The sequence below is a fragment of the Flavobacterium sp. CSZ genome (genome assembly GCF_015350725.1).
In the GTDB taxonomy this organism is placed as follows: Bacteria; Bacteroidota; Bacteroidia; order Flavobacteriales; family Flavobacteriaceae; genus Flavobacterium.
Genome location: NZ_JADKPQ010000002.1, coordinates 1 through 115,343, shown reverse-complemented (window position 1 = coordinate 115,343; position 115,343 = coordinate 1). Strand labels below are relative to the sequence as shown.

Annotated in this window: 104 protein-coding genes, 1 tRNA gene and 1 pseudogene (1 of these 106 running past the window's edge); 55 read left to right on the top strand and 51 right to left on the bottom strand. The window is 32.8% G+C overall.

Features of this window, described 5'->3' with window-relative positions; all coding sequences use genetic code 11:
- From IRZ78_RS02695 to dusB, 15 genes are all read left to right on the top strand, one after another.
- On the top strand, window positions 1-464 hold the 3' end of the coding sequence (locus tag IRZ78_RS02695; protein ID WP_194615064.1) for a beta-ketoacyl-[acyl-carrier-protein] synthase family protein. 733 nt of this gene lie to the left of the window's left edge; 464 of the gene's 1,197 nt are visible here — the last part of the coding sequence; its start codon lies beyond the left edge, outside the window; it ends in the stop codon at window positions 462-464.
- Window positions 465-547: 83 nt separating this feature from the next.
- On the top strand, window positions 548-1,609 hold the full coding sequence (locus IRZ78_RS02690; protein WP_194615063.1) for a beta-ketoacyl synthase N-terminal-like domain-containing protein: 1,062 nt from the start codon (window positions 548-550) through the stop codon (window positions 1,607-1,609).
- Window positions 1,606-2,382 (top strand): polysaccharide deacetylase family protein, encoded by a 777-nt coding sequence (locus IRZ78_RS02685; RefSeq protein ID WP_194615062.1) that lies wholly within the window; start codon window positions 1,606-1,608, stop codon window positions 2,380-2,382. Before IRZ78_RS02690 ends, IRZ78_RS02685 begins: the two co-directional genes overlap by 4 nt.
- Before the next feature lie 288 nt (window positions 2,383-2,670).
- Entirely contained in the window at window positions 2,671-3,297 is a 627-nt protein-coding gene (locus tag IRZ78_RS02680) for an outer membrane lipoprotein carrier protein LolA (protein ID WP_194615061.1), read from the top strand.
- Complete coding sequence (locus IRZ78_RS02675; RefSeq protein ID WP_194615060.1) at window positions 3,263-3,898, top strand: hypothetical protein; 636 nt, start codon at window positions 3,263-3,265, stop codon at window positions 3,896-3,898. The genes IRZ78_RS02680 and IRZ78_RS02675 overlap by 35 nt, the downstream gene beginning before the upstream one ends.
- 37 nt (window positions 3,899-3,935) lie before the next feature.
- Window positions 3,936-4,541, top strand: a complete 606-nt coding sequence (locus tag IRZ78_RS02670; RefSeq protein ID WP_194615059.1) for a porin family protein — start codon at window positions 3,936-3,938, stop codon at window positions 4,539-4,541.
- A complete protein-coding gene (locus IRZ78_RS02665; protein WP_194615058.1) occupies window positions 4,541-5,155 on the top strand; it encodes an outer membrane beta-barrel protein in 615 nt (204 codons plus the stop codon). Before IRZ78_RS02670 ends, IRZ78_RS02665 begins: the two co-directional genes overlap by 1 nt.
- Before the next feature lie 12 nt (window positions 5,156-5,167).
- The gene (locus IRZ78_RS02660) at window positions 5,168-5,539 is read left to right on the top strand and encodes a 3-hydroxyacyl-ACP dehydratase (RefSeq protein WP_194615057.1); all 372 of its coding nucleotides are present in this window, start codon (window positions 5,168-5,170) and stop codon (window positions 5,537-5,539) included.
- Window positions 5,540-5,541: 2 nt separating this feature from the next.
- A complete protein-coding gene (locus tag IRZ78_RS02655) occupies window positions 5,542-6,027 on the top strand; it encodes a hypothetical protein (RefSeq protein WP_194615056.1) in 486 nt (161 codons plus the stop codon).
- Between the two features lie 18 nt (window positions 6,028-6,045).
- Window positions 6,046-7,233 carry a DUF2062 domain-containing protein gene (locus tag IRZ78_RS02650; protein WP_194615055.1) on the top strand — a complete coding sequence of 396 codons (1,188 nt, stop codon included), beginning with the start codon at window positions 6,046-6,048 and terminating at the stop codon, window positions 7,231-7,233.
- Window positions 7,234-7,412: 179 nt separating this feature from the next.
- Window positions 7,413-11,093 (top strand): 1-acyl-sn-glycerol-3-phosphate acyltransferase, encoded by a 3,681-nt coding sequence (locus tag IRZ78_RS02645; RefSeq protein WP_194615054.1) that lies wholly within the window; start codon window positions 7,413-7,415, stop codon window positions 11,091-11,093.
- Window position 11,094: 1 nt separating this feature from the next.
- Window positions 11,095-12,612: an NAD(P)/FAD-dependent oxidoreductase gene (locus IRZ78_RS02640; RefSeq protein ID WP_194615053.1), complete on the top strand. Its 1,518-nt coding sequence runs from the start codon at window positions 11,095-11,097 to the stop codon at window positions 12,610-12,612.
- 11 nt (window positions 12,613-12,623) lie between these two features.
- Window positions 12,624-14,291 carry a C45 family peptidase gene (locus IRZ78_RS02635; RefSeq protein ID WP_194615052.1) on the top strand — a complete coding sequence of 556 codons (1,668 nt, stop codon included), beginning with the start codon at window positions 12,624-12,626 and terminating at the stop codon, window positions 14,289-14,291.
- Complete coding sequence (locus IRZ78_RS02630) at window positions 14,288-15,577, top strand: AMP-binding protein (RefSeq protein ID WP_194615051.1); 1,290 nt, start codon at window positions 14,288-14,290, stop codon at window positions 15,575-15,577. The genes IRZ78_RS02635 and IRZ78_RS02630 overlap by 4 nt, the downstream gene beginning before the upstream one ends.
- 152 nt (window positions 15,578-15,729) lie before the next feature.
- Window positions 15,730-16,722, top strand: coding sequence for a tRNA dihydrouridine synthase DusB (gene dusB, locus IRZ78_RS02625; RefSeq protein WP_194615050.1), 993 nt, complete (start codon window positions 15,730-15,732; stop codon window positions 16,720-16,722).
- Between the two features lie 93 nt (window positions 16,723-16,815).
- Here the strand turns inward: dusB and IRZ78_RS02620 are convergent, their stop codons facing one another.
- The 3 genes from IRZ78_RS02620 to rbfA form a co-directional block, all read right to left on the bottom strand.
- Window positions 16,816-18,243 (bottom strand): MATE family efflux transporter, encoded by a 1,428-nt coding sequence (locus IRZ78_RS02620; RefSeq protein WP_194615049.1) that lies wholly within the window; start codon window positions 18,241-18,243, stop codon window positions 16,816-16,818.
- A 172-nt stretch (window positions 18,244-18,415) separates the two neighbouring features.
- Window positions 18,416-19,615, bottom strand: a complete 1,200-nt coding sequence (locus tag IRZ78_RS02615; RefSeq protein WP_194615048.1) for an FtsX-like permease family protein — start codon at window positions 19,613-19,615, stop codon at window positions 18,416-18,418.
- A gap of 1 nt (window position 19,616) precedes the next feature.
- Window positions 19,617-20,009, bottom strand: a complete 393-nt coding sequence (gene rbfA, locus IRZ78_RS02610) for a 30S ribosome-binding factor RbfA (RefSeq protein WP_041519807.1) — start codon at window positions 20,007-20,009, stop codon at window positions 19,617-19,619.
- Between the two features lie 239 nt (window positions 20,010-20,248).
- Between rbfA and IRZ78_RS02605 the strand changes: the two genes are divergently transcribed.
- Window positions 20,249-20,668: a CBS domain-containing protein gene (locus tag IRZ78_RS02605; protein ID WP_194615047.1), complete on the top strand. Its 420-nt coding sequence runs from the start codon at window positions 20,249-20,251 to the stop codon at window positions 20,666-20,668.
- A gap of 49 nt (window positions 20,669-20,717) precedes the next feature.
- Here IRZ78_RS02605 and IRZ78_RS02600 read toward each other — a convergent pair whose 3' ends face one another.
- The 19 genes from IRZ78_RS02600 to IRZ78_RS02510 all read right to left on the bottom strand — a co-directional run bounded on the left by IRZ78_RS02600 (window position 20,718) and on the right by IRZ78_RS02510 (window position 40,046).
- Window positions 20,718-22,001, bottom strand: a complete 1,284-nt coding sequence (locus IRZ78_RS02600; RefSeq protein ID WP_194615046.1) for a peptidoglycan DD-metalloendopeptidase family protein — start codon at window positions 21,999-22,001, stop codon at window positions 20,718-20,720.
- Between the two features lie 23 nt (window positions 22,002-22,024).
- Window positions 22,025-22,807, bottom strand: coding sequence for a DUF4292 domain-containing protein (locus IRZ78_RS02595; RefSeq protein WP_194615045.1), 783 nt, complete (start codon window positions 22,805-22,807; stop codon window positions 22,025-22,027).
- Window positions 22,808-22,821: 14 nt separating this feature from the next.
- The gene (locus tag IRZ78_RS02590) at window positions 22,822-24,174 is read right to left on the bottom strand and encodes a tetratricopeptide repeat protein (protein ID WP_194615044.1); all 1,353 of its coding nucleotides are present in this window, start codon (window positions 24,172-24,174) and stop codon (window positions 22,822-22,824) included.
- A 168-nt stretch (window positions 24,175-24,342) separates the two neighbouring features.
- Window positions 24,343-25,359: a sugar phosphate nucleotidyltransferase gene (locus IRZ78_RS02585; protein ID WP_194615043.1), complete on the bottom strand. Its 1,017-nt coding sequence runs from the start codon at window positions 25,357-25,359 to the stop codon at window positions 24,343-24,345.
- 275 nt (window positions 25,360-25,634) lie between these two features.
- Window positions 25,635-26,069 carry a dUTP diphosphatase gene (gene dut / locus IRZ78_RS02580; protein ID WP_194615042.1) on the bottom strand — a complete coding sequence of 145 codons (435 nt, stop codon included), beginning with the start codon at window positions 26,067-26,069 and terminating at the stop codon, window positions 25,635-25,637.
- Window positions 26,070-26,118: 49 nt separating this feature from the next.
- Window positions 26,119-27,579 carry an oligosaccharide flippase family protein gene (locus IRZ78_RS02575; RefSeq protein ID WP_194615041.1) on the bottom strand — a complete coding sequence of 487 codons (1,461 nt, stop codon included), beginning with the start codon at window positions 27,577-27,579 and terminating at the stop codon, window positions 26,119-26,121.
- Window positions 27,580-27,672: 93 nt separating this feature from the next.
- A complete protein-coding gene (locus tag IRZ78_RS02570; RefSeq protein ID WP_194615040.1) occupies window positions 27,673-28,119 on the bottom strand; it encodes a GNAT family N-acetyltransferase in 447 nt (148 codons plus the stop codon).
- Window positions 28,120-28,786: 667 nt separating this feature from the next.
- Window positions 28,787-29,647, bottom strand: a complete 861-nt coding sequence (gene atpG / locus IRZ78_RS02565) for an ATP synthase F1 subunit gamma (RefSeq protein WP_078006589.1) — start codon at window positions 29,645-29,647, stop codon at window positions 28,787-28,789.
- Between the two features lie 89 nt (window positions 29,648-29,736).
- The gene (atpA, locus tag IRZ78_RS02560) at window positions 29,737-31,314 is read right to left on the bottom strand and encodes a F0F1 ATP synthase subunit alpha (RefSeq protein ID WP_053472983.1); all 1,578 of its coding nucleotides are present in this window, start codon (window positions 31,312-31,314) and stop codon (window positions 29,737-29,739) included.
- 38 nt (window positions 31,315-31,352) lie between these two features.
- Window positions 31,353-31,886, bottom strand: coding sequence for an ATP synthase F1 subunit delta (gene atpH / locus IRZ78_RS02555; RefSeq protein WP_194615039.1), 534 nt, complete (start codon window positions 31,884-31,886; stop codon window positions 31,353-31,355).
- Window positions 31,887-31,890: 4 nt separating this feature from the next.
- Window positions 31,891-32,391, bottom strand: coding sequence for a F0F1 ATP synthase subunit B (locus IRZ78_RS02550; protein ID WP_078006590.1), 501 nt, complete (start codon window positions 32,389-32,391; stop codon window positions 31,891-31,893).
- Window positions 32,392-32,480: 89 nt separating this feature from the next.
- Window positions 32,481-32,678 carry an ATP synthase F0 subunit C gene (gene atpE / locus IRZ78_RS02545; protein WP_008465835.1) on the bottom strand — a complete coding sequence of 66 codons (198 nt, stop codon included), beginning with the start codon at window positions 32,676-32,678 and terminating at the stop codon, window positions 32,481-32,483.
- A 33-nt stretch (window positions 32,679-32,711) separates the two neighbouring features.
- Window positions 32,712-33,887, bottom strand: coding sequence for a F0F1 ATP synthase subunit A (atpB, locus tag IRZ78_RS02540; protein ID WP_194615038.1), 1,176 nt, complete (start codon window positions 33,885-33,887; stop codon window positions 32,712-32,714).
- A 118-nt stretch (window positions 33,888-34,005) separates the two neighbouring features.
- On the bottom strand, window positions 34,006-34,398 hold the full coding sequence (locus IRZ78_RS02535; RefSeq protein WP_194615037.1) for a hypothetical protein: 393 nt from the start codon (window positions 34,396-34,398) through the stop codon (window positions 34,006-34,008).
- Window positions 34,399-34,456: 58 nt separating this feature from the next.
- Window positions 34,457-34,684 (bottom strand): AtpZ/AtpI family protein, encoded by a 228-nt coding sequence (locus tag IRZ78_RS02530; protein ID WP_194615036.1) that lies wholly within the window; start codon window positions 34,682-34,684, stop codon window positions 34,457-34,459.
- The gene (locus IRZ78_RS02525; RefSeq protein ID WP_194615035.1) at window positions 34,650-35,063 is read right to left on the bottom strand and encodes a polymer-forming cytoskeletal protein; all 414 of its coding nucleotides are present in this window, start codon (window positions 35,061-35,063) and stop codon (window positions 34,650-34,652) included. Before IRZ78_RS02525 ends, IRZ78_RS02530 begins: the two co-directional genes overlap by 35 nt.
- A gap of 11 nt (window positions 35,064-35,074) precedes the next feature.
- Window positions 35,075-37,687 carry a tetratricopeptide repeat protein gene (locus tag IRZ78_RS02520; protein ID WP_194615034.1) on the bottom strand — a complete coding sequence of 871 codons (2,613 nt, stop codon included), beginning with the start codon at window positions 37,685-37,687 and terminating at the stop codon, window positions 35,075-35,077.
- Window positions 37,688-37,776: 89 nt separating this feature from the next.
- On the bottom strand, window positions 37,777-38,472 hold the full coding sequence (locus tag IRZ78_RS02515; RefSeq protein WP_194615033.1) for an ABC transporter ATP-binding protein: 696 nt from the start codon (window positions 38,470-38,472) through the stop codon (window positions 37,777-37,779).
- Between the two features lie 113 nt (window positions 38,473-38,585).
- Window positions 38,586-40,046 (bottom strand): DUF5687 family protein, encoded by a 1,461-nt coding sequence (locus IRZ78_RS02510; protein WP_194615032.1) that lies wholly within the window; start codon window positions 40,044-40,046, stop codon window positions 38,586-38,588.
- Between the two features lie 128 nt (window positions 40,047-40,174).
- Here IRZ78_RS02510 and IRZ78_RS02505 point away from each other — a divergent pair, with 128 nt between their 5' ends.
- The 3 genes from IRZ78_RS02505 to IRZ78_RS26055 all read left to right on the top strand — a co-directional run bounded on the left by IRZ78_RS02505 (window position 40,175) and on the right by IRZ78_RS26055 (window position 42,201).
- Entirely contained in the window at window positions 40,175-41,227 is a 1,053-nt protein-coding gene (locus IRZ78_RS02505; RefSeq protein ID WP_194615031.1) for a ferredoxin--NADP reductase, read from the top strand.
- A gap of 113 nt (window positions 41,228-41,340) precedes the next feature.
- Window positions 41,341-41,658: a hypothetical protein gene (locus IRZ78_RS02500; protein ID WP_194615030.1), complete on the top strand. Its 318-nt coding sequence runs from the start codon at window positions 41,341-41,343 to the stop codon at window positions 41,656-41,658.
- A gap of 300 nt (window positions 41,659-41,958) precedes the next feature.
- Entirely contained in the window at window positions 41,959-42,201 is a 243-nt protein-coding gene (locus IRZ78_RS26055) for a hypothetical protein (protein WP_228520342.1), read from the top strand.
- A gap of 90 nt (window positions 42,202-42,291) precedes the next feature.
- On the opposite strand, the gene IRZ78_RS02490 is transcribed toward IRZ78_RS26055, so the two are convergent.
- Together IRZ78_RS02490 and IRZ78_RS02485 are read right to left on the bottom strand one after the other, a co-directional pair.
- Window positions 42,292-43,299, bottom strand: a complete 1,008-nt coding sequence (locus IRZ78_RS02490) for a glycosyltransferase family 9 protein (RefSeq protein WP_194615028.1) — start codon at window positions 43,297-43,299, stop codon at window positions 42,292-42,294.
- A gap of 235 nt (window positions 43,300-43,534) precedes the next feature.
- Window positions 43,535-44,140: a DUF4254 domain-containing protein gene (locus IRZ78_RS02485; RefSeq protein WP_194615027.1), complete on the bottom strand. Its 606-nt coding sequence runs from the start codon at window positions 44,138-44,140 to the stop codon at window positions 43,535-43,537.
- 111 nt (window positions 44,141-44,251) lie between these two features.
- On the opposite strand from IRZ78_RS02485, the gene upp reads away from it, so the two are divergent.
- Entirely contained in the window at window positions 44,252-44,905 is a 654-nt protein-coding gene (upp, locus tag IRZ78_RS02480; protein WP_194615026.1) for a uracil phosphoribosyltransferase, read from the top strand.
- Here the strand turns inward: upp and IRZ78_RS02475 are convergent.
- On the bottom strand, window positions 44,900-45,829 hold the full coding sequence (locus tag IRZ78_RS02475; RefSeq protein ID WP_194615025.1) for a DUF6427 family protein: 930 nt from the start codon (window positions 45,827-45,829) through the stop codon (window positions 44,900-44,902). The two genes, upp and IRZ78_RS02475, sit on opposite strands and share 6 nt — an antisense overlap.
- 141 nt (window positions 45,830-45,970) lie before the next feature.
- Between IRZ78_RS02475 and IRZ78_RS02470 the strand changes: the two genes are divergently transcribed.
- On the top strand, window positions 45,971-46,201 hold the full coding sequence (locus tag IRZ78_RS02470; RefSeq protein WP_194615024.1) for a uracil phosphoribosyltransferase: 231 nt from the start codon (window positions 45,971-45,973) through the stop codon (window positions 46,199-46,201).
- On the opposite strand, the gene purD is transcribed toward IRZ78_RS02470, so the two are convergent.
- Window positions 46,193-47,467, bottom strand: a complete 1,275-nt coding sequence (gene purD / locus IRZ78_RS02465) for a phosphoribosylamine--glycine ligase (protein ID WP_194615023.1) — start codon at window positions 47,465-47,467, stop codon at window positions 46,193-46,195. The genes IRZ78_RS02470 and purD overlap by 9 nt on opposite strands.
- Before the next feature lie 133 nt (window positions 47,468-47,600).
- Between purD and IRZ78_RS02460 the strand changes: the two genes are divergently transcribed.
- From IRZ78_RS02460 to IRZ78_RS02445, 4 genes are all read left to right on the top strand, one after another.
- A complete protein-coding gene (locus IRZ78_RS02460) occupies window positions 47,601-48,911 on the top strand; it encodes a phenylacetate--CoA ligase family protein (RefSeq protein ID WP_194615022.1) in 1,311 nt (436 codons plus the stop codon).
- Between the two features lie 39 nt (window positions 48,912-48,950).
- A complete protein-coding gene (locus IRZ78_RS02455; RefSeq protein ID WP_194615021.1) occupies window positions 48,951-49,481 on the top strand; it encodes an ORF6N domain-containing protein in 531 nt (176 codons plus the stop codon).
- Between the two features lie 365 nt (window positions 49,482-49,846).
- Window positions 49,847-50,935: a UDP-N-acetylglucosamine 2-epimerase (non-hydrolyzing) gene (gene wecB, locus IRZ78_RS02450; protein ID WP_194615020.1), complete on the top strand. Its 1,089-nt coding sequence runs from the start codon at window positions 49,847-49,849 to the stop codon at window positions 50,933-50,935.
- Entirely contained in the window at window positions 50,935-52,122 is a 1,188-nt protein-coding gene (locus tag IRZ78_RS02445) for a glycosyltransferase family 4 protein (protein WP_194615019.1), read from the top strand. The genes wecB and IRZ78_RS02445 overlap by 1 nt, the downstream gene beginning before the upstream one ends.
- Window positions 52,123-52,177: 55 nt before the next feature.
- Here IRZ78_RS02445 and IRZ78_RS02440 read toward each other — a convergent pair whose 3' ends face one another.
- Entirely contained in the window at window positions 52,178-53,161 is a 984-nt protein-coding gene (locus tag IRZ78_RS02440) for a UDP-glucuronic acid decarboxylase family protein (protein ID WP_194615018.1), read from the bottom strand.
- 187 nt (window positions 53,162-53,348) lie between these two features.
- Between IRZ78_RS02440 and IRZ78_RS02435 the strand changes: the two genes are divergently transcribed.
- Window positions 53,349-54,425: a glycosyltransferase gene (locus IRZ78_RS02435; protein WP_194615017.1), complete on the top strand. Its 1,077-nt coding sequence runs from the start codon at window positions 53,349-53,351 to the stop codon at window positions 54,423-54,425.
- On the opposite strand, the gene IRZ78_RS02430 is transcribed toward IRZ78_RS02435, so the two are convergent.
- From IRZ78_RS02430 to IRZ78_RS02395, 8 genes are all read right to left on the bottom strand, one after another.
- A complete protein-coding gene (locus IRZ78_RS02430) occupies window positions 54,402-55,526 on the bottom strand; it encodes an O-antigen ligase family protein (RefSeq protein ID WP_228520341.1) in 1,125 nt (374 codons plus the stop codon). The two genes, IRZ78_RS02435 and IRZ78_RS02430, sit on opposite strands and share 24 nt — an antisense overlap.
- 139 nt (window positions 55,527-55,665) lie before the next feature.
- Window positions 55,666-56,730, bottom strand: a complete 1,065-nt coding sequence (locus tag IRZ78_RS02425) for a hypothetical protein (protein WP_194615015.1) — start codon at window positions 56,728-56,730, stop codon at window positions 55,666-55,668.
- Between the two features lie 17 nt (window positions 56,731-56,747).
- The gene (locus tag IRZ78_RS02420) at window positions 56,748-58,034 is read right to left on the bottom strand and encodes an MATE family efflux transporter (RefSeq protein ID WP_194615014.1); all 1,287 of its coding nucleotides are present in this window, start codon (window positions 58,032-58,034) and stop codon (window positions 56,748-56,750) included.
- Between the two features lie 22 nt (window positions 58,035-58,056).
- Complete coding sequence (locus IRZ78_RS02415) at window positions 58,057-59,043, bottom strand: hypothetical protein (protein ID WP_194615013.1); 987 nt, start codon at window positions 59,041-59,043, stop codon at window positions 58,057-58,059.
- Window positions 59,044-59,052: 9 nt separating this feature from the next.
- The gene (locus IRZ78_RS02410; protein ID WP_194615012.1) at window positions 59,053-60,732 is read right to left on the bottom strand and encodes a hypothetical protein; all 1,680 of its coding nucleotides are present in this window, start codon (window positions 60,730-60,732) and stop codon (window positions 59,053-59,055) included.
- 115 nt (window positions 60,733-60,847) lie between these two features.
- Complete coding sequence (locus IRZ78_RS02405; protein WP_194615011.1) at window positions 60,848-61,198, bottom strand: hypothetical protein; 351 nt, start codon at window positions 61,196-61,198, stop codon at window positions 60,848-60,850.
- Between the two features lie 9 nt (window positions 61,199-61,207).
- Window positions 61,208-62,692 (bottom strand): GH3 auxin-responsive promoter family protein, encoded by a 1,485-nt coding sequence (locus IRZ78_RS02400; protein ID WP_194615010.1) that lies wholly within the window; start codon window positions 62,690-62,692, stop codon window positions 61,208-61,210.
- Window positions 62,693-62,703: 11 nt separating this feature from the next.
- Window positions 62,704-63,204, bottom strand: a complete 501-nt coding sequence (locus tag IRZ78_RS02395) for a peptidase (RefSeq protein ID WP_194615009.1) — start codon at window positions 63,202-63,204, stop codon at window positions 62,704-62,706.
- Between the two features lie 211 nt (window positions 63,205-63,415).
- On the opposite strand from IRZ78_RS02395, the gene IRZ78_RS02390 reads away from it, so the two are divergent.
- A complete protein-coding gene (locus IRZ78_RS02390) occupies window positions 63,416-63,604 on the top strand; it encodes a twin-arginine translocase TatA/TatE family subunit (protein WP_055096778.1) in 189 nt (62 codons plus the stop codon).
- Between the two features lie 106 nt (window positions 63,605-63,710).
- Window positions 63,711-65,108, top strand: a complete 1,398-nt coding sequence (locus IRZ78_RS02385; RefSeq protein WP_194615008.1) for a glycosyl hydrolase family 8 — start codon at window positions 63,711-63,713, stop codon at window positions 65,106-65,108.
- Between the two features lie 111 nt (window positions 65,109-65,219).
- Here the strand turns inward: IRZ78_RS02385 and IRZ78_RS02380 are convergent, their stop codons facing one another.
- From IRZ78_RS02380 to IRZ78_RS02370, 3 genes are read right to left on the bottom strand one after another with little or no spacing between them, the layout of a single operon-like run.
- Window positions 65,220-67,343 (bottom strand): Tex family protein, encoded by a 2,124-nt coding sequence (locus tag IRZ78_RS02380; protein WP_194615007.1) that lies wholly within the window; start codon window positions 67,341-67,343, stop codon window positions 65,220-65,222.
- A 1-nt stretch (window position 67,344) separates the two neighbouring features.
- Window positions 67,345-69,264, bottom strand: coding sequence for a hypothetical protein (locus IRZ78_RS02375; protein ID WP_194615006.1), 1,920 nt, complete (start codon window positions 69,262-69,264; stop codon window positions 67,345-67,347).
- Entirely contained in the window at window positions 69,264-71,132 is a 1,869-nt protein-coding gene (locus tag IRZ78_RS02370) for a DUF3857 domain-containing protein (RefSeq protein ID WP_194615005.1), read from the bottom strand. The genes IRZ78_RS02375 and IRZ78_RS02370 overlap by 1 nt, the downstream gene beginning before the upstream one ends.
- Before the next feature lie 122 nt (window positions 71,133-71,254).
- On the opposite strand from IRZ78_RS02370, the gene IRZ78_RS02365 reads away from it, so the two are divergent.
- A complete protein-coding gene (locus IRZ78_RS02365) occupies window positions 71,255-71,554 on the top strand; it encodes a DUF1294 domain-containing protein (protein WP_194615004.1) in 300 nt (99 codons plus the stop codon).
- Between the two features lie 146 nt (window positions 71,555-71,700).
- Here the strand turns inward: IRZ78_RS02365 and rpiB are convergent, their stop codons facing one another.
- Window positions 71,701-72,132, bottom strand: coding sequence for a ribose 5-phosphate isomerase B (rpiB, locus tag IRZ78_RS02360; RefSeq protein ID WP_056243646.1), 432 nt, complete (start codon window positions 72,130-72,132; stop codon window positions 71,701-71,703).
- A 223-nt stretch (window positions 72,133-72,355) separates the two neighbouring features.
- Here rpiB and IRZ78_RS02355 point away from each other — a divergent pair, with 223 nt between their 5' ends.
- Window positions 72,356-72,577, top strand: a complete 222-nt coding sequence (locus IRZ78_RS02355; protein ID WP_194615003.1) for a hypothetical protein — start codon at window positions 72,356-72,358, stop codon at window positions 72,575-72,577.
- 153 nt (window positions 72,578-72,730) lie between these two features.
- A complete protein-coding gene (locus IRZ78_RS02350) occupies window positions 72,731-72,976 on the top strand; it encodes a hypothetical protein (protein ID WP_194615002.1) in 246 nt (81 codons plus the stop codon).
- A 611-nt stretch (window positions 72,977-73,587) separates the two neighbouring features.
- On the opposite strand, the gene IRZ78_RS02345 is transcribed toward IRZ78_RS02350, so the two are convergent.
- The gene (locus IRZ78_RS02345; RefSeq protein ID WP_194615001.1) at window positions 73,588-73,821 is read right to left on the bottom strand and encodes a DUF2007 domain-containing protein; all 234 of its coding nucleotides are present in this window, start codon (window positions 73,819-73,821) and stop codon (window positions 73,588-73,590) included.
- A 107-nt stretch (window positions 73,822-73,928) separates the two neighbouring features.
- Here IRZ78_RS02345 and rnr point away from each other — a divergent pair, with 107 nt between their 5' ends.
- The 3 genes from rnr to IRZ78_RS02330 are packed head-to-tail and all read left to right on the top strand — an operon-like array spanning window position 73,929 to window position 77,494.
- Window positions 73,929-76,109: a ribonuclease R gene (rnr, locus tag IRZ78_RS02340; protein WP_194615000.1), complete on the top strand. Its 2,181-nt coding sequence runs from the start codon at window positions 73,929-73,931 to the stop codon at window positions 76,107-76,109.
- A 24-nt stretch (window positions 76,110-76,133) separates the two neighbouring features.
- Window positions 76,134-76,802 (top strand): head GIN domain-containing protein, encoded by a 669-nt coding sequence (locus tag IRZ78_RS02335; protein WP_194614999.1) that lies wholly within the window; start codon window positions 76,134-76,136, stop codon window positions 76,800-76,802.
- Between the two features lie 14 nt (window positions 76,803-76,816).
- Window positions 76,817-77,494, top strand: a complete 678-nt coding sequence (locus IRZ78_RS02330; protein WP_194614998.1) for a LysE family transporter — start codon at window positions 76,817-76,819, stop codon at window positions 77,492-77,494.
- 361 nt (window positions 77,495-77,855) lie between these two features.
- Here IRZ78_RS02330 and IRZ78_RS02325 read toward each other — a convergent pair.
- A tRNA-Cys gene (locus IRZ78_RS02325) sits at window positions 77,856-77,926 on the bottom strand.
- Between the two features lie 93 nt (window positions 77,927-78,019).
- A complete protein-coding gene (gene folB / locus IRZ78_RS02320; protein WP_194614997.1) occupies window positions 78,020-78,379 on the bottom strand; it encodes a dihydroneopterin aldolase in 360 nt (119 codons plus the stop codon).
- A gap of 107 nt (window positions 78,380-78,486) precedes the next feature.
- Here folB and IRZ78_RS02315 point away from each other — a divergent pair, with 107 nt between their 5' ends.
- From IRZ78_RS02315 to IRZ78_RS02295, 5 genes are all read left to right on the top strand, one after another.
- Complete coding sequence (locus tag IRZ78_RS02315; RefSeq protein WP_194614996.1) at window positions 78,487-80,604, top strand: glutamine--tRNA ligase/YqeY domain fusion protein; 2,118 nt, start codon at window positions 78,487-78,489, stop codon at window positions 80,602-80,604.
- A 1,218-nt stretch (window positions 80,605-81,822) separates the two neighbouring features.
- Window positions 81,823-82,302 (top strand): hypothetical protein, encoded by a 480-nt coding sequence (locus tag IRZ78_RS02310; RefSeq protein WP_194614995.1) that lies wholly within the window; start codon window positions 81,823-81,825, stop codon window positions 82,300-82,302.
- Window positions 82,303-82,393: 91 nt separating this feature from the next.
- On the top strand, window positions 82,394-82,720 hold the full coding sequence (locus IRZ78_RS02305) for a YtxH domain-containing protein (protein ID WP_173973362.1): 327 nt from the start codon (window positions 82,394-82,396) through the stop codon (window positions 82,718-82,720).
- Between the two features lie 127 nt (window positions 82,721-82,847).
- On the top strand, window positions 82,848-83,198 hold the full coding sequence (locus IRZ78_RS02300) for a competence protein (RefSeq protein ID WP_194614994.1): 351 nt from the start codon (window positions 82,848-82,850) through the stop codon (window positions 83,196-83,198).
- A gap of 2 nt (window positions 83,199-83,200) precedes the next feature.
- The gene (locus IRZ78_RS02295) at window positions 83,201-83,455 is read left to right on the top strand and encodes a DUF6327 family protein (RefSeq protein WP_194614993.1); all 255 of its coding nucleotides are present in this window, start codon (window positions 83,201-83,203) and stop codon (window positions 83,453-83,455) included.
- 22 nt (window positions 83,456-83,477) lie between these two features.
- Here the strand turns inward: IRZ78_RS02295 and IRZ78_RS02290 are convergent, their stop codons facing one another.
- A complete protein-coding gene (locus IRZ78_RS02290; protein ID WP_194614992.1) occupies window positions 83,478-84,461 on the bottom strand; it encodes an SPFH domain-containing protein in 984 nt (327 codons plus the stop codon).
- 198 nt (window positions 84,462-84,659) lie between these two features.
- Window positions 84,660-86,165, bottom strand: coding sequence for a glutamate--tRNA ligase (gltX, locus tag IRZ78_RS02285; protein WP_194614991.1), 1,506 nt, complete (start codon window positions 86,163-86,165; stop codon window positions 84,660-84,662).
- A gap of 162 nt (window positions 86,166-86,327) precedes the next feature.
- On the opposite strand from gltX, the gene IRZ78_RS02280 reads away from it, so the two are divergent.
- The 9 genes from IRZ78_RS02280 to IRZ78_RS02240 all read left to right on the top strand — a co-directional run bounded on the left by IRZ78_RS02280 (window position 86,328) and on the right by IRZ78_RS02240 (window position 99,714).
- Window positions 86,328-89,723 carry a DUF4175 family protein gene (locus tag IRZ78_RS02280; RefSeq protein WP_194614990.1) on the top strand — a complete coding sequence of 1,132 codons (3,396 nt, stop codon included), beginning with the start codon at window positions 86,328-86,330 and terminating at the stop codon, window positions 89,721-89,723.
- A complete protein-coding gene (ybeY, locus tag IRZ78_RS02275; RefSeq protein ID WP_194614989.1) occupies window positions 89,720-90,142 on the top strand; it encodes an rRNA maturation RNase YbeY in 423 nt (140 codons plus the stop codon). The genes IRZ78_RS02280 and ybeY overlap by 4 nt, the downstream gene beginning before the upstream one ends.
- A gap of 568 nt (window positions 90,143-90,710) precedes the next feature.
- Window positions 90,711-92,582, top strand: a complete 1,872-nt coding sequence (gene mnmG, locus IRZ78_RS02270) for a tRNA uridine-5-carboxymethylaminomethyl(34) synthesis enzyme MnmG (protein ID WP_194614988.1) — start codon at window positions 90,711-90,713, stop codon at window positions 92,580-92,582.
- 337 nt (window positions 92,583-92,919) lie between these two features.
- Window positions 92,920-93,393, top strand: a complete 474-nt coding sequence (locus IRZ78_RS02265) for a GNAT family N-acetyltransferase (RefSeq protein ID WP_194614987.1) — start codon at window positions 92,920-92,922, stop codon at window positions 93,391-93,393.
- A gap of 81 nt (window positions 93,394-93,474) precedes the next feature.
- Window positions 93,475-94,323: a class I SAM-dependent methyltransferase gene (locus tag IRZ78_RS02260; RefSeq protein ID WP_194614986.1), complete on the top strand. Its 849-nt coding sequence runs from the start codon at window positions 93,475-93,477 to the stop codon at window positions 94,321-94,323.
- 681 nt (window positions 94,324-95,004) lie between these two features.
- A complete protein-coding gene (locus IRZ78_RS02255; RefSeq protein WP_065452018.1) occupies window positions 95,005-95,586 on the top strand; it encodes an OmpH family outer membrane protein in 582 nt (193 codons plus the stop codon).
- A gap of 100 nt (window positions 95,587-95,686) precedes the next feature.
- The gene (locus tag IRZ78_RS02250) at window positions 95,687-97,966 is read left to right on the top strand and encodes a helix-turn-helix domain-containing protein (protein ID WP_194614985.1); all 2,280 of its coding nucleotides are present in this window, start codon (window positions 95,687-95,689) and stop codon (window positions 97,964-97,966) included.
- 96 nt (window positions 97,967-98,062) lie between these two features.
- Complete coding sequence (locus IRZ78_RS02245) at window positions 98,063-98,821, top strand: hypothetical protein (protein ID WP_228520339.1); 759 nt, start codon at window positions 98,063-98,065, stop codon at window positions 98,819-98,821.
- A gap of 131 nt (window positions 98,822-98,952) precedes the next feature.
- The gene (locus IRZ78_RS02240; RefSeq protein WP_194614984.1) at window positions 98,953-99,714 is read left to right on the top strand and encodes a hypothetical protein; all 762 of its coding nucleotides are present in this window, start codon (window positions 98,953-98,955) and stop codon (window positions 99,712-99,714) included.
- A gap of 208 nt (window positions 99,715-99,922) precedes the next feature.
- Here IRZ78_RS02240 and IRZ78_RS02235 read toward each other — a convergent pair whose 3' ends face one another.
- Entirely contained in the window at window positions 99,923-100,198 is a 276-nt protein-coding gene (locus tag IRZ78_RS02235) for a hypothetical protein (RefSeq protein ID WP_194614983.1), read from the bottom strand.
- Window positions 100,199-100,328: 130 nt separating this feature from the next.
- Window positions 100,329-101,294 (bottom strand): SPOR domain-containing protein, encoded by a 966-nt coding sequence (locus IRZ78_RS02230; RefSeq protein ID WP_194614982.1) that lies wholly within the window; start codon window positions 101,292-101,294, stop codon window positions 100,329-100,331.
- A 256-nt stretch (window positions 101,295-101,550) separates the two neighbouring features.
- Here IRZ78_RS02230 and dprA point away from each other — a divergent pair.
- Window positions 101,551-102,647, top strand: a pseudogene (gene dprA, locus IRZ78_RS02225) (DNA-processing protein DprA).
- Window positions 102,648-102,726: 79 nt separating this feature from the next.
- On the opposite strand, the gene trpS reads toward dprA, so the two are convergent.
- Window positions 102,727-103,701: a tryptophan--tRNA ligase gene (gene trpS, locus IRZ78_RS02220; protein ID WP_194614981.1), complete on the bottom strand. Its 975-nt coding sequence runs from the start codon at window positions 103,699-103,701 to the stop codon at window positions 102,727-102,729.
- Window positions 103,702-103,965: 264 nt separating this feature from the next.
- On the opposite strand from trpS, the gene IRZ78_RS02215 reads away from it, so the two are divergent.
- Window positions 103,966-104,730: a lysophospholipid acyltransferase family protein gene (locus tag IRZ78_RS02215; protein WP_194614980.1), complete on the top strand. Its 765-nt coding sequence runs from the start codon at window positions 103,966-103,968 to the stop codon at window positions 104,728-104,730.
- A 582-nt stretch (window positions 104,731-105,312) separates the two neighbouring features.
- Here IRZ78_RS02215 and recA read toward each other — a convergent pair.
- The 4 genes from recA to IRZ78_RS02195 form a co-directional block, all read right to left on the bottom strand.
- Window positions 105,313-106,320, bottom strand: a complete 1,008-nt coding sequence (gene recA, locus IRZ78_RS02210) for a recombinase RecA (RefSeq protein WP_194615282.1) — start codon at window positions 106,318-106,320, stop codon at window positions 105,313-105,315.
- A 169-nt stretch (window positions 106,321-106,489) separates the two neighbouring features.
- Window positions 106,490-106,999: an acyl-CoA thioesterase gene (locus IRZ78_RS02205; RefSeq protein ID WP_194614979.1), complete on the bottom strand. Its 510-nt coding sequence runs from the start codon at window positions 106,997-106,999 to the stop codon at window positions 106,490-106,492.
- A 95-nt stretch (window positions 107,000-107,094) separates the two neighbouring features.
- Window positions 107,095-107,478 (bottom strand): DoxX family membrane protein, encoded by a 384-nt coding sequence (locus tag IRZ78_RS02200; protein ID WP_194614978.1) that lies wholly within the window; start codon window positions 107,476-107,478, stop codon window positions 107,095-107,097.
- A gap of 7 nt (window positions 107,479-107,485) precedes the next feature.
- Window positions 107,486-108,634, bottom strand: coding sequence for a DNA polymerase III subunit delta' (locus IRZ78_RS02195; RefSeq protein WP_194614977.1), 1,149 nt, complete (start codon window positions 108,632-108,634; stop codon window positions 107,486-107,488).
- Between the two features lie 433 nt (window positions 108,635-109,067).
- On the opposite strand from IRZ78_RS02195, the gene IRZ78_RS02190 reads away from it, so the two are divergent.
- The 5 genes from IRZ78_RS02190 to IRZ78_RS02170 all read left to right on the top strand — a co-directional run.
- Complete coding sequence (locus IRZ78_RS02190; RefSeq protein WP_173968972.1) at window positions 109,068-109,520, top strand: hypothetical protein; 453 nt, start codon at window positions 109,068-109,070, stop codon at window positions 109,518-109,520.
- Window positions 109,521-109,725: 205 nt separating this feature from the next.
- Entirely contained in the window at window positions 109,726-111,018 is a 1,293-nt protein-coding gene (locus tag IRZ78_RS02185) for a hypothetical protein (protein WP_194614976.1), read from the top strand.
- Between the two features lie 102 nt (window positions 111,019-111,120).
- Entirely contained in the window at window positions 111,121-111,537 is a 417-nt protein-coding gene (locus tag IRZ78_RS02180; protein WP_194614975.1) for a hypothetical protein, read from the top strand.
- Window positions 111,534-112,988: a gliding motility protein SprC gene (sprC, locus tag IRZ78_RS02175; RefSeq protein ID WP_194614974.1), complete on the top strand. Its 1,455-nt coding sequence runs from the start codon at window positions 111,534-111,536 to the stop codon at window positions 112,986-112,988. The genes IRZ78_RS02180 and sprC overlap by 4 nt, the downstream gene beginning before the upstream one ends.
- A gap of 1 nt (window position 112,989) precedes the next feature.
- The coding region (locus IRZ78_RS02170) for a type IX secretion system membrane protein PorP/SprF (RefSeq protein ID WP_194614973.1) at window positions 112,990-115,343 on the top strand (2,354 nt) is incomplete at its 3' end.

The following is a 115,343-nucleotide window of genomic DNA, read 5'->3' as shown; positions in this document are numbered from 1 at the left end:
GAGTTTCTGGTTACGGAAATGCAAATGATGCTTTTCACCAAACTGCTTCTTCGGAAAATGGTGATGGCGCTTATTTGGCCATGAAAAAAGCTTTTGAAGTTTCGGGTTTAAAACCTTCTCAAATCGACTATATCAACGTACATGGAACGGCAACTCCAAATAACGATTTATCTGAAGGAAGAGCGTTGTTGAGAATCTATCAGGATGAAAAAGTTCCCGATTTTAGTTCGACAAAGCCTTTTACCGGACATACTTTGGCAGCAGCTGCAGCAATTGAAGCTGTTTACAGTGTTTTGGCGATTCAGAATAATGTGGTGTATCCAAACTTGAATTTCGAAAATCCAATGGAAGAATTTGATTTGCAACCGCAGACTTCGTTAAAAAATAAAAACATCGAACACGTTTTATCCAACTCTTTTGGTTTTGGAGGAAATTGTTCCACTCTTATATTTTCAAAAAGCTAAAATGAAATCGTCATGATTCCAATAAAAAATAAATTAACAATGACGATTCCATGTTCCTTTAAAAAAACAAATTTAATCTTCGCATGAAAAAAACATATATAAATGGAGTAGGCTGTATTTCGACTCAAAAAACATTTGATACTGTTTTTTTAGAAGAAGCTATTGTCAATCATGATCAAAATGTACTGGCGATTCTTCCGCCGGTTTACAAAGAATACATTTCTCCTGCCGCAAGCCGTAGAATGGCAAAAGGAGTGAAAAACGGAATCGTTGCTTCGGCCCTGGCCATGAAAGATGCCAATGTCGAAAAAGTAGATGCTATCATTACCGGAACCGGTTTAGGATGCATCGAAGATTCTGAAAAATTCCTGAAAAGTATTCTGGATAATAACGAAGAATTTTTAACACCAACTTCGTTTATTCAATCTACCCATAATACCGTTGGTGCGCAAATCGCTTTATTACAGCAATGTAAAGGGTATAATTTTACGTATGTAAATGGCGCTGTTTCTTTTGAATCGGCACTTTTAGATGCTAAAATGCAAATCGAAGAAGACGAAGCTCAGTCGGTTTTAATAGGCGGAGTTGATGAAAATGGTGATTATACTGCTGCTCTTTTCAAATTAAACGGACGCATCAAAGCTGATAATTCAGCGCCTTATGATCTTTTAAATTCTTCGACTAGCGGAGCAGTTTATGGTGAAGGTGCCAGTTTTTTTGTTTTAGAAAATGAAAGAAAAGAAACTACCTATGCTGAAGTTCTGGATATTGCCATTGTAAATACGCTCGAAGAAAACGAAATCGAAGCTGAAATTAAATCGTTTTTGAAATCTAATAATTTAGAAATTTTTGATATTGACGCTTTAGTTTTAGGATTTGACGGAAATATAGATTTCGAAAACTATTACAAGAATCTTGCTGAAAATGCTTTCGCAAAAACACCTGTTTTGTATTACAAACATTTAAGCGGAGAGTACGATACAGCATCTGCTTTTGCTTTTTGGATGGCAGCTAAAATTATTAAAACTCAGGAAATTCCTGAAATCATAAAAGTAAATTCGGTTGAAAAACCAGTTTATAAAACCATTTTATTGTACAATCAATTGAATGGAAAAAATCATAGTTTTACTTTGATCTCAAAATGATAACGCATAAAAACATTTCGTTATTCTTTCTCTTTTTATTGCTTTTACTCGTTCTCCTGAACTTTTATACAGCAATTAGTTGGGTATGGTTTATCGCAATTGTTTTGATTTGGTTAGGAATTAACGCTATTGGTTCTTCCCGAATTCCGTCTAATTATCATGTAAAAGCTTTCTGCAATAATCCATTAGAAAAAGAAAAAAAAATTGCCATTACGTTTGATGACGGACCAGGCATTTTTACTTTGGAAGTTTTAGAACTATTGAAAAAATACAATGTAAAAGCGACTTTCTTTTGTATTGGGAAAAATATTGAAACCCATCCTGAAATCCTAAAACAAATTGTTGCCGAAGGTCATTTAGTTGGCAATCATTCGTACAGTCATTCTGCTTTTTTTGATTTTTATAATGCTCGAAAGATTCGGGAAGAGATTGAGAAGACAGATGAACTTCTGGAAAAATACACTTCCAAAAAAATAAACTTCTTTCGTCCTCCCTACGGAGTTACAACACCTTCAATCAGAAGAGCTTTAGAAAAAACCGGACATAAAGTAATTGGCTGGAATATTCGATCGCTCGATGGTGGAACAAAAAATCAGGAATTAATTTTCAATCGCATTATAAAACGGGTTTCTCCCGGCGGAATCGTACTTTTGCACGACACGGCATCACACTCAGTTTTAGTATTGGAACAGTTTTTGCAATTTTTACAGCAAAACAATTATAAAGTGATTTCGACAGAAGAACTTTTGAATCTTAAAGCTTATGAAGTTTAACGCGGATAAAACGGATTCGCTAAAGCGAAAACGGGAATAAAAGCAGATTTTAATTTAACCAAAAGTGTAATACTAAAAAATTTAATTAAACACATAGAAACATAGATTTTATGTGTTTAAAAAAGTAAACAAAAAGAAACTCGTTTCTAAAACATAGCTATGTTTGTTAATGCAAGTGAAACGCCTTTTTTTGAGTTCAATAATTCTATGTTTCTATGTGTTAAAATAATAATCTGTGGTAATCATTTTAATCTTTGGCAAATAATTTAAAGTACAATTTTAAAAAATATGAAAACTAAAATAGCATTACTAATTCTATTTATATCAGGCAGTTTGTTCGCTCAGGAACAAAAAATGACAGATGCTGAAATTTCAGCTTTCAAGCAAGATGTAAATGTAGTTTCGAAAAAAATTAAAACCTTAAGTACCGATTTTGTGCAATACAAACACTTGGATTTTTTATCGAAAGACATTGAAACTTCGGGTAAAATGATTTTTAAAGAACCGAGTCTCTTACAGTGGCAATATAAAAAACCATACAATTATAGTATCGTTTTTAAAAACGGAAAAATCCTGATTAACGACGAAGGAAAGAAAAGCGCGGTTGATATTGGCAACAGCAAAATCTTTGGCCGAATCAATAAATTAATCGTGGGCAGCGTGAGCGGAAATATGTTTGACGATAAAGAATTTACGATTTCGTATTTTAAATCGAAAGGACAAAATATCGCGAAATTTATCCCAAAAGATGCTACGCTCAAAAAATACATCAAACAAATCGAACTGACTTTTGATAAAGAAGAAGCAACCGTAGTTCAGGTAAAATTGCTGGAATCATCTGAAGATTATACCCGAATTGTACTTAAAAATAAAGTGATCAATGCAAAAATCGACGATTCAGTTTTTAATAATTAATTGCTTTCTGGTGCTAGTTTTAGTTTCTTGTGGCTCGGTCACAAAAAATTATACTCCAAAAAAATTAGACAAAACGTCTTATGAGGTTCCCTATTTTTCAGATTCAAAAACAGATTATGTTTATAAAACAAACATCACAGTTTACGGAAATGAAATCAGCGGAATTTTCATTGCTAAAAAAATAAACGATACCACACACCGAATTGTTTTCACTACTGAATTTGGCAACAAATTATTGGATTTTGAAATTTCTGATAACAGTTTCAAAGTCAATTCGATCGTATCAGAATTAGATCGAAAGATCCTGATCAATACATTGAAAGAAGATTTTCGTTTACTACTCAAAAAAAAATATCTGATTCAGGAACAATTTGAAAATGATACAGATGATATTTATAAATCGAAAGATGGAAAACGCGACAATTATCTTTTCATCTCGAAAAAGAATCACAAATTAGAAAAAGTCGTTCATTCGTCTCAAACAAAAGAAAAATTTACGCTGACATTTACTTCAGAAAACAATATTTTTGCCGAAAAGATTCAGATTATTCATCAGAATATTAAATTGAAAATTGAGCTGAATTATTTTAAATCAGAATGAAAATTTAAACTAGTCATAAACTTTAAATCAAATCAAAATGAAAAAATTAGCCGTAATTGCTTTTGTTTTATTTATCGGAATTCAATCTCCTCAAGCACAAGTAAAAATTAGTCCCGGGCTTAGAGGCGGTTTAAATTTATCAACATTAACTAATATTGATGATAATAGATCTAAAACAGATTTTTATGTTGGTGGATTAGTAAACATTAAGTTTAATAAATATTTTTCCTTACAGCCTGAGATAACCTATTCAAGACAAGGCGATGAAGGAAGAGAGTATTTTGGAAACGGCTATAATTATCGTTATGTAAATTATGAATTAAACTACTTAACACTTGGCGCGGTTGCAAAATTTAACATTGGCGGTAAAGGTTTCCACATTTTAGGAGGTCCGTCTGTAGATTTAAAAATTTCTGATAATTATATCAACAGCAATCCTGAAGGTTTTGACTTTGCCATTCTTGGAGGCGTTGGATATACATTGCCAAACGGATTAACATTCGAAGCAAGATTAAAACAAGGTTTAGTTGATATTTATGGCTACGATGGAGTTGAGTATGACGATAATGGTTATCGCTATAATGATCTTATCCTGAATCAGGTTTTCCAGATTGGTATTAGTTACACTTTTAAAGTAAAATAATGTATAAAAGTAAATTAGCAATTGCTCTATTCGTTTTTTTTGCCTTAGCAAAATTACAGGCTCAGGTAACTTTTCAACCAGGTGTAAGGGGTGGTTTGTCTCTTTCTACCATTTCAGAAATGCATGCCAACTACAGACCTGATTTTTATGTTGGTGGTTTTGGAGAAATAAATTTCACGAAACGTTATGCTTTACAGCCCGAAATAAATTACATCAGACAAGGATCTAATAATGTCGCCCGTAATTTTATTGATCAAGATACGCAAACAGAAAGAACAGTTTATCAGGATTTACAAATGAGTTATTTGTCGGTTGGCCTGCTTAACAAATTAAAATTTGCTCAGTTTCAGGTACAATTTGGGCCGGCTTTAGATGTTCTTTTAAGCGACAATTTAGCTTTTAGAAAAACATATAATGATCTTTCGTTTGTTACCGGTGTTGCTTATAAGATGCCATCTGGTCTTGCTTTTGAATTTCGATTTAAAAAAGGTCTCTTAGATGTTTTAGACAGCGATTACTATCATAATAATTCTAATAGCCATTATTTATTTGGTGATTATAATACTAATGTCAATTTTCAAATAGGTATTTCTTACTCTTTTGAAACGAAATAAAAAAATACAAATATGGTTTTAAAAGACTTTTATAAAGTGCTTTCAGAAGAAAAAACAGGAGATGCTAAATTTAATATTCGTATATTAGTTAATGCCAATCATGAGGTTTTTAAAGGTCATTTTCCAGGAAACCCAATTATGCCGGGCGTTTGCATGATTCAGATAATTAAAGAACTTACAGAATCGATTACCAAAAGTACTTTGATGATTCAGACTCTTACAAATGTAAAATTTATGGCATTGATCAATCCGGAAACGAATCCGGAATTGCGTTTAGAACTTGATATAACTACCACAGAGGATGATTTGGTAAAGGTGAAAAACACCACATATTTTAATGATACCGTTGCTTTAAAATTAAGCAATGCGTATAAAAAACTATAATTATGAAATTACTATTGTCAATACTCTTATGGATAAATTTTGCCGGAAATCCAGATTTAGCATCCATTCGAAAGGTATATCCTGACGTTGCAAAATCAGAAGCAAATGCTAAAGAATTTACAGAAAAACTTTCCGGAATCTCAAACAGCGATGAGAAAATTTTAGTGGCGTACAAAGCAGCTTCAATACTTGTCGATTCTAAATTTGAAAACTTAATAGGAAGCAAAATTTCCCGTTTTAAAGAAGGGGCAAAACTTCTTGAAGCTACTTTAAAAACTGACCCCAACAATATCGAAATCAGAATGATTCGATTGAGTATTCAGGAAGATGTTCCTGGAATTACGGGTTATAAAAAGAATATTAAAGAAGATAAAAAGTTCATTACAGAACATTATGCAGAGCAAACAGGCGCTTTGAAAGAATACCTAAAAAACTTTGTTTTGCAATCGAAAAGTTTCTCTGAAAAAGAGAAGCAATTTGTGAAGTAGGTAAAGAAAAAAATCCCAATGCAACCAACTTTATCACAGCAGGAATTACTTAATTCGACCAATTTTTGTGTTATTGTACCCACGTACAATAATCACAAAACGTTGAAAAAAGTGCTGGATTCTATTTTAGATTTTACTTCGAATATTATTATCGTCAATGACGGTTCTACAGATACAACAAAAGAAATTTTAAAGCAATATTCGAAGCTTACCCAAATTCACCATCCCCGAAATATAGGAAAAGGAAGGGCGCTTCGAAATGGTTTTAGAAAAGCGATCGAAATGCATTTTGAATATGCCATCACGATCGATTCTGATGGTCAGCACTTTGCATCTGATATCCCAAATTTTATTGCCGAAATTCAAAAGGAACCAAATTCTCTTTTGATAGGAAGCCGCAATATGGCACAGGAAAACGTGCCAAAGAAAAGTAGTTTTGGGAATAAATTTTCGAATTTCTGGTTTAAGTTCGAAACCGGAATTGTATTGGAAGATACTCAATCCGGATTTCGATTATATCCCTTAAACTTAATTCCAAAACAATTTTATACCAATAAATTTGAGTTCGAAATTGAAGTAATTGTGCGTTCTGCCTGGAAAGGTATTGTGGTAAAAAACATCCCGATTCAGATTTTGTATGATCCTGCAGAACGTGTTTCGCATTTTCGTCCGTTCAAGGATTTTACCCGAATCAGTATTCTAAATACCGTTTTGGTTCTAAACGCATTGTTGTACATCAAACCAAGAGATTTTTTTAGAAGAGCAAAAAAAAAAGGTTTTAAAAAATTCTTTCTCGAAGATATCTTAGAAAGTTCTGATTCTAATTTCAAAAAATCAGCCGCAATTGCTTTGGGTATTTTCATAGGTATTTCGCCTTTTTGGGGATTTCAAACCGTTTTGCTTTTTACTTTCGCGGCTTTGTTCAGGCTCAATAAAGTGATTGCTTATCTGGCTTCGAATGTGAGTTTTCCTCCTTTTATTCCTTTTGTTATTTACGGTTCGCTAAAAATGGGAAGTTACTTTGTATCGAATGATGCGCCGCTAATTTTAGACAGTTCGGTTACACTCGATGATATTCAAAAAAATGCAACCCAATATATCGTCGGAAGTCTTATTTTAGCATCCGTTTTGGCGCTGACTTTTGGCCTTATAAGTTATTTACTTTTAACGGCTTTTAGTTCTAAGAATAAAACAAATATTACGTAAAAATGGCAAAGATTAAAAGGATTTACGCTGATTTTTTTCGCCACAAATTTCACAAATTAGCACAAATTAATTCGCGAAAATTCGTGAAATTCGTGGCGAACTGACACAGAACTTAAAATCAATTTAATCCCTTTATTCCGATAGCTATCGGGAGTGGCAAAAAAAAATAATAAATAATTATGCATCAATACTTCTACGTCATTCACTTATTTATAAACCGACAAAAAACTTTATCGGTTGCTTTGGCTATTTTGATGCTTTTTGGTTTTGGATTCTTTGCCTCTCAAATAAAGTTTGAAGAAGATATTACAAAGCTTATCCCAACAAATGATAAGGCTGATGTTACGGCAAAAGTGTTGAAACAACTCAACTTTGCTGATAAAATCACGGTTATTTTCAAACTTGATAAAAACGGAACTGAAGACGATTTAAAAGAAATGGCAACTGCTTTTTCTGATAGTATTGCCAAATCGTGCAAACCATATGTAACCGGAATTCAGGGAAAAATTGACGAAGAAAACATTCAGGAAACGATAGATTTTGTTTACAATAATTTACCGCTTTTCCTGGAGAATAAAGATTATGCTGCCATTCAGAACAAACTTCAAAAAGATAGTATTGCCGCAACGGTTCAGGGAAATTACAAATCGATCATTTCTCCATCCGGATTTGTAACTAAGGATTTTATACTGCAAGATCCCCTTGGGATTTCGTTTATTGCTCTGAAAAAATTACAGCAACTGAATATTGGTGACGATTTCACCCTCAACAATGGTTTTGTAATGACCAAAGACAAAAAGAAATTGTTGCTTTTTATAACGTCAAATCTTCCTTCGAGCGAAACGGAAAAGAATACCATTTTTGCCGAAAAACTAAAATCGATTCAGGAGAATCTAAACCAGAAATTCAAAAGCAAAACTTCGATAACTTATTTTGGTTCGGCTTTGATTGCGGTTGCCAATGCCAATCAAATCAAAAGCGATATTATCCTAACCACAACAATCGCAATGATCACGCTGATGCTGATCTTGATTTTGTTTTATCGAAAAGTATTGATTCCGTTAATTATTTTTCTTCCAACGGTTTTTGGCGCTTTGTTCGCCGTGGCTTTTTTATATTTTGTAAAAGAACAAATTTCAGCCATTTCTCTTGGGATTGGCTCAATCTTACTAGGAATCACAATCGATTATTCGATACATATTCTCACACATTACAAACATAACAGCGACGTAAAAACGCTGTACAAAGACATTACAATGCCCGTAATTATGAGCAGCTCAACTACGGCTGTCGCTTTTTTATGTTTGCTTTTTGTAAAATCTGATGCTTTAAATGACTTAGGCATTTTTGCTGCCGTGATTGTTATGGTAACGGGTATTTTCTCTCTTTTGATTGTGCCGCATTTGTATAAACCGAAAAAAAATAATTTTGAACATAAGAAAAATGTCATCGATAAACTGGCACATTTCTCTTTTCATAACAATAAATATTTGATTGGTTTTTGCGTTTTAATCACCATTATTTGCTGCTTTACTTATAATAACGTTGGCTTCAATAATGATTTATCGCAATTGAATTTTGTTCCAAAAGAAATCAAAGCCGCCGAAAAAGATCTGGAAGAAAGCACGAGCTTAACCTCCAAAACCATTTATGTGGCTTCGTACGGAAAAAGCATGGAAGAAGTTTTGCAAAACAACTCTCAACTTTTTGCCGATTTATCGAAGGAAAAACAAACCAACAAAATATTGAATTTCAGTTCGGTTGGCGGAATTATGCTTTCGCAAAAAGAGCAACAACAAAAAATCGATAAATGGAATTCGTTTTGGGATGCTAATAAAAAACAACTTTTAGCATCTGAATTGATTGCTGAAGGTGCAAAACTAGGTTTCAAACCCACAACATATTCTGCCTTTTTTGATCATTTAAATTTTACTTTCAAACCCATTTCAGCTTCAGAATATCTGAAAATTCAGGCTTTGCAACTCAAAGAATTTATAACCGAAAAAAATGGATTCTTCACGATTTCTACTTTAGTAAAAGTAACGCCTGAGCAGCGAGATGCTTTTGTAAAATCGGCTTCCACCAAAAATAATCTGATTGCGATTGATCGTCAGCAAATGAATGAAACATTCTTCAGTACTTTAAAAACCGATTTTAATTCGCTGGTTAATTATTCGTTTGTTGCTGTAATCCTGATTTTGTTTTTCTTTTTCCGCAGAGTCGAATTGGTCATCGTAAGCTGTATTCCAATTGCTTTAACCGGAATTGTAACGGCAGGAATTATGGGAATCTTTGGCATCCAGATGAACATTTTCAGCATGATTGTTTGTACGCTGATTTTTGGTCATGGTGTCGATTTTAGTATTTTCATGACAAGCGCACTTCAAAAAGAATATACCAACGGAAAAAACGAAATCGCGATTTACAGAACTTCCATAATTCTGGCGGTTATCACAACTATTTTAGGAATTGGTGCCATGATTTTTGCACGTCACCCAGCGTTGAGATCCATTTCTTCTGTTTCTTTAATTGGGGTTTTTGCGGCACTAATCATAACGTTTATCTTCTACCCGATTCTCTTTAAATTATTCATATCCAATCGTGCAAAAAAAGGAAATCCACCTTTTGTATTGCGCACTTTTATACATGGTATTATTTCGTTTACCTATTACGGATTAGGCGGTATTTTGATGTCAATTTTCAGTATCACCATCATGCCGATTCTTCCAATAAAGGAAAAAACAAAAATGAAAGGTTTCCGATATGTGATTTCAAAATTCATGAATTCCGTATTGTATTCCAATCCGTTTTTGCATAAAAAAGTCATTAATAAGTTTAATGAAAATTTCGAAAAACCAGCCATCATTATTGCTAATCATTCTTCGTTTATTGATATTCTGGCAATGGGAATGCTGAGTCCTAAAATTATATTTCTGGTAAACGACTGGGTTTACAACTCTCCTATTTTTGGCGGAACGGTTAGAAAAGCAGGTTTTTATCGGGTTTCAGAAGGTATCGAAGGCGGCGTTGAACATTTGCGCCAAAAAGTAAACGAAGGATATTCGTTAATGATTTTCCCTGAAGGAACGCGTTCAGAAAGCAATCAGATCAACCGTTTTCATAAAGGTGCTTTTTATCTTGCCGAAGAATTTAATCTGGACATTGTTCCTGTTTTAATTCACGGGGCTTCAGAAGCAATCCCAAAAGGCGATTTTGTCATTCATCATAGTTATCTGACCCTTTCAATTTTAGAAAGAATTGCGCCTGATAATCTTTCTTTCGGGAAAAATTACGCCGAAAGAACGAAACTATTAAGCGCTTATTTTAAAATTGAATTCCAGAAAATTCGTCAGGAATTAGAAGGTCCGGATTATTTCAAAAAAATGGTAATTCATAGTTATGATTACAAAGAAATTGAAGTAACAAACAGTGTCAAAAACGATTTTAAACATAATTTAGAAACCTATTATCGTCTTAACAAGCATGTTTCGGCGAAAGCCAAAATACTGCACTTAGCCAATGATTACGGACAATTAGACGTTTTATTGACTTTGCAGGAACCACAACGAAAAGTAATTTCTTTTATTTCTGACGAAGAAAAACTAGCAGTTGCTAAAACGAATTATTTCCTTAAAAAAAGAAAAATCTCTTATGTGGATGATCTCGAATTGACTTTAGAAAATCAATACGATGCTCTTTTAATTTCTGATGAAAATTATAAAGAGGATCTCGGGAAAATCATTTCTACAACTTCTTGTGTTATTTTAATCAATAGTTCAGGTTTAAAAAACACTTTAATTAACTTTGGTTTTCAATCTGTCTCAGAAGAAAATTCTATAATCGTATTAAAGAAAAATTAGCATGAAAGAGCAATACGATGTAGTAATTGTAGGCAGCGGTTTAGGCGGATTGGTCTCGGCCATTATTCTGGCAAAAGAAGGCTACAGCGTTTGTGTGCTCGAAAAAAACAATCAATACGGCGGAAACCTGCAAACTTTTGTGCGCGATAAAACCATTTTTGATACCGGAATTCACTACATAGGAGGTCTTGAAGAAGGGCAAAATTTATATAAATATTTTAAATATCTGGGTATCATGGATCATCTCAATTTGAAAAAATTAGATGAAAATGGTTTTGACATTATCTCTTTTGAAGATGATGAAAACGAATATCCGCATGCGCAGGGTTACGACAATTTTGCCAATCAATTAGTCACTTTTTTTCCTGATGAAAAAGCAAACATTGAGGAATATTGTAAAAAAATAAAAGCAATTTGTGAATGTTTTCCTCTTTATAATTTAGAATGGGAAGGCAAATACGACAACGAAATTTTAGGGCTTAACGCCAAAGAAACAATCGAGGGATGTACACAAAATGAAAAGCTAAAAGCCGTTTTATCCGGTTCTAATTTTTTGTATGCGGGTATTGCTGACAAATCGCCTTTTTATGTCCATGCGCTTTCTGTAAACTCTTATATTCAAAGTTCGTGGCGCTGTATCAATGGCGGAAGTCAGATTACAAAACAGCTTTTGAAACAGCTTAAAAAACACGGTGGTGAGTTTTATAAATACAAAGAAGTTATTCGATTTAATGTCGAAAACAAAAAAGTAACTTCGGTAGATATGAAAGACGGAACTCAGGTTTCAGGTTCTTATTTCATCTCGAACATAGAACCCAAAACAACATTAAAACTGGCGGGCGAAGAAAACTTTAGAAAATCATTTTACAGCAGGGTTCAAAGTCTCGAAGGCGTTATTTCGGCATTCAGTTTATATATCGTTTTTAAACCGGAAACTTTTAAATACATCAATCACAATCATTATCATTTCAAGAAAAGTTCCGAAGTGTGGACCGCTCATGATTATGACGAAAATTCCTGGCCAAAAGCTTTTATGGCTTCTATGAATGCCTCAAAAAAACAGGAAGAATGGGCCGAAGGAATGACCTTTATCACTTACATGAAATATGACGATGTTGCACCCTGGAGGAATACTTTCAATACTACAGTTGATGAAAATGATCGCGGAGAAAGCTATGAAGAATTTAAATTCAGAAAAGCAGCTAAATTTTTAGATGAAATCGAGATAAAATTCCCCGGAATTAGAGATTGCATTCAATCTGTTCATACTTCTACCCCGCTTTCTTATCGGGATTATATAGGTGGAGACAACGGAAATATGTACGGTTATGTTAAAGATTCGAATAATCCGATGAAAACCCTGATTCCGTCAAAAACTAGGCTGGATAATTTATATCTTACGGGCCAAAGTATTAATATGCATGGTGTTCTTGGTGTAACAATTGGCGCCGTTGTAACCTGTTCAGAAATTCTTGGCAAAGAATATTTAGTAACTAAAATCAATAAAGCATCTGAATAAAATGTAGGGATATGAAAAGCCGGATTAATTTATTTTTTTTCGTTGGTTTTTTATTGGTGTTAGCCTCCTGCGGAACATCAAAATCCATGCATCATCTTCCTGAAACTTCTCAATATAATGCTGCAAAACCAATTGTAACAAAACAATCTGACAGCATTTTTGTTTCAGGAAAAAATTCACTTTTAAAAAATAAACAAGGCCTTTGGGAACTTTATGTTGAAGGCGATCCTCTTGAAATTGGCCTTAACACCGGAGCTTTATCAGATTCTCTTTTAAAAAATCAGGAACATATATTCTTCTCCAAAATAAAGGATATTGTTCCGTCAAAATTTCAACAACGACTTCTTCGAAATTTTCTAAAATGGTACAACAGGAAATTATACCTGAATGTTCCTGAAGAATATCAAACCGAAATTTTTGGTGTTTCGCAATACACATCGCATGATTTTGACAACATTGCACCACAATTTCAGCGGAGTTTGTATTTGCATGCCGCGCACGATATTGGGCATGCTTTGCAGGATTTGGCTTTGGTGGGTTGTTCCTCTTTTGCTGCCTGGGGCGAAAAATCTGAGGATGGAAATTTAATCCTTGGACGTAATTTTGATTTTTATGTGAATGACGCTTTCGCGGAAAATAAAATCGTCGCGTTTATAAACCCGAAAGAAGGTCAACAGTTTATGATGGTTACCTGGCCCGGAATGGTTGGTGCGGTTTCCGGAATGAATGCGCAAGGTTTGACGGTTACTATCAATGCCTCGAAATCTAAAATACCATTGATTGCTAAAACACCAATTTCTATTCTAACGCGTGAAATTTTACAACATGCCAAGAATATTGAAGAAGCCATTGCGATTGCCAAAAAAAGAGAAGTTTTTGTTTCAGAATCTATTATGGTTGGAAGTGCGCAAGATAACAAAGCGATTTTGATCGAAGTTTCGCCTAAAAAGATGGACGTTTACGAAGTCCCAAATAGTGATCAGTTGTTTTGTTCGAACCATTTTCAGGGAGAAGATTTAAAAAACGAAAAACGAAATCAGTTGCAAATTGCCAACAGCCATTCTGAATATCGTTTTGAAAGAATGCAGGAACTTTTTGCAGAAAATCCTAAAATTAATCCCAAAATTGCCTCTGAAATTCTTAGAAATAAAGACGGTTTAAAAAATATCCCTTTGGGTTATGGCAACGAAAAAGCATTGAATCAGTTGATGGCACATCACGGAATAATCTTTAAACCAAAAGAAAAACTGGTTTGGGTTTCGGCAAATCCGTATCAGTTAGGTGAATTTGTTTGTTATAATTTAGATTCTATTTTTAAAGAAAGAAAAAGAAGCCCGATTGTTTCATTTCAACAGAAAAATTTAGACATTCCAAAAGATCCTTTTCTGGAAACTATTCAATATAAAAAGTATCAAAAATTTAGAACTGAAGATGATAAAATAGATTTATATCTGAAAAATAAAGAAGTTATTAGCGCTGAATTTATTCAGCAATATCAATCCTTAAACCCTGATTATTGGGTTGTGTATTACAAAGCAGGGTTGTACTTTTATCAAAAAAAAGAATACAAGCTTTCTCAGGCCAATTTTGAAAAAGCGTTAACCAAAGAAATTACAACAGTTCCTGACAAAACAGTAATTGAAAAGTATTTAAAAAAAATCAAAAGAAAATTACAATGATTCCATTAATAGAAAAAGATTCTTTAGAAGAAATTAAAAATTTTCAAGAGCAAAAATTAGTCGAACTTTTAGAATATATCAGTCAAAATTCTCCTTTTTACAAACGCCTTTTTGCGGGTCAAAACATTGATATTTCGAAAATTAAAACACTCGAAGATTTACAATATTTGCCTGTTACCACAAAAGAAAATTTACAGGAATACAACGATGATTTTTTATGTGTTCCTCAAAATAAAATCATCGATTATGCTTCGACTTCAGGAACTTTAGGCGATCCTGTAACTTTTGGTTTAACCGATTCTGACTTAGACAGATTGGCTTATAACGAAGCAATTTCATTCGCCTGCGCCGGAATTGCAGAAGGTGATGTGGTACAATTGATGACGACAATCGACAGAAAATTTATGGCCGGTCTGGCTTATTTTCTGGGATTACGAAAACTAAAAGTGGGTGTTATTCGCGTTGGAGCCGGAATCCCGGAATTGCAATGGGATTCTATTTTAAAATACAAACCTTCTTATCTAATTACGGTTCCTTCGTTTTTATTAAAGTTAATTGAATACGCAGAAGCTCACGGAATTGATTATAATAATTCGAGCATAAAAGGTGCTATTTGCATTGGAGAATCACTAAGAAATCAGGATTTTTCGATGAATATTTTATCCAATAAAATCACTGAAAAATGGAATATTAAGTTGTTCTCTACTTATGCGTCTACAGAAATGAGCACTGCTTTTACAGAATGTGAGCATGGTGTTGGAGGTCATCACCATCCGGAATTGATTATTGTTGAAGTGCTGGATGAAAATAATATTCCTGTAAAAGACGGAGAAATTGGCGAACTTACTTTTACCACCTTAGGGATTGAAGCCATGCCTTTATTGCGTTTTAAAACCGGAGATATTGTTCAGTTACACAACAGTCCTTGTGCCTGCGGAAGAAACACATTGCGTGTTGGTCCGGTTGTGGGCCGTAAAAAACAAATGATAAAATACAAAGGAACAACGCTTTATCCGCCAGCGATGAATGATGTTTTGAGTGGTTTCGACAATATCGAAAATCATATTATTGAGATCTCTACCAACGATTTAGGAACAGATGAAATCCTGATAAAAATTGCTGTAAAAAATCAATCTGCTGAATTTTTACAGGAAATAAAAGATCACTTTAGAGCAAAATTAAGGGTTACACCAAAGATTGAATTCGCCTCAAAAGAAACTTTGAACCCTTTAGTTTTTAACCCAATGAGTCGAAAACCAATTCGATTTTTTGATTACAGAGTTTAGAAAAAAAGGTGCAAAGTTGCAAAGGTTCAGAGGTACAAAGGCTCTTAATCAACGTTATAAAAAAACCTTTGTCCCTTTGTTACTTTGAGCCTTTGTACCTCGAATTGTGCCAATTCGACTAAAAAGTTGTAATTTTGCACAAAATATTGAAGATGGTCAAGATTGGCAACATAGAATTACCCGAATTTCCTTTATTACTCGCACCAATGGAAGATGTTAGTGATCCGCCGTTTCGCAGATTATGCAAAACGCACGGCGCTGACATGATGTATTCTGAATTTATTTCGTCTGAAGGATTGATTCGTGATGCTATCAAAAGCAGAATGAAGCTGGATATTTTTGATTACGAACGTCCGGTTGGAATTCAAATTTTTGGTGGTGATGAGGAAGCAATGGCGCTTTCGTCTAAAATTGTTTCTACGGTAAAACCTGATTTAGTTGACATTAATTTTGGATGTCCGGTAAAAAAAGTAGTTTGTAAAGGTGCCGGAGCAGGAGTTTTGAAAGATGTCGATTTGATGGTTCGTTTGACCAAAGCGGTTATCAGAAGTACCGATTTGCCTGTAACGGTAAAAACTCGTTTGGGCTGGGATGATAACTCGATCAATATTGATGAAGTTGCTGAAAGACTCCAGGATATTGGTGTTCAGGCTTTAACGATTCATGCCAGAACACGTGCACAAATGTACAAAGGTCATTCTGACTGGTCGCACATTGCCCGCGTAAAAAACAACCCCAGAATTACAATGCCTATTTTTGGAAACGGCGATATCGACAATCCGGAAAAAGCATTAAAATATAAAAACGAATACGGCATTGACGGAATCATGATTGGTCGTGCTGCGATTGGTTATCCGTGGATTTTTAACGAAATCAAGCACTATTTTAAAACCGGAGAACACTTAGCTGCCCCAACGGTTATTGATCGTGTAGAAGCGGCAAGAAACCACTTAATGTGGTCAATGGAATGGAAAGGCGAACGCCTTGGAATTGTTGAAATGCGTCGTCATTATACCAACTATTTTAAAGGAATTCATTCTTTTAAAGAATACAAACAAAAACTGGTTACTACTGATGAACCTGAAGCTTTGTTCGCTATTATGAAAGAAATCGAGCAGGTTTATGCTGGATATGAGTTTGTTTAGACAATAATATAATCTTTGTCAAAGTTTAAAACTTTGACAAAGACCTGATATAAAAAAAGACCTTCACAATTTGAAGGTCTTTTTTTGTATAAACTATACTTGAATACGTTTCCATTTCCCTCTCTTATAAAAGAAAATACTCGCCAATGTTATTGCAGTTTCTGCAACCGGAATTGCGATAAAAACTCCTGTTGGTCCCATATTAAAATGTTTGGCCAATACATAGGCTAACGGAATTTGGAACAACCAAAAACCAAAGAAATTAATTCCGGTTGGTGTCCAGGTATCTCCTGCCCCATTGAATGTGTTGATCAAAACCATTCCGATTCCGTAAAAGATAAATCCGATACTCATAATCTGTAAGGCTTCGACGGCTATTGTTTTTACCAATTCATCATTGGTAAAAAACGAAATAATGTATTTACCAAAACACAATACAATTACCATAATGGTCGCCATAAAAATGACATTGTATCTCGCGGTTGTATAAACTGATTTTTCGGCACGATCGATTTGTTTTGCTCCTAAGTTTTGTCCCACCAAAGTAGCTGCGGCATTACTTAATCCCCAAGCCGGAAGAATAAAAAACATCATAATTCTAAGCGCAGTCTGATATCCAGCCGATCCGTGATCTCCACCTGTTGTTGCAACCAATTGCGCCAGAAAAATCCAGCTGCAAGAAGCAATAACGAATTGTAAAACTCCCGGAGCAGCAATTTTTACTAATGCTTTTATCTGATGAAAATCCGGAATGAAATAAGAAAGTTTAATTTTTAAAGCTCCATTGCCAAAAAACAAATGAAATACCTGATACAATACTCCAATACTTCTTCCTAAAGTGGTGGCGATTGCTGCACCGGTTAAGCCAAAAGCAGGAATTGGACCGAAACCGTTAATTAGTATCGGACATAAAACAATATTTAAAATATTGGCTAACCAAAGACTTTTCATGGCAATTGCTGCGTTACCTGCTCCGCGAAATATTCCGTTAATTAAGAATAAAAGCATTATACATAAACTTCCGCCAATCATAATTTGCGTAAAAATGTAACCATGTTCTGCTGCTTCCTGAGAGGCACCCATTAACATCAGAATTTTTTTGGCATAAATAACTCCAAAAAGACTAATGATGCAATTGATCACAAAAGCAATAATAATAGCCTGCATCCCTGCTTTTGCCGCGGCAACAGGATCTTTTTCACCAATACGTCGTGCTACAACTGCTGTGGCAGCCATACTCATACCTATTGCAACTGAATATATAATAGCAAGTACAGATTCTGTTAAACCAACCGTTTGAATGGCAAAACTACTGTGCTCTAAATGTCCAACGAAATATAAATCGACCAAGGCAAAAACAGATTCCATCATCATTTCTAAAACCATCGGGATGGCTAATAGAATAACGGCTTTTTTGATGCTTCCTACGGTATAATCAAAAGATTCGTCTCCTTTGATTGCTTGTTTTAAAGTGGTGAAAATCTTAGAAAATAAACTTTTCTGTATTGTTGTTTCTGTCATGATAAGTTAGGATAAATGATAATATTAGTCCAGAATCAATGATCTGAACTGAAGAAAAATAAACGTAAGTATCCTAATTATTCAAGAAAATAAAATAGGATTAGGCAGAAACAATCATAAATTGTAGTTTTTTAAGAGGATAAATATAAGTAATATTTTTTAGTGAGAAATACTAATCCAATAACTTTTTGCTTACACGGCTGCTAGCAATTAAAGAAGCCACAAAACCAAGTGATACAATTGTTCCCATCACTATAAGTACGTTTTCAAGATTGAAAACTACCGGATATGCCAGGGTTGGCGTGATCATAATAAGTTCGTATCGTTGTTGTAACAATACTAGAATGATACCGAGAACAAGGCCAATTATACCTCCAAAAACGCTTAACAAAGTTCCCTGAAGCAGGAATATTTTCCGTAAACTATTGATTTCTGTTCCAAGATTAAAAAGGGTTTTAAGATTTCCTTTCTTTTCTAAAATCATCATGATCAATGCTCCCACTAAATTGAAAAGTGCCACAATAATCACCAAAGTAAAAATCAGGTAAACCACTATGTTTTCTGTATTCAGCATTTTATACAAGGACTCATTAAGTTGTGCCCTGTTTTTTATTGTAATTTTATTATTGAAAATAGCATTCAGTTTAGTACTAATAGCGATTTCATTTGCTCCATCTTTCAGATTAAATTCGATTCCTGAAATTTGATTCGGCTTGTACATTAATAATTCCTGCGCTAAGCCCAAATCTGCAAAAACATATTTTGAATCTAAATCTTCACTGATCGAATAAATCCCAACTGGTAAAACATCTGTTTTATTAAATGCTTCTTCGGGATTTTCGATTGCTCCTTTTCCCGGTTTTGGCGCAAATATTTGCAAAGGGTTTTCGAAATCAAGAATTCCCATCGAGAAATCCTGAGCTATTCCGTAGCCAATAACAACCTGATAAGTGTCCGGTTTGAGCCAATCTCCGTTAAAGAGTTTTTTTTTGATATCGTTAACTACGGGATAGTTTCGATCGACACCTTTTAGATAAGTAACCTGCTGTTTGTCTTTAAACAAAAACAAAACACGTTCTTCGATAATTTTAGTATACAAAACAACGCCGTCAATCTTTTTAATTTGATTTTCCTGATCGGGTGTAATCAAAAACGATTTTCCGTAAGTACTGGTAATTTTTAGATCGGGATCTATTTCGTTTGTAAACGAAAGACTAAAAACCTTTAATCCGCTAAAAACAGATAAAACCACAAACAAAGCCATTGTGCCAACAATAATTCCCATGCTGGCAATGCGATTAATAATATTGATAGCATTGTTTTTGCTTCTGCTAAAAATATAACGTTTGGCTATGTAAAGGGGGAAATTCAATTTATGATTTTCTTCTTTTTTCTAAAAGATCACGATTTTCGATTGGGTTTTCTCTGTTTGATAATGCGTTATCAATTTTTTCGATATAATCAAGAGAGTCATCGATAAAGAATACCAGATTTGGTACACGACGCAATTGTAAACGAACACGTTGTGATAAATCGTGCTTAATTAGAGTTGAGTTTGATTTTATACCTTCTAAAGTTTCTTTGGCTTTGTCCTGAGGAAAAATGCTTAAATACACTGTTGCTACAGATAAATCTGAAGTAACACTAACTTTGGATACCGAAATTACCAAATTAGTAATTCCGTTTTTTCTCACTTCACCTTGCAAAATATCAACCAGATCTTTCTGGATGACACCGCCGATTTTTTTCTGTCTATTTGTTTCCATAGTGCAAAAATACTATTTTAAATTTCAATCGATACAATTTCAAATGAACAATAGAATGATTTTTATCTTCTAATGTGGTTTATCCTTTATAAAGTTACAATTTCGATCGTCAATTTCAAGAAAAACATAAAAACTGAGGTCTTTAAAATTAAACTAAACGATATCTCATAGCTGATAAAAATCATATTATTTATGAGAAAAATGAGACATATTTGATATAACCTTAAAACATATCAATTATGAAAAAAAGAGAACCAATTAGTCATATCATGACTAAAAGCGTCGTAACGGTAAACGAAAATGACGGACTTAGAAAAGTAGTTGAAAAGCTAAAAAAACATAACATTCGCCACATCCCAATTGTGAGGGGCAAAGATGTCGTTGGAATTATTAGCCGAACTGATATTAACAGATTAACTTTTGGCGCTTTGTTCGAAGCGCAGGAAGGTGCTGATGAGGCCATTCTGGATATGTTGACCATTGCTCAGGTCATGACATCAAAACCAAAAACAATATCATCTGATACTATTATAAAAGATTCGGCACAAATTTTTGTGAACGAAGAATTTCACGCTCTTCCGGTAGTGAATAACGGAGAACTAAAAGGTATCGTTACTACAACCGATATTTTAAAGTACTTTTTAGAACAATATGATTAACCAAAAAACCAACCCACAAAAAAGGGAGCTAATTTAGCTCCCTTTTTTATTATCTATTTTGCAACCATCCCTCAGGATTGTTATTTGATGTATTTTGAATAATTAAAAACTTAATAATTGTTTTTCCAGTGTCTCCACTTGTTCTTACTTTTCCAAGTACTTGTTTCACTTTTACTTTGTCACCTTGCTCAACAGATACCGAACTTAGGTTTTGATATACTGTAAAGTAATCTCCATGCTGAATAAAAACAGCTCTGTTTACAGGAGACAAGGCTATAACTTTTGATACTACTCCTTCAAATACAGCACGTGCACTTGCTCCTTGTTCTGTAGTAATCTCTACTCCGGAATTATGAACCGTAAGTGTTGGATATAGTGGATGCGGCTGATCTCCGTAACCAAGAGATATAAATCCTTTCTCTACAGGCCAAGGCAGTTTCCCTCTGTTGGCTTTAAAATCGGCAGCTAAAATTTTCCCTTCCGGTGTTAATGTAATTCTATCTGATGAATAACTTTTAGGGGATGACGCTTCTGCTTTCTCTGCTTCGCTGGCTTTACCTTCTGCGATTCTTTTACGTCTTTCTTCTTCGGCTCTTTTATTTGCTAATCTAATTTGTTCACGGATAAGCTCCTTAATTTTAGCGTCGATTTTTCTCGATTCCTGTTGTTTCGCTTTTGTATCGGCAATAATTTTACTCTTATCTTTTTTAATTGAGTTAACTAATTTTTGCTGTTCCTGCTTTTCAACTTCTAAGCTCTGTTTCTCTTTTTGATTTTCTGCAATAATTTTTTTCTTAACCTGTCTTTGTCCATCCAATTTAGCATTGTAATCAACTAATTGAGCGGTTTTTGATTGAATTTCTAAACCTTGATTCTTTCTGAAATTCGTATATTGTTTTAAATATTGTGCTCTTTTATAAGCTTGTAAAAAGCTTTCTGATGATAAAATAAACATGGCCCGGCTTTGCTCAGATCTGCTTTTATATGATTTCAGAATCATTTTTGCATAATCTGCTTTTAATACCTCAAGTTCTTTTTTTAATTTATTAACCTTAACCTGGTTAATATACATATCGTTACTTAAAAGTTTTTCTTGTTTTGCTGTAGTATTTATCAGTTTCTCTTTCAGCTTAATTTTATTCGCCTGAATCAAAAAAACATTTACTGCTGATTTTTCTTTTTTCTTTACAGACTGCAACATTTTTTCATTGTCTCTAATTTCCTGTTGAATCTGAGCTTTACGCTGTTCAAGTTTTTCTTGTTGCGAATCATCTTGCGCCCACATAAATGTAGTGGCACATATAAAAATTAGGCTTAGGAGAAATTTTGGCATGTTTATATTTTCTTTTTGCAAATTTACTTAATTATAACTTTTTTATAACCACTTGGTACGCTATATGGAAAAGAAAGTTCTTCATTAAATGAAATATTATTGTAATTCAAATTAATATTAGTTTTCCCTTTTGGCTGAATTGCATTAATTTCAATACTCGTTGGAAGTGTTCCCTGATTAAAAACTTTGCTGTCACCATAAGAAATTTGTAACATTCTGTTTTCCGTAGGCTGCGAAATCTCTTCTTTTTGCAATAAATATTTATCTGCATCCAGGTAGAAAGATTTTTTTATGTTAGCCTCTTTTAGATCTTCTAACTTAAAAAGGTTGTCTACAATGGTCTGGGTATATTTTCCTTTTCTTAAATCGTCAAGTGCTTCTCCAACTAATAAATTCTGCACTTTGCTGTAATCTAATTCAGTTCCTAACCATTTACTTAAACTGGTAAAATCACCCTCGTAATAGGTGCTGTTTATTTTTTCGTAATAACTTACTGTAGTTGGCGTTATTAAAGCTTTTGCCATTGTAATTCCCAGAAAACGAACACTTACTAAGATCTGTTTGTCTTTTTCGATTCTAATATCGGCTGTAACATTTTGACTTTGTTTTTCGTCAGCATATCTCGCGCTGGCTTTTATGTATAAAGTAGAAAAATCTAACTTATTGTCATAATGTTTCTCAACTGCTTTCTTATCTTCTTTTGTAATAACTTCAGTGTTGCCGTTATTATTTTGTACCGCAACTGCCTTTGATTTACAAGAAACCATAAAAGCGGTCACTAATACTAGTGCTATATATTTTTTCATCTGAATTTAGTCTTTTACTTTTTTTTCTTTAATAATTCATTTGCCTTCAAAAAGTATTCCTCTTTTTTCTTAGCATCTCCTAAACCATTGTATGCCTCTCCTAACTGAATATTAAAATTTGCTTCGAGCGTTTTATCATCAACTACATAATCGAGTCCCATTTCTAAAACGGTTTTTGCGTTTTTAAATTGTTGTAACTGATTGTTTCCTAAGCCGGCATAATAATAAAATTGTGGCTGACTAGGATATACGTCGATCATATTCATCGCTCTTTTTGTCATTGGTTCAAATTGTTTTGCTTGTGTGTAAGCTTCAAGCAACAGCAAATTAGTTTCACGATCTGTATCTGAATTTGATTTTAAATCTTTCTCATAATACTTAATCGCATTCTCAAACTGACCTTTGCTATGATAAAATTTCCCTACTTCTTTTGCAACATCAATTTCTTTATCATTATCGAAATAAGCAATGGCTTTCTCTAAATCAGGAGCATATAGTGGATTTTTATTCACATAGATCAAAAATTCATTTAAAGTACGATGCTTAATTTTTGAATCAATTTTTGGACTTGATAAAATTACATTCATCGCCTTAATGGCTTTATCTGCCTGGTTTCCGTCTATATAAACTTTAAACAAGCTCACTTGTGCCCACTCTGATGTTGGAACTTCTTTTGCTAATTGTTTCGCAACTTCTAAAGCTTTGTCTGTTTCTTCTGCTTTTGAATATAAAAAAATCAGGTTGATATAATTCGCTTCTTCTTTTGGATTCTTTTTTATCTGATCAATCAGATTTGTGATTTCGGCATTTTGATATTTTCCCTGAGATAAAATCTGCATTTTATAACGGTCGCGATCTTCTGATTTTCCGAATTTATCGTTCATTTCATTGATCGTTACAAGTGCTTTGTCAAACTGATTTGTAATCATATAAAGTGAAATCAAATCATCTTTATATTCTTCATCAAAAGCAATTATTTTCTGAATCGTTTCAATTGCCAAAGGATAGTTCTTAGTTTCATAACTTACATCGTAAATTCCTAACCAGTACCATTTGTTTTTTGGATCTAATTGTGTTGCTTTTTCAAACGAATCCTGCGCGTTTCTATAATCTTTTAAAGACAGGTAATTTTTTCCTAATTCAAAATATGCTACTGCATCATTAGGTTTTAGCTTAACGCATTTATCCAGCGATGCTATTGCTTTATCATAATTTTCAATTCCTTTTTGTTTTAATGATTCATAAAAAGCATCCTGATATTCATCTGTTGCCATAGCAATATCTTCCGGTTCTGTTTGTGCCATAACCGAAATTGGATTGCCAAGCAAAACGAAAAATAAAATAACTATAACTCCTTTTTGTATCATCTTTACAATTTAATTTTTAAACAAAAATGAATCTTTTTGAGCCTACCGAATACAAATACTATAAATTAATCTTCAACACGAATTTCACTAATTTGCACAAACTTTAATAGCTTAATTTAGTTTGTGAAATTCTTGTTGGTTTTGTACTTGTGTTCTTTAAACTTATATTTATTCTAAAACCGAATAATCACCAATGCTAATACTTGTAAACTTACCATCATAAACAACGTGATTTCCTATCATAGCATTGTCTAAGTTAGCGTTTTTTATTTGAGAATAAGTTTGAACCAAACTATTTTTGATCGAACTATCGATAACGTGACATCCTTTTCCTATTGAAACATTTGGTCCTACTGTTGCATTTTTCAACACTACATTTTCACCAATATAACAAGGAGGGATAATGGTTGCATTTTCTAACTTAACATCATAATCTACAAGATGTTCTCCGTCATTGTGCAAGAATCCTAACATTCTGGAATTAGTTTCAACCGTAACATCTTTATTTCCACAATCCATCCATTCGTCAACGCTTCCGGTTTTAAAAACTTTACCGTTAGCCATCATGGCTTTAATCCCGTCGTTGATTTGGTATTCTCCACCATTCTGGATATTGTTATCCAAAACTCCCTGAAGTTCTTTTTTCAAATCGCCAACTTCTTTAAAATAATAGATTCCGATAACGGCTAAGTCGCTTACGAATTCCTTTGGTTTTTCAACTAATTCTATAATTTCGTTATTCTGATTCAGTTTTACAACACCAAAAGCTTCCGGCTGATCTACTTGTTTTACCCAAATTACAGCATCAGCAGCAGGATCTAATTCAAAATCTGCTCTAATCAAAGTATCCGCGTAAGCGATAACTGCAGGACCGGACAAAGATTCTTTTGCACACATAATGGCATGACCTGTTCCTAATGGTAAATCCTGACGATAGATCGAAGCTTTTGCTCCTAAACTTCCAGCCAATTCTTCTAAACTTGCTACAAGATCATCTCCAAAAAAAGCAGGATCTCCTAAAATAAAAGCAACTTCTTCGATAGGTTCTTTTAATATTTTAGCAATGTCTTCGACTAAACGATGAACGATAGATTTTCCTGCAACAGGAATTAATGGTTTTGGAACAGTTAAAGTATGTGGTCTAAGTCTAGATCCTCGACCTGCCATTGGAACGATTATTTTCATTTTGTCTTTTTATTTTATTCGAAGATTTAAAAAATCCTCTTAGTTTGGTTATTTATTTTGTTTTGTTGCAAAGTATAGAAACTGATAACCTTGACTGCAACAGAAAACTATTTAACCGCAAAGTTCGCAATCCCGATAGCTATCGGGATACGCAAAGTTCGCTAGGTTTATTCATTTCATTTTTAAGGTCGCAAAGAACTGAAACTGATAACTGCGACTGAAAACTATTTTAACCGCAAAGTACAGAAACTGATTACTGTGACTGCGACTGAAAACTATTTAACTCCAGTACTTCCAAAACCGCCTTCGCCTCTTGATGTTTCAGAAAGTTCTGCAACTTCAATCCATTCTGCTCTTTCGTGTTTGGCAATAATTAATTGTGCAATTCGTTCTCCGTTTTCGATTACGAATTCTTCATTTGATAAATTTACTAAAATTACACCTATTTCTCCTCTATAATCGGCATCGACTGTTCCCGGAGAATTTAAAACTGTAACTCCTTTTTTGGCTGCTAATCCGCTTCTTGGTCGAACCTGTGCTTCGTAACCTATTGGTAATTCAATAAAAAGTCCTGTTTTTACAATGGTTCTTTCTAAAGGTTTTAATGTTATAGAGTCTGTTAAATTCGCACGTAAATCCATTCCTGCCGAAGCAATTGTTTCGTAGTTTGGTAAAGCGTGTTGTGATTTATTGATAATTTGTATTTTCATTTTTTATTTTAAAACATTAAAATCAAATTGAGTTTATTAAAACTCAATTCTATTTTTTACTCATAATTCCTTTGATGGTTTCTTTTTCATTGTGATACACAAAATACATGAATCCTAATAATAACGGAATTCCAACGAAATAATTTTCTCTAAATCCGTAAAAAGAAATAGCCGAAAATACAATTGAAATTCCCAGGTAAGCTCCAATTTTGTTCATATCATAAGGTATAGGATAATATTTGTTTCCTAATACATAAGAAATCAACATCATACTTCCGTAAGCCGAAATCGTTGCAATTGCTGAACCGTAGTAACTGTATTTTGGAATTAAAAAATAATTTAAAACCAATGTTACAATCGCCCCAACAATCGAGATATATGCTCCTATTTTTGTTTTATCGGTCAGTTTATACCAGACTGATAAGTTGTTGTAAATTCCTAAAAAGAAGTTTGCCAGAATAATTAGCGGTACCACTTTCATTGCTTCCCAATATGATTTATTGTCCAGTAAAAGATACTTTAAAACATCGGCAAAAACAATCACTCCTAATAAAATTAACGAACCCAGAATAACAAAATATTTTGTAATTACGGCGTAAGTTTGAGGTGCATTGGCATTTTTTGAATGACTAAAAAAGAAAGGTTCAATACCTAATCTAAAAGCCGTTGCAAACAAAACCATAAACAAACCTAATTTGTAACAAGCTGAATAGGCTCCAACTTCTGATTTTGCTAAATTTTCAGGTAGTAGATATCCTAATAGAATTTTATCGAAATGTTCGTTAACAGCAAATGCCAGTCCGGCAACCAAAATTGGTAAACCGTATTTCATCATTTTTTTCCAAAGGATTGGATCGAATTTTCTTCCCAATGAAAGATAATTTGGCGAAAGCACAATAAATGTAGCTAAACTTGCCAGTAGATTTGCAATGAAAATATAGGCAATCTGGAAATTCTCTACATATAAATTATCCCAAACTGAGTTAGGATTTGCTGCAGCAAGCTTAGGCAAGTACATTAAAAAGAATATATTCAGTAATAAATTGATTACTACGTTTCCTATTTTAATTGCTGCATAAACCATTGGTCTCTGATTGGCTCTAAGTTTAGAAAATGGTATTAAAACCAAAGCATCTAAAACTAAAATCCAAACGGTATATGTAATATATTGTACATCAACTTCGGCAAGACTTGCCAAGGTATTTCTAAAAATTAAAGCGGCAAATAAGAAAATAATCGAGGACCAAAATATTGATATTGTCGATGTTGCGATTACATTTTTCTTATCATCCTCGGCACTATAGAATCTAAAAAATGCGGTTTCCATTCCGTACGAAAGAACCACATTAAAGAACACCATCCATGACAAAACGATCGAAACCTCGCCATATTCTGCAGTTGGTAAAATACCAGTGTACAATCTTACCAATAAAAAACTTAGCATTCTTGGTAAGACCGTTGCTAGTCCGTAAATAGCAGTTTGTTTGAACAGATTTTTATATAATCCCAAAATAATTTATAATAAAGTTTGTAAAACAAAAATAACCAATTCTTTTGTTTATTACTGATTTTGTAGGTTCAATAAAAAAATTGGTGTGTAATTTTATTGTGTTAGTTTTTTTTCGTCTAATATTTTAACGAAATGAAAACCTTTTGGTCCATAACCTTGGTTGTAGTAAAAGCGGTGAGCGGCGAAATTTCCGGTAAAAGCGTCTAAAACTATAGAACTACAATCCAGCTCTAAAGCCTTTTTTTCGATATAATCTGTTAATAATTTTCCTATTCCTTTAGAACGATGATCAGGATTTACAACAAAATTATCTATCTCGAGATATTTACCCGTCCACAATTTAGTAGCCGACCAACAACCTGTAATTCCAAGACAGTTATCTCCCTCAAAAACCGCGATCTGAATATAATTATGAGGCACCATTTCAGAAAGGTAAGCCTGATATTTTTCAATCGATAAATTAGGATAAAGAAATCGAATAGTTGCTATTTGGTCAACCATTGCTTCTCTGGTAGTAAGCTCTTTTACTTGTAATTTCATTGTAATAAAAATAGACATCAAAAATACTCAATTTTTTCAATTACAATTCTATTTTAACCTCGTGTGTGAAATTTATAATAAAGCCCAAAAATTATATAAATTTTTACAAGTACTTCTATACTAACTTTGTATCAAAGGGAATGAGCAAAGCTAAAATACAACCCTTTAAAAAAAAGCAAAGCATTGGGACTAATAAAGCTAGTTTGTTCCCACAAAAGACAAAGCAAAAGGGAGTGATTCTGCTGAAATGTAACCCTCAAAAAAACAGAGCATTGGGACTAATAAAGCTAGTTTGTTCCCATAAAAGACAAAGCAAGGGATTGATTCTGCTGAAATGTAACCCTCAAAAAAAACAGAGCATTGGGACTAATAAAGCTAGTTTGTTCCCATAAAAGACAAAGCAAAGGGAGTGATTCTGCTGATATGTAACCCTCAAAAAAACAGAGCATTGGGACTGATAAAGCTAGTTTGTTCCCATGAAAGACAAAGCACTACAGAGGTCATAAATCTGTCAATAATTTTATAAAATGGTAATTGATTCTCGGTTTTTGATTGAATTGAGAATCACCATTTTATAAGTTTAAAAATTAGAAAAACTAAAACTACTATATAAAGAAAAAGACCCGACAATTACTTGTCGGGTCTTTTTTTGTATGTCCTGAACAAATTATCCGTTCAAAGCTTCTGCTCCACCAACGATCTCAAGGATCTCATTGGTAATAGATGCCTGACGTGCTTTATTGTAAGTCAATTTCAATTGGTTTCTTAATTCAGTTGCGTTGTCAGTTGCTTTGTGCATTGCTGTCATACGCGCTCCGTGTTCTGAAGCAAATGAATCACGAATACCTTTGTATAATTGTGTTTTTAATGATTTAGGAATCAATGTCAACACAATTTCTTCTTTTGAAGGTTCAAAAATATAATCTCCTGTAGAAACCGGTACATCAGATTTAATTGGCGCTAACGGTAAAAATTGTTCTGTTTGAACGATTTGTGTAGCAGCATTTTTAAACTGATTGTAAATCAATTCGATTCTGTCGTATTCTCCAGATAAAAATTTCTGAGTTAAGTTATCAGCAATTCCGGCAACATTTTCAAAAGTTAAATGATCGAAAATTGCATTATGGTGACCGTGAACTTTATGAGATTTACTTAATACATCATTTCCTTTTTTACCAATAGGAAAAACATCAACTTGTTTTCCGGCATAAAAAGCAGAACGATTTTTAACCTCTTTTATAATATTTGAATTGAATGCACCACATAAACCTCTGTTTGAAGTTATAGCTACAAGCAATACTTTTTTTACTTCACGTTGTGTTGTATAATCTCCTCCAACTTCACCGTCCAGTGTAGCAGAAAGGTTTTGCAACAACTCCGTTAATTTCTCGGCATAAGGGCGCATTGCAGTGATTGCATCTTGTGCTTTCTTAAGCTTTGCAGCAGAAACCATTTTCATTGCCGATGTAATTTGCATCGTCGATGAAACGGAAGTAATTCTATTACGGATTTCCTTTAAATTTGCCATCTATTAATTAGAAAATGTGACAATTTGAAAATTAGATAATTAGAAGAGCGTTAAACCCTTTCTAATTATCTAATCAACCAATTATCTTATTAGTTATATTTTGCTGAAATTTCTTTTGCTGCTTTTTCGATAACATCAGTAATGTTGTCATCTAATTTACCAGCTTTCAAAGCGTTAAGCGTATCTTTATGTTTACTGTTTAAGTAAGCTAAGAAATCAGCTTCAAACTCTTTTACTTTATTTACAGGAACGTTTCTTAATAAGTTTTTAGAACCAGCGTAAATAATAGCTACTTGATTTTCTACAGTATAAGGATCATTTAAACCTTGTTTCAAGATCTCAACGTTTCTTTTACCTTTTTCAATTACGTTTAAAGTAACTGAATCCAAGTCAGAACCAAATTTAGCGAAAGCTTCTAATTCACGGAATTGAGCCTGGTCTAATTTTAAAGTTCCTGAAACTTTTTTCATTGATTTAATCTGAGCATTACCTCCAACACGAGATACAGAGATACCTACGTTAATCGCAGGACGAACTCCAGAGTTGAACAAATCTCCATCAAGGAAAATCTGACCATCTGTAATCGAAATTACGTTTGTTGGGATATATGCAGAAACGTCACCAGCCTGAGTTTCGATAATTGGCAATGCAGTTAATGAACCACCACCTTTTACGATAGACTTGATAGAATCTGGTAAATCGTTCATGTTTTTAGCAATTCCGTCATCAGCAATTACTTTACAAGCACGCTCTAATAAACGAGAGTGTAAGTAGAAAACGTCTCCAGGATATGCCTCACGTCCCGGTGGTCTTCTTAATAAAAGAGAAACCTCACGATAAGCAACAGCTTGTTTAGATAAATCATCATACACAATAAGTGCAGGACGACCTGAATCTCTAAAGTACTCTCCAATTGCAGCACCTGCGAAAGGAGCATAAACTTGCATTGGAGCCGGATCAGAAGCATTAGCTGCAACAATAACTGTATAAGCCATTGCACCTTTTTCTTCTAACATTTTAGCGATTCCTGCTACAGTTGAAGCTTTTTGCCCAATTGCAACATATATACAGAATACAGGTTTTCCTGCATCGTAAAATTCTTTTTGATTTAAGATCGTATCGATACAAACAGTTGATTTACCTGTTTGACGGTCACCAATTACAAGCTCACGTTGTCCACGACCAACCGGGATCATAGCATCTACTGCTTTTACTCCTGTTTGTAATGGCTCAGTTACTGGCTGACGGAAGATAACACCAGGTGCTTTTCTTTCTAAAGGCATTTCGTATAAGTCTCCACCAATTGGTCCTTTTCCATCAATTGGAAAACCAAGAGTGTTTACTACACGTCCTACCATTTGCTCACCTACTTTAAGAGATGCAATACGTTGTGTTCTTTTTGCTGTTGATCCTTCTTTGATTCCAGTTGATGGTCCTAAAAGTACCACACCAACATTGTCTTCTTCAAGGTTCAATACAATAGCTTCAAGTCCGTTGTCAAATTCAACTAACTCACCATATTGTACATTCGATAGCCCGTAAATACGAGCAATACCGTCTCCAACTTGAAGTACTGTTCCTACTTCTTCTAGCGTAGCACCAGATTCAAAACCTTCTACTTGCTTTCTTAATATTGCTGAAATTTCAGCAGGTTTGATTTCCGCCATCTTAATTTATAATTTAGACACTTTTATGTGTAATAAAACTAATTACTTAACTCTCTTTTTAATACCTGCAATCTGTTTGCAACAGATGCATTGTATTGTTGATCACCTATTCTTAAAATAAATCCTCCAATGATGGATGGATCTACGATATTTTCTATTGTTACCTTTTTATCTGATAATGTAGCTACTTTTGCCAAAACTTTAGCTTCTAAAGCTGCATCCATAGGAACTGCTGTGGTAACTTTTGCTACTTCAACTCCATTTCCTTCATCAAATAATTTTTTATATTCTAAAGCAATTGCTTCAAGAATTTCAAATCTTTTGTTTTCAAATAATAAATGAAACAAACCTTTGGTTACTCCATTTACATCTGCAAAAACTTCGATAAGAGCACTTTCCTTAACTTCAACTTTTGTAGTTGGGTTTTGAATAAATGTACTCAATTCTACATTTGTATCAATTGCTGTTGCAATCGACTTCATATCGTTATTGACAGCTTCGGCAACACCTTTAGAGTTTGCTAAGTCTAGAATTGCTTTTGCATAACGAATTGCTGCTCTTGTACTTGCCATAATCTTAGTTTAACTTTACGTCACCTAACATTTTCTCTACTAATTTAGTTTGAGATTCTTTGTTAGATAGTTCTTCTTTCAACAATTTTTCAGCAATGCTTAATGATAAAGTCGAAACTTGTAATTTCAATTCAGCCATAGCAGCATTTTTTTCACTTTCGATAGCCGCTTTCGCCTGAGCGATCATTTTTTGACCAGCTTCTTGTGCTTCGTTTTTAGAATCAGCAATCATTTTCTCTTTCATCTCACGAGCTTCTTTTAGCATCGCGTCACGTTCTGCACGAGCTTCATTCAAAATTCTTTGATTGTCAGCTTGCAAGTTTTCCATTTCTCTTTTTGCATTTTCAGCAGAAAGTAATGCATTTTTAATACCTTCTTCTCTTGCGGTAATAGATTCCATAATTGGTTTCCAGGCAAATTTTACTAAAAGCAAAATTAAAACCAACAAGATTAAAGCTTGCCAAAAGAATAAACCGAATGAAAAATCGTTAATTAACTTATCCATTTTATAACTATATTAAATATTTAATTTCTTTTTTTAAAAGTAACAACACCTTTAACCAACCGTTAAAGATGTTGTTATTTCTTTCTTTATTATTTTCCTAAGATTAAAGCAGCAAATGCTAAACCTTCTAATAAAGCCGCGATAATAATCATCGCAGTTTGAATTTTACCAGCAGCTTCTGGCTGACGAGCAATAGCGTCCATAGCAGATCCACCGATTTTACCTAAACCTAAACCTGCTCCGATTACTACTAATCCAGCACCTACTAAAGTTGGAATTGTTCCCATAACTATTTATATATATAAAATTAAACTTCTAAATTAAATGATTACATTTTCTTCTTCGTGACCATGATCGTGATCGTGATCCTGAACAGCCATACCAATAAACAATGAAGATAACATTGTGAAAATGAACGCCTGTAAAAATGCAACTAAAACTTCGATAACCGAAATAAATAATGTTAATCCTAAAGAGATTGGCAAATCTGCAGCTAAATTTTTACCTACAAAGATCATTGCGATCAAACTCATAATTACTACGTGACCTGCAGTAATGTTTGCATACAAACGAATTAATAATGCAAATGGTTTTGTTAATGTTCCTAAGATTTCGATTGGAGCTAAAATAATTTTCATTGGAACTGGAACTCCAGGCATCCAGAAAATGTGTCCCCAATAATCTTTGTTTGCACTAAACTGAGTAATCAAGAAAGTAAACGCAGCCAAACAAACTGTGATGGCAATATTTCCTGTAACGTTTATTCCTAGTGGAGTCATACCTAATAAGTTTAACAACCACACAAAGAAAAATACGGTTAATAGGTAACCCATATATTTTCTGTATTTTTTCTCACCAATATTTGGAACAGCGATTTCATCTCTGATGAAAATGATAAGCGGTTCTAATACTCTACCAAATCCAGTTGGGATTGGTCCTTTTTTATATGATTTTGCTAAACCAGTAAACATTATGAATAATAGTACTGCAACAAAAAGCATTGACACTACATTTTTTGTAATAGAAAAATCTAATGGCTTTTCGTTTTCAGGATGTCCGTGCTCATTAAAAGTAATGGTACCGGCAGCATCTGTTTTGTAAATTTTACCGTGAACTAATTTATAGAAGTTACCATCAACTTCTGCAACTTCTGCACCATGGTGTAATTTTGAAGATGAGAAAATTTTCAAACCTCCATCAATAAGGATAACTGGTAATGGGAAACCATAATGTTTATTTTCTTTTTCATCTGAAAAGAAAACAAAATCATGAGAATCCTGTAAGTGATGATCAATAAAAGCGTCTACTTTTGCTTTTGGATCCAGAGCTTCATGCTCGCCTTCTACAGGAGCGTTATGTGAAATTACTTTCTCTTCATGAGCAGTTTCAGTCTGTACATGCGTTGAGTCATTCTCTGAATTTGCAAAACTCATTACAGGAGAACAAGCTACTAAAGCTGCAAGAATAAATTTGAGCGGTTTGTTTGAAATCACCATATCTGTTAAAAATCTTATTTTTTACGTTTCTAAAATTTGGTGCAAAGGTACATTTTTTATTAATATTCAAAAGGATATGAAAAATTATTTTTGAACCCTTTTTTACAGAATCCCTATTTTAACGCTTTTCATTTAATAATCGGGCAGTTAAAAGCGTCTCAAATAACAAAAACAAAATAAATGTTATAAAAAAATTGATCTTTTCAACCATAACCTCTGCACTATGGTTTTCCAAAATCGGTCTTAAAATTAAATATCCTATTAACATTTGAGTAAAAGTTCCGAACAGAAAAGCCATTCCAACAATCTCAAAATTTTTCTTTTTTACTATTAATAATATAAGGTATAATAATGCTGATAATCCGAAAAAAATCAAATACAAAAATTCTATACTATAATAAAAGGTTTGACTGTTTAAATCTAAAACTAAAAAAGCTGCTTTATGCAAAACATAAGCTGCCAAAGCAAAAAAGAATAAATGTAAAATGGATTTGTAATTTTTTGAAAGCATTGGAAAAATAATTTTATGCAAAGATGCACTTTTTATCAAATGCTTTCAATGACAAAAATCACTTTGTTTTGTTAATGTCATTTACCTGACGAATAACATTATACAAGGCAAGTCCAACACCCAGCATTACAAAGATTGTATTATAATACACCTTTGGGCTTGGATGATTTTCATCTAACCATGTACCGAAATAAGAGAACACGAAAATAATAATTCCCATTTGAACAGGAATATTAATAAGCGGCATCCATTTATTCCTTCTGTTTTTGTTCGGTTCCTTTTCCATCTTTTAGCGTTACTTCTTTTGGATTATTTGTTAACATCGTACAAGTCGCTGTAAAATCGGCTCCTGGTTCGATAGACAGTTTTCCTACAGCAACTTCGCCATGAATTTGTGCAGATGCCTTTATATTAAGTACTTCTAAAACTTTGATTTTTCCCTGAAATTCTCCTTCGATATCAGCATTATTACAAACAATTTCTCCTCTTACAACGCCTGAGGCGCCTATCACTAATTTTCCTTGCGAAGTAAAGTTTCCTATCAATTCGCCGTCTAATCTAAAATCGGCTTTAGAAACAATATCACCTATTATAGAGGTGCCTTCTACAATTCTGTTTGTTTTACCTAAGAGTTCTGTTCCGTTTTTTTTAACTTTATCAAACATGATTATGGGGATTATGGGGTTTTGGGGGCTAAGTAGGCTTCGAGATTTTTCTTAATCTGGATCAATTTATAATTATCACTTGAGATGATAATTGGCTGATTTGATATTTGATACTTTTTATCATCTCTAAAAACTCCGGAAATATCCTTGGCATAAGCCTCTGATTTTAAACCATGAACAACTATAAAACTTTCTGTTCTGTTGTATTTGTCGAAAGATGTGGTTAATCTTTCATAATTTTCAACTAACAAAAATACTTTAATCGCTTCTTCGATTTTTTTACGGGTTTTAGAATCGTTATTAGGAACTAAATATAAAATTTTCCAGTTTTTGCTATCAACTGATGTAAAATCTAGTTTTTCTAAACCTGGAATTTGCTTTTCCAGAATTTCTCTTGCATTTTTACCTTCGTCACTATTTGGATAATTATCCGCAACATTCTCTAAACCATTTTTATACGCTGCAAGACCATTTACCTTTCCTAAAGTGTTTGCTTTAAGTAATTCATATTTAGAAACAATTTCGTCACCAGAATATTGATTGATCAGATTATCAATATTATCTAAAACGGTGTCAAACTGTTCTTCCTGAAATAGTTTGTACCATTTTTGATACTCTTTATCTGCAGATGCCAAATCTTCTGAGTTGGTATTATTTAAAATTTGTGCGTATCTCGAATTTGGATATTTAGAACTGATATCCATTTTTATAGCTTCAGCTTTTGCCGGATTTGTAATCTGGTATATTTTGTACAAATTATACATCGATGGCAAAATCAATTTTTCCTCCGGATTATTTTTTAATAGCTGTTCTAATTTAGCACTTGCCAAATTATATTCCTTGAATTTCTCTTTATAAATAAGTCCTAATTGATAATATGCGAAATTACGTTCTACTCCAATACTATCTATGGCAGATTTTGTTTTTGGAAGCTGTTTTTCATAAAAAGCAGTTGTATATTTTTCGACAACAATAGAATCTTTTAGTTTATCTGCCGCTTCCTGAGCAATACTTAATGAATCGTTCATCGCAGCATTATTTGCAGATTTTACTGCAGCCAATCTCCAATTTCCGCCCAAAGTTCTATTACCCCATAATTTCTTGAATTGCAGTTTTCCGTAAGCAACTGTTGTTGGGTTATAAAAATAAAAAGTACTGGCAGAATTGTTTCCAGACGGTGGCAGAATACCTTCAGGATCAGAAGGTGGTTTTCCTAAAGAATTTGGATTTACAGCAGTTGGCTCATTACCCAAATTTGTATTACGATCTATATTGGCTAATCGTTCCTTTTCTCTTTCTTCTAAAATACGTTTTGCTTCGTCTTTCTTTTTAAGCTCTGCAATGTAATTTTCAAAGTATAATTTTCTGTCGGGTGCCGGTAAACCATATACCTTAATTATACTGTCGTTTCGTTTTGCAATTCCTTCATACTTAATTACGTTATCCAGATTTTTTCTGTTTTTTTGGATAAACGCATATTCCCTTGTTTTAGGGTCCAGTTTTACCAATGTACTGTCATAGTATTTGGCAGCCATTGTATAATCTGTATTTTTAAAATACATGTTCCCAATATTGCGATAAGTCGAAGCTACCAAATACGGATCTTTAGATTTCCTGAACAAAGATTTATTATAGAATATCAGCGCACTATCCTGTACCTTATAGTTATCATAAAAAACACCCATTTGATAAAAAAGGATATCATAATAAGGTCGGTTTTCACGGTCTGTAACCAGATCATTAAATGCCTTTAGAAACAATTGCTTATTATCCTTATCGTAATCAAACATTTCGGCTTTTTTAGCATAAGCATGCATCATATATTTACGATCGGCTTTTCGATTCATATCGATTACCCCATCATAAAAATAATTTGCGCTGTCTTTTTTTCCGGCTTCCTGATACATCTGGCCCAAAATAAAACGGTAACGCGCTCTCTCTTCGTTTACTTTTGTAAATTCTTCGGCAATTCTCAATTTCGCAACAGCACTGTCTTTTTGTTCTAAATTTAAAAAAGCTTCCGCTAATAAAGCATTTGCGTCTGAAAAAGTCTGTTTATCTAAATCTGTATTTTTTAATAAGAGTTTAATGTTCTTTAAAACAATAGCGTCATTTCCTAAACGCATATTTGTTTTTTCGCGCCAGATTTTTGCTGTATAAATATTACTGCTATTAGGATATTTATATAAAATATAATTGAATGCTTCAAGAGCCGGAATAAAGCGCTGATCATAATATCGCGCTTTTCCAAGCATTAAATAAGCTTCATCGATTTGTGAATTTCGCTCTCTTCCTCCAATATTCATGGAGTGTTTCTGGATGGCTTTTGTTGCTTTGGTTTCTGCCTTTTCAAAATCAGGATTTTTAGCTTTTTCTTCTTCAGAAAAATTTTCATCAACCTGCATTTTTTCGATAGGCAAAGTCTTCCAGAAATTATCCTGATTATTGGCCTGTATGGACTTTAATCCTTTATCCAGGCCAATACCGCCGTTGTACAAAATATTATATTTTGTACTTAAGGCATGTGAATTTCTAGACAAAAAAGTGTTTTTCTTGGTAGAACAGGCTATCAAAAGAAACAAAAAGACCAGAAAAAAACTATATTTAAGAGTATTCTTTTTCAATAGAAAAGAGTTTAAATCAATTAACTTCTAAAATGTACTTTTAGTATATTGACTTGTAAAAATACGCTTCTTTTTGAAATATAGAATATTTAAACCGCAAAAAACGATTCCAGTTCTTGTAAGGTTTCTTTTGAAGTTTGAATATCTTTCACCACTTCACCTTTGTTAAGTGCCACAATTCTGTCGCAAACCTCTACTGTATGCAGCAAATCATGACTGGAAACCAGTACTGTAACATTTGGATTATCGGCTAAATCTTTTATTATTTTTTTTAATCGGCTTACAGTTGTTGGATCTAAATTTGCAAAAGGTTCGTCCAGGATTACCACTTCAGGATTTCCTATAAGTGTGGCAATTATCCCCACTTTTTTCTGATTTCCTTTTGATAAATCTCTTAAATATTTTTTGTTATTCAGGATTTCTCCATTAAAAAATTCTTCATGCTGCTTCAATAAAGCATCTATATCGGCTTTATTTTGATGGCGTAAATCTCCAATAAAATAGAAGTATTCTTCTGGTGTTAAATATCCAATCAGGAAACTTTCATCAAGAAAAGATCCGGTAAAAGATTTCCAGTTTTCGCTGGCATTTACCTGAATAGAATTACTTGTAATATTACCTGTCGAAGGCTGAATAAGGTCTAATAATAAACTAAAGAAAGTCGTTTTTCCCGCTCCGTTATTACCCACTAAACCAAAGCTCTGTCCTTTTGGAATCTCAAGGTTGTTAATGTTTAAAACTGTTGTTCCGTTATATTTTTTTGAAAGTTGATTTACTTGTATCATGATGATGTTAGATTTTATATTGCTGATTTAGATTTAAAAATCTCCAGCATGTTTTTTAATATTCCGATTTTATTTGATAAATTATTTCATTATCAAATTGACCTATTTTCTAATTAGTTCTTTTGTTTATAAGCACTTATCGTACTGTATTTTTCGATTTTATATCTTTTTTCGATTAATGAAAATACCTTGTCTTTTAAGATAAAACCTAAAACTCCGGCACCGGCAACTAATGCTAATCCGATGGTTTTGTTTCCTAAATAAAGACCAATTGCATAGAGTCCTAATGGCAATAATAATTTTGGCAAAGTCAATAACATGGCACTAACATTAAAGGCTTTTTTGTCTCCAAAAGCACCGCCGGCCGAACTTAAATCGATAGGCGTTTTTGTAAATGCTCCGCCCAGAAGTACTAAGTGAGAGTTTACCCCAATGTTATAAATGGCTCCAATAACGATAGTTAGATAAATTTCCCATCCGAAGAAAAGATAAAAGGAGGCAATTATGGTTGAAATAATGGTACCAATAACAATCAGCCACCATTTTGAAGTAATATAACCACGATACGGAATGTTTTGTGTCATCATTAATTGATAATACGAACTATCCCAACTTGGCACAAACTGACCAAAGACGAATAAAAATCCTCCCGAAACAAAGATTCCGGCAAAAATATGCATGACCTCTGGCTGATGCGTGTTTCCGAAAAATATAAAACCGTAGAACAAAAAGAAGATACTCATAAATATGGTAGTTTTTGACCTTTTGTTTCTCTTAATCAGTTTGATATCATTTTTTAGAAAGGTTCCTAAAGTTCCAAACTGATTCAGCCATGAAAGGTTTTCGGTTCTAGCGATATCTTCTTTTTTAGAAAGTCCGGCATCCAAAAACAGATTGTTTTTGAAATACTTAAAGGTAAATGCATACAATCCGGCTAATAGCAAAAGTGGAATTATAAAGAGTCCTTTTGTGGCATAAAATCCCTGAAAAACAGGTGTTGTAAATGTCGTAATATCAAATATTTTATAATATTGCGCAACTGCCAAAGCCATAATTATTGCTATAAAAACAACAAATAATTTATCGATATTACTTAAAATAATATTCAGAAAATTGTTGATATATACTAAGGAAAATGCCGCTAAAAGCCAAAAAATAATTCCTGTAATATCATAACCTTCCATGGCTAGCACAATCGAAAAGGGAATGAAGAAAAGGGCATGAACCCAGTTAAAAAAAGACAAAGCTGTTTTGCCTAATGAGAAATGAACAATGGTTGTTTTTTTGAAAGGTAAAACCAATAATGGTTTGATATTCAATACCGGAATCGCCTGCATTAACAAGCGTACTACAAGATCAAACAAAAAATAATAAATTAGAAATTGATTGATAGTCGATAAGGGTTCGAGATTCATTTTTCGTAATACATAAAATGCTCCAACGCCCATCCCGATAAAAAGTACCGAGAAATAGACCATCAAAAAACCCATTAAAATTTTCATTGCCACATTAGTACCAAAGGATGCAGATCTGGTAAAGGCCTTCCATTCGAGATAAATAAACTTTTTAATCATGGTTATTTGGTTTTCAGTTTTGTAGTAAGAGATCAAATGTAGCTAAACGTTACAAAAAAAGTTAAAAATAATTATTTCGTGCCTGACATTTAATCTCCGTTTGCTACTTTTGCATAAAATATACAATCATGCCTTCATTCTTAAAACTTATAATTAAAGAGGTAAAACGCGAAACAAGCGACGCGGTTTCTGTACTTTTTAATGTTCCCGAAGAACTAAAACCAGACTATAAATTTATAGCCGGGCAATACATAAATTTAAAATTAACTCTTGATAATCAAGAAATTCGTCGTGCATATTCTATTTGTTCTGCACCAGAAAGCGGCGAATTGCGAATTGCAGTAAAAGCAGTAAAAAATGGTTTGTTTTCTCAATTTGCAAATACAAGACTTAAAGCCGGTGATGTTCTTGAAGTAGGTCATCCTGAAGGGGTATTTACTTTTGAACCAGATGCTGAAAGACAAAAAAATTACGCAGCTTTTGTTGCCGGAAGCGGAATAACTCCTGTTCTTTCGATCATAAAATCGGTTTTGAAAAGTGAGCCAAAAAGTTCATTTGTATTAGTTTATGGAAATAAAACGCCTGAAGAAACTATTTTTTACCAGGAATTACATGATTTGCAATTACAATATGTAGGTCGTTTTTTCGTGCATTATGTTTTTAGTCAGGCTAAAGCCGAAAATGCTTTGTTTGGAAGAATCGAAAAATCGGCAGTGAATTTTGTTCTGAACAACAAACACAAAGAATTACAATTTGATAAATTTTTCTTGTGCGGACCTGAAGAAATGATCAATACGGTTTCTGCAATTTTGAAAGAGAAAAACGTAAAAGAATCAGCGATTAAGTTTGAGCTTTTTACTTCTTCATCTCAGGAAAATGAAATAAAAGCTTCATTAGAAGGACATACAAAAATCACTGTTTTAGTAGATGATGACGAAGTTTCGTTCGAAATGTCTCAAAAACAAACGATACTAGATGCAGCTTTAAAACAAGGAATCGACGCTCCATATTCTTGTCAGGGTGGAATTTGCAGCAGCTGTCTTGCTCGTGTAACTTCAGGAAGTGCCGAAATGACTAAAAACTCCATTTTGACAGATAAAGAAATTGCTGCAGGTTTGATTTTAACGTGTCAAGCGCATCCAACATCAGAGTCTATTTATGTAGATTATGATGATGTGTAGAGGTTAAAATTCCAAAGATATTTAAATTCCAAATTCCAAACTTACAATTGGGATTTGGATTTTTTTTTGTTTGATAATTAGCAGCAATCTTTGCAAAATTGGAATTTATTTTTATGAGATCTGTACGAGAAATTTTTAAAAGCAAGCAATATCTTTTAGATGAACCTGAAGTTGAGAAACTTGTAGAATATTGCGAAGAACTTCAGGATGAAATTGTCGAGTTTAAATATCAAAAAACGAACAATAAAGAACTGGCGATGCTAGACATGCTCAAAGAAGTTATAAAAGGCTGTAATGCCATCGAAAAAGAGCAAATGGAGCACGAACGATTTGGTTTTGAAGCTCCTAATTATGAAGCTCATAATTATGAAGCTACGATTTCGAATCTTAAAAGTTATATTTACAGCAGATGTAGAGACGAGAAAATTTAGCTCTAGTTTAGATTGTAATAAAACCAAAATATTGCTAAAATATTGCCAAATTTTTATTATATTAGAGGTGAAATTACGGTATTCGCAACCTCTTCTTTTGTGAGATTGTAGAGCTATCTCTGATTGTCAACCTAAAATTTAAATATTATGGCAATGCATCATTATCTCCGCCTCTCTTTTATTCTACTTTTTGTAATAACATCCTGCTTTTGTATTTACTTCATTATTAAAAAAAGAAGAAATCGAAAAGCACCTAAATTACTTTCGGCAGAAAAATATCGTTCATCAATGATTGATAGAATGACAGAAATATCATCTAATGACAGTTTTTTTAATATTTGGCCTTATGTGAGTGAATTAAAAGCCGCTAAAATTTTATCGAAAAAAATTAAAGAATCTGAATTGGTTCATAAAGTTTACAGAAACTCAACCGAAGATTTTGAGCACATTTTGCTCGCTACAGAAAAAGAAAATCATTTTGTAGAAGTTGTAGTCGATAGAAACAAAAAGAAAGCAATGGGATATCTTTTTCTTGATTTATAAAAAATTTAAAATCCAATAAAAAAAATTCCAAATTCCAATTGTAAAAGTTGGAATTTGGAATTTTTTTATTGAGATTTAGTCTGCTATAATTTACAAAAGACTCTGAATTTTATTTACAATCTCATCCAGAAGTATGGTTCTCATTGCATCCTGATAGCCTTCGACAATTTTGTTTCCGTAGACCGATGTTGGCAATTGCGGATATTGATTTCGATCTGAAGTTAAAGCATTTTCCATCGTTTGATTGAAAGGCAAAAATCCTGCGTACGGATGTGTTGCGCCCCAAAGCGTGATTACTTTTAAACCCAACATTGCTGCAATATGAGCATTTCCGGAATCCATAGAAAGCATTACATCGAGATTGCTAATCAATTGTAATTCTTGCTGAAATTTAATTTTTCCAGCCATATTAATTACATTTTCAAATGGTTTTGCAAATGAATCCAGAATTTCGATTTCTTTCTTTCCTCCTCCAAAAAGTAATATTTTATACTCTTTATTATCAGCCAGTTTTGCGATAACTTCCTGCATTAAATCCTGCGGATAAACCTTAGAATCATATTGTGCAAAAGGCGCAATACCAATTAATTTTGAGTTTTTATCGCCGATAATCTCGAGAATATCTGAGCTTAAAATTGCCTTTTCAGGAAATTCAGGATTAGATAAATCTAAAGGAAAACCAAGTTTTTCGAAGACTTTTGCATGTCTTTCGAACATTGTTGGCAATTGCCTGAATACTTTATTTTCGGCGCGTGTTAGCTCTTTTTTACCTTCACGACCTTTATCAACTGTGGCTCTTTTTTTTCCGCTTAAAGCGAAAAGTAAACTCACGATTTTGGATCTTAAAACATTATGAAGATCTGCAAAAGTATCAATTTTGAGCTTTTTCACATCTCGGAACAATCTCAAAAGTCCTGAAAAACCTTTGTGTCTTTCTTTTTCATCAAAAGCAAAAAAGTTTAGATTTTGGATTCCGTCAAAAAATGGCTTGAAAAACGGACGTGAAATTACGGTAATTTTTACCTCTGGATACTGTTTTACAAAGGCGCGTAAAACAGGAACCGTCATGGCGACATCTCCCATTGCGGAAAGTCTCATGACGGCTATATGTTTAATTTTATTGGACAATTTTTGACTTTTAAAAATTAAATTCTGCTCTTTCTGGTCTGTTTTTTTAGCCCAGATTGAAATGAAAATCCCGCAGAAAAAAAATAAAGTTTCTTGTTTAAAAAAAGCGACCAACGGAAGCTCTTTTTTGAACAATAGAAACTCTATTTTTTTGTGTCCCGATAGCTATCGGGATGAAATGGAAAGCTGGAAATAGCTCCAGTAATTATTTCTTATTTTGGTATAAAACAGGATTCAATTCGTCGTCATTGTACATTTTCATTTGTTTGTACACTTTCATGAATTTATCTCCGTTTTCAATATCAGCAAGCAAATCATCAATCGCTGTTGATAAGTCGCTTCTTTGTTCTAAAAGGATGTTTAGTTTTTCCTGACATTTATCTCTGTGTTCTTGGGAAGCCTCTGCACGAGTAGCTTCTTCATGCATATGATAAATTTTTAAAGCGAGAATAGACAATCTGTCAAAAGCCCAGGCTGGACTTTCAGAGTTGATTTTTGCACCGTCTTTTACTTTTACATCGCTGTATTTTTGTAAAAAATAACTATCGATATATTCTACCATATCTGTACGTTCCTGATTTGAGGCATCGATTCTTCTTTTTAAAGTAAGCGCTGCTACGGGATCGATTTGCGGATCACGAATAATATCTTCAAAATGCCATTGAACTGTATCAATCCAGTTTTTTAGATATAATAAATGTTCGAATTTATCCTTAGGATAAGGGTTGTTTATAGGTTGATCTACATTATCAAATTGATGATAATCTTTGATGCTTTGTTCGAAAACAGAATATGCTAATTTTGAAAACATGTGTTTATTTGTTAGAGTTACAAAGATACTTTTTATACTTTTATCGTGCGAATAAAACGATGAAATTTTCGTTATCGTACTGTAACCCATTGATAATTCTAAATTTTTATTATGAAAATCCATTATATTTCTGAAAATAATAGCGTATTAAATCATTTTTTAGGTCAAATCAGAAACATAAACGTTCAGAACGACAGTATGCGTTTTCGAAGAAATATAGAGCGAATTGGCGAAATTATGGCCTATGAGCTGAGCAAAGATTTATCGTATAAAGAGGTTGAAATTCAGACTCCGCTTGGTATTAAAAAAACAACCGAAATCGAAAGTGATTTGGTTTTATGTTCTATTCTTAGAGCCGGATTGCCGCTTCATAATGGTTTTTTGAATTACTTTGATCATGCCGAAAATAGTTTTGTTTCTGCTTGCAGATATCATCCTAATAATGATCATGAATTCGAAATTCGGGTAGAATATCAGGCCGTTTCTAACATCAATGATAAAACAGTTTTGTTGCTTGACCCAATGTTGGCAACTGGGCAGTCTATTGTGGCTGTGCATGAAAAGTTGATTCAAAACGCAACTCCAAAAGAGATTCATATTGTGGTGGTTATTGCTGCACCGGAAGGAATTGCTTTTCTTGAAAAAAGTCTTCCTGAAAACTGCCATTTATGGGTGGCTTCTCTTGACGAGAAACTAAATGAGAAAAACTACATTATTCCTGGTCTTGGTGATGCAGGTGATCTTGCTTACGGAAGTAAATTATAATTGAGAGAAATAGGTAAATAAACTACACAAAATCAGTACATAAAATACAATTTCGTTGTTTAGTTTTTGCTGCATATACTCTACGTGGCTTGCTGCCATAATGGTCAAAGGAGCAATGCTAAACAACAATAAATCGTTGCTTTTATCTGGCGAAACAATATAAACAATAGCGGCTATAAAAAAACAGGCTACAATTTTTTTGTACGAAGAATGTACAATTTGAGGTCTGTTTGACAACGTTGTTAACATTGATGTTACAAAAAACAAAGCAACTGCAACATATATAGAAAGTGCTCCGTTTTCGTAATTATTTTTGAAATAGATAATATCAAAATCGATTACGGCTCGTTTCTGAAAAAATTCTATTATATCGATATGGAATATCAGGGAGATCAATAAAAAGATTATTGAAACCGCCATAAGCGCAATAAATGGTAAAATCCAGTTTCTATAATCTCTCGAAGCATGAAAAACAATAGATATAAATACCACTACCAGGAAAAGAATACACCAAAATTGAAATAAAGCGGCTATTAAAATCCAAAAAGAGGCATCAAATATTTTTTCTTTTGATGCTTTTAAGGATTGTAGCGAAATTAATCTTCGAAGCGCTAACAGGATAAAAAAGTTAGCATAGATGACATTCGCATTATTAAAAATCGTGGGGAAAAATAATATAAACAATAAATAGAAAAGTATCGCGTAACCGTTGTCTTTACTGAGTCCGTTCTTTTTTACGATAAAATTAACCAGGAAAAAAGAGGCTAAAATAAACAGTAGTAAACTTACTTTTTGGAACGCCAAAAAATAAGAACTCACCCATGATGGATCTTTGATTTGAAAAATAAAAAAGAAAACCAGTATTAAAATTACGACCAATGAATAATTTAATGGCGTAGATTTTTTAAAAACACTTGTTATCATAAGGATATTTTATACTTTTGTGATTGTAAATATAATACTTGTTTAAAAAGGAAAACCCAACAAGTTGAAAAAAGATTCTATTATCTGAATTTTAACTTCAATGCGTTACACAACAATAAATAACATATAATTTTATAAATTATGAAAGCTTTTTTCGAAGGAATACAATACTTATTCGTTAACATTTTATTTGCTCCACTTGATGGTTTACGTCATTTAGAACTTATTACATGGTTTGGTGCTAATACTATTAACTGGATTTTTATGATTATCTGTTCTGCAGCAATCGTATATTGGATTAAACAATTACGTATTTTTGATGCTGCAGGAACTGAAAACCAAGATACAACGGCTCACTCTTTCTTAAAGTAAGTCGAAACCAATATCTTTTCTAAAATACATCTTATCAAAATTTAGTTTATCTATATTTTGGTAAGATTTTTTTATGGCCTGTTGAAAATCATCTCCGTACGATGTTACAGTCAATACACGTCCTCCATTACTAACGACATTATCGCCATCTAATTTTGTTCCTGCGTGAAAAACTATAGAATCGGTAATATTTTCTAAACCTGTAATTACTTTTCCTTTTTCGAAATCTTCAGGATATCCTCCGGAAACTACCATAATTGTAGTGGCACTTCTTGGATCTACTTCTAACTCGAAAGTATCTAATTTTTGATCTGCCACTGACTGGAACAGCTCAACCAAATCAGATTTTAATCTTGGCACAACAACTTCAGTTTCTGGATCTCCCATTCTCACGTTGTATTCAATAACGATTGGCTCGTTTTTTACATTGATTAAACCAATAAATACAAATCCTTTATATTCGATTCCGTCTTTCTGGAAACCTTCTATTGTTGGTTTTACAATACGGGTTTCGATTTTTTCCATCAAAACAGCGTCAACGTAAGGTACCGGAGAAACTGCTCCCATTCCGCCTGTATTTAATCCTGTATCTCCTTCTCCAATTCGTTTGTAGTCTTTTGCTGTTGGAAGAATTTTATAGCTTTTTCCGTCAGTTAAAACAAAACAGCTTAATTCAATTCCGTCCAGGAATTCTTCGATTACTACTTTTGAACTTGCTGCTCCAAATTTTTCGTGAACCAACATGTTTCGCAATTCAGTTTTAGCTTCTTCAAGATCCTGAATAATCAAAACTCCTTTTCCTGCTGCTAATCCGTCTGCTTTTAAAACGTACGGAGGTTGTAATGTTTCTAAGAATTCACATCCTTTTTCAACCGTTTCGGCAGTAAAACTGTCGTAAGCAGCAGTCGGGATGTTATGTTTTATCAGGAATTCTTTAGCAAACTCTTTACTTCCTTCAAGTTGAGCTCCTAATTTTGATGGTCCGATAACCGGGATATGCTGTAAACTTTCGTCGTTTTTAAAATAATCGTAAATCCCTTTTACCAAAGGATCTTCTGGCCCTACGACCACCATTTTTACATTTTCCTGAATTACAAATGCTTTTATGGCATCAAAATCTGTTGGAGACATTGCAACGTTTGTAGCAATTGCTGCTGTTCCCGCATTTCCTGGTGCAACAAAAAGTTTTTCGCAAAGCGGACTCTGAATCATTTTCCATGCAAAAGCATGTTCTCTTCCGCCTGATCCCAATAGTAAAATTGTCATGTGTTGTTGTATTTAGTTGTGGTGCAAAAATAATTGCTTTTGTACGTAAAAAATAATTAAATCTTAAAAAGTTGTTGATTCTTCTCTGTTAGTAATTTGATAATATTATTTTTGGTGAAAAATATATCTTCAAATGATTTCTATTTTTGATATTTCGCTTCAATTAAACGGTTTTCCTATAAAGGAAGCCAAAGCTCAAATGGATAAAATCGTGAATTTATCTGAAGAAGAATATGATTTTTTTCTTGCGAATAAAAAAGAAGAAATTGTCGATTTTCATTTAAAAAACAATTCATTTTATCAAGAATTAGTAGGGAATAAAACGGATTTGAAATGGGAAAACTTACCCATTTTGAACAAACAGAATTTACAGAAACCTCTTGAAGAAAGACTTTCAAAAGGATACTCAAAAAAAAATGTATACCTCAACAAAACATCAGGATCCAGCGGAACTCCTTTTGTTTTTGCAAAGGATAAATATTCTCATGCCTTGACCTGGGCATCAAATATTATGCGTTTTGGCTGGTTTGGTATTGATTTTAATCATTCGTATCAGGCTCGTTTTTATGGTATTCCGATGGATTTTATTGGTTATCAAAAAGAACGCTTTAAAGATTTTCTGACGCATCGTTTCAGGTTTCCGGTTTTCGATTTATCTGATGCAATTCTGGAGAAATTTTTACAGAAATTCAAAACCAAAAAATTCGATTATATCAATGGTTATACCAGTTCTATCGTTTTATTTGCCAAACATTTAGAACAGAAAAACATCATTTTAAATGAAATTTGTCCCACCTTAAAAGCGTGTTTCGTTACTTCGGAAATGCTTTTTGAATCGGATAAAAAACTCTTAGAAAAACAATTCGAAATTCCGATTATTAACGAATATGGAGCATCCGAGTTAGATTTGATTGCTTTTGAAAACCCTCAACGAGAATGGCAAGTGAATGCTGAAACCCTTTTTGTTGAAATTTTAGACGAAAATAATAAAGTTCTCCCTTACGGGGAAGAAGGCCGAATTGTGATTACTTCTCTGTTTAATAAAGCGCATCCGTTTATACGATATGAAATTGGCGATATTGGAATTCTTGACGAAAAAAGTACACTACAGAAACCAATTCTTAAAAAACTAATTGGACGAACCAATGACATTGCAATTCTCCCAAGCGGAAAAAAATCTCCAGGATTAACCTTTTACTACGTAACCAAAAGCATCATTGAAGATGACGGAAATGTCAAAGAATTTATTATCAAACAAACGCAATTGGATACTTTTGAAATTGAATATGTCAGTGAAAAAGAATTAGATATCATACAAATTCAAAAAATAGAAAAAGCAATTGCTTTGTATCTTGAACCCAATTTAAATTTTATTTTTACCCAAAAAACAGTTTTAGAAAGAAGCAAAAGCGGAAAACTAAAACAATTCAAATCGTATTTATAAATACAAATAAAATCTTACATTTTTTTTTAATTAAAACTTATGGAGGATCAATCTTTACTTTCTGAAGAAACAATTTCTAACAAAATATATTTTATTCGCGGTCAAAAAGTAATGCTTGATAGTGATTTGGCTTTACTTTATGAAGTTGAAACTAAAACATTAAATGAACAGGTAAAAAGAAATTTATCTCGATTTCCAGAAGATTTTATGTTTCAACTTACTGAAATTGAGCATAATTCTCTAAGGTCGCAAATTGCGACCTTAGAGAAAGTAAGGGGTAAATATCAAAAATACCTTCCTTTTACCTTTACAGAACACGGTGTCTTAATGCTATCAAGCGTTTTAAAAAGCGATAAAGCAATTCAAACTAATATTCAGATTATACGGATTTTCACAAAAGTGAGACAAATGCTTCTCGATACAACAGAAATTAAAGTTGATATACTTCAGATTCAAAAGAAGTTAGAGAATCACGATAAGAATATTGAGTTGGTTTTTTCTTATTTAGATGAATTTACTGAAAAGAAAGAAGATGAAAATGAAAGAGTGAAAATTGGCTATAAAAAATAATCCCATACTTTTTCAAGGTCGCAAATTGCGACCTTGAAACTTGAAGTCGCAAATTGCGACTTCAAGTTTTACTGAATTCTCTAAGGTCACATTTTGTGACCTTAGAGAATGATAAATGATCAAACTAAAAATATCAACTTGACTTTCCTTACTTTTTTAAGATCAAAAATTGCTAATTCAAATTCCTTATTTGAAAATTAGCAGAGAATTGGAGGTCGCAAATTGCTACCTCCAATTCTGACAAGATCAGTTTTGATATACTCAAAAATCATTTAAACATCAAGAAAGTATCTCAATTTATCCAAATTCCGATTTAAACTTTACTTTTGCCAAAAGAAAGTTTTTAGAAAGAATCCAATCCAACTATGAAAATCACTATAATCGCTGGTGCAAGACCTAATTTTATAAAAATTGCACCAATCATTAATGCCATAAAAAGCAAGCAAAATGAAGGTGTTGCTATTTCATTTCGATTGGTTCATACTGGTCAGCACTACGATAAAAACTTAAGCGATACTTTTTTTGAAGAATTAAATATTCCGAAACCAAATGTAAATCTGGAAGTAAAAAGTGGCTCTCAGGCAGAACAAACCGCTGCGATTATGATTGCTTTTGAAAAAGAATTACTTCAAAATCCTTGCGATTTGGTTTTAGTTGTTGGAGATGTCAATTCGACTATGGCGTGTTCGATTGTGGCCAAAAAATGCAACAAAAAAGTAGCGCATATCGAAGCCGGAATACGTTCAGGCGATTTAACAATGCCAGAAGAAATCAACAGAATGTTGACCGATAGTATTACCGATTACTTTTTTACTACCTCAGCTTCTGCCTCAGAAAATTTGCTAAAATTGGGTTCAGATCCTGAAAATGTACATTTTGTGGGTAACGTCATGATTGATACTTTATACCAAAATATCGATAGAATATTTGCGCCGGATTTTTGGGAAGAAAATCAATTAAACGAAAAAAATTATATCATTCTAACCTTACATCGCCCCGGAAATGTTGATGAAGTTTCATCACTTCTTGAGCTTCTTCACGGAATTGATGATTTAGTTACTGACAAAAAAATACTGTTCCCGATTCATCCACGAACGCAGGCGATTTTGAGTGAAAGCGAGACCAAATTCAAAAACATCATTTTTGTTTCACCGCAAAGTTATTTGAATTTTATGTATTTGATTAAAAATAGTTTTGCTGTTATTACCGATAGCGGAGGAATTTCGGAAGAAACAACCGTTATGGGAATTCCATGTTTTACGATGCGAAATAATACGGAAAGACCTGAAACAGAATCTATTGGTTCTAATACTATTGTGGGAACTTCATTAGAAAATTTACAAAAAATTTTTGGTCTGTTCTTGAAAAATGGGCCACGAAAAAGTGGCATTCCTGAATTATGGGACGGAAAAGCATCAGAAAGAATTATTTCAATTTTATTGGATAAAAAATAATGAAGGACATTTTAATCATATCCAATTATTATCCGCCGGAAAAAGGTGCTGCAGCTAATAGAATTGAACAACTGGCTTTAAAACTGAATCAAAACGGATATGAAGTTTCGGTGATTTCTCCGTTGCCAAATTATCCAAAAGGGGAATTGTTCCCAGAATATAAAGGCCGATTTTCGGTTACTGAGAAAATTCAGAATATCACGCTAAAACGTCTTTGGATTTATCCTAGTAATAGTTCAAATATCTTTAAACGAATTGTTTCGACATTATCATTCTCAACGACTTTATTTTTTTATTTGCTGTTTGCCACAACGCCTAAAAAAGTTATTGTACAATCACCTCCATTGTTGCTTTCTTTTATTTCTGTTTTTACACTTTGGCTTAAACGCAAAACCATAATTCTTAATGTTTCTGATCTTTGGCCAACTGCTGCTATTGAACTTCAGGTACTAAAGAAAAATAGTATTTCACATAAAATCCTGCTTTTTATTGAACGTTTTATTTATAAAAAAGCAACACATATCTTTGGGCAATCGAATGAAATAATTGAACATATCAATTCTATTTTTCCAGAAAAAAAATGCTTTTTATACCGGAATTATCCGGATCATTTTACTGAGGATTTCCTTGAAGAAAAAGACAATTCACGCGAACCAATTAAGTTGTTTTATGCTGGTTTGCTTGGTGTTGCACAAGGTGTTTTTGACCTTATTCAGCAATTAAATTTAGAGAATTTAAATATCGAATTGCATATTTTTGGTGATGGCGCAGAGAAAAATCAAATTGTCAATTATCTCAGCCAAAATCCAACTAAAAAAATAATTTTCCATGGAATGTTGGAACGAAATGTTCTGCATGAAACTTTAAAGGATCAAGACATTGCCCTTGTTCCGCTTAAAACGAGAATTTACGGTTCTGTTCCTTCAAAAATATTTGAATACAGTGCTTTGGGATTTCCTGTTTTTTATTTTGGTGGTGGTGAAGGAGAAAATATTGTGGAAGAAAATAATCTGGGTTGGGTTGTTCCTGTTGAAGATTTTAAGCAATTAAATTCTACTTTACTACAAATTTCTGAATTAGGAAAAGGTGAAATTCAAAAGATGAAAAAGGATATTTTTCTTCATGCAAAAAGTCATTTTAATCTGGATCAGCAAATGAAAGAACTGATTGAAAATAATGCTTTTTAGCCAACTTCAATAAAATGAAAACGGGCAAATATCGAATTAATATTTGCCCGTTTTTTTATTTGATATAACTAGAAAAATCTTTGTGTTCTTCTTTTGAAAGTTCTTCTTTAGAAAGTGACCTGAAATAATCATATGTAATCTTCATTCCTTCAGAGCGGCTTACTTTTGCTTCCCAACCTAATAGCTCTTTTGCTTTTGTGGTGTCTGGCTGGCGTTGTAAGGGGTCATTTATTGGTAAAGGATGAAAGACTACCTTTTGATTCGTTCCGGTTAATTTAATGATCTCTTCTGCAAAATCTTTAATGGTGATTTCATCCGGATTTCCAATATTTACCGGATACACATAATCTGAATGCAATAACCTGAAAATACCTTCCACCTGATCATCTACATAACAGAAAGAACGTGTTTGCATTCCGTCTCCAAAAATGGTTAAATCTTCTCCACGTAACGCCTGACCAATGAAAGCCGGAATTACACGTCCGTCGTTTAAGCGCATTCTTGGCCCGTAAGTATTAAAAATACGTACGATTCTTGTTTCTACTCCGTGAAAAGTATGGTACGCCATTGTTATCGATTCCTGAAAACGTTTTGCTTCGTCATAAACACCTCGTGGTCCTATTGTATTTACGTTTCCGTAATATTCTTCGGTTTGTGGGTGAACTAATGGATCTCCGTAAACCTCGGATGTTGAAGCAATCAAAATTCTGGCATTTTTAACTCTTGCTAATCCTAATAAATTATGTGTTCCTAAAGATCCTACTTTTAAAGTCTGAATTGGAATTTTTAAATAATCTATCGGACTTGCCGGTGAAGCAAAATGTAAAATATAATCTAAATCACCAGGAATGTGAACAAACTTGGTGATATCATGATGGTAAAATTCGAAATGTTCTAACTTAAATAAATGTTCTATGTTTTTAAGATCTCCCGTAATCAGATTATCCATCCCGATAACATAATATCCTTCTTTAATGAATCTGTCGCACAAATGCGATCCTAAAAATCCTGCTGCTCCGGTAATAAGTATTCTTTTCATATTTGGTTTTATTGAACATTTTAAGGGGTTTGTTTTTCTACTAAAAGCCCCATGAAACAGCTACAAATGTAATAAAATATCTGGCCTTTTAAATTAGACCTAAGCTCATATCTTGAAAGAAGTTTTTAATTTTCAGATTATAATTAAGCTTATTTATCTATTTTTACTCTCAATTAAATTCTCTGTTTTGAAAGTTGTACACATTATAGAAGCTCTTGGTGGAGGAGTTTATACGTATTTTAGAGATTTATCAACTTTCTTTGGTGATGATGAAATAAACAAAAAGATAGAAACTACTATCATATACAGTAGCAATCGAAAAGAAATTGATCCTCAGAAAATAAAGTCCGAATTTTCAAATGGAGTCAATCTCATCCACATTAATATGGTTCGTGAGTTTTCTCCGCTTCAGGATTTAAAATCGGTTTATGAATTAAGAAAAGAGCTTAAAAGAATAAATCCAGATGTAATTCATCTTCATTCCTCAAAAGCCGGGGTTTTAGGGCGTGTTGCTTATTTCTTATTACTCAAAAAAAAGAAACTTTATTATAGTCCTCACGGCTTTTCTTTTCTTAGAACAGATATTTCAGAATCAGTTCAAAAATTGTATAAAATAATAGAACAAAGTTTTCAAACTCTATTTGGCGGTACAACAATTGCGTGTGGAGATACTGAATTTGAAATTGCACAAAAATTTGGAAACTCAAAGTTAATTCGAAATGGAATTGATATTAACGATATTAGAAAATATTGTTTTGAAAATGAAAATAAAAAACTTACAATTGGAATTTTAGGTAGAATTACATTTCAAAAAAATCCTGAGCATTTTAATAAAATTGCCTTGAATTTTCCTGAATTCAATTTTGTATGGATTGGTGATGGGGAATTAAAATCTTCAATTACCGCTCCAAATATTCGAGTTACTGGCTGGCTTTTTGATCATGAACTGGTTTTAAAAGAACTCAATAATATTGATATTTATCTACAAACTTCTTTGTGGGAAGGTTTACCAATAGCCATATTGGAAGCAATGGCTTTAGAAAAACCTGTTATTGCTACCAATATAATTGGCAATAAAGATATTGTGATTCATAATGAAACAGGATTTCTATTTGATGAAATTTCAGAACTGGAACCGTATTTTCAAATCCTGAGCAATTCTGTAAATCGAAATTTTTTTGCTAAAAAAGCTTTTGAGAGATGTGTAGACTTATTCGATAAAAATAAAAATTTTGAAGAACTAATCACTATTTACAAGAGCTGATTTTTGTTGCATCCAATAACTTGAAAAAATGGACAACCAAAACCCGCTGAAAGCAATTCCATCAAAACGAAGCAAAAAATCATCCATTAGATTTGATGTAAAAAAGATAATGAAAAATGAAATTATAACAGCATTCTTTAGATCAAATCCCAAATATCCAATTATAGAAATATAAAAGAGTACCACCAAAGGTCCGAGAATTCCAAACTTCAATAAAAAATCAAAAAATTGATTATGAGTAGGAAATTCATATTTAGCCAAAAACTGCTGATTGGTTTCTTTATAGTATTTATTTAATTCATTTTTTCCATCAGAAGCGCCTACTCCAAAAGGGAGATTTTTTAATGACAATTCCCAGGCAGATTTCCATATAGAAACTCTGGTAACTAAAGAATTAAATACTTTAACCTCTGGATGATCGATCTCATCAAGCTTACCCACTTTATCCATATAAGCAAAGCTAACGCTTGAATACTTTTCTTTCATGTATGGATCTTTTTGAACAAATAAAAACAAAACGGTAATTAATAAAATAAATACTGGCAAACTTTTTAAAGCTACTTTTTTAAAATTATCCAGCTTCACTGCATAAAAAAGAATGATCAAAAGTCCTATAAAAACATTTATTAAGGCCAATCTGGTATTAACAAACAATACAAAGAAAAAAGAAAATATAAAAATTATTATTCTTATTACTTTGAGTGTAAATTTTTCATGATCTTTAAAACTCTTAATTAGAAAATAAAAAGCAGAAACGCTTACAAAAGCCAGATGCATATTTAACGCCGGAGCATGAATTCCTAAACTATTCCCAAATTGATATCCCATTTCCCATAAATGGATACCATTCAAATATTTATGCATTAATTCTGGAAACAAAACATTGAATCGAATGAAGAAAAAAAGCAAAACCAAAGTTGTGCCGAAAACATAAACTTGTAATAACTTCAAAAAATTTACCTGCTGAAAATTTCCAATTATAAACAATGGAAAAATTACTAACGAAGTGCTTTTTTCTATTGCTTTTAATCCTTTTGCAAAAGAATCATTATTCCAGAAAAGCACTAATTCAAGTATTACCGGAGTTGCAATACAGGTCATCAAAATCAATATATTTTTTGTGTAATGCAGCTTTTTAAAAAAAATTAAATTGAAAACTGAAAATACTACAATCACTATTGAGCATGGTTTTCTAAAGATCATCAAAATGGCAATCAAACACAAAAAAAGATGGAAGATTCTATTGAAGTTCTTTTCGGAAATGTTCATGATATAATGCAAAATAAATTAGTGGAAAAATACCTATTTTATGTCTCATTGCCGAGCCTAAATCGGGTTCAAAGACTCCCTGGGTAATAAAAAATGAAAATAATATAAAAAAAATGAAAAGTTCGTATTTATAATATTCTCTCTGTTTTACGCATTTAGCAAAACGAACCAATAAGATGTAAAAAAGTAAAAGCTGCCAAATTACAAATAAGACGATTTGAGGAGATAAAATATGTTTTAAACCATTTATTGGAATATTTACTGTAAAAAAACCATAAAAAATGGCAATTATTTCTCCGTACCAAGTATCAGGTTTTAAAGGTGGCGTGATCATAGAATTTGCATCTGGTGAACCTATGCGCTCTTTATTAACCACCTCACGGCTCATTTCAGAAAAATATTCTCCTTTTAAAATGCCATAACTCAATGATAAAAAAAAGACAATCAATAATCCGTAAAAAATTGTTGATACAGTTTTATTTTTAAAATTAATAAAACTTATAAAATACATACCTCCGGCAATTATAGGGATTAAAGCAAAATAAGGTCGGTATAAAGCTCCGAAAAGTATAAAAAGGAATACGGACAAAAGAACCGTTTTTTGAAAGGAATACATCTTGTTTTTACACAAAAATATAATTGAAGAAATGAATAAAAAAGTAATAAATTCTTTTGAAGGCATTGCTATAAAAATAGCAATCATAAAAATCCCCAAATAGACAATAGCATTTTTTACATTTATTTTTCCGAAAGAATTCGGAATTCCTATTTTATACAAAACATACATTAAAATAGGAAACTGTATAAGTGAAATTAAAGGAAAAGGAAGATAGCGGAGACCCGTAACTTTATAAAACAAAATAGTTAATGGATAACTACCTAAGTACCCTATTTCATTGTATTTATCATAAATTATTATCGCTGAATCATAAAAGAATTTTGGTGGCAAAACAAAAAAAGTACTAAATGCAACCACCAAATTGGCCATCGCTATTAATAAAAATGCTGCTGTACTTTTTTTAATCTTGATTTGCATATTAAAATTGATTTTGTCTAATGTAAAAAAATCTTGATTTTGTCTTTTTTATATATAACAACTGCAGAAACAAAATTCCAGAAAAAAGAACTGCAGAAAAAAGCAGCAGCTGCGCCAGTCATTCCGTAAATTGGAATCAAAAATCGATTTAGAATAAAGTTAATGATAACCGCTCCTATCAAAATTACCTGAAAAATATGTTGTCTTCCTGTCATATTCAGATAAACTGGAGCTGAACCAAATAAAGAGCAAATTCCCTGACCAATTATTAAAATTAGAAAGGATTTCTGCGCTATGATGTATTGGTTTCCAAACAAGGACAAAACATAATCAGAAAATACAGAAATTAAGATTATCACCGGAAAACTAATGCAAAAAATTAAACGAGCACTGCTTTGCAATGTTTTTTTTAATTCTATCCAATTCTGATTTGAAAAATACTCCGCAATTTTTGCCGAAACAGTTATGTTTATTGTCAAGATTATTACAGAAACAATTGTCATTATTTTAACTCCGACAGAATAAAAAGCTACTGTTTCATCATTTTGATATTTTTTTAAAAACATAATATCAAAAGACATTAATAAAAACATTGCCATTCCGCTTATTGCAATGGGATACGATTTTGTAAAAATCTCTTTTGAAGTAAAAATCTCATCTGATACTGTCTCCTTTTTATTAAAATAAATAAATACTAAAACAGAACTTATAAGGGCTAGAAAAATAAAACCAATTAAAAAAACATCTACCAAATAAGCTTCTAAATGCATGTAAAATAAAACTACAGAGCCAATTATCAACGGAATATATTTGATAATATTTCTAAATAATTCTGCAACATACAATTTGTCTAATGCTCTGAAAACCTCTGTATTTAAAAGCGATAATCCGTGAAAAAATAATATGACTGAACTCTTTAAAAGGATTGGGTATACCTCATCATCCAGAAAATAAGTATTAATTCTTTTTTTATCAATAATAAGAAAAAGAGCTAAAATTAATAGTGAAGTTAAAAATAACATCCTTACCATTTTTAAATACACCATTTTCAATTGTCGTACCTCTTTCTGACTTGCCAACCTTCCTTTAAAATATAAAATGGACTGATCAAAACCCAATAGACAAATACTTCCAACTGCTAAAAGATATGAACGCACAAAATCATACTGTCCCACTAATTTTGGACTGTATGATTTTGTTAAAAATATGGTGAAACCAAATAACAAAAGAACTCCAAAAATTCGCAAAGCCAAAGTTCCTAAACTCTGTTTTATGAATGAGTTTTTTGAAATTCTTTCAATCATTTTAAACGTCTTCAATATTATATTATTTAACCTGAGCTTTGAAAAGCTGGTTACGATAAAACTTTAGAAACAAATGAATTAAAACGAAAATAAAAATGAATAAAAATGGCAATAAAAGTTTAAGATTTCCATTTGTAATTTTAGCGCTATGTATATTTAAAGTTGAATTTATGTCCTTAATTGCTTTATCATAATTAATAAGCTTTAGCCTGTATTTACCCTGATCGATTATTAAATATTGTTTTGTTTTAATAATATCGTTAAGCTGAGTGTTTTCATTATAGTAAATCAGCTTATCGTTTTTTGATCCATTTTTTACAGTATTAGAAAAGCCATTTAAAACCTGGTCAATTTGAGCAATAATAGTATCATTTTGAATTATCTGCTGTTCCAGATTTTTATATCCAATTTTTTGAAGAGTCTTAAAATATTCAGAGCTGTTTAAGTATTTTAATAATGGCTCAACGATATCTTTTTCGTTCGTAATTTTGTCGGTTATAAAAGATATTGAATGAAAAGTATAGTTTTTACTTGTGATATTATCTTCTAACACTTTTTTGACCTCGCCAACCTCAGCCATTAATTTAATCAGCTCAAAATTCTGTTCTTTGTCTTCAATAAACTTATAAACATCGGCAATGGGCTTGATCTCGATTTTTTTTATTGATTTTGGATTTTGAATACCAACTTCATTTTTCAAGAAAGCCGTGTCTCCCGCAATAATTTTAGATTCGATCAAATTTATTTTAGAATAAAGATAATCAACGCTTCCAAAATTTGGAGTTACAATAATCTGATTTTCAAATGTTTTTTTATTTGAATCTAAATACCAGCCAATACCAAACCCTACGATTACTAAAATTAAAACAATAATCCATTTGCGGACAAAGAAATGAATAGACTGAAAAATAATGGAATTAATTCTTTCGAAAAAACCACCAATACTTTTTGAAAGCTGAAAAATATCAATCTCCTGTCCTGAATTATCCTGCGGTACTTTTGTACTCATTTATTATTTTTATTTTACGTTGAAAATTTGTTCCAAAATTTTAATAGTGATCAAATACGTTGGTTTTACACCCGTTGTTCCTAATCCGCCAGAAGCTAATGTGCTTCCGGTTTCTAGAGGATTATCTGAGGCATAATACGCATAACGAACTTTGATATCGTGCGGAACACTTTTTCTGATTTTTGATGCCGATTGAATGGCTTTCTGGTAATAAGATCCTTCCATTTCAAGACCAATTACTCCCCAGGTCGATTCGTGAAAGAATTTCAGTAAATCTCTGTTTTGTAACGATGTTCCTAAAACGGTAACCATAGCTCCTTCAAAAACTGCAATGTCGTTTCCTTCAAACATGGCACCTGTTAATTCATTTTCGAAGAAATAATTATCTGCAGTTCCTTCGTTTATATGTGCTGTAGGGATCATGATATCACCTTTTCCGCCTTCAAGGATTCCCGCTTTCCCCATTATCGAAACCGATTTTACATTTAGTAAAGTTTCTTTTTTATATGGTTTTAAAAGTTCATCGATTGTTTCGTAAGCCTGCTCGCCAAAGGCATAATCCATTACAATAATAACGGGAGCCGCATCGTCAACAACTGTTTTTGGAAATGCTGTTTTTGCCCAGTCAATTTTTGCAGTATCAAAAATCTGAACGTCGATATTCGTTCCTGAACTATCAGGTAACGAAATCATACCATTTTTTAAGGCCAATTCTTCGACAATACTTCTGGTTTCTTTTGCGCCTGATTTGCTTAATTCTTCATAAATATAAAAGTCAGACTTGTCCTTGAATTTTGTTTTCAACAACGGTGTTGCAAAAATAGAATTCATAACACTATGCATATTGGCACTTATTACGTGTATAGGACGCTTTAAAAGATTGTTTGCCTTAAGAACCTCCTTGATGTTGGTAGCCCAGATTTCACCGTGAATATGGTGTCCTAAACGCTCTCTTAATACAGGACTAAAAGTTATCGTTCTTTTATTATTTTCGATTACTTCTTCGATTGCTAATTTTCCTAACCAATAAATTACATGCAGGAAACGATCCGGGGCATTTTCTGAACCAAAAGCATCATAAATATCCAAAACCTCTTCAAAAGTTCTTGCTAAAATGTTGGCAACATGCGAAATTGCTTTTTCTTTTTCTATTTGAGAAAGCTTTTTGGTTTGTAAAACTGCTTGCTCTAATTTTAACCAATCGCGAGACACTTCTCCTCCATCATCTAATAAAACCCTGTTTTTGATTTTATGAGATTCTATGAAAATAAATGTCAAATGCGTCAGGATATCATAAATATCTGATCGCCCGCGAGTGATTTCAACATTCATTTGTTCCTCATCGATTCTGTAACAATTTCTTCTTCTTTTTGGAGGAACAATGGCCTGAAAATGCGATTTAGAATATCCTTCATCGGATGTTAAATTGATGAATCTACACTGCTCAATTCCTATTGGTAAACGTTCTATAACGTACAAAAGCCCGTTTAGTTCTACTTTTTCTTCGCCTATGTTTCCGTAAATTTCCGGACGTAATGCTAGTAATGATTCGCGTAAACTATCACCCGAAACTCCCATTGGTTTATAAAAACCGCGGTTGAATAAGTGACGCATTGTAATGTACATTTTTTCGATTGCTGCAGATGATTCCTGCGCTCTTGATCTTGATATATGTTTGGTTTCTTTCATGCTATTTTATTTTAAAAATCTTCTGTAAGAGAAGAGTAATATGGGTATTTTATCAAACGAAATTAGTAATTAAAAATCAAAACTGTATTAAAGCTTTATTATCTTAAAACTAATTTCAAATTGTTTTTAATTTATAATCATCAAAATTAACTTCTACTTTTTGAAAATTTTGATCTTTTAATAATATTAAATTTATTTTGTTCAGGCATTCCTGGTTGTCTTCTGACATTATAAATGCGAGGTCCCAAATGTCTTTTGAAATAGAGAACGAACCAATGTCTGAATTGACATCTAATAGATATTCATCATTCATCCAAAGCTCATTAATTTTAACAACTTTTGGGTTTATTTCTATTATTGAATCAAAAAAGTCTGGAAAAAAATCTTCATTTTCAGCACCACTAAATATCTCAATTAACAATTTTTGAGATTGATATCCTGGTCTTAAATGATATTTATACTTCATAAACTTTTTCTACTTCAAATTATCCGCAATATCTCTATTATTAGACAATCTCGGAATTTTATTCTGTCCGCCTAATTTTCCTTGCGATTTCATATAATCCTGAAATCCGTTTTTCGAAACTTTGGTTACTACCACTTTTCTTAAAACATTTCCGGTGATCAGATCATCATAATAAATATTTTGTTTTCGCATCGAATCGTCAATCGCTTCACCAAAGGCTTCTATGTTTTCCGGTTCGTTTTCAAATTCTATAAGCCATTCGTGATACGGCAATCCGCTTGACGGGTTTATTTGAGGCGCAACAGTAAATTCATTAATTACAATTTTGGTTCCTTCTGTGGCTTCTTTCATTGCTTTTTCGACTTCGTTGGCAATAACGTGTTCACCAAAAGCAGAAATGTAATGTTTAATTCTGCCCGAAACGATTACTCTGTGTGGAAATAACGAGGTAAACTGCACCGTGTCACCAATATTATATCGCCAAAGTCCGGCATTCGTAGAAACGATCAAAGCATAATTTACGCCAATTTCCACCTCACCAACTGTATAGCTTTTTGGATTTTCTGAAAAGAATTCATCAGCTTTTATAAACTCATAGAAAATTCCTGAATTCAGTAACAAAAGCATACCTTTTTGTTTTTGAGAATCCTGATAAGCAAAAAATCCTTCAGAAGCAGGAAACAACTCAATGCTGTCTACTTTTCGGCCAATCATTTTTTCGAATTTGGCGCGGTAAGGTTCGTAATTCACTCCTCCGTAAATAAATAAGTTGAAGTTCTTGAATAATTCTCCTATTTTCTTCCCGCCGCTTTTTTCCTGTAATCGCTCAAAATACATTTGTACCCAGGACGGAATCCCAGAAATTATGGTCATATCCTGATCAATGGTTTCCTCTACAATAGCGCTTACTTTGGTATCCCAATCCTCGATACAATTGGTCTCCCAGGATGGCATTCTGTTTTTTTGAAGATATTTAGGTACAAAATGAGCTCCAATTCCGGATAATCTTCCAAATTTGATTCCGTATTTTTCAATTAAAATTGGACTTCCCTGGAGGAAAATCATTTTTCCATCAACAAAATCGGCATTTCCGGTTTCGTATATATAATGCAGGATTGCATTTCGCGAAGCTTCAATATGATACGGCATTGATTCTTTGGTCAACGGAATATATTTTGCTCCTGAGGTTGTTCCAGAAGTTTTGGCAAAATAGAGTGGTTTCCCTTTCCAGAGAATATTTTTTTCTCCCATTCGAACTTTGTCGATGTAGGGTTTTAAATCTTCGTAATCACGAATAGGGACACGTTTTCTGAAATCATGAACCGACTTTATTTTATCAAAATGATGATCTTTACCAAACTGGGTTTCTTTGGCACTATTTATTAAATTCTTAAATACTGCTTGTTGCGTTTCGACCGGCTTATTGGCCCAAGCCTGTGTTTTATAGTATATTTTCGTGGCAAATAATTTTGCAGCTACTGATTTAATCGACATTTGTTATGGTATTATTTCTTGTCACTTTTGTTTTTACTTCGGTTTTTTTCACCCGGCTCCTTCTCCATCTTTGCCACTTCTTCTCTTAACTTAATTTCTTCTTCAGAGGCTTTCATATTTACTTCTGAATGTTCATCAGTTTCTGCTATAATAGAATCTTTATTGAATTTTGCATACTCTAATTCACCTCTCAAAACTTTCTGAATTCCTCTTATATAGGCTTCATTTTTCTTTAAAGCGGTTTCTAGCGAATCTGATTTAATCGCCAGTTCAGTTGCATTTTTTTTTAATTCACTCGAAGAATATCCGGGAATAAATTCACGCAAAGGCGTAAAAGCGATGATGAAAGTAGTAATTAAAATTAAAAATATTCCTCCTAATGTGAACGTTACAAACACATTCATTAAGTTGAGTTTGAACGAAAAAATTTCTTCGAAAGTATCTTCATTCAAAATTACCAATCGGTTTTTGATGAATAAATTTTTTCTGAAATTGATTTTTTTTCTGGTCATTATGGTTGTTTATACGAGCAAATATAATAATTAATCGCCTTGTTGATACCTCACAAAAATGAAGGAATACACTCATTTTAAGATTTTATAAAATATTTAACGCTAGCGGAAACTAATATTTTAATCCAAATCCTGTTGTTCTTCGTATATTCTATATACATTTGCGGAACAATTAGAAAAACAATTTGCTTAGGCATTAAATATACAAACCATGGGAAGATTAGGTCTTACAGAAATCCTCGTAATAGTAGGTATCGTGATATTACTTTTTGGAGGTAAAAAAATACCGGAATTAATGAAAGGTTTAGGAAGCGGAATTAAGGAATTTAAAAACGCTGCTAAAGACGATCAAACTCCTCCTGCTCCTTCTGTTAAAAAAGAAGAAGAAGAAATTAAATAAGAATTTAAACCCTTATTATAAACCCCAAATTACAATTGTAGCTTGGGGTTTTTATTTTATCTAAAAAAACTTACTTTTAGAGTCCCTAAATCAAATAACAATAATTATGAAAAACCTACTTGTAATTACTGTTGCTTTTTTGTGTCTCAAAAGCTACGCACAAAAGCAGCCGTTTCCTGCCAATGCTGTATTTGCAAATGGTTTAATGCCAACAAATAAAAACGGTCAGGATGCTAAAAACAACTACGATATCTGGAGGGCCAATTTTGTTGAAGCCTGTTCGAATGGAAGATACCGTGTAAAATTCGACAATTCCTGGGAAACTGTTTCTGAAGGAATTGGTTATGGAATGCTCCTGAGTGTTTATATGGCCGATAAAACATTATTTGATGGCCTCTGGCTGTATTACAAAGACAATGTAAACGGCAATAAAGTAATGAACTGGAAAATAAACGGCTGTTCCGGAACTATTGGTCAAAACGGAGCAACCGATGCTGAACTTGATGCTGCCTTAGCACTTATCGTTGCCGATTATCAATGGGGAAGCACTGGAAATATCAATTATAAAAGTGATGCCACTGCTTTAATTTCTGCCATTAAAAATTATGAAATCGAAGCCAATACTTTTGTTTTAAAACCAGGAGATCAATTCGGCGGAAGCCAAATTACAAATCCCTCTTACTTCTCTCCTGCCTATTACCGTGTTTTTGGCGTTTTTACAAATGATCCTGTTTTTTGGAATCAGGTTGCAGCAAAATCATATACCATTATCAACAACAATTTAATACAAAATAATGCCGTTGGCGGGCTAGTTTCTGACTGGTGTGAAGCTTCTGGGGCTTATTCTTCTCAAGCTGGTGGTTATAATAATGGAGGAAAAACATATTCCTACGACGCTGCAAGAACGCCATGGAGAATCGCAGTTGACTATTTATGGTACGGAAATCCCGATGCGAAGGCTTATACAAAAAAATCATCTGATTTTGTTCGCGTAAATCTAGGCGGATCTTCTAACATTAAAGATGGTTATAACCAAAACGGAACAGTAAGCGGACAATGGCACAACGGGACTTTTGTTGGTGCATTTGCCTGTGCAGCCATGGGAGGCGATAACCAAATGCATCTTGATGCTTCATACGCCGAGTTAAAAAATCTGAATGAACCTGGCAGTTATTTTAATCATACCTTAAAAACATTATACTCTTTTTTATTAACAGGTAATTTTTATTTGCCGCCAACTGCCACTTTATCTACTGGCGATTTTGATATTGAAAAGTCAACGATTACGCTTTTCCCAAATCCGAGTGCTGATCGATTTACAGTTAATGCACCTCAGCAATCTACTATTTCTGTAATTTCTCCTTCCGGGATTGTTATTCATCAACAAAAAACAACTGCTGAAAATACAGAGATCAATTTGGCTAATCAATCATCCGGAGTTTATTTAATAAAGATTTCGAATGACGATTTTAAAAGCATAACTAAAAAAGTGATTTTAAAGTAATTTATAAAAACTAAAAATCCCAAACTACAATTGTAATTTGGGATTTTTTTATTTTTTGTCCTCCTGAGCGAAGTCGAAGGATTGGAATTTGGAATTTTTTTTTTGTTTTTTTTAAAGTACCATCGTCAACTGGATTCTCTTTCTATCCTCATCAACCTCAGTTACTTTAACATCAACATGCTGATGCAATTTTACCACTTCATTTACATCGCTTACAAATCCGGCTTTTAGTTGGGAAATGTGAACCAATCCGCTTTCTTTGATTCCGATATCAACAAAACAACCGAAATTAGTGATGTTGTTAACAATTCCCGGCAAGATCATTCCTGTTTTCAAATCTTTAATTGATTTTACGTTTGCATCAAATTCAAAAACCTTAGCCGACTTTCTCGGGTCTAATCCGGGCTTTTCAAGCTCTTTTATGATATCTTTTAGTGTTAGCAAACCAATTTCAGGTGTGATATAGTTTTCGGCCTTAATTAAGGCAGTTTTCTCTTTGTTTGCTATTAAGTCGTTTACCGAAAGTTTCAAATCTTTTGCCATTTTTTCAACAACTGGATATGCTTCCGGATGTACTGCCGAATTATCCAGCGGATTTTTAGCATTCGAAATTCTAATAAAAGCCGCACCTTGCTGATACGCTTTCTCGCCTAAGCGAGGCACTTTTTTTAGCTGTTTTCTATCCTCAAAAGGCCCGTTTTCAGAACGATATTGTACAATATTTTCTGCAAGCTTCTCTCCTATTCCACTCACATAACTTAGTAAATGTTTACTTGCGGTATTGATATTGATTCCAACCGAGTTCACACAACGAATTACCGTATTGTCCAACTCTTCTTTTAGTTTAGTTTGATCAACATCGTGCTGATATTGGCCTACGCCAATGGCTTTTGGGTCGATTTTCACCAATTCGGCCAAAGGATCTGAAAGTCGTCGCCCAATAGAAACCGATCCACGAACCGTAACATCATAATTCGGGAATTCTTCACGCGCAATTTTTGATGCTGAATATACCGAAGCTCCAGCCTCAGAAACGATAAAAACCTGCAACGGTTTATCGAACGCGATTTTTTTGATGAAAAATTCCGTCTCTCTCGAAGCCGTTCCGTTACCTATAGAAATGGCATCAATTTGATACGCATTGACCATCGAACGGATTTTCTTGATCGCCATTGCTTCCTCATTTTGTGGCGCATGGGGATAAATTGTTTCGTTGTATAATAAATCGCCTTTTTCGTCCAGACAAACTATTTTACAACCACTTCTAAATCCCGGATCGATTGCCAGAATACGTTTTTCGCCCAAAGGAGGCGCCAATAAAAGTTGCCCTAAATTGTTCGCAAAAACCTGGATCGAATTGGCATCAGCCTTAGCTTTTGCTTCTTGCAATGTTTCATTTCCAATCGCCGGATTCAGTAATCGTTTATAACTGTCTTCTATCGCTAATTGCAAATGTGCCGTTGTACTATTTTGTTTTTTAATGACGATTTCATCAATAATATCATAAGCTTCGTCGATATCAACATCGACTTTCATCTTAACAAAACCTTCGTTTTCTGCACGAAGCATCGCTAATAAACGGTGCGAAGGCGCTTTTGTCAAAGGTTCTTCCCAATCAAAATATTGACTGAATTTTTGCGCTCCTTCTTCTTCGGCTTTCTTTTTTACGACTTTGGTTCCAATTGTCGCTTTGCGCTGAAATAATCTTCTGAGTTGTTTACGAACATAAATGTTTTCGTTAATCCATTCGGCCACAATATCCCTTGCACCTTGCATAGCAGCTTCTTCATTAATCACATTTTCATTAAGATATTGTGTCGAAATAAAATCGATATCAACATCATTTTCAGACATGATTATTTTTGCCAATGGTTCTAAACCAAACTCGCGCGCGACATCTGCTTTTGTTTTTTTCTTCTTTTTGTACGGCAGGTAAAAATCTTCTATTTCTTGTAAATCAAAACTTTGCTCGATTTTCTGTTTCAATTCCGGCGTAAGTGCCTTTTGCTCTTCTATTGATTTTAGAACGGCTTCTTTACGTTTTACAATCGCTTCGTATTCTTTATGAAGTTTGGCAATTTGCTCGATCTGTACTTCATCCAGATTCCCGGTTGTATCTTTTCTATAACGTGAAATAAACGGAATTGTACAATCTTCCTCTAATAATTTTACCGTGTTTTGAATGTTGATCGCTGCTGTTTGAACAGTCTTGGCAATGAATTGAATATTAGTCATTTTATTTCTTCTTAATTGGCTTTAACACAATGCTTGCTTTACTAAAATCTGCAGATGCATTATAAACTTTTCTATATTCCTGATAAATCTCTTTTGGATAATTTATTGCTTTGTATTTTTCATCAATTGTAATGATAACCTGATTTCCTTCTACTTTTACAGTCGATTTAAAAAAACAATTTTTAGCTTCATCATATTTCATTACTTTATCTATAACTAGGTCATTGTAATGATCTACCTGATATCCTTTTGGAATATTAAAGATAATGTTATGATGGTATTCTTTTGTATATTTTAAATCAATGTCTGTTTTTCTGGTATTCTCCTGATAAAGATTAGCCTGATTTCCTATCACTTTTCCTAAATTAACCATTAACAAATTTCCTGCTTTTTCAGTAAATGATTCTACAGATTCTAGCTTTGAATTAATAACAAACGGCGTATTCGTATAATTATTTTTAAATTCTAAATTTTCGGCTTTATGCTCTAAAAGTTTCACATCTACATCATCAATCGAAATGTCTTTTACAAAGTCTGTAAGATCCTTTTTTTCATCATTATTAGCCAAATCGTTGTACGAATAACGCAGCATTTGACCTGTATAACCTGTCATTGATAATTTTTTATCAATAATCACTTTTGTCAAATCAGGGTTCAAAGTTAATACTGATTCTGTTGCTATTTTAGTAAAATCTGATGAAACTACCGGAGCATAAACATAACTTTCCTGTTTCTTTTGTACATTATATCCTTTTGCCTTTGTATCCTGATACTCGTAACTTGGATTTCCGTAAGCCAGATATACCTCATTTGGTGAGATAAATTTATTTAAATCTCTAAAATAAAAATTAATATCTGTAAATTCATAAAACGTTACAATCTCATCATCCAGATCCCCTATAAAACGATCTTCGGTAGCAATGATTTCGTATGGAATTTTAAGAATATCAAAAGCATATTTGTAAAGAAAAACAAAATCTCTACGGGCTAATTTTGAATTTCCTTCTGTTATCTTAATTTTAGTATTAATCGTTTCTCCTTCTGCATAAGGTTCAAAATGAGTTCTGATGTATTCGTCCAGAATGGTTAATTTTTCATCATTAGTTTTATCTTTTATATCTAATTTCTGAACAAGTTTTTTTACATCTCCGTTAGAAAAAGCATAGGGTTTGTTTCTAATATAGTTTTTAAAATAAGTTTCCCATTTTTTATTACTCATTTCGGCCGGAGATCCGGTAATTAAATACAGAACCTTGACAAGATTTCTAAATTTTTTAGAACTTCTTTCATTTACAAGCGGTTGTATATTATCTGCAGTATAAAAAATCTTCCCTTTTACTTTATTATAATGAAATTCTCCAGAAGCATAAACTCTTGACATAGCAGATCCGGAATCTGTAAGCGTAAACTCAGCATGAAGTACAGGCGCATCTTTTTGATAAATTTCAATTCCGTTTGAAGTTGGATTTTCTTTTACAATAAAATAATACTCTAAAATATCTCCTTTCTCTACTCCTTCAAAAACAATCGATTTTACATTTTTTAAATCTGAATTTACAATCTGACTTTCAGATAAAACCCTAATATCTCCGTTAGGTTTAATAACTCTTGCATGAAAATCTTTTGTATCGCGAATCGTCGTATTATCGTCGGCAGTAACTTTATTGTATTTACTAATTTCTGAAGACTCATTTATTTTAACTGCAAAATGCTCCATTTTAAATTTTGCAAAACCATATAAATTGGCATTAATTCTGGTATGAACCCATCTTTTATCAAATAAAATTACGGCGGGTTGTTTTTTATATTCTTCGGGAATGCTGGCAAAAATAGGAACGGCATCCCAGGTGTAACTTTTAATTTCTTGTGCCTGTGTTTTTATAAAAAAAGCAAATAGCAGAATAAGTAATATTTTTTTCATTATTTTTTTATTAAGATGATAGATTGGTTGTATTGGCTATTTAATTCGTTTACTAAGGAGTTCCAGTTATCAAAATCAGTTGTTTCGATAACTAATTTTTTAAGTGCTATTTTTTGAGATACAATCAGGCTTTTTTTATCTTTTTTGTATGAAATATCAAAACTTAAAATCTCATTTTCTTTCTTACTGTTTTCCGGAATAAAATCAAGCTGATAGTTTTCAGGTATTTCATAGACATAAGTAAATTCATTGGTAAACACATTGTCGTTTTCTATAGAAAGTTTCCTTTCTTTAACATCAATTATGTATTCTTTAAAAGGAGCTAATAAAATAGGTTTTACAATGATTTTATCGCCTATTTTTTTTACCCACGAATCAAGTTTAAAGTTATAGCTAAGCTCTGCCTCTTTATTTTCGTATTCGTGTTTTTTGACTTCTGTTGTTTCTATTTCCAGTTTTTGGTTGTATCTCGCTAAACCGCTTTTTAAAATCTCTTCTTCCTTTTGTTTATTAGATTCTAAAACATTTAGAAAATCACTTTTCTCATAACCAGAAAGCAGTATTTTTGCAGTACCTGAAACCGCATCTTCATTGATTTTTAATTTAAGATCGACTTTTAGCCTGTTTTCTTTTTTATCAACTACAGGTACTTTTTCAATAACAAATTCAGTTTCAGATATTCCTATAAGTCCTTCTTTACCCTGAGTCATCGCAGACGGAAATGTAAACGGACAAAAAGAATCAGTCCCGTCAACAAAATAACGCTGCTTGTCAATTTTAACAGCTGCGATCATATGATTGCTTACCAATGGCGTTGGAACATCGGCAAAACTATAAGATTTGTCTCTGGTACCTATCCAAACCAAATTTGACTCTAATCCGGCAGTTTTAAACATTTCATTTAACAAGTTCGAAATGTCTTTACAATCTCCGTATTTTTTATCAAAAACAGATGCAGCATCCCGAGGTATAAAACCTCCCATTTCGTACTCAAAAGCCACATAATGAATATTTTGCTGAACCCAATTGTAAATAGCTTTTGCCTTGTCTTTAGGATTTGTTTTCTCTTTTATTAATTCTGAAGCTTTACTTTTAAGTGCCGTTTGGTCTAATTTGTTAATATCTTTTACCAACGAATAATACCATTTATAAAGATGCTCAACATCCGGAAAAAGCTCTTCTTTTTTATTATCCTTAGTATAGCTTTTTATGTAGTATACAATATGCGGCAGAAAATAAGTATAATTGGGAGCACGGTTTTCTTCTTCAAAAGCAGGCATGTCGGTAACCTTCCAGCTATAAACATCTAAATTGCCTTCTTTTGTTTTTTCGAAAACAATTTTATCCTGATGGTCTCCAAAGAGTTTATAACCAATTTCGATTGACGGATCTGATTTTATTTCGAATTTTGAAGCAACAGTCTGCAATTCATGCTGAAAAGCAAAATAAGACAATAACCTCGGTTCGTTTTGTTTTACTTTATAAGAGTATTCGATCTTCGATTTGTCTTCGACATAACTAAAATCAAAGTGTTTGTATTTATTATCACTATAAAAAACATCGCGCTGTTTTAACTCATTGGTGCTAATATCATACTGTGATAATTTATTCCTTTTGTTTGTTTTCGCATTGATTGTAGCTCCTTTTATGCTCGAAATTTCACTAAAATTATCGTACGGAATATTTATAGAGTACTCATTTACGTTTTTACTTTTGGCAATTTCTCTTTGTTCTTCGATAAAAGATTCAATTTCTAATTTACTTTTATTCGATAAATAAACAATTTCATTACGATAAAGTACTTTCGATTTTTCTTGCGCACACAAAAAATGACACGAGAAAAATGCCAGATAAAATATTCTTTTCATTAGGTTTTTGATATAATATTTGGGAAGTTAAGTTTTAACAAAAATAAACTTATTTGCGAAAATAAACAGATTTACTGCATTAGCTTGTTAAAATAATATCTTTGTTCTTTATTTTTAAGCCAATGAATATTCTATTACTTTATTTTATACTTATAAATAGTATTGCCTTTATCTTTGCCGGATACGATAAGTATTTAGCAATCAACCATAAAAGAAGAATTTCTGAAAATACACTTTTTGGTCTTGCCACTACTGGAGGTTGGGTAGGTTTGTTATTAGCAATGATTATTTTTAGGCATAAAACCAGTAAACCTTCTTTTATTCTAAAATTTTCAGCTATTGTTTTTATTCAAATTGCTGTTGTTGTATTGTTTATCTACAATGTTAATATTTTTAATGTTGCCTTATTTTTAGGTAATTAGCCTAATAAATTATAGATATTAACAATGTTGATAACCTCATAATTAATTCATTTTAAATTATTTAAACAAAAAACCGGATGAATTTTAAAAATCCGCCCGGCTTACTTATATTATACTGGTGCGAAGCACCGCGTTTTTTTGACTTTTTACTGGCAAGCAATTTTATTCACTCTGTTTTGGTGTCTTCCACCTTCAAAAGCAGTTGTCAGGAATGTTTCAACAATTTCTACCGCTTGTGGGATCGATGTAAAACGCGCTGGGATACTCACAATATTTGCATCGTTGTGTAAACGGGTTAAATAAGCAATTTCTTTAGTCCAGCATAAACCAGCTCTAACTTTTGGGTGTTTATTAACAGTCATTGCAATTCCGTTTCCGCTTCCGCAGATCACGATTCCAAAATCAGCTTTACCTTCAGATACATCATTCGCAACTGGATGACCAAAATCAGGATAATCAACAGAATCTTCAGAATCTGTACCATAATTAGTTACCTCATATCCTTTTGCTTTAAGCATAGCAACAATTGCTTTTTTGTAATCTGGTCCTGCGTGGTCGTTTCCTATCGAAATTTTCATTTTTAAATACTATTAAGTTGTGTGTTGCAAATTTACTTAAAGTATATGATATATACTTTACTATAGATTTGTTTATTTTACTGAATTTCAAAATCTAAAAATATTGAAATGATTAATTACAAATTTTAAATTAAATATTTTTAATACTTAGTATATCAGTTTTTTTACTTTTAAAAAATATAATAATTTGATTTTCAAAAAGTTTAATTCATAAATATAAAAAATGAAATATATCCTATTTATTCTACTTAGCCTGAATTGTTTTTCTCAAACGAATTCTAAAGCTCAATATCTATTTGATGAAAATGATCAACTAATTAGTCAGGATCAATTCAAAAATAAATTAAACGATAAAAAAATAGAACTCATTACATATGAAATAGATACGGCTTTTATAGGACGCTTTTTAAAAAAGAAAGATATTGGTATTTTATCTTCATCCTAAAAAATTAAAATTTATAATGCATTACAAAACATTAGTACTAAAAAAATTGACGATTCTAAAACTATAATTATTAATTTCTTTTAAAAAGATAATCCCGAACCAAACGGAAGGTGTATTGACTACTAGGTTGCTGATAAATCATATAGAAAATTCTTGGAAAACAATACTTCTATAAGTCAGTTTTTTATAACCGAGAAAAATTATGAATATAAAAATAAGAAGGTTTATCAAGATAAAAATGATATAATAAGAGCAACGCTTCTTAAATATAAATTTGCCTGTGGAAACTATATTATTATACATCCTAATGGAAATTTTTATCAAAAATTAGGGGAATATAAACAAGATGAGATTGCGCAAAATCTAATTAATTTTGAATATAAATCAAGCTTATTATAACTCGCTTTATATCATTAAGTTAACGTTATTAACAATTTTAATATCTCTATAAGAAGCTGAAAATCAATAAGAAATAAACATAGAATTTGTTAATTTTTTATAATGTTAATAGCAAAACCTAATTCGTTGATATTCAGTTAACTTTAAATTAACATTATTTGTTAATAAGTTCGGATAGAAAATTAGAAGTTTTTTTTGGTTGTGTCGAAAAAAAACCTAATCCAAAACCGGAATGAAATAACCTAATAAAGTTTCATGAATTTTTAGAAAAGTTATCAATATCAAAAATGCCATTTTCAACAAATATCAACATGTGAACTTATCTACAAAATGAATCTATTTTGGGTTGTCAACCGTTGTTAATTAAAATACAAAAAGTCTTATAAATGAATCCTTTAACAAAATATAAGTATGTTGATAACTCAAGATAACTAAGAGAAACTTCATTTCAATGCTTTTAAAAATAAATTTATAGCACATATTAACAAGCTATAATAACAAACAAAAATTAATTTAATTTAAATTTTTCTTTTTGTTGTATTTAATATATGTTGACAACTTTGAAAATTTTAAAAAGAAAAAAAATATTGAAATTGAAAAATTATAGGAGTTTAAACAATTTTAAGTGGGTTATTAAGATTGTCAAGAATTTGCTGAACTTCGTTGAAATCGTTTGGATGAACTTTGAGTTTGATTCCACCCAGAGCCGTCGTGTACATTGGCACGACAGATAAGGTCATTTCGTTCTCAAAGTAATACGGAATCTGTTCTTGCTCTAATAAGTGCTTTAGAACGATTGTTTCGTGCTGATAATTGAATACGGCAATGGTTTTAAAGCTTTCCATAAAGGGTCTTTTTGTAAATATACGAAAGTTATATTTTTAATAATTTATTTGTTAAAATCTATAATCTGATATCTTATTTGTAATTTTAACTTTTTAAGAAAAGATATATGAGTAAGAAAATTAGAAAGCCGATAAAAAATGAGAAAGATTTCTCTAGTAAAATAATAAAAATTTTATCGCAAAGTCCTAATAAAGCATTTAATTACAAACAGATAGGAGCAAAGCTCGAACTTGATGATACAAAAAGCAGAAACCAGATTATAAAAGATTTAAAAATTCTGGCCGCTTCAAAAAAAATTATAGAATCTGAACCTGGCAAATATTTAGTAAAAGCAGAGAGTCAGGATTATTATGAAGGCACAATTGATATGACCAGTAGAAAAACGGCGTATTTTATTTGTCCTGATTTTAGTGAAGATGTATTTATCCCAACCAATAACCTGAATCGTGCTTTAGACAAAGACAAAGTAAAAGTGTATGTTTATAACCGCAGAAAAGGTAAAAGACCTGAAGGTGAGGTTATTGAAGTTGTAGAAAGAAATAAAACAGAGTTTGTAGGAGTTATAGATATTCAGGCCAATTTTGCTTTTGTATCTACTGCAAATCCTAAAATGTATACGGATATTTTTATTCCAAAGGATAAAATTGGAGAAGCAGAAAATGGTGATGTTGTTTTAGTTACTATCGAAGATTGGCCAAAAAGAGCGGATAGTCCCTTTGGATCTGTGATTAGAGTTTTAGGAAAACCAGGAGAACACAATACTGAGATTCACGCTATTTTGGCTGAATACGGTTTACCTTCAGATTTTCCGGTAGAAGTAGAGGTATTTGCACAAAAGATAGACACCTCAATTCAGGAATCAGAAATAGCAAAACGTCGTGATATGCGTGATACCCTTACGTTTACGATAGATCCAAAAGATGCAAAAGATTTTGATGATGCCTTGTCTTTCAAAAAGTTAGAAAACGGAAATTACGAAATAGGTATTCACATTGCCGATGTTTCGTATTATCATGAAGAAGGAACAATCCTGGATGACGAAGCTTATCAACGTGCCACTTCGGTTTATTTAGTAGATAGAGTAGTGCCAATGCTTCCGGAAGTTTTATCTAATTTTGCATGTTCGTTACGTCCAAATGAAGAGAAATATACCTTCTCAGCCATTTTTGAAATTTCAGAAAATGCACAAGTTATTAACCAATGGTTTGGTAGAACTGTAATTTATTCAGATCAGCGATTTGCTTACGAAGAAGCACAATATATCATTGAAACAAAAGACAATACAATTCCTGTTGATATTTCAATCACTGGAGAATCTTATACAGTTTCAGATGAAATTACTCAGGCAACTTTAAAATTAGATGAATTAGCAAAGATTTTGAGAAAGAAAAGAATGGCCAATGGAGCAATTTCTTTTGATAAAGTCGAAGTAAAATTCAACTTAGATGCCGAAGGAGAACCGGAAGGAGTTTATTTTAAAGTTTCTAAAGATGCCAATCATCTAATCGAAGAATTCATGCTTTTGGCTAACAGAAAAGTGGCCGAATACATTGGTAAACAAAAGAAGACCTTTATTTATAGGATTCACGATGAACCAAACGAAGACAAATTAATTGCGATGCAAACCGTAATTGCTAAATTTGGTTATAAAATAGATTTCCGTAACAAAGGCGATATTTCTAAGTCTTTGAATGCTTTGATGGAAGAAGTAAATGGTAAAAAAGAGCAAAACTTAATTGATACTCTTGCGATTAGAAGTATGAGTAAAGCGAAATATTCGACAGAAAATATTGGTCATTACGGTTTAGCATTTGATTATTACAGTCATTTTACGTCGCCAATTCGTCGTTATCCTGACGTTATGGTACATCGTTTGCTGCAATATTATTTAGATAACGGAGCTTCTGTAGACGAAGAAGTTTACGAAACAAAGTGTTTGCATTGTTCGAATATGGAAAGTTTAGCAACAAATGCAGAACGTGATAGTATCAAATACATGCAGGTTAAATACATGCAGGATCATCAGGACGAAGAATTCCTGGGTGTTATTTCCGGTGTTACCGAGTGGGGAATTTATGTTGAAATTGTTTCTAACAAATGCGAAGGAATGGTAAGAATCAGAGAAATAAAAGATGATTATTATACTTTCGATGAAAAGCAATATGCATTGGTAGGAGCTACTTCAAACAGTATTTTACAACTTGGGGATGAAATATATGTAAAGGTTAAAAATGCCGATCTGGTTAAAAAACAACTGGATTTTCATTTTTTGAGAAGAGCAGAATAGAAGTTTAATTTAAAAAATAAAAGTATGAAAAAGTTAATTATAGGGGTGGCAATTTTATTTGTTCAAATGTCTTTTGGTCAGGTTACCAAAGAGTTGGGAGATTTTGATACTGTAAAAGTATTTGATAAACTAAGTGTAAAATTAGTTCAGTCATCAGAAAATAAAATTGTTATAAAAGGAACCAGAGAAGCAGAGCTGGAAGCTGTAAACAAAAATGGAATATTAAAATTAAGAATGCCTTTTCCTAAGCTTTTATCAGGAAATGATCTTCAGGTAACTTTGTATTATAAACATATAGAATTGATTGATGTTAATGAAGGAGCCGATATAAAAAGTGAGGGAACGATAAAAGCTACTTCGTTTAAAGTTAGTGCACAAGAAGGCGGTAAAATCAATGTAGATTTAGATGTTGATAAACTTAAAGTAAGTTCAGTTTCTGGAGGAGAAATCACTGCAACAGGTAAAGCAGCTAACCTTGATGCAAGTTTAGGAGCTGGCGGATATTTCCTTGGAAGTAAATTAGCCACATCTCAGACTAAAGTAAGCGTTTCTGCGGGCGGAAAAGCAGATGTGAATGCTTCTACCCTTGTCGATGCAAAAGTAAGCGCAGGAGGCTCTATTTACATTTATGGAAAACCGAAACAAATTAATCAGAAAACGGTTTTTGGAGGTAAAATAGAAGAAGTAAAATAAGAAATCGTATTTGAATGATAAATGATATTTTGGCTGGACTGCCATGGGGACTTTTTTTAAGTTTTATGGTAGGTCCAGTATTTTTTATACTACTGGAAACCAGTATTACAAAAGGATTCAGAGCTGCTATAGTTTTTGATCTTGGTGTAGTATTAGGTGATATTTTTTTTATAGGAATTGCGTATTTAGGAAGTTACAGACTTATTCAGAGCTTAAAAGATAAACCAGCACTCTTTATTTTTGGCGGAATTATTATGCTGGCTTACGGTATAATCTCTTTTGTACGATTAAGAAATGAAGAAAAAATTGACGATGAAGAAATTGATCGGGATATCATCAAAAGAAACTACGGCAGTTTGTTTATAAAAGGTTTTTTACTCAACGTTATCAACATTGGTGTATTAGGTTTCTGGTTAGCAGTAATCATTTCTGTGGGACCAAAATTAGAAATGCAAAACTCAAGAATGTTTACTTTTTTTGCTTCTGTAATTATAACTTATTTGGCAGTTGATTGTCTTAAAATATTATTAGCCAAACAATTAAAAACAAAAATGACCCCAACCAATATCCTAAAAATAAAAAAAGCAATTAGTATTGTTTTAATGGTTTTCGGACTGGTGTTAATAACTCAGGGTTGGTTTCCAAAAGAAAAAGAAATGGTTAGAAATGCTTTTGAGAAGATTGAAAAGTAGTTGTTAATAACTCAAAAATATAAAATTAAACCTCTGAAATTCAGAGGTTTTTTTATGTTCATAATATTCGTAGTGATAGAACTTTGTCAAAGTTTTAAGCTTTGACAAAGTTGACTCGAGTTTGTCATTCTGAGGAACGAAGAATTACACTAGTAATTCCGCAAAGTAAATTGCCAATCTTTATAGAGTTACTTGTGTGATTCTTCCTTCCTCGAGATGACAAGATTGTGGAAAAGTTAGATAAAAAGAGATTTCAGTGAAGTTTTTTGAGGTATGATTCGGATTCGAACCTAAATCTTTATCTAATTTTTACTAAAAATTAAACATAAAAAAAAGAGACACATTTCTGTATCTCTTTTTGAGGCATCGTCCGGATTCGAACCGGAGTAGGAGCTTTTGCAGAGCCCAGCCTAGCCGCTCGGCCACGACGCCGTAATTGAACGGATGGCAAAAGTAACTAAAATCTTTAAATTTCAAAAGTTTAAAAGTAACTATTTTAAAAAAAAAGCTTTTTAATTTAAAGAATTAAGCTCTGATTTTACTCATTTTTATAGTAACTGATTCAACATCACCACCAATAGGAGGATTTATTTTAGAAACCCAAACTGTAGTTTTTTCTGCAGTTTCTATTTCAGCAAGTACTCGAATATTGATTCTTTTGGCTACATGCTCTAATAAATGCGAACGAATGGCCATTTCTTCGGTAACAATTTTGTTCAAATGTACATAATCAACCGTGTCTGCAAGATGATCTGTGTCGGCTGATTTCTGTAAATTAGTTTTAATTTTTAGATCAACAGTGTAGTCAGATCCAATTTTTCCTTCTTCAATCATACATCCGTGGTAGGAAAAAGTACGAATGTTTTTTAATTTTATAACTCCCATTTTCTTGTTGTTTCAAGTTTAAAGTTTCAGGTTTAACGCCAGTTAAGTAACTTTAAACCTGAAACCTGAAACCTTTTTTTTATCTTTGCTAAAATTACTATAAAATAATGGCATCAGAAGATAAATCACTCAATTTTATTGAACAAATCATAGAAGAAGATCTTAAATCAGGTCTTTTGCAAAGCAAACTTCATTTTCGTTTTCCACCAGAACCAAATGGTTATTTACATATTGGTCATGCAAGTTCTATTGCATTAAATTTTGGTTTAGGAATTGATTATCAATCTCCTGTGAATTTACGTTTTGATGATACAAACCCAGAAAAAGAAGAACAGGAATTTGTTGATGCAATTAAAAAAGATGTTGAATGGCTAGGGTATACCTGGGCAGAAGAACGTTATGCATCTGATTATTTTCAACAATTATACGATTGGGCAGTTTTATTAATTAAAAAAGATAAAGCTTATGTTGATAGCCAGTCTTCTGAAGATATGGCCATCCAAAAAGGAACTCCGTCTACGATTGGAACAGATTCTCCTTACAGAAATCGTTCTGTTGAAGAGAATTTGGGTTTATTCGAAAGAATGAAAAATGGTGAATTTGAGGCTGGAACCCATATCCTTCGTGCAAAAATAGACATGAAATCGACCAATATGTTGATGCGTGATCCTATCATGTACAGGATTTTACATAAAGAACATCACCGAACTGGAGATGCCTGGAAAATTTATCCAATGTACGATTGGGCACATGGGCAAAGTGATTATTTAGAAGGAATTTCACATTCATTTTGTACACTTGAATTCTTGCCTCACCGTGAATTATACGATTGGTTTTTAGACCAGATTTTAGAGGATAATAAACTACGTCCAAAGCAAAGAGAATTTGCAAGACGTAACTTATCACATACTGTTGTTAGTAAAAGAAAATTGCAGCAATTAGTTAAGGAAAAGCATGTTAAGGGTTGGGATGATCCAAGAATGTCAACAATTTCAGGACTAAGAAGACGTGGTTATACTGCTGCTTCCTTACGTAATTTTGCCAATACAACCGGAATTGCAAAACGTGATAATTTGATCAATGTATCGGTTTTAGAGTTTTGTATTCGTGAAGATTTAAACAAAATTGCACCTCGTGTAATGGCTGTTTTAGACCCTGTAAAATTGGTGATTACAAATTATCCTGAAGGAAAAGAGGAGTGGTTAGAAGCCGAAAATAATCAGGAAGATGAGAATGCAGGTTTCAGAAAAGTACCTTTTTCCCGTGAATTGTACATCGAAAGAGAGGACTTTCTTGAAGAAGCTCCTGCTAAATTTTTCCGTTTAACTTTAGGAAAAGAAGTACGTCTTAAAAATGCCTATATTATTAAAGGAGAAAGTGTTAAAAAAGATGAAGACGGAAATATTACAGAGATTCATGTAACATATGATACGGATTCTTTGAGCGGAAGCGGGACAGAAGCAAGTCAAAGAAAAGTGTCTGGAACATTACACTGGGTTTCTATCTCTCATGCAGTTGAAGCAGAAGTTCGTATGTATGATCGTTTGTTTACAGATGAAGCTCCGGACAGTTATAAAGACAAAAATTTCTTAGATTTTGTGAATCCAAAGTCATTGGAAATTATCACCGGATTTGTTGAACCAAGTTTATCAACAGCTCAAAACGAGGATAAATTTCAGTTTCAACGTTTGGGTTATTTTACTGTTGATAAAGATTCAACTCCTTCAAAATTAGTTTTTAACAAGACTGTTGGACTTAAAGATGCCTGGGAAGAAAAAGGTAAAAAAGAAGAAAACAGCATCAATAATTCTTTGAAAGATATCAACAAATATTTTAAAGTTGAGACTAAACCGGAACGTATTGCAATCGAAAGTGCAATAGGGGAGAGCATCAAAAATGTTTCAAGTTTTTCTTTATTGCAAAATTCATTAAAGAAGAATATCAACAATAATAAAGGATCATTGTTATTTGCTCAGTTTATTTTGAAATATTCAATTTTGAAATCTAAGGATTTTGAAGAAGATGATATCAAAAAATTATATACAATGTCTTTAAGAAGTGAGTCAACTTATGTTCGTTCGAAAGCACTTTTGAATTTAAGAGATATTGAAGATTCAAATTTGAGAAATCAATTTGACGATGATATTTTGAAATTATTTTCAAATCCTCCAAAAAATGCATCAGAGAGAGAAATTGAAATTCTTAAGGAAATGGTAAAGATATAATATCATTATAATCTATCGAAAAGCGCTTTTTATAAGCGCTTTTTTTATTATTTAAGTTTTCTATTGAAAAATAAAAAATCATAGTTTTAGGAGATTAAAAATGACCTTCATAAATTGATTTTAAGTGAATTTTTTAATTCTTCCATCTCATTAATCATCTTTTAAAAGATAATTAAATATAAGCTCTTATTTTAATTTTAGACCTAGTTTTTGTTTTTTGGGTTGTTAACATCTAATTGTTTATAAAGTTGAAGGTTGATTATGATTTAGTCATCTCTCATCTTTTTTAGATTTTTCATTTGTCAATTTTCAACTACTAGATTTTCAAAATCAATTTTTATTATACTAATTTTTATTTTTTAAGTTTTTGACTATTATATATTAAAACTATTATTATTGAATTTGATATCATTTTTACCGATTAAAAATGACATTCATAAATTAATTTTAAGCTATTTTTTTAACTCTTTTAGGTTATTAATCATATTTTAAAAAATCATTTAATAGATGTCTTTATTTTAATTTTCGATTTTGTTTTGTCTAATTTTATGACTTTTTAAGGTAAAATTGCTTCTAAAAGTAAAATCATCATTTATTTAGGTTTATTTCAAGTTTTAATTTTAAGCACATATTTTAAAATGTGCTGATTTTATATAATCAATTAAAATTATATTAATTTTTAATTTAAATGTTTTTAATTATTATTTAGTAAAACTATGTAGAATGTAATTTTAATAGATGGATACGATTAAAAATGGCTTTCATAAGTTGATTTTAAGCTATTTTTTCATTTCTTTCATGTCATTAATCATCTTTTGAATTATTGTTGATTTTTAAGCTTTATTTAAGTTTTTGAGCTCTATTTTCTTAGTTTAACGGGTTGTTAACATACAATTGTTTATAAAGTTGGTATTTTTATCCAAAGGTCAAATCTAAAGTGTGAAATTTCTAATTTCACTTAAGAATCGAATCTGAATTTTTCTAAAATTTAAAAATGAATAATTTTTGGTTTTAGGGCTAATTCTAAATCTGAATTCTAAAGATTGGTTTTATGGTCAATTGTAATTGTGATTGTATTTTGATAATACTTCTAGCGTAAAAGTATTTTTCAGAGGGTAGTTCATAATTTAAAAATTTCATGAAATTAATTTTATGGCTTATTTGAAATTTTGTCTTTCGTTTTGGCAAAAACAATTTTAATCCTTAAATTTTAATATTATGAAAATTCTATTTTTTACGCTATCGATTTTATTTGCAAATATTGCAATTTCTCAAACGCACCAAATTACAAAACACAATGGTGAAGAACTGGATGTTAATTTTATAAAAGTCGAAAATGATTTGGTTTATTATTCCTTGAACGGAAGTGCCGAAGAACATAAAATTAGCAAATACGCAGTTTCAAAAATTACCAATAAACAATCTAATCAAACTCAGAAAGTTTCTGATAAAGTTATAGTAGATTCAAAATCAGATTATAAATTCGTAACTGTTTTATCTCAGGACAAGACAATAGGTTTAAAACAAGTGGCCAATTTTTCAGGAGTCTCGACAAAGACAAAAGGAGAACCGCCAATTGCAAATAAAAACCAGACTGCTATGAGAATCAAAACACAATCGGCTTCAAGCGGATATCCATTTGTGAGTATTGTTGAAAAAGCAGATGGTAAGTATGAAGCTGTTGCTTATGTGTATTAAATTTAGTGTTAATTTTTATTAAATTACATTTAAGCAATAATTTATAATTCAAAAAAACAGTACCTTTAGTATTCATTTAAATTTTAATATTATGTCAAAAAACGTAAATACAGTTGCAGCAATTTTAGCTGGTGCTGCAGTAGGAGCAGCAATCGGAATTTTATTTGCTCCGGACAAAGGATCAAAAACCCGTGCTAAACTTAAGGAAGGTTTAGATGATGCGAAACATAATTTGCAAGATTCACTTTCAGCAAGTTCTGAAGTTCTACGTGAAAAATTTACAAAAGCAAAAGAAAATTTAGACGGAACTTATGGAGAGTTACTTTCAAACATGAGTTATAAAACTGAAGAAGTAATTGGTTTTTTGGAATCTAAATTAGCTGACTTAAAAGCGCAAAACGCTAAGCTTCAAAAATAATAATCCAGGAAGCACAAAGCTCAATGTGATTTTGATGATTGTTTGGTTATTTTAATTTTAGAATAATCGACTGCAGTTATTGAGTCATGAGTTTTGTGCTTCTTTTTTTTTAATTAAAATTACAATTATGGCATTTGAAGAATTAAAAGAAAACACCGAGAATATTCAGGATCAGGCTAAAGTTTATATGGAAAGTCATTTAGCTTATTATAAACTTTGGGGTTTTAAAGTAGCCATGAAATCAACAACTTTAATTTTAAAGTTTACTTTGATTTTATTGTGTTTTAGTATGGTAATGATTTTTGGATCTTTTGCCGCAGCATATGCTTTTGGAGCTTTGTTCGAAAGTAATGCACTTGGTTTTCTGGCAGTAGGAGGGATCTATTTGCTCTTTACAATTTTACTTTTCTTCCTGAAGGACAAGTTTGTTGAAGGCCCGATATTAGAGAAATTTTCAGAAATCTTTTTTAATGACTAATTATGGAAACTAAAAAATACTCATCATACGCAGCAATCGAAAGAGATTTAGAAATTTTGAAACTCGAGAAGGAGATCAATTATCAAAAACTGGTCTTAAGTTTTCAAAAAACAAAAGAATCTATAACACCACAAAGTATTGTTGGTGGCGTTTTTTCTTCTTATAAAGAATATTTTACCAGATCATATCCGCAAATTTTACAATCAATTTTACCGTATATAATCAACTGGTTTATCAATAAAAAAAGAGGCAATTAAGCCTCTTTTTTATTTTGTAATATTATTTTGTTTCTGGTAGAATGTCATCTTCGTAACCTGATTGTGGTTCAATAGGTTTAGGTTTCTTCTCTATTTTTTTGTTGTTTTTCTTCATCATTTCACCAACCTGGTTTGATGCTGTAAACGATGCCACCATATTATTCAACATATCACTTCCGGCCTGGGGAGAGTTGGGTAACAAGATCAAGTTAGAATTGGCATCAGCACCAATGGCTTGTAATGTATCATAATGTTGAGTAACTACAATAAGGGCAGAAGCTTCTTGAGAATTTATCCCAACATTGTTCAAAACTTCAACACTTTCTACTAAACCTCTTGCAATTTCACGACGCTGATCTGCAATACCTTGTCCTTGTAAACGTTTACTTTCTGCTTCGGCTTTTGCTTTTGCAACGATTCTGATTCTTGAACTTTCAGCTTCAAATTCAGCGGCCGTTTTTTCTCTGTCAGCAGCGTTAATTCTGTTCATGGCATTCTTAACCTGAATGTCCGGATCAATATCTGTTACCAAAGTATTGATAATATCATATCCATAAGTAGTCATCGCTTCATTCAATTCTCTTTTTACTGCAATCGCGATATCATCTTTTCTTTCAAAAACATCATCCAGTTTTAGTTTAGGAACTTCGGCACGAACAACGTCAAAAACATAAGCAGTAATCTGATCGTGCGGATATTCTAGTTTATAAAAAGCATCATATACTTTTTCCTGAATTACTTTAAACTGAACCGAAACTTTCATTTTGATAAAAACGTTGTCTTTAGTTTTGGTTTCGATGATAACATCAAGTTGTTGAATTTTCAGATTTACACGTCCGGCCAATCTGTCAACTATTGGAATTTTAAGTTGCAATCCTGAATTTCTCACGCTGTGAAATTTTCCAAATCTTTCTATAATTACCGATGATTGTTGCTTAACGGTGAAAAAGGAAGACATTAAAATAAAAAATCCTAAGACTAAAATGATAATAAATGCTGTACCCATAATGATATTGATTTAGTTTTTATGATCTGGTAAATTACGAATAATCTGCCAAATTCAATTTTTTTAAGCGTAAAAAAAAAGCTAACAACATTTTATCAATGTGTATTAGCGTTTAATATAAAGTTATTTTTTACCATTAAGAGATTAAGAAAAATTAAGCCAAGCTTTATGAACTTAATATCTTAATGGTAAAAAAAATTATAGTGTTGAAATTGCTTTCTGAATTCTTGCAATAGTTTCTTGTTTTCCAATGATTTCAACAATGTCAAATAGATGAGGACCTTTAAGAGCTCCAACCAAACTTAGACGGAAAGGCTGCATTACTTTCCCCATACCGATTTCGTTTTTAATTAACCAGTCTTTTACGATTGCTTCAATATTTGCAGAATCAAATCCATCGATATATTCAAGGGTAGAAATCAATTCCTGCATTAAAGCCGGAGTTTCTTCCTTCCAGTTTTTGCTTGCTTTTTCATCATAAGATGTTGGGGCCTGAAAAAAGAAATCAGTCAAATCCCAAAATTCAGAAACAAAATGAGCTCTTTCTTTAATCAAAGAAACAATTTTTGTTATGTCAAATTTAGAAATATCAACACCTTTTTCTACCAAAGTAGGTGTGAAGCTTGTCGCTAAATCTTCATTATTTTGTTTGATCAAATATTGGTGATTGAACCATTTGTTTTTTTCAGGATCAAATTTAGCTCCGGATTTATGAACTCTGTTCAAGTCAAAAGACTCAACTAATTCTTCTAACGAAAATAATTCTTTATCAGTTCCGTCATTCCAACCTAAAAAAGCAAGGAAATTTACAACTGCTTCCGGGAAAAATCCTTTCTCTCTGTAACCAGATGAAATACCTTCTTCGGTTTTCCATTCTAATGGGAACACAGGAAATCCTAATTTATCTCCATCTCTTTTAGATAATTTTCCGTTTCCAACTGGTTTTAAAATCAAAGGTAAATGTGCAAATTCAGGAGCATCCCAACCAAAAGCTCTGTATAATAAAACGTGAAGTGGCATTGATGGCAACCATTCTTCACCACGAATTACATGTGATGTTTCCATCAAATGATCATCAACAATATTCGCTAAATGGTATGTTGGCATTCCGTCACTTTTGAATAGTACTTTATCATCAAGTAAACTCGTTTCGAATTTTACATCACCACGAATGATATCTTTCAAATGCAAAGTTTCATCAACCGGAGTTTTAAAACGAATCACATAATGTTCTCCATTTGCAATTCTTTTAGTTACTTCTTCAGCAGAAATTACCAGAGAAGTATCTAACTTTTCACGAATGGTATGATTGTAAATAAATGTTTTTCCTTCAGCTTCTTGTTCTTTTCTCAAAGCATCAAGAGCTTCCGGAGTATCAAAAGCATAATATGCCCAACCTGAATTGATCAACTGATCTGCATAAGTTTGGTATAATTCTTTACGATCACTTTGTCTGTACGGACCAAATTTTTCATTTTTCCCAACGGTTTCTTCAGGAGAAATTCCTAACCATTCTAGTGCTTCCATAATATAAGCTTCGGCACCAGGAACAAAACGAGTTTGGTCTGTGTCTTCAATTCTTAAATAAAAAACACCATTGTTTTTTTTGGCAAATAAATAATTAAATAGGGCAGTACGAACTCCGCCAATATGTAAAGGTCCTGTTGGACTTGGTGCAAAACGCACACGAACTTGCTTTGACATTTGTTTAAATTTTGATGCAAAGATACGTTTTATGATTTTAGATTTTAGAATGTTGATTTCAGATTTTTCGATCTTAGAACCTTAGCGTCTTAGTAACTTAGAATCTTAAAAGGTATTATTATAATTAGTACTTTTATGGGTTATAAATAAAACAGATATACTTTGAAAACAACATCTGCTATATACCAAAAGCTAGAAGCATTTATAAAGAAATATTATACGAATGAATTGATAAAAGGAGGACTTCTTTTTATTGGTTTTGGATTATTGTATTTCTTGTTCACGCTATTTATTGAGTATTTTCTTTGGTTGAAACCATTAGGAAGAACATTATTATTCTGGATATTTATTGTGGTAGAAGTGTTTCTATTGTTTCGTTTTATTTTGTTCCCGATTTTTAAGTTGTTCAAACTTCAAAAAGGTATTGATTATAATCAGGCTTCAACTATTATTGGAAATCATTTTACAGAAGTAAGTGATAAGCTGACGAACTTTTTGCAATTGTCAGCTTCTGAGAATTCAACAGAAAGTTCAGAGTTGATGTTGGCTTCGATAGAGCAAAAAGCAAATTCATTGCAGCCAATTCCGTTTGGGAATGCCATTAATTTTAAAACCAACAAAAAGTATTTGCCATTAGCTATTATTCCAATTTTACTTTTTGCTGTGTTTTATATTTCAGGAAATAGTAATATTATTTCTCAAAGTTTAAATAGAGTAGTACATTTTAATGCGACATTTTTACCACCGGCACCTTTCAAATTTGTAGTTCTAAATTCTAATTTACAAACAGAACAAAACAAAGATTTCGTGATTAAAATGGAATCCGTTGGAAACATAGTTCCGGAAAATGTAATGATCCATATTGGTAACGAAAGTTATTTTATGGAATCATCTCAACCTGGAAAGTTCGAATTCAAGATTGAAAAACCGGTATCCAATGTTCAGTTTTATTTTGAAGGAAATTCGGTTTCATCTGAAGAATATGAGTTGAAAGTAATCACAGTTCCATCTATTGCCAACTTCGAAATGGTGTTAAATTTTCCATCTTATCTAAAGAAAAAATCAGAAACTATTCAGGGGACAGGAAATGCAATTGTACCGGAAGGAACTTTGGTAACCTGGAAAATGAATACACAATCGACTCAGGAAATTGTTTGGAAAGATGATAATTCAACTTTTAAGTTCAATAAGGCCGAAAATGAGTTTAAATTGGCTAAAAATATCAGTCAAAATACAGAATATCAAATTCTTACATCGAATAATAAGGTTAAAAACTACGAAAAACTAGATTATCAGCTCTCCGTTATCAAAGATCAGCATCCAACGATCACAGTTAGCCCTGCGCCGGACAGTTTAAAGCTGGATAAAAATTATGTTTTAGGTAGGCTAGGTGATGACTACGGATTGTATAAACTTCAGGTTGTGTATTACGAACGTAACAAACCAAACACTGCCAAGCGTGGAACAATACCTGTGAAGTCCGGTGTATTTGATCAGTTTGTTTTTAACTTCCCAAGTAATCTTGCCGTGCAGGAAGGAGTATCTTATGAATACTATTTTGAGGTTTTTGATAATGATGCACCAAATGGATTTAAGAGTACAAAGTCTTCTGTTTTTTCTGATCGTGTTTCTACTACAGATGAAATTCATGATATGGAATTACAACAGCAAAATGAAAATATCAATAGTTTAGAGAAGTCTTTGAAGAATCAAACCAAGCAATTTTCTGAAATGGATAAGATTCAGAAAGCAGGAAAAGAGAAAGATAATTTAGAGTTTAAAGACCAACAAAAAGTAAATGATTTTATCAAACGTCAGAAACAGCAAGACGAAATGATGAAACAATTTGCAGAGAAAATGAATAAGAATCTAGATAAATTTCAATCTGAAAAGAAAGATAAAACAGCTGATGATTTGCAAAAACGTTTAGACAATGCAGAGAAAGATTTAGAAAAAAATCAGAAGTTGATGGATGAGTTGAAGAACTTAAACGACAAACTGAATAGCGAAGATTTGTTTGACAAGATGGAAAAGTTCAAACAAATCAGTAAGAACCAATCTCGTAATCTGGAGCAATTGGTTGAACTAACTAAACGTTTTTATGTTTCTAAAAAAGCAGAACAGGTTGCAGATAAATTAAAGAAGTTAGCAGATCAGCAAGAGCAGCTTTCGAATAAAGAAAAAGAAAATACACAGGACAAGCAAGAAGATATTAATAAAGCTTTTGATAAAATTCAGGAAGATTTAAAAGATCTGAAAGAGGAAAACAAGACATTGAAAGCTCCTTTGGATATTCCTTCTGATGCTTCAAAAGAGAAAGATGTCAAGGATGATTTGAAGAAAGCTTCTGAAGAATTGAGTAAAAAGAATTCTTCTTCGGCTAAGCCAAAACAAAAAAGTGCAGCCAAGAAAATGAAGAGTATGGCAGAGCAAATGGATTCAAGTATGGAAGGCGGAGAACAAGAACAGTTAGAAGAAGATGTTGCAATGCTTCGTCAGGTTTTGGATAATCTTCTTGCTTATTCGTTATCTCAGGAAGATGTGATGAAACAATTTAAATCTATGAAGTTGGGTTCTTCAGCTTTCACGAAGAACATTAAAGTGCAGCAGAATTTAAAACAACAGTTTAAACACGTCGATGATAGTTTGTTTGCACTGTCTTTACGTAACCCAAAAGTAGCCGAAGATGTAACAAAAGAAATAGGAAATGTTCAGTACAATATAGATAAAGCTATTGAAACTTTAAGTGATGTTCAGGTTCCAAAAGGAGTTTCGCACCAGCAATATGCGGTTTCATCTGCAAATAAATTGGCAGATTTTTTAAGTGATTTATTAAATAACATGCAGATGTCTATGTCGAAACCGGGAGCAGGAAAACCAAAACCTGGTGACGGGCAAGGGATGCAATTACCGGATATTATACAAAAGCAAAAAGGTCTTGCTGATAAAATGAAAGAAGGAATGAAACCTGGAGATAAGCCCGGTGACAAACCTGGAGATAAACAGGGTGAAGGACAACAAGGTAAATTTGGAGATGGAAAGCAAGGACAAGGAAAAGAGGGACAAGGAAAAAGTGGTCAGGGAAAAGATGGTAAAGGAGATAAAAATGGAGGCAAAGGAAATGACGGAAAAGATGGTGATGATGGAGAAGGAGATGCTGAAGCCATTATGGAAATCTATAAAGAACAAGTAAAACTTCGTGAAGCATTACAAAAAGAATTAGCCAAACAAGGTTTAGATTCTCAAGGAAGATCTGTAATTGATCAAATGAAAGCTTCGGAAAAACAACTTTTGAATAAAGGTTTTAAGAATGAGAACCTGCAACGTATCCTTAATATTCAACAAGAATTATTAAAATTAAATAATGCAGTTCAACAACAGGGGCAAGATACAAAGCGTCAATCTGAAACAAATAAGACTGAATTTTCTAATAAAACAAATGCACTACCAAGTTCGTTATTGGATTATTTAAACAGTGTAGAGATATTAAACAGACAATCACTACCTTTGCGCTCGAATTTTAATCAAAAGGTTCAAGAATATTTTAATACAAAATGATCAATTTTAATTACGAAACCGAATTTACTTTAGAGAACGAACAAGCCTTTGCAGATTGGTTGAGTGCTGTAATCGTTTCTGAAAATAAAAATGAAGGAGAGATAAATTACATTTTTTGTGATGATGAATATCTTCATAAGATAAATGTAGAATATCTAAATCATGATACACTAACAGATATTATCAGTTTTGATTACACAGTAGGTAACGAACTAAACGGAGATATCTTTGTTTCTGTAGAAAGAGTAAAGGATAATGCTAAGGATTTTAATGTTTCTTTTATAGAAGAATTAAAAAGAGTTTTGGCTCACGGTATACTTCATTATTGTGGATATAAAGACAAGAGTCATTCTGAAGCTGAACTTATGCGTTCAAAAGAAGATGAGAAGATTGCGATGTTTCACGTGGAACAGCAATAAAAATAAATAAATCCAAAAGTTTAAATTCCAAATTCGAATGTTTCACGTGAAACATTGACAGAAGATTTAGATTATACAGAAGAGTGTTTCACGTGAAACTATTTGAAAAGGGATCAAATATTCTGAAGACAATTTAAAATGTTTCACGTGGAACATATATATTCAAGATTGTAGATTGTAAAAAAAATATAATGTTTCACGTGGAACACGTAGTGATTTAATTCGTGTGTTCTAAAAAAAAAATGTTTCACGTGGAACATGAAAAGAATTAGGAAGGTTTTATTTTGAAACAGAAGAATGGTTTTGATTGTAGTCTGTTCCACGTGGAACAGATTTGTTTGAATGAAATTATGGTTTGAGATTTTAGACTGAGATTTTAATTTTGGTATTTGAATTGCGCGTAAGCGCAATTTTTTCCAGAACATATTTCTAGGTCAGAATTGGAATTTCTAAATTGGAATTTCATAATTTAAAAGTTGCGCATTAGCGCCGTTCCACGTGGAACAAAAGAATGAGAAAATAATTCTGAGGATCGCCTTAAACGGTTTGCAGAGAATAATAAAACAAAATGTTTTTAGAAGAATACGATGTTATTGTAGTTGGTGCAGGTCATGCGGGATCTGAAGCCGCGGCAGCGGCCGCAAATTTAGGATCCAAAACTTTATTGGTTACTATGAGTCTGCAGAACATTGCACAGATGTCTTGCAACCCAGCGATGGGAGGAATTGCAAAAGGACAAATTGTGCGTGAGATTGATGCGCTTGGAGGATACTCAGGAATTGTTTCCGACCGCACGGCAATTCAATTTAAGATGTTGAATAAATCGAAAGGACCTGCAATGTGGTCCCCGAGAGTTCAAAGTGATCGAATGCGTTTTGCTGAAGAATGGAGAATGATGTTGGAGGGAACTCCAAATTTGGATTTCTACCAGGAGATGGTAAAGGGTTTGATTATCGAGGACGGAAAGATAAAAGGAATCAGAACTTCGTTAGGAGTAGAGATTCGATCTAAGTCGGTTGTATTGACAAACGGAACTTTTCTGAATGGTTTGATTCATATTGGAGAAAAACAATTTGGAGGAGGAAGAGCAGGTGAGAGTGCTGCAACAGGAATTACTGAAGATTTGGTGAAAGCCGGATTTGAATCAGGAAGAATGAAAACAGGAACGCCACCACGAGTTGATGGACGTTCTTTGGATTATTCTAAAATGAACGAAGAAAAAGGAGATGCGAAACCGGATAAGTTTTCTTATTCTGATTTAACGGTTCCTTTAACAAATCAAAGATCTTGCTACATGACATATACGTCATTGGATGTTCATGATATTTTGAGAGAAGGTTTTGATCGTTCTCCAATGTTTAACGGAAGAATCAAAAGTCTTGGCCCGAGATATTGTCCTTCGATAGAAGATAAGATTAATCGTTTTGCTGATAAAGAACGTCATCAATTATTTGTTGAGCCGGAAGGTTGGAATACTTGTGAAGTTTATGTAAACGGATTTTCAACTTCTCTTCCGGAGGATATTCAGTTCAAAGCATTGCGTTCTGTTGTTGGATTTGAGAATGTGAAATTCTTCCGTCCTGGATATGCGATCGAATATGATTATTTCCCGCCAACACAATTGAAACATACTTTGGAAACAAAGTTAGTTGAAGGTTTATATTTTGCCGGACAAATAAACGGAACAACAGGATATGAAGAAGCGGCATCACAAGGTTTGATGGCTGGAATAAATGCGCATTTAAAAGTGCATGAAAAAGCGCCGCTAATTTTAAAACGTGATGAAGCTTATATTGGAGTTTTGATTGACGACTTGATTACGAAAGGAACGGAAGAACCATATCGTATGTTTACATCGAGAGCAGAGTATCGAACATTGTTGCGTCAAGATAATGCCGATTTTAGATTAACGCCAATGTCGCATGAAATTGGTCTTGCTTCTGAAGCGCGTTTACGCCGTATGGAAAAGAAATTGAACGAATCTGAAAAGATGGTCGCTTTCTTTAGAGAAACGAGTGTAACGGTTGCAGAAACTAATCCGATTTTGGAAGCGAAAGAAACAGCTCCGATTACGCAAGGTGATAAAATGTTTAAAGTCTTCTCACGTCCTCAAATAGATTTAGAGGATATGTTGAAATTTGAGAAAGTAAAAGAATATATAGAATCGAATGATGTTGATCAGGAAATTTTGGAACAAGCCGAAATTCAGGTCAAATATTCTGGTTATATCGAAAAGGAAAGAAACAACGCTGACAAACTAACTCGTTTAGAAGAAGTGAAGATTCCGGAAAATTTCGATTACAATAAAATTAAATCAATGTCGATTGAAGCAAAACAAAAATTGAGCAAGATTCGTCCTGTTACAATTTCTCAGGCTTCAAGAATAAGCGGGGTGTCACCAAGTGATATTTCGGTTTTGTTGATTTATATGGGAAGGTAAGAAAGTATTCAATCTCAGTTTTTAATTTTCAGTGAATGCTGAAAATTGAATACTGAGATTGTTTCTTAAATTGTTCCACGTGAAACCATTTCTGACTTATATGTTTTTCGGTTTTGAAATAATCTGAAATTGAAGATTGGATTTGTTCCACGTGAAACGAATTTTAAATAGAAAGCTATATTGGTTTGTTTATAAAGAAATGATATAGTTTGTCATTCCGAGGAACGAGGAATCTCCGTTGCAAGATCGACAAAGTTTATTCTTTTGATTACGGAATTACTTGCGGAGATTCCTCGTTCCTCGAATGACAAAATAACCAAAATTTAAAATTCATTGTATGAGAATTATTCAAAAAGAAATTTTATCATTAGAAGAAAAAGAAACTTTACGTGAATTATGGAATAACGAATATCCGGCAAAATTGAATTTGAAAACTATTGAAGATTTTAAATTGTATTTAAACGGACTTTCAAAAACAAAACATTATTTGTTGCTTGACGATTCAGATGAAATTCAGGGTTGGACTTTTACTTTTTTGAGAGAAGACGAAAATTGGTTTGCTATAATTTTAAATAGTGAAATACACGGCAAAGGAAATGGTTCACTTTTGATGAATGAAATAAAAAAGAATAATACTAGTTTGAATGGTTGGGTGATCGATAATAAAAACGAAGTAAAACAAAATGCAACATTGTACAAATCGCCAATTCAGTTTTATGAGAAAAACGGATTTACGATTTGTAAAGACATTAGAATTGAAAATGAAAAACTTTCGGCTGTGAAAATTAATTGGAACGCTGAAAAATTGTAATATAAAAAATAGACCCTAAAAACAGAATTTCTGGTTTTAGGGTTTGCTATGAAATTAAACCAAATACCTATAATTTAAAAAATGGACGTTTTAAACAAAAAACATTTTCTTACTGTAAAAGACCATTCTGTATCTAAAGAAATTTTCGAATTGTATCATGATGAAAATTTAGATATGTTAATTACATCTCCGCAACCCGATTTAGAAAATCTTGGAAAATATTACGAAAGCGAAGATTATATTTCGCACACGGATAACAAACGTTCGTTATTTGAAAAAGCATATCACTTTGTAAAAAATATTGCTTTAAAAAATAAACTGAATTTGATCAATGACGAACAATCTCAAAAAGGAAGAATTTTGGATATTGGTGCCGGAACGGGAGATTTTTTATTAACGGCAAAAAATGATGGTTGGGAAACTGTTGGAGTAGAACCAAGCGACAGGGCAAAAAATATTGCGATCCAAAAAGGAATTTCTTTTGTGAACGAAATTAGCGATCTTGAAAATAATTCTTTTGACGTGATTACAATGTGGCACGTTTTGGAACATGTTCCTAATTTAGAATTACAAATCGAGGAATTGAAGCGTTTATTAAAACCAACTGGAACATTAATTGTTGCGGTTCCAAATTTTAAATCTTACGACGCGCAACATTACAAAACTTTTTGGGCAGCTTATGATGTGCCAATTCACTTTTGGCATTTCTCGAAAAAAGCCATTCACTCGCTTTTTGAAAAAGTAGACATGAAGTTAGAAAAAGTGCTTCCAATGAAATTTGATTCTTTTTATGTGAGTTTATTATCTGAAAAATACAAAACCGGAAAAATGAATTACATCAGTGCTTTTTTCGTTGGTTTAAAATCAAATTTAAAAGCGGGCAGTACTAAAGAGTATTCCTCGCACATTTATGTCTTAAAAAACAAGTAAAACGCAATTTAAGCGTATTTCTGGCGTTTTTTTATTGTAAGTGAGGAGTAATTATGTCTTTTTTGAGATCGTCTTTCTAATAAAAGCTATGAAAGCCACTTTTGATAGTGGTTTTTTATGCTTTAGGAAGCTTCCATAAATAAAAACAATACCATGAAAAATGCGAGTTTTTTGAAATTTTAAGGCTGAATTTTTCTGATTTTAAGTTTTGAAATCATGAAGATAAAAATTGTTATGAATTTTGATTTTTTCGAAAATTGAATTCTATATTTTGGAAATGCAGTGTTTTTAAAAATGTTGTTACTCTAATTTTTGTTTTTTAAAATTTCAAAAGACAAAATGATTTTTTTGACATTTTTCTGCCGTTTTGAGTTTTAAAAACATCAATTAGGAAAATAGGCATACAAGTTTCTTTTAAGATTAAAAAAACGACTAAAACGTAAAATAAGCATGTTTTTGGCATCTTTTTAGGTCAAGTGAAGGTAATAGTGTCTTTTTTGAGAAAGTGTTTGTAATAAAAGCTAGGAAAGCCGTTTTTAATAGCGTTGAATTATTGACATTTTTCTTTCCATAAAGAAAAACAATATCATAAAATTCTAGCATTTTTTAAACTTTATGTTGATGCTATTTATTTTTTTATATTTTTGTCTTCAATACATTAAAAAATTAGAAATTCAAAAAATGAAAAAAGCATTAGTAATTATCGCACTTTCAATTTTCGCCGTTTCATGTACTAAAACTGCAGAAGTAAAGGAAGTAAAAACAGCTTACGTAGATACTTCAATTTTAATGAAAGAGTACACTGAAGCAAAAGACCTTGAAGCAAAATACAAAGGGCAAGCTGAAGAAAAAGGAAGACAACTACAAGCCGAGATTACACGTTTTAAACAAGACGCTGCTAATTTTCAAAGTCAGGCACAAGCAAACGGTCAGGCTTGGGCTCAACAAAGAGGTGCTGAATTGCAAAAAAGAGAACAACAATTGGGTTATGCTCAACAAGCTTTGTCTCAACAATTGCAACAGGAAAGTGGTGTTGAAATGGATTCTCTAGTAAGTGGAGTTAAAAAATTCATCAAAGATTACGGTAAGAAAAACGGTTATTCTTATATCTACGGTACTGGTGATGCTGCTTCGATTTTATACGCTGAAGAGAAATATGATATTACAAAAGATATCATTAAAGCTCTGAATGATAAGTATAAATCAAGCCCAAAATCAGAAGAAAAACCGGCAGTAAAAGAAGGAGAAGCTGCTAAAAAATAATACCAAACTAACTAACTAAATTTAAAAACCTAAATCTGTCAAGATTTAGGTTTTTTCTTTTATAAAAATGCGATACTTTTAGTTTTTCAATATACGCCCAATGCAAAACGTTACAGAAGCAGCTGCTTACACCTTACAATTCATCAATCAAACGCAAAAATCGATCTTCCTGACTGGTAAAGCAGGGACAGGAAAAACCACGCTTTTACGCGAGATCATTGCCACAACGCACAAAAATACGGTAGTGGTAGCACCAACCGGAATTGCGGCGCTAAATGCAGGCGGAGTTACGATTCACTCCATGTTTCAATTGCCATTTTCTGCCTTTATTCCGTCTTACGAAGAGGCTTCTCAGTTTACTGAAACGGTGAAATTCGAGAATAAAGAGACCTTGCGCCGACATTTTAAAATGAACAATGTCAAGCGTAATGTGATCAAAAACATGGAACTTTTGATTATTGATGAAGTCAGTATGCTTCGCGCTGATTTGCTGGATGCTATCGATTTTATGATGCAGACTGTGCGTAAAATTTCACGACCTTTTGGTGGAGTACAGGTGCTTTTTATTGGTGACTTATTGCAATTACCACCCGTAATCAGGGACGAAGAGTGGCGAACCTTACGCAATTATTACAAGGGAAAATTCTTTTTTCATTCGCATGTAATTCAGCAGTTTCCACCATTATATATCGAATTATCAAAGATTTATCGTCAGTCTGATGATACTTTTATATCCGTTTTGAATAACCTTCGAAACAATCAGATCACGCCTCAGGATATTCAGGTTTTAAACGAATATGTCAAACCTGATTTTGATTTAAAAAACAATCCGGGTTATATCACGCTTACTACGCATAATGCTAAAGCAGATTCGATTAACGAACAGGCAATAGGTGATCTAGCCGGAAACGAATTCGCTTATCAGCCCTTTATTGTCGGCGATTTTCCGGAGAAAATTTTTCCGGTCGAAGAAAATCTGAAACTCAAAGTGGGCGCTCAGGTTATGTTTGTTAAAAATGATTTGTCTTTTGAAAAGCGTTATTTCAACGGGAAAATGGGCGTTGTAAAATCACTTTCGGCAGAAGAAATATTCATTCATTTTCCTGAAGAAGATAAAACCATCGAAGTGGAGAAGTACGAATGGAAAAACATTCGATACAAAGTAAACGATCTCACCAAAGAAGTTGAAGAAGAAGTTTTGGGCACGTTTGCGCATTATCCGCTTAAGCTGGCGTGGGCCATCACAGTGCATAAAAGCCAGGGTTTAACTTTCGAGAAAGCTGCGCTCGACGTATCGCAAGTTTTTTTGCCCGGACAGGCATATGTAGCATTATCGCGTTTAACGTCCTTAAATGGGCTTATTTTGCTGTCTCCGCTGCAAATGAATGGCATTTCTAACGATCAAGATGTTATGGATTATGCTTTAAACAAGGCGACAGAAGAAGTTTTAAAACATTCATTACACTTTGAAACAAAGAATTTTATTCATAACTATTTGATTAACAGTTTTAATTGGGCTGATTTGGCTCAGGAATGGCGTAATCATCGTTTTAGTTATAATGAAAATGCAGTTGCATCAGAAAAATCAAAACATTCTGTTTGGGCGCATAAACGCTTAGAAACGATTGATTCGCTTATTGATCCTTCGCAGAAATTTGTGCATCAGCTTAATAAAATTTTCAATAAAGAAACGGTCGATTTGTTTTTTGTACAGGAAAGGGTAGTGGCAGCTTATGATTATTTCTTTAAACCAATGGACAAGCTTGTGACGGATCTTTTGAATAAAATGGCCGAAATCCAGAAATTTAAAAAAGTAAAAGAGTTCTACGAAGAGCTTGCTTTTTTGGATGATTTGCAAACCAAAGCCGTTTTGCGCTTAATGAAGGCCAAATTGCTAATAGAAATTGTCGTTGCAGGCGAAACCATCTGTAAAGAGAAATTGTCTTCTACAGCGATTAAAAACTACAAATTAGACAAGGTTGCAAAGATTCGCGAGGATTTTAATATGTCGAATACTGATATTTTTAAATCTGAAGAACCTGTGGTGCGTTATACGGCACGTAAATTAGATAAAAGCACACCAAAGGGCGAAAAGAGAACAACCATCGAAGAAACCCATGATCTGTGGCTGGAGAAAAATTCCATTGAAGATATTGCGCGAATGAGAAAACTGACCGTTCAAACAGTAGAAACGCATTTGGTTAAACTAATTCAGGCCAAAAAAGTCGAGATCTCAGATGTTTTACCGTATGATAAAATCCTGGCTTTGCGTGAAGCTTTTGAGTTTTATCAGGAAGAATCCCTAAGTCCTCTAAAGGAAAAATATGGAGATGAATTTACCTGGGATGAACTTAAAATGTTCAAAGCCAGTATCAATTGATTTCAGATTTTGTAACTTAGAATTTCAGATTTTGATTTTGAAGATTCTAATAAAATTTCAGAATCAACTATAAAAACATTATGTAAAATAGAAATTATGAAAAAGTTACTATACATCCTCTTAATAGGCATTACGGTTCAGAATATGTCAGGGCAGGACTTGAAACCCGAATATCAAAAGTTTGTCAAAAAATTTATTGATAATGTAAAAAATGATAGGAAAGAGGCTGTTGCCGAGGCTATTAAGTATCCTTTAAAAAGAGACAATCCAATTCCGTCTATCAAGAATAAAATAGAGTTTGTAAAAAGATATGATGAAATTTTTGATGCTAAACTAAAAGCTGAAATTTCAAAATCGAATGCAGCAAAAGACTGGTCAGAAGTGGGCTGGCGTGGCATAATGCTAAATCAGGGAACTTTATGGATGGATACTAACGGAAAAGTTTTCTCTATAAGTTATCAGTCAAAAGCTGAAAATGATCTTAAAAACAAGTTGATAGCTTCTGAAAAAAACAAACTTCACCCATCGATTGCAAAGTTTACAGCGCCGGAAGTAATTTTAGAAACCTCTAAATTTAGAGTCCGAATTGATGATTTGGGAAATGATAATTATAGATATGCTTCATGGTCAATAAAGAAATCCATGAGCGAAAAACCAGATTTAACTATCACCAAAGGGAAATGGTTTCGGGATGGTACTGGAGGAAATAATCATTACGATTTCAAAAAAGGAAATTTTCTTTACCAGTGTTACATTACAGTTTTGGGTACAAAAGATTCAGCACCAGCTAATTTAACCATCTATCAAAACGGAAAAGAAATTCTCAATCAGGACGCTAAAATTGTTCCACGTTAAACAAAAATCCTATTCGTTGCGGCGGGTAGGATTTTTTGTTTCAGATGCATTTGACTTTGCTCAAAGCGAATATAAATTATTTATATTTGATTGTAATTACCAGATTAATAACAAATTAAAAATGTTTTAATATGAAAATAAGAAAGGTGTTTTTAATAGGATTGATTTTTTGCAGCAGTTTTGCTGTTGCCCAGGAATCAAAAATGGAGTATCAGAAATTTGTCAAAAAGTTCATTGATAATGTAAAAAGCGACAACAAAGAAGCTCTTGGCGATTGGGTTGTTTATCCGCTCAAGCGGGATTATCCAATACCAGATGTTGCCAATAAAACCGATTTTATAAAGCGATATGCTGAAATTTTTGATGCAACATTGAAAAATGAAATTATAAAATCGACTCCAGCTAAAGGCTGGAATGATATGGGTTTACGTGGAGTTATGTTAAATCACGGCAGTATCTGGCTGGATATCGACGGACGTTTAACGGCAGTAAATTATCAATCAAAAGCAGAAACCGAACTTAGAAATAAACTTATTGCTTCGCAGAAAAAGATGCTTGATCCCAGTATTGCTTTCTTTCAGACACCAATTTGTATTTTGGAGACGGCTGAATTTAAAATCAGGATTGATAATTTAGGCAATAATAATTACCGTTATGCTTCGTGGTCAATCAAAAAAGAAATGACTCAGAAACCTGATTTAGTGATTAATGGCGGAGAATTTGTTGTAGAAGGAATTGGTGGAAATCATCAGTATGAATTTAAAAAAGACGGTTTTATTTATGAGTGTGCTATCATCGTTTTAGGCGAAAAAAATTCGCCTCCGGCGAGATTACGAATTTATAAGGGCAATAAAGTTACTCTTTCTCAGGATGCTAGAATTGTTTCACGTTAAACAAAAAAATCCTACTTGCGACAAGTAGGATTTTTGTTTTAATATTCAGCTTTTACTTTTTCAAGTTTTTTCTGTTGTTCTATTTTTTTTAATTTAAGTTTTTGAATATCAAGATCATGATCTTTCAACTTTATTTGTTGTTTTTGAAGATCTTCTTCAGAAACAGAACTTGAGTTTATTTTCGATTCGAGTTTCTGTTTGTTAGACTCTAATTTGTCGATTTTTTTTTTGTTGATTCAAGATCTTTCTCAGCGTTTTTAAGGTCTTTTTGATGCCTTTCCAGCTTCTTTTGTTCTTTTTTTAATTGCGATTGATCGTTGTCCAGCTTTTTTCGATAATCTTCTGTAGATTTTTGCGCTTCTTTATCTAATTTTTTCTGTGCAATTTTCTGAGATTTTTCAGTTGTGATTATTTTCTGAGCATAAAATGAATTAGAATTCAGAATAAACAAAAATGCAAAAAGTAATTTTAGCATGTTTTTCATTGTATTTTGTTCTTTAAAAGTTAAGAACAAAAATAGGATTGTGCCTTTTGAAGTCAGGCCTGATAAGGTTTTTTTAAAGATAAAATAAGACAAAAAAAATCCTATCCGCCGTGGCCGATAGGATTTTTTATTATAGTGTTTCGACAAGAATCCAGGCATCTGGATTTTCACCTTTTTGTATTTCTTTTTGTGCTTTTTCGGCTTCGGCCATTGTAGCATAACTTCCGTATAAAACCGGAAATAAACCGTGTTTGTTTTCTCCCAGCATTCGGGCTTTAAAACCGTCTTTGATCAATTGGTTATAAGCTTTTCTTGCATTTTGTTCACTTCTGTAAGCACCAGCCATAATGTGGTATGACATTGCTTTTTCTGCAGCAACTTCTACTTTTGCAGAATCAACAGAAAGTGTTACAGCAGGCAATGGACTTTGGATAAAAAATGTAGCTTCCTGTATTTTGTTTTGTACTTTTTTCTGAACAGCACTTTCTACAATAAGTGTTTTGGTAGCGATTTGATTTTGGTACAAAGGATATCCAATACTTCCCGTAATTCCTAGTCCTAAGACAAGAATTGCAGCATATTTCAGGAATGAATTTGATGATCTTTCCTCGTCATTTTCATATAAGGCAACTGGTTCTCTTTCTTCGATTTCTTTGATCTTTTTCTCGAAGTTTTCCTTTTTTACAATTGGAGAAACAAATGGACTTAGTCCAAAAGAACTTGCCAAATAATTGGTTTGATCGTTTGGTGTAAAAATTATATTTTTCTCAGAATTTAGACGAATTTCACCTATATTTTTTAGGCTGATAACACCATTCTCTTCTAAAGTTTTTTTCCAGCTTACCACTTCAAAAGCAATAGCACTCACTGCAAAACCATAAGATGTTTTTTCAGCATGAGCGATATGATTTGCCAATAGCCCGTCATTGTTTTTCAAGTGGCTATTAAATGAGATCGATTTTTTAGGAGGAAAAAACGAATTTGTGCTTTCATTCAGCTGCGCCGAGTGAATTTCGGTTAAAAATGCTCCAAACCCTGGAACCGTTACACACTGATAACGATACAATAACTGTGCTATATAGTTTTCGATTTTCATAGTAACAAAGTTATGCAACGAATATAGTTATCAAAATTTTATTCACAATTTTTATTAACAATTCGAATAATTTTATAGACAATTAATCTTCAATTAGTTGTGTTTAATTCTTCTTTTTTGGAATGTGTTGGAATAAATATAATTTTATATTTTTTGAAAGAATTTACTTCTAATTTATATCTTTGGCATTCTTAAAATTAATTTAAGAATTGTTTCATCAAGATATTTTTCGCCGCCATTTAACCGTATTCAATTCATGTCAGATCAAGATTTATTTTATTTATTAGCCTTATTAAAAGTTGAAGGAGTAGGAGATATAATGACTAAAAAATTACTCGCTCATTGCGGAAATGCCGAAGCAATTTTTTAAACAAAAACAAATCAAATTGCTGCTATTGATGGAGTTGGCCCTGTTTTACTAAATAATTTGAAAGACAAATCGATTTTCGAAAAAGCCAATCGCGAACTTGAATTTATTAATGCAAACCACATAAATGTCTCTTTTTTTCAGGACGAAAATTATCCGGAACGCCTGAAACATTGTTTCGATTCTCCGGTTTTAATTTTTTCTGCTGAAATATAAATTTAAAAAGCAAGAAAATAATAAGTATTGTGAGAACACGCCAGATAACCTCCTACGGAATTGAGTTTTGTAAAAAGTTAATCAAAGATTTAGCACCGCTGGATCCTGTTATTGTAAGTGGTTTTGCATATGGAGCTGATATCGTGGCGCACCAATTGGCAATGGATTATAATTTGCAGACTATTGGAGTTTTGGCACATGGTTTAAACCAAATTTATCCAAAAACGCACAAGAAAAATGTGGCTGCAATAGAACAAAGTGGGGGATTCATTACTGAGTTTTGGAGTACTGCAAATCCGGATAAAGAGAATTTTGGACGCAGAAACAGGATTATTGCCGGTATGACCGAAGCTACAATTGTGATAGAATCAGCAGATAGGAGGTTCGCTTATTACCGCAAACCTTGCCAATGATTATAATCGTGATGTTTTTGCCGTTCCTGGCCGGGTTACAGACAAATACAGTCAGGGTTGTATGATCTTATTAAAACTCAAAAAGCAAACGTACTAACAAGCGCTGCTGATTTGATTTATATTTTAAATTGGGATATAGAAAATAAAGGAAAAACGATCCAGAAACAATTGTTTGTAGAACTTGAAGCTGATGAACAAAAAATATATGATTTTTTGCTTAAAAACGGAAAAGAGTTACTGGATATGATCGCGTTACAATGCAATTTTCCAATCTATAAAATCTCGGGATTACTTTTGAATATGGAGCTTAAAGGGGTAATTCGGTCTTTGCCAGGGAAATTATTTGAGGCGATTTAAAAAGTAAAATTTGCCACGAATTATAGCAATCAACACGAATTAATTTCGTGAAAATTAGGGTAATTCGTGGCAGAATAATTTATTTACCAAAACCAAGTACTTCACGAACTTTGGCTAAAACACCATCAGCAATAACAGAAGCTTTTCCGGCTCCTTTTTTCAATAAAGCATCAACTTCGTCAAGATTGTTGATATAGTAATTGTATTTTTCTCTTTCGGTTTTGAATTTTTCTGTAATCAGTTCAAACAAAGCTTGTTTAGCGTGACCGTATCCGTAATTTCCCCCCAAATAATTCGCTCTCATTTCGGCGATTTGAGCTTCGGTTGCTAGCAATGAATAAATTGCAAATGCATTACAAGTATCCGGATTTTTAGGATCTTCAAGTGGTGTGCTATCTGTTTCGATGCTCATAACCTGCTTGCGCAATGTTTTGTCATCCAGGAAAATATTGATAATATTATTGGCAGACTTACTCATTTTTCCACCATTTGTTCCGGGAATCAATTTGCTGTCTTCCTGAATTTTAGCTTCAGGAATTACAAATGTTTCGCCCATTTGGTGATTAAAACGGGAAGCGACATCACGAGTAATTTCTAAGTGCTGCAACTGGTCTTTTCCAACGGGCACAAATTCAGCATCATAAAGTAATATATCAGCTGCCATTAACATCGGATAAGAGAACAAACCAGCGTTTACATCATCTAAACGATCTGCTTTGTCTTTGAAAGAATGCGCTAAAGTCAGTCTTTGAAATGGAAAAAAGCAACTTAAATACCAGGTCAATTCAGTAGTTTGGGTTACATCAGATTGTCTGTAAAATGTAACACGATCAATATCTAATCCAAAAGCAAGCCATGCAGCAGCGACACTAAAAGTGTTTTCGCGCAATGTTTTGCCGTCTTTAATCTGTGTAATCGAATGTAAATCAGCGATAAACAAAAAAGATTCGTTTCCGGGATTGTTTGATAATTCGATCGCTGGAATAATTGCTCCCAATAAATTGCCTAAGTGTGGCGTTCCAGTACTCTGAACACCAGTAAGTATTTTTGCCATTCTAGTTTTTTCTTATTACTAAACGCAAAGTTCGTTTTTTTACTGCAAAATACATAAATTTTACCACGCTGTTTTATTTTAATCTCGTAAAGTCGCTAAGCCGCAAAGTTTATTTTCTTTGCGGCTTAGCGACTTTGCGAGAAATATGTTAGCGTTCTTTGCGAAAAAACTTTGTGAACTTTGCGGTAAAAAAACGTACCGCATAATAGCTACACTAGAAATTCTTTTTGTATAATTCATTTCTGTTTTATTACATTTGAAACTATGAAAGGAATTAAAATTGTTTTTTGGGTTTTGTGGCGCATTTGGTTTTACATTTTGATGGCCATTCCGATATTGATTATGCTGCCGTTTTTGCTTATTTCTATTATATCGGAAAGGGGATACCCCTATTTCTTTAAAATGGCCCGCATTTGGGCTAAATTCATCCTTTTTGGCATGGGTTTTTATTATACGGTGAAGCGCGAGCAGAAACTAGTTAAAAATACCAGCTATATGATCGTAGCCAATCATACTTCGATGACGGATATTATGCTGATGCTGGCTGTGGTGCGTAATCCTTTTGTATTTGTTGGGAAAAAAGAACTTTCGAAAATTCCTTTGTTTGGGTTTTTCTATAAACGAACTTGTATTCTGGTAGACAGAAACTCTTCGAAAAGTAAAAATGAAGTTTTTAAAAGAGCTCAAGACAGGCTTAGTCAGGGACTTAGTATTTGTATTTTTCCGGAAGGCGGAGTTCCTGACGACGAAAGTATTTTGCTGGATGAGTTTAAAGACGGTGCTTTTCGTTTAGCCATTGAACATCAAATTCCTATTGTTCCTATTGTTTTTGCTGATAACAAAGAACGATTCTCCTATACTTTTTTAAGCGGAAGTCCGGGTAAAATGAGAGTGAAAATTCTGCCTTTCGTAGAAACAAAAGAATTGACAAGTGAAAATAGGAAAGCACTTCGTGACGAAGTAAGACAATTGATTTATAAAGGTTTACTTCAGTTTAAGAAAGAAAAGAATAAAGAGGAAAGAGAATAGAAAAAAGAGTAGAGAGAATAGATTATAGATTTAAATAAAAACCCGACAGCTCGTTAAAGTTGCCGGGTTTTCTTTTGAATTAAAATCCCCATTTTATATCAAAAAATACTATCGATGAATTATTTTCTCTGAAATAAAACGCAATACTTTTTTAAATTTCAATTTGGTTTTTTTGCGGTTTTTACTGTACAACACTTCTATTTTCTCTTTCATGGTTAAAAATATTAAGAATTGATAATAAAGAGTTTGCTTTAAACTCAAGTTAACGTCATAATAGTATAGAAAGCAAAAAATAAATAAGGTTGCGTGAAAACCTGAAACTTCTTAAAAAATCTAATAAAAAACCCGCTAGTATTGAAAACTAACGGATTTTATCGAACAAACAACCAAATTTATTCTGAAAAAAGTTTGAATTGGGTATTATGGCCTAATACCAATCAAATCTTATGTCTGTTTACTAGATGAACTTATCTTAAAATGGTTGCGCAGTTTTTATACTTTTTTTGAAAATAAAAAACCCGACAGATTTTTAAAAACCTGTCGGGTTGGTATAAAGTATTATTTATTAAAGCTTTATAGAAATTAAGCGCTTGCTAAATCTTTAATATGGGCTTTAATTTTTACTTCTAATTCATCTGCTAATTCCGGATTATCTTTGATTAAAGATTTTACAGCATCACGACCTTGTCCTAATTTTGTATCTCCGTAGCTAAACCATGATCCTGCTTTTTTAACGATCTCAAATTCAACCGCTAAGTCAAGAATTTCACCAGTTTTAGAAACTCCTTCTCCGTACATAATGTCAAATTCGGCAGTTTTAAAAGGCGGTGCAACTTTGTTTTTTACAATTTTTACTTTAGTTCTGTTTCCTATAACATTCTCACCATCTTTAATTTGAGATGAACGACGAATATCCAAACGAACTGAAGCGTAGAATTTTAAGGCGTTACCACCCGTTGTAGTTTCAGGGTTACCAAACATAACACCAATTTTCTCTCTCAACTGGTTGATGAAGAAAACAGTACAATTTGTTTTGCTGATTGTTCCTGTCAATTTTCTTAAAGCCTGAGACATCAAACGTGCGTGAAGACCCATTTTAGAATCTCCCATTTCACCTTCGATTTCACTTTTTGGAGTCAATGCAGCAACAGAGTCAATTACCACAATATCAATTGCGCCTGAGCGAATTAAGTTCTCAGCAATTTCTAAAGCTTGCTCCCCGTTGTCTGGTTGAGAAATGATCAGGTTTTCGATATCTACGCCTAATTTCTCAGCATAATTTCTATCAAAAGCATGTTCAGCATCTATAAAAGCAGCAATTCCGCCGGCTTTTTGAGCTTCAGCAATTGCATGTAACGTTAAAGTGGTCTTTCCAGAAGATTCCGGACCGTAAATTTCTATAATTCTTCCTCTAGGGTAACCATTAACTCCAAGAGCTAAATCAACACCAAGAGAACCTGAAGAAATAGTTTCAACCTCTACAATGGCTTTATCGCCCATTTTCATTACGGTTCCTTTTCCGTATGTTTTATCTAATTTGTCAAGCGTAAGTTGTAGCGCTTTTAATTTGGCTTCTTTCTCTGAACTCATCTCTTTTTTTTCTTTTTCTTTCATGTAAATTTTTATAATTCATTCTCAAAAACAAACCAGAAATGATAACTTACTGATTTAGATTTGTATCAGGCTTGTATTTTGTAAAATTAGTTCTTTTTTTTGAAGTTTGATTCTCTCAAATTGTTCCAAATTGTCACAAATTTCACTATAAAAATAAAGCCTTTAATTCTGTAGCTTCAGAAGGTTTTATTTTCCCGGCCAATAGTAAACTCAATTGTTTACGACGCAAAGCAGCATCAAAACGTTGTATTTCAAGCTCAGTTTGGGGTGCAATTGGCGGAACTTCAACAGGTCTTCCGCTATCATCCACTGCAACAAAAGTATAAATGGCTTCGTTGGCTTTGGTTCTGCTTCCGGATTCACGGTCTTCTACCCAAACATCTATAAAAACTTCCATAGAACTTTTAAAAGATCTGGAAACTTTTGCTTCTATTGTCACTACGGCTCCAAGGGGAATAGCCCTGTTGAAAGCAACGTGATTTACTGATGCCGTTACTACAATGCGGCGTGAATGTCTGCGGGCTGCAATACTTGCTGCACGATCCATACGGGCCAATAGTTCACCTCCAAAAAGGTTATTTAAAGGATTTGTTTCGCTCGGTAAAACTAAATCGGTTAATATAGTTAAGGATTCTGAAGGGTGTTTAGGATTCATTTTTTTAATATAAAATTTTTATTTACTGTCCGGATAAAGCGAACAAATTTATTTTTTTGACACTCCCGATAGTTATCGGGATTCTGTTGCACATTTTAATTCAACCAATATACAGCCATTACGGCCGGAATAAAATAAATTACAATGGTTCTCGCACCGTCATAATCTTTGGCTAATCTTTGCCCAAAAAGCATCATTAACAAACAAATACAGGAAAATATTGCGCCATAAAAACCAAATTCGCGACCACTATTTGTTAACAATTGTATGGCACCAACTACACATAAAATTCCGGAAATTAATTCAAGAATTAAAAGATGAAGCAAAGCCAGAGGCACTTGGTTTTTTAATGGTGTTTTGGCAAAGTGTCCTTTGAGCCATTCGACATTATCTTTCCAATAGAATATTTTTTCATATCCTGATTGTAAGAAGGTTAAGGCTAAAAAAGCTAATAGTAAAATGGAGGCAACATTATTCATTTGAAAACTATTTTTTATGAATTAAACGAGTCAGTTTTATAGATAAATCAGTTAAAATTATTTTTGCATTTCCATTTCTTTCAATGTGGTACATAGCATCTGAAAGTTCTTTGAAAATTTCATGAATGTTATTTCCGTTTACAAATGGGGCAAAATTTTCTAATTTGAATTTATCGACTTTTGGTTCAATATAAACCAAAGTTGGAGCCTGATAATTAAGCAAAAGTGCCTGACGAAACATTTCGATACAAAACTGAATGAATTTTTTCTGGCTTTCACGTCCAAGAGCTGCAATTTCTTCGCTCCAGGATATTAAATCCTGAATGGCGGCTGCATTTCCTTTTGCCCTAAAAGCGGCACGGACCCAGTTGACAAACCATTGCTCAAAAGGATATTCTGAATCATCTTGTTTTAAAAGATGTAAAGCTTTGCTGAAATTTCCTTGTGCCTGGTGCGCAATTTTAAAAGCTGTTTTTTCGTCGATATTTTCTTTTGAAATTAAAGCTTCGGCAATCACTTTTTCGGGTAATCCGTTAAAGTGAATTACCTGACAGCGAGAGCGTATAGTTTGAATAATATCTTCTTCGTTTTCAGAAATCAGAATAAAAATAGTTTTATCCGAAGGTTCTTCCAATAGTTTTAAAAGCTTATTAGATGCAGCGATATTCATTTTATCAGCCATCCAAATAATCATGATCTTATAACCGCCTTCGTAGGATTTTAACGAAAGTGATTTTAAAACCTCTGTTGCATCTTCAACACGTATTTCTCCTTGTTTATTCTGAACGCCCAAAATTTTATACCAGTCAAATAAACCTCCATAAGGCATTTCCTGAATAAAAGTGCGCCAATCCTGAATAAAGTCTAAGCTTTTTGGTTTGGTTTTAACATCTTCGGTAGTAACCGTTGGATAAATAAAATGCAAATCGGGATGCGAAATGTTTTGAAACTTCAAATTGCAGGAATCATTTCCGTTTGAATTTTCGTTTCCTGTATTACTGCACAAAATATATTGCGCATAAGCGATGGCCGTTGATAGTGTGCCGCTTCCTTCTGGCCCAATGAATAATTGTGCGTGCGGAATTCTTCCGGAAGCTGCACTTTTTATCAAGTGACTTTTGATGTAATCTTGACCTAAAATTTGAGAAAATTGCATGAAGCAAAGATAGAAGAAAATGATGTAGTCAAAAATTTTCGTTCAAAACTTTCTGTCCTGCTTTTTATTTATGTTGTATAAAAACTTTTTCGCATAATTTTTTGAAGTTTGTTAACGAACTTTTGTTAATAACGAGGATAAATCGAGCAGATATCAGCGCTTTTTTGTTAATAGTTTTTTAGGAAAAATGCTAAACGTAAGGTTTTTTTGGTTATAATTTTAAGTGATTTTGTTTTTTTTATGTGTAATATCTTACGGTTTGCATTTTAACAAATTTAACAAAAAGCCCGTTAAAACGCACATTTTCCCGACATAAGGCTGATTTTTAAGGTTTTTTTAAGGTTTTTTTTTGAAAAAAGAAATCAATAAAGTTGCAATTTAAGTTAATTTACATATTTTTGTTTGCATCAACAACCCATTATAATAAGAATCTATGAAAGGGAAAATTATTTTATTTAGTACACTTTTTTTAATGACAACTGGTGCTATTTCAGCCCAGGCTAAAAATGCTCCAAGAAGTATAATTAGTACAACAGCTCTTATTCGCAAATACCATGATCAAAAAGAATTGAGCGGTATGCAAAAAGGAGAACTTTTGGAACTATACATTGAGCGTATTAAAGTTTTAGTAAAAACTCTCCCTTACATTGCTTTGGTTACAAAACCGGGTGTTACAATGGCAGACTTAGGTATTCCGGACGATAACGAACACAAAAAGGTTTTAGATGCTCAGGCTGTTGGTACAACTACTTTTTTAGATACAACAGTAGAATTTCAAAGAAAAATGATGCCGTATTCTGATAAAGGAAACCTTATTGCAGCAATTTTATTTTACGAAAGCACATTGAAATCTTTACACGAGTTCAACGAATTGAACGAAATGTAATATTATATACTATTTTTTAAAACCTTTTTTGAAATGTTTGCGTAGATGAGTTAAATTTTTTGCGCCATTTTGAAAAAAGAAATAAAAAACAACTCGTTCTCGATGTGTTCTGACTACTATCAGAAAACTCGGGATGAGTTTTTATCATTTACGCATACGCATACCGCATACCCAAATTTATTATTAACCGTAATACCCCCTTATCATGAAAAAAATTACTCAAATGATCTGCGTTCTTTTGACAGTTACTAGTATGAGTGCTCAACAAGAAAAAGGAATTATGGGCTACAACAATTGGTTGAACAACTGGACCGAATTTAAGCCTCACAAAGTAGAATATGGAGAAGCAAATCAAATTTTAGCAGGAAACATTTCTGTTAATACAAAATTGCTGAAGAGGAATATTTATGTTTTGCAAGGCAATGTTTATGTAACAAATAATGCTGTTTTAACGATTGAACCAGGAACTTTGATTATTGGTGATTTCGAAACAAAAGGAACATTGGTAGTTACAAAAGGTGCACAACTTGTTGCAGATGGTTTAGAGACAGATCCAATTGTATTTACTTCAAACCGCAGCCAGAAAAAAGCTGGTGACTGGGGTGGAGTTGTAATTCTTGGAGATGCTCCAATTAATAAATTCGGTAACGTAGGTTCTTACAACATGGATCTTGATCCAACTCTTACTACTTACGGAGGAGATAATGCAGCTTCAAACTCTGGAATCTTAAGATTTGTTAGAATCGAATTTGCAGGTAAAAAAGTAAAGGGAGTAGATACTTTCAACGGTTTAACTTTAGCTGGTGTTGGTAGCAAAACTGTTCTTGAAAACATTATGGTAAGCTACGCAGGAGGAGATTCTTTTGGAATTCTGGGCGGAGATATAAATGCTACAAAATTTGTTTCTTATAAATCAATCAACGACGATTTTAAATTTTCTCAAGGTGTACAATGTCGTTTCTATAACTCATTGGCAGTTAGATCTTCTTACTTCTCAAGTACTAAAGACGGATCTCGTTGCATGGAAGTAAAATCATACGAAAAGAAAAGTGAAACAGATTTTACTAAAAAACAAACTTTAGTTGTTGCAACTAATATTACAATGCTTAATGACAGTGAAAACATTAAAGCTGATATTCAGGCAGGTTTAGTAAAAGAAGCTGTGTATGTGGCTGAAAACGCTTCTCTTGAAATGAAAAGAAGTGTGATCTCTGGATTTAATCCTGCAGTATTATTAGACAGCAAAACAGAAATCAATGACGCCAACCTTAAAAAAATCAAATTTGAGGAAATGTATTTCAACCTATGTAACGGAAACATCTTTACAGAATACAATTCTAACAACGAAGATTTAGAGAGCTGGTATGGAAACAGTGTGTTCTTTAACGTTTACTCTCAAAGTGATAACAAAGAAACATTCATTGATATTTCTAATCCTAAAAAGCCAGATTTCAGATTACAATTAGGAAAAATTACAGCTTCAAGCGGCAATAGATAATAGACTTAGATTTTTATTTCAAAGCGTAAATTTTATTAATAAAGTCCCCAGACACAATTTATGTATTCGTCTTAAACCGGACCAAATAAAGATCAAAACATAATGGCTCAATCTAGAAAAAAATATTTTTTAAATATAATATTTTTGGTTTCACCTATTACGTTAAGTCTATATGCACAAAGTTCAATGGAAAAGCCTACAACTTCTATTGCTACTGTTTGCAGTATGACTGCGTCACATAACCAAAATAACGATACGTCTGATATCAAAAATATCGGCAAATTAGAGATTTCTAATCAGTTTATAGCAGGGCTATCCATCCCCAAGGATAGCCTTCCTATTGCAGTTGATTCGAATGATCAGACTACTTTAAAATGTGAAGATAATTCATCACTGGCAGCTTCTTATTCACTTCTTGCAAAAGATATTATTGAGAACTACCGATATGATTTTTCTGAAACATTTATTGATATCTTGTTTTTTGAGAATATAGATTTGGCAAGAAAACGCACTATATGATTCGAAAAATTACTTTATCTTTTTTTAACGTTTTTCTATTATTTGGTATGATTATTTTTACCGGATCAAGTTCTTATGCGCAGGTTAAATCGATAAATCCACAGGTTTTAGATTTTGACAGGATATGTGCCGGACCTGGTGGTAATCAATATACTGCAAAATTTACTTATAGCGGATTTCCCGCAGGGACAGTTTTTGTTGTTGAACTTTCAACCAATAATTTTACTACTATAATTACTGCCAACACAATATCGGCTTCAGATCCTGCGGTAAATCAAAAGGAAATACTTTTTTCTGTTCCTACTGATCTTCCAGGATCTGATACTTATAGCCTTAGAGTTTCTGCGGCTGGTTTTTCAAGTACCAAGTTTGTTTCTTTTGGTTTAAAAACTTCTTTTCCAATTTATTACAGGGCACATGACAGGCAGTTTACCATAAATAATTTTAGTGGTAATGCAGCATTTTGTTCAGGTGGTAGTTATGTCCTGACAATTGATCCAGATTCAACTGATCCTGTAAACGATTCACCCTTAAAATATAAATTTTTAAACTATAACTGGTATAGAGATAATGGTGCAACTGCACTGCCAACTCTTGTTGCTGGTGCTTCAGGAGCAAGTTATACTGTAACTACTCCGGGAGTTTATTATGTAGAAACAAATTATGGAACCTGTACTTCTGAATCCTACTCCAATCGTGTAACTGTTACATCAGCAGGTGGTGGTTCAGATGTTACAATCAGTTCAAGTTTAGGAAATCCTTTTTGTCCAAGTACTGATGGGACAATTTTAACAGCCACAAGTGGTAATAAGTATACATGGAAAAAAGACGGTGCTGCATTTGGTGGTAATACCCGTACTGTTAAAGCAACAGATTCCGGTATTTATACTGTGGAAGTTGACTTTGGCGGTTGTGTTGCAAGCGGATCAATTGACCTTAAAAGTAATAGTTTTAATGCCAGTATCGATGTTGCTGATGAGTTTCAACTTGAAGAAGGAGAAACTTTAAACGTTAGCGTTACAACAGATGCTACAAGTCCAACTTACGAATGGTATTTAAATAATAATCTTATTTCGGGAGCTACATCAGGTAGTTATCTGGTAGCCGCTATTGGTATTTATAAAGTGAGAATTTCGCAATCTTCGGGATGTATATCTTCTAAAGAATTTATTTTCAAAGCCAAAGGAAAAGCAGGTCCTTCTTCAGTTATTCCAAACATAATTAGTTTGAGCGGTGCTAGCCCTTATTGGAATATCCCGGATGAATATAAAAATGCAAATACCAAGGTTATGATTATAAGTTCGAATGGCGACATGGTTCTTGATGTTAGCAATTATCAGGGAGATTGGCCTCAGACTTCAATAGATTTTAAAAATGTAAATCCAGTTTATTACTATGTCATTAAAGGCGACTCAGGTGAGAAAAAAGGATCAATAACTGTGATAAGATAATATGAAGAAAATTTTACTATTCATCACTTTATTTTACGGTTTTTCAAATACACTCTATTCCCAGGACAAACCTGAGAATGGAGTTGTTTCGTTTTCATTACCTATCAGAAATTCTTTAAAGTTTAATAGATATTTAATCAACCCAACATTTAGTTTTGTTCGCGAAACAAATGCATACGCAAGCTTTTATAATAAAAGACAATGGGTGCAGTTTGAAGATGCGCCAAATACTTATCTGGCCAATTATTCAGGTCGCTTTAGAGAAAATGAAGCATTTGCTTTTGGCTTATTCCAGCAAAATTATGGTTTAATGACCGTTTTTGGCGGAATAGGAAACTTCGCACACAACATTGTTCTAGAGCAGGACAGTAACTTGACTTTTGGTATGAACGTTGGCGTATATCAAAGTGGTTTAAACAAAGGAAAAATCATATCTGATGATCCAAATCTTTTAAATTTAGATTACCCTTCAAATACATTACTTACAGTTAATCCTGGTATCAACTATGGTACTGCATTTCTTGATTTTGGAGTTTCTGTAAACAATCTGATTCTTTACAATTTTGGTTCAGGAATCGTAAAAGATGATCCGGAAAGAGCGATCGAACTACATGCTATGTACACTGGTTATCTTGATAGTTATGGATTTTTTGACAGAAGTAAATTCTCAGGAATTGTAAAAACAGAAATCAAACAAGAAAAAACAATAATTTCAGGACTTGCCATGATTGCCATTCCGCAAGGAGTTTGGGCACAGGCAGGTTACAATACTTTGTATGGAATTTCAGCAGGTTTAGGAATTAATATTTCGCCAAGTATCGCTATCGAATACAACTACGAGAGAGGAATGGGGAATTTTACAAATCTTGGAGGTTCTCATGAATTTGCTATTGCTTATAAATTCAAAAATAAAAACTATTACTATGGTGATGATGAAGAAGGTTCTTTAATAGATCCTTCGAAACCAAAAGCAGTAATGGCTAAAAAAACGACTACTTCGGTCACGAGAGTAAGTGGTGCTGAAACAGCAAAACTAGCTGCCGAAGCTAAGGCTAAAGCCGATGCTGAAGCACTTAAAGTAAGATTGGCTGCGGCCGAGAAAGTGAAGGCTGATGCCGAAGCTGCTGCAAAAGCAAAACTAGAAGCCGATAATAAAGCTAAGGCTGATGCTGAAGCATTAAAAATAAAACTAGCTGCAGATGCTAAAGCAAAAGCTGATGCAACAAGAGCACAAACTGCAACAACAAACAAAGCAGTTGCGACAGAACAAAAAACACAAGCACAATTAACTGCAGACAAAGCGAGAGCTGATGCTGAAGCACGCAGAATAAAATTAGCTGCAGATAATAAAGCGCGAGTAGATGCTGCTGCTGCTGCGAGAGCTCAAGCAATTGCAAAAAAACCTAGCGCAACAACAACTCAAAAGACTCAGGCACAATTAGCAGCTGATAAAGCAAAAGCTGATGCCGAAGCATTGAGAACTAAATTGGCTGCAGATAAAGCGAAAGCCGATGCCACAGCAGCTGCAAAATCAAAAGCTGCAACAACTGCTGCACCACAAAAAACACAAGCAGAATTAGCCGCTGATAAAGCGAGAGCTGATGCAGAAGCATTGAAAATTAAGCTGGCTGGAGATGCAAAAGCTAAAGCCGATGCCGAAGCGGCTGCAAAAGCAAAATTAGAAGCTGATAATAAAGCAAAGGCTGATGCCGAAGCTTTAAAAATAAAATTAGCTGCCGATGCTAAAGCAAAAGCAGATGCTGCCGAAGCTAAACGTAAAGCAGATGCCAAAGCAAAAGCTGAAGCTGCAGATTTACAATCGATTTTAGCTGCAGATGCTAAAGCAAAAGCCGATTCAGATGCTTATCAGGCAAGATTAGCTGCTGAAGCAAAAGCTGCTGCTGCTGCTGCTGTAAAAACCAAAGCAAGTATTGATGCTGCTAACAAAGCTAAACTAGCTGCTGATGCCAAAGCAAAAGCTGCTGAAGATGCTGCATTAAAAGAAAAATTAGCTGCCGATGCCAAAGCGAAAGCAGATGCAGAAGCAAGAGCTGCAAGAATAGCTGCAGAAGCAAAAGCGAAGGCTGATGCTGAAGCTGCTGCCAGAGCAAAATTAGAAGCCGATGCTAAAGCGAAAGCCGATGCGGAAGCATTGAAAATAAAATTAGAAGCTGATGCCAAAGCCAAAGCGGATGCAGAAGCATTAAAGGCAAAACTAGCTTCAGATGCTAAAGCCAAAGCGGATGCAGACGCATTACAGGCTAAACTAATCGCTGATGCCAAAGCCAAAGTTGATGCAGAAGCATTACAGGCAAAATTAGCTGCTGATGCAAAAGCAAAAGCAGATGCGGAAGC

Excerpts from the sequence above, each read along its gene's own strand:
- IRZ78_RS02395 (WP_194615009.1), bottom strand. The coding sequence starts at position 63,204 with ATGACCAGAAAAAAAATCAATTTCAGAAAAAATTTATTCATCAAAAAC.
- IRZ78_RS02630 (WP_194615051.1), top strand. The coding sequence starts at position 14,288 with ATGATTCCATTAATAGAAAAAGATTCTTTAGAAGAAATTAAAAATTTT.
- IRZ78_RS02400 (WP_194615010.1), bottom strand. The coding sequence starts at position 62,692 with ATGTCGATTAAATCAGTAGCTGCAAAATTATTTGCCACGAAAATATAC.
- rbfA (WP_041519807.1), bottom strand. The coding sequence starts at position 20,009 with ATGGAAACAAATAGACAGAAAAAAATCGGCGGTGTCATCCAGAAAGAT.
- atpA (WP_053472983.1), bottom strand. The coding sequence starts at position 31,314 with ATGGCGGAAATCAAACCTGCTGAAATTTCAGCAATATTAAGAAAGCAA.
- IRZ78_RS02305 (WP_173973362.1), top strand. The coding sequence starts at position 82,394 with ATGTCAAAAAACGTAAATACAGTTGCAGCAATTTTAGCTGGTGCTGCA.
- IRZ78_RS02605 (WP_194615047.1), top strand. The coding sequence starts at position 20,249 with ATGAAAAAAAGAGAACCAATTAGTCATATCATGACTAAAAGCGTCGTA.
- IRZ78_RS02640 (WP_194615053.1), top strand. The coding sequence starts at position 11,095 with ATGAAAGAGCAATACGATGTAGTAATTGTAGGCAGCGGTTTAGGCGGA.
- IRZ78_RS02295 (WP_194614993.1), top strand. The coding sequence starts at position 83,201 with ATGGAAACTAAAAAATACTCATCATACGCAGCAATCGAAAGAGATTTA.
- atpH (WP_194615039.1), bottom strand. The coding sequence starts at position 31,886 with ATGGCAAGTACAAGAGCAGCAATTCGTTATGCAAAAGCAATTCTAGAC.
- IRZ78_RS02570 (WP_194615040.1), bottom strand. The coding sequence starts at position 28,119 with ATGAAATTACAAGTAAAAGAGCTTACTACCAGAGAAGCAATGGTTGAC.
- IRZ78_RS02510 (WP_194615032.1), bottom strand. The coding sequence starts at position 40,046 with ATGATTAAAAAGTTTATTTATCTCGAATGGAAGGCCTTTACCAGATCT.
- IRZ78_RS02455 (WP_194615021.1), top strand. The coding sequence starts at position 48,951 with ATGGAGGATCAATCTTTACTTTCTGAAGAAACAATTTCTAACAAAATA.
- IRZ78_RS02375 (WP_194615006.1), bottom strand. The coding sequence starts at position 69,264 with ATGAAAAAAATATTACTTATTCTGCTATTTGCTTTTTTTATAAAAACA.
- IRZ78_RS02440 (WP_194615018.1), bottom strand. The coding sequence starts at position 53,161 with ATGAAAAGAATACTTATTACCGGAGCAGCAGGATTTTTAGGATCGCAT.
- trpS (WP_194614981.1), bottom strand. The coding sequence starts at position 103,701 with ATGGCAAAAATACTTACTGGTGTTCAGAGTACTGGAACGCCACACTTA.
- IRZ78_RS02235 (WP_194614983.1), bottom strand. The coding sequence starts at position 100,198 with ATGAAAAACATGCTAAAATTACTTTTTGCATTTTTGTTTATTCTGAAT.
- IRZ78_RS02590 (WP_194615044.1), bottom strand. The coding sequence starts at position 24,174 with ATGATACAAAAAGGAGTTATAGTTATTTTATTTTTCGTTTTGCTTGGC.
- IRZ78_RS02600 (WP_194615046.1), bottom strand. The coding sequence starts at position 22,001 with ATGCCAAAATTTCTCCTAAGCCTAATTTTTATATGTGCCACTACATTT.
- IRZ78_RS26055 (WP_228520342.1), top strand. The coding sequence starts at position 41,959 with ATGACAGAAATATCATCTAATGACAGTTTTTTTAATATTTGGCCTTAT.
- IRZ78_RS02660 (WP_194615057.1), top strand. The coding sequence starts at position 5,168 with ATGGTTTTAAAAGACTTTTATAAAGTGCTTTCAGAAGAAAAAACAGGA.
- IRZ78_RS02410 (WP_194615012.1), bottom strand. The coding sequence starts at position 60,732 with ATGAAAGAAACCAAACATATATCAAGATCAAGAGCGCAGGAATCATCT.
- IRZ78_RS02620 (WP_194615049.1), bottom strand. The coding sequence starts at position 18,243 with ATGACAGAAACAACAATACAGAAAAGTTTATTTTCTAAGATTTTCACC.
- atpE (WP_008465835.1), bottom strand. The coding sequence starts at position 32,678 with ATGGGAACAATTCCAACTTTAGTAGGTGCTGGATTAGTAGTAATCGGA.
- IRZ78_RS02335 (WP_194614999.1), top strand. The coding sequence starts at position 76,134 with ATGAAAAAGTTAATTATAGGGGTGGCAATTTTATTTGTTCAAATGTCT.
- upp (WP_194615026.1), top strand. The coding sequence starts at position 44,252 with ATGAAAATCCATTATATTTCTGAAAATAATAGCGTATTAAATCATTTT.
- IRZ78_RS02650 (WP_194615055.1), top strand. The coding sequence starts at position 6,046 with ATGCAACCAACTTTATCACAGCAGGAATTACTTAATTCGACCAATTTT.
- IRZ78_RS02260 (WP_194614986.1), top strand. The coding sequence starts at position 93,475 with ATGGACGTTTTAAACAAAAAACATTTTCTTACTGTAAAAGACCATTCT.
- IRZ78_RS02240 (WP_194614984.1), top strand. The coding sequence starts at position 98,953 with ATGAAAATAAGAAAGGTGTTTTTAATAGGATTGATTTTTTGCAGCAGT.
- IRZ78_RS02300 (WP_194614994.1), top strand. The coding sequence starts at position 82,848 with ATGGCATTTGAAGAATTAAAAGAAAACACCGAGAATATTCAGGATCAG.
- IRZ78_RS02390 (WP_055096778.1), top strand. The coding sequence starts at position 63,416 with ATGGGAAGATTAGGTCTTACAGAAATCCTCGTAATAGTAGGTATCGTG.
- IRZ78_RS02645 (WP_194615054.1), top strand. The coding sequence starts at position 7,413 with ATGCATCAATACTTCTACGTCATTCACTTATTTATAAACCGACAAAAA.
- IRZ78_RS02430 (WP_228520341.1), bottom strand. The coding sequence starts at position 55,526 with ATGACCTGTATTGCAACTCCGGTAATACTTGAATTAGTGCTTTTCTGG.
- IRZ78_RS02685 (WP_194615062.1), top strand. The coding sequence starts at position 1,606 with ATGATAACGCATAAAAACATTTCGTTATTCTTTCTCTTTTTATTGCTT.
- IRZ78_RS02420 (WP_194615014.1), bottom strand. The coding sequence starts at position 58,034 with ATGATTGAAAGAATTTCAAAAAACTCATTCATAAAACAGAGTTTAGGA.
- IRZ78_RS02195 (WP_194614977.1), bottom strand. The coding sequence starts at position 108,634 with ATGCAATTTTCTCAAATTTTAGGTCAAGATTACATCAAAAGTCACTTG.
- IRZ78_RS02330 (WP_194614998.1), top strand. The coding sequence starts at position 76,817 with ATGATAAATGATATTTTGGCTGGACTGCCATGGGGACTTTTTTTAAGT.
- IRZ78_RS02245 (WP_228520339.1), top strand. The coding sequence starts at position 98,063 with ATGAAAAAGTTACTATACATCCTCTTAATAGGCATTACGGTTCAGAAT.
- IRZ78_RS02310 (WP_194614995.1), top strand. The coding sequence starts at position 81,823 with ATGAAAATTCTATTTTTTACGCTATCGATTTTATTTGCAAATATTGCA.
- IRZ78_RS02180 (WP_194614975.1), top strand. The coding sequence starts at position 111,121 with ATGGCTCAATCTAGAAAAAAATATTTTTTAAATATAATATTTTTGGTT.
- IRZ78_RS02370 (WP_194615005.1), bottom strand. The coding sequence starts at position 71,132 with ATGAAAAGAATATTTTATCTGGCATTTTTCTCGTGTCATTTTTTGTGT.
- IRZ78_RS02670 (WP_194615059.1), top strand. The coding sequence starts at position 3,936 with ATGAAAAAATTAGCCGTAATTGCTTTTGTTTTATTTATCGGAATTCAA.
- IRZ78_RS02190 (WP_173968972.1), top strand. The coding sequence starts at position 109,068 with ATGAAAGGGAAAATTATTTTATTTAGTACACTTTTTTTAATGACAACT.
- IRZ78_RS02665 (WP_194615058.1), top strand. The coding sequence starts at position 4,541 with ATGTATAAAAGTAAATTAGCAATTGCTCTATTCGTTTTTTTTGCCTTA.
- atpG (WP_078006589.1), bottom strand. The coding sequence starts at position 29,647 with ATGGCAAATTTAAAGGAAATCCGTAATAGAATTACTTCCGTTTCATCG.
- IRZ78_RS02525 (WP_194615035.1), bottom strand. The coding sequence starts at position 35,063 with ATGTTTGATAAAGTTAAAAAAAACGGAACAGAACTCTTAGGTAAAACA.
- IRZ78_RS02345 (WP_194615001.1), bottom strand. The coding sequence starts at position 73,821 with ATGGAAAGCTTTAAAACCATTGCCGTATTCAATTATCAGCACGAAACA.
- IRZ78_RS02470 (WP_194615024.1), top strand. The coding sequence starts at position 45,971 with ATGAAAGCTTTTTTCGAAGGAATACAATACTTATTCGTTAACATTTTA.
- IRZ78_RS02405 (WP_194615011.1), bottom strand. The coding sequence starts at position 61,198 with ATGAAGTATAAATATCATTTAAGACCAGGATATCAATCTCAAAAATTG.
- IRZ78_RS02515 (WP_194615033.1), bottom strand. The coding sequence starts at position 38,472 with ATGATACAAGTAAATCAACTTTCAAAAAAATATAACGGAACAACAGTT.
- IRZ78_RS02550 (WP_078006590.1), bottom strand. The coding sequence starts at position 32,391 with ATGGATAAGTTAATTAACGATTTTTCATTCGGTTTATTCTTTTGGCAA.
- IRZ78_RS02255 (WP_065452018.1), top strand. The coding sequence starts at position 95,005 with ATGAAAAAAGCATTAGTAATTATCGCACTTTCAATTTTCGCCGTTTCA.
- IRZ78_RS02380 (WP_194615007.1), bottom strand. The coding sequence starts at position 67,343 with ATGACTAATATTCAATTCATTGCCAAGACTGTTCAAACAGCAGCGATC.
- purD (WP_194615023.1), bottom strand. The coding sequence starts at position 47,467 with ATGACAATTTTACTATTGGGATCAGGCGGAAGAGAACATGCTTTTGCA.
- IRZ78_RS02290 (WP_194614992.1), bottom strand. The coding sequence starts at position 84,461 with ATGGGTACAGCATTTATTATCATTTTAGTCTTAGGATTTTTTATTTTA.
- IRZ78_RS02250 (WP_194614985.1), top strand. The coding sequence starts at position 95,687 with ATGCAAAACGTTACAGAAGCAGCTGCTTACACCTTACAATTCATCAAT.
- IRZ78_RS02690 (WP_194615063.1), top strand. The coding sequence starts at position 548 with ATGAAAAAAACATATATAAATGGAGTAGGCTGTATTTCGACTCAAAAA.
- IRZ78_RS02185 (WP_194614976.1), top strand. The coding sequence starts at position 109,726 with ATGAAAAAAATTACTCAAATGATCTGCGTTCTTTTGACAGTTACTAGT.
- IRZ78_RS02365 (WP_194615004.1), top strand. The coding sequence starts at position 71,255 with ATGAATATTCTATTACTTTATTTTATACTTATAAATAGTATTGCCTTT.
- IRZ78_RS02655 (WP_194615056.1), top strand. The coding sequence starts at position 5,542 with ATGAAATTACTATTGTCAATACTCTTATGGATAAATTTTGCCGGAAAT.
- IRZ78_RS02635 (WP_194615052.1), top strand. The coding sequence starts at position 12,624 with ATGAAAAGCCGGATTAATTTATTTTTTTTCGTTGGTTTTTTATTGGTG.
- IRZ78_RS02460 (WP_194615022.1), top strand. The coding sequence starts at position 47,601 with ATGATTTCTATTTTTGATATTTCGCTTCAATTAAACGGTTTTCCTATA.
- IRZ78_RS02490 (WP_194615028.1), bottom strand. The coding sequence starts at position 43,299 with ATGAGACTTTCCGCAATGGGAGATGTCGCCATGACGGTTCCTGTTTTA.
- IRZ78_RS02505 (WP_194615031.1), top strand. The coding sequence starts at position 40,175 with ATGCCTTCATTCTTAAAACTTATAATTAAAGAGGTAAAACGCGAAACA.
- IRZ78_RS02680 (WP_194615061.1), top strand. The coding sequence starts at position 2,671 with ATGAAAACTAAAATAGCATTACTAATTCTATTTATATCAGGCAGTTTG.
- IRZ78_RS02675 (WP_194615060.1), top strand. The coding sequence starts at position 3,263 with ATGCAAAAATCGACGATTCAGTTTTTAATAATTAATTGCTTTCTGGTG.
- gltX (WP_194614991.1), bottom strand. The coding sequence starts at position 86,165 with ATGTCAAAGCAAGTTCGTGTGCGTTTTGCACCAAGTCCAACAGGACCT.
- mnmG (WP_194614988.1), top strand. The coding sequence starts at position 90,711 with ATGTTTTTAGAAGAATACGATGTTATTGTAGTTGGTGCAGGTCATGCG.
- IRZ78_RS02230 (WP_194614982.1), bottom strand. The coding sequence starts at position 101,294 with ATGAAAATCGAAAACTATATAGCACAGTTATTGTATCGTTATCAGTGT.
- IRZ78_RS02200 (WP_194614978.1), bottom strand. The coding sequence starts at position 107,478 with ATGAATAATGTTGCCTCCATTTTACTATTAGCTTTTTTAGCCTTAACC.
- dut (WP_194615042.1), bottom strand. The coding sequence starts at position 26,069 with ATGAAAATACAAATTATCAATAAATCACAACACGCTTTACCAAACTAC.
- atpB (WP_194615038.1), bottom strand. The coding sequence starts at position 33,887 with ATGGTGATTTCAAACAAACCGCTCAAATTTATTCTTGCAGCTTTAGTA.
- IRZ78_RS02475 (WP_194615025.1), bottom strand. The coding sequence starts at position 45,829 with ATGATAACAAGTGTTTTTAAAAAATCTACGCCATTAAATTATTCATTG.
- IRZ78_RS02485 (WP_194615027.1), bottom strand. The coding sequence starts at position 44,140 with ATGTTTTCAAAATTAGCATATTCTGTTTTCGAACAAAGCATCAAAGAT.
- IRZ78_RS02530 (WP_194615036.1), bottom strand. The coding sequence starts at position 34,684 with ATGGAAAAGGAACCGAACAAAAACAGAAGGAATAAATGGATGCCGCTT.
- dusB (WP_194615050.1), top strand. The coding sequence starts at position 15,730 with ATGGTCAAGATTGGCAACATAGAATTACCCGAATTTCCTTTATTACTC.
- IRZ78_RS02315 (WP_194614996.1), top strand. The coding sequence starts at position 78,487 with ATGGCATCAGAAGATAAATCACTCAATTTTATTGAACAAATCATAGAA.
- recA (WP_194615282.1), bottom strand. The coding sequence starts at position 106,320 with ATGAGTTCAGAGAAAGAAGCCAAATTAAAAGCGCTACAACTTACGCTT.
- ybeY (WP_194614989.1), top strand. The coding sequence starts at position 89,720 with ATGATCAATTTTAATTACGAAACCGAATTTACTTTAGAGAACGAACAA.
- IRZ78_RS02415 (WP_194615013.1), bottom strand. The coding sequence starts at position 59,043 with ATGAGTACAAAAGTACCGCAGGATAATTCAGGACAGGAGATTGATATT.
- folB (WP_194614997.1), bottom strand. The coding sequence starts at position 78,379 with ATGGGAGTTATAAAATTAAAAAACATTCGTACTTTTTCCTACCACGGA.
- IRZ78_RS02265 (WP_194614987.1), top strand. The coding sequence starts at position 92,920 with ATGAGAATTATTCAAAAAGAAATTTTATCATTAGAAGAAAAAGAAACT.
- rpiB (WP_056243646.1), bottom strand. The coding sequence starts at position 72,132 with ATGAAAATTTCGATAGGAAACGACCACGCAGGACCAGATTACAAAAAA.
- IRZ78_RS02500 (WP_194615030.1), top strand. The coding sequence starts at position 41,341 with ATGAGATCTGTACGAGAAATTTTTAAAAGCAAGCAATATCTTTTAGAT.
- IRZ78_RS02445 (WP_194615019.1), top strand. The coding sequence starts at position 50,935 with ATGAAGGACATTTTAATCATATCCAATTATTATCCGCCGGAAAAAGGT.
- sprC (WP_194614974.1), top strand. The coding sequence starts at position 111,534 with ATGATTCGAAAAATTACTTTATCTTTTTTTAACGTTTTTCTATTATTT.
- IRZ78_RS02595 (WP_194615045.1), bottom strand. The coding sequence starts at position 22,807 with ATGAAAAAATATATAGCACTAGTATTAGTGACCGCTTTTATGGTTTCT.
- IRZ78_RS02535 (WP_194615037.1), bottom strand. The coding sequence starts at position 34,398 with ATGCTTTCAAAAAATTACAAATCCATTTTACATTTATTCTTTTTTGCT.
- IRZ78_RS02355 (WP_194615003.1), top strand. The coding sequence starts at position 72,356 with ATGAAATATATCCTATTTATTCTACTTAGCCTGAATTGTTTTTCTCAA.
- IRZ78_RS02585 (WP_194615043.1), bottom strand. The coding sequence starts at position 25,359 with ATGAAAATAATCGTTCCAATGGCAGGTCGAGGATCTAGACTTAGACCA.
- rnr (WP_194615000.1), top strand. The coding sequence starts at position 73,929 with ATGAGTAAGAAAATTAGAAAGCCGATAAAAAATGAGAAAGATTTCTCT.
- IRZ78_RS02215 (WP_194614980.1), top strand. The coding sequence starts at position 103,966 with ATGAAAGGAATTAAAATTGTTTTTTGGGTTTTGTGGCGCATTTGGTTT.
- IRZ78_RS02425 (WP_194615015.1), bottom strand. The coding sequence starts at position 56,730 with ATGCAAATCAAGATTAAAAAAAGTACAGCAGCATTTTTATTAATAGCG.
- wecB (WP_194615020.1), top strand. The coding sequence starts at position 49,847 with ATGAAAATCACTATAATCGCTGGTGCAAGACCTAATTTTATAAAAATT.
- IRZ78_RS02385 (WP_194615008.1), top strand. The coding sequence starts at position 63,711 with ATGAAAAACCTACTTGTAATTACTGTTGCTTTTTTGTGTCTCAAAAGC.
- IRZ78_RS02205 (WP_194614979.1), bottom strand. The coding sequence starts at position 106,999 with ATGAATCCTAAACACCCTTCAGAATCCTTAACTATATTAACCGATTTA.